Origin of the sequence: Enterobacter cloacae complex sp. SHL021 (assembly GCF_049237765.1) — a bacterium.
Lineage (GTDB): Bacteria > Pseudomonadota > Gammaproteobacteria > Enterobacterales > Enterobacteriaceae > Enterobacter > Enterobacter cloacae.
The window spans coordinates 1-111546 of the sequence record NZ_JBMKJG010000005.1; the positions used below are offsets into that span (position 1 = coordinate 1).

A 111546-nucleotide genomic window follows, 5' to 3' on the forward strand; every position below is an offset into this window, starting at 1 on the left:
AGTGTGGGGTCTCCCCATGTGAGAGTAGGGAACTGCCAGGCATCAAATAAGAAGAACCCCGTACCGTAAGGTGCGGGGTTTTTTGCTTTTGTTTTTCTCCCTCACCCTGCGGGAGAGGGCACCAGACCGCACCATTCCCCTCCTGGGCTTTCTCCGGAACTTACCTTGCTAACGAAATTTGTGATCTCCCTCGCAATGTCATTTATAACAAAATAATAACATTTAATTTATAAGGTATTGAGTTCCTTCAGAGCTCAGCATGCCGTTGTTTATGGCAGGAGTATAATCATAATGACCGAAAGCATTACATCGAACGGGACGCTGGTTGCCAGTGATACCCGAAGAAGGGTATGGGCAATTGTTAGTGCCTCATCCGGTAACCTGGTTGAATGGTTCGACTTTTACGTCTACTCATTCTGTTCACTTTACTTCGCACATATTTTCTTCCCGTCAGGAAACACCACAACGCAGCTACTGCAAACGGCAGGTGTATTTGCAGCAGGATTCTTAATGCGGCCGATTGGTGGCTGGTTATTTGGCCGTATCGCAGACCGTCGCGGGCGTAAAACCTCCATGCTGATCTCGGTCTGCATGATGTGTTTTGGTTCCCTTATCATCGCCTGTCTGCCGGGGTATGACGCTATCGGAACCTGGGCGCCCGCCCTTTTATTGCTGGCTCGTTTATTCCAGGGACTCTCCGTTGGGGGAGAGTACGGCACCAGCGCCACGTACATGAGTGAAATTGCACTTGAAGGTCGGAAGGGTTTTTACGCCTCTTTCCAGTATGTCACGCTCATCGGCGGTCAACTGCTGGCCATTCTGGTTGTCGTGATCCTGCAGCAGATCCTCACAGACAGCCAGCTTCATGAATGGGGATGGCGAATTCCTTTCGCGATGGGAGCTGCACTGGGGATCGTGGCGCTTTGGCTGCGCCGTCAGTTAGACGAAACCTCGCAAAAAGAGGTCAGGGCGCTGAAGGAAGCGGGATCGTTTAAAGGACTGTGGCGAAACCGCAAAGCTTTCCTGATGGTTCTCGGTTTCACCGCCGGTGGTTCACTCAGTTTTTATACTTTTACCACCTACATGCAAAAGTATCTGGTGAATACCACGGGAATGCACGCCAACGTCGCCAGCGTCATCATGACCGCCGCGCTGTTCGTCTTTATGCTAATACAGCCGCTAATCGGTGCGCTCTCAGATAAGATCGGCCGTCGCACATCAATGTTGATTTTTGGTGGCATGTCCGCCTTATGTACCGTCCCCATTTTAACCGCGCTTCAGCACGTCTCATCACCTTATGCCGCATTTGCTTTGGTGATGCTGGCGATGGTGATTGTGAGTTTCTACACCTCGATCAGCGGGATACTCAAGGCCGAGATGTTTCCGGCACAGGTGCGTGCTTTGGGAGTAGGGCTTTCTTATGCGGTCGCCAATGCCCTGTTTGGTGGTTCGGCGGAGTACGTTGCGCTGTCCCTGAAATCATGGGGAAGCGAAACGACATTCTTCTGGTATGTGACGATCATGGGGGCGCTGGCCTTTATCGTATCCCTGATGCTGCATCGCAAAGGGAAAGGTATTCGTCTTTAATAATGCGCCATCTGCCACACGGCATAGCCGGTCGTGGCACCGGCAACATCCCAGGCAAAATCTTTCCAGCTCCAGCCGCTCCCTGAGGGGCGGCTATCCCATAATTCTTTAGATGCCCCAAGGCTGACTGAGAACATCAGGCCGATTGCCGCACTACGATCCCGGCTATACCCCTGGTGCTGGGCGTACTCATTACCGGCAGCAGACAACATCGCGGATGCGAGGAAGTGTTGCGCTTTATCCTGGCCGGACCAACTATCGTTCGCCATATGGCTACAGCCGGTTAAACAGAGGGTCATGACTAACAGAAGAAGACGCATCAACAGCTCCATAAAAAAGCCCTGCGGGTGGCAGGGCCTGGATATTACAGAATACGGCTGATAAGACGATCGATACGGATGCGACGCAAACGGCGAATAAGCTTACGAACCTTCACCGGATAATCGGCAATGCTCTGTAGCTCGCGGTAATGACGAACCACCGTCGTATGTGTACGAATAAGTTCCAGTTCACGTTCACGCTGCGCGGCCAGCTCATGTTGTGGATCGTGGATCAGAATTGCGTTTTCCAGATCCAGACGCCAGGCACGAGGGTTCAGGTTGTTGCCGGTCAGCAGCATCCATTCATCATCAACCCACATTCCTTTGAGATGATAGCTGTTATCTTCATCTTTCCAGAGACGCACCACCAGCTGGTCGGTGTTTACGTAATACTGTAAGCGACTGAGGAAACGACGCAGGTTAATCTCATAAAGGTAGGGCAGGGCGCCGATGATTTTGAAGGGTTGATCTTCAGGAATGAAAAAGTCATTAGCCGTTTTATCACCGACAATAATTTCCACTTTTTTACCGTCGCGCAGCAGCTGAATGATATTGCGCACCAGCACGGCGGGAAGGTTAAAGTACGGCGTACAGATAGTGAGCTTCTGCTCTGCGCACGGCATCAGATGGAAAATCGTTTTGTTCAGCAGGCTGGATTTGCCTAAGCCCACCAGAGGTGTAACGGACAGCTCTTCGTTGTTTGCATCGCCCTGGAAATGATAAACCGCATCGCGTAGCTCCTGGCGGAACGCGCGAACGTCGTTTTTGATTTCCGGGCTTTTCGGGCGATGAGGATCGTCAAGGCGATTCACACCACGGCCATGTACCAGATGCTTATCCACCCAGTTAAACATGATGTCGGCCATCTGCGAATTACGGATCAGATGGTAGCGGTCGTAGCGATACTTATCGAGCTGATGAAGGTAAACATCATTCAGACTCGCGCCACTATAAAGCACGCTGTCATCGATGATGAACCCTTTGAAATGGAGTACGCCAAGCGCTTCACGGGTATTCACCGGCACCCCGTAAACAGGGACATCAACGCCAGGATTTTCCTGCGCCGTGCGGCAATACCAGTCTGCGTTTGTATTTGAAGCAGCAGCGCCAATACGGCCACGCTGAGCGCGGTGCCAGTCAACCAGCACGCGAACATCCAGTTCAGGACGCTGACGCTTGGCTTCGTAGAGCGCATTCAGGATCGCGCGGCCACCTTCATCTTGTTCAAGATAGAGTGCCACAATGCAAATGCGTCGCGTGGCGCTGGCAATCTTTTCCAGAAGCGTCTCCCGAAAATGAGCGGGAGCGTAAAAGAACTCTACATCATCAACTGACTGAGAAATCTTCGGTAGTTGAGCAAGGTGTTGTTGATGTTTATTACGCTTAAATTTTGACAACATCACAGTGCGTTTCTTCTCTGTTCATTGAAGGGTTGTCTGTACCATGCAAACAACATAAGCGGACAATGATACCACCAGTCCCGTCCAAAGTGGGTAACATTTCCAGTAGCTTACTCGGGTTTATCCGGCGATTTCAGAGTGAGGGAGAGGGCAACAATCCCCTCGTCCAGCTGAATATCAACATCAAAACCGAGTTTTCGCGCCAGGGTCACCATACCGCGATTGTTTGGCATAGTAATGCCATTCAGGCGTAACAATCCGTGATCGCGCGTATAACTGATGAGTTTTTCCAGTAGCCGCCGCCCAAGGCCCAGGCCTTTAAGATCGGAGCGCACCAGTACGGCAAACTCCGCATCGACGTTATCCGGATCTGAAATAGCACGCGTCACGCCAAGGATCTCATCACCGTTTTCGGAACGACGAACGGCGACAAAGGCCATTTCTCGATCGTAGTCGATCTGGGTCATATTGGCTAAATCATCGTGGGTAAATTCGTTGATTTCGCTGAAGTAGCGATAGTAAAGATCCTCTTTCGTGACCTGAGAGATAAACGTCCGCAGTTGCGGTTCGTCTTCCGGCAAAATGGGGCGAAACAGCGAACGCTCACCGTTCTTCATCTCCACCCACTCTTCCAGTTGCAGAGGATAAGGACGGATCGCCAGACGGCTCTCTCTGTCGCCTTCGAATGGCGCGATATCCAGGGTGACGTCCAGCGCCGTGAACTCATTGCCGGAGGCGAGCAGAGGATGAATGTCCAGCCGCTGGATCTCCGCGCAATCGACTATCAGGTTAGAGACCTGCACCAGGAACTGGCTTAACCCCGCAATGTCGAGCGGACGCAGGGCGCTCCGGCCACGGATTTTTTTGCTTTTGATGGCCTGAATAATCAGATAGCGAGCAAGGTTCATGTTCAGCGGCGGTAAGGCCACCACGGCTTGTTCTTCAGGGCGCCATTCCACGCCACCTTCTCCCAGCATGATGAGCGGGCCAAAAACCGGATCGTGCTCAACAACCACCCGCAGTTCCTGTGCGCCCGCGCGGTTCGCCATGCTTTGCACCAGCAGTCCGTGGATCCTGGCCTGGGGCCAGGCCATTTTTACGCGGTCGAAAATAGCATCTGCCGCTTGCTGAACTTCAGCCGCGGTTCGAAGATACAGCATTACCCCCTGCACATCGGACTTGTGGGGAATATCCGGTGAGCGAAGCTTAAGGGCGACCGGATAACCAATCTGTTCGGCAATATGTACCGCTTCCGCGCTGTCGCTGGCGATCCAGGTGGGCAGCGTCTGCATCCCATAGCTACCAAGAATGGGTTGCACTTCGTGAGTGTCCAGCGATGTCGCACCTTCATCGATAGCCTGTTGCAACAGCCGGTGAACGTCGACGGAATTTGCCGTCAGATTGCCGGGCAATGCTGGAGTTTCACGCAACTGTTTCTGGTTACGACGGTATTCCACCATATGCATAAAGGCGGTAATAGTCCCTTCCGGGGTGCGGTACGTTGGCAACCCCGCTTCGCTGAACAATCGCCGCGCCTCCTGAGAGGAGAACTCACCGCACCAGTTGGTGAGCAGAGTGACGTATTTACCACGCGGATGGTTACGCACTGCTTCAATGAGGGCTCGCGCGCTCTCACTGCCAGGAGCGACCGCGCTGGGGGAGTGGATAATCATCAGCGCATCGAAATCCTGACTATCCAGCAAAATAGAGATGGCTTTGATATAGCGATCGCTACTGGCATCATCGCGTAAATCAAGGGGGTTCCCGGGGGCAACGCTGATGGGTAAAGCCTCTCTCAGGCGCTGAAGCGTCTCTTCACCGAGCGTGGCCAGCTTGCCATTACGTAACCACAGTTCGTCCAGCGCCAGCGCCGCCGGAGCTGCGCCGTTACTGACGATCATTAATTTCTCTCCACGCAACGGACGCATATGACTCAACGTCTCGACGGCGGAAAAAAGTTCATGCGTGTCCTGTACCCGCAGTAAACCCGCGCGCTGGATAGCCGCATCCCAGGCGGGATCCATCCCGGAATGGGAATGCAGCAGGCTTTGTGCTGCAGGGCTGCGTCCGCTTTTGATGACCAGGATGGGTTTATTACGTGACGCGCTGCGCGATGCCGACACAAAACGACGGGCGTCGCTGAGGTGTTCAAGATAAAGCAGGATCGCACTGGTTTTGCTGTCACGCGCCAGAAAATCCAGCAGTTCATCCACGTCGATATCTAGGCTGTCACCCAGGGCGATGAAGTAGGAGAACCCCATCTCACGCTGCTGCGCCCAGTCAAGGATTGTGTTGGATACCGCAGCCGACTGCGAAATAAAAGCAAGTTTGCCTTTACGGATCGGCACTGGAGAAAAGCTGGCATTCAGTCCTTGCCAGGGGGCGAGCAGCCCCAGACTGTTCGGCCCGAGAATACGCATTTGATAGCGGCTGGCGCACGCCAGAAGCTCGGGCTGCTGTTCAGGAGGAGATGAGAGGATAATGCAGGTCTTACACCCTTTCTTGCCGAGCGATTCCAGCAATTCCGGGTTACGTTTCGCATTTGTACAGAGTACGGCCAGATCGGGTACGAAAGGCAGGCTCTGCACATCAGGCCACGCAAGTACCCCCTGAACGGCCTTATAGGCCGGTGTAACGGGCATAACGGGGCCATTAAATCCGCCGGCCAGCAGGTTGCGCATCATCAGATAGCCAGCGCGATCCGGTTTCATTGATGCGCCGATAACGGCTATGGATTTAGGACGTAGTAGCGCTTCTAACCCTCGCTGGCTCATGCAGGCCTCCTGTGAATGCAAGCGACCTGATGATTTTAAACGTTTTCTGTCCCGGTTGCTGTGACACTGCCCTTATGAACGGTTTTTCCCGCCAGATAGCGTTCGCGAAAACGGGAGAAATGGCTGCCCAGCGCGGCAGCCGCCTCGGTATCACCCGCTAAATCCAGCAGTGCGATCGCCACTTCGGCGGTGCAGTATTGTCCCTCGGCATGGGCTTCACGTAAGCGGTAGGCCGATACGCGAGAGAGGTCGACAGAAATGATCGGCAGCGCATCAAGGTAAGGGCTTTTGCGAAACATTTTCCGCGCTTCCGTCCAGGTGCCATCCAGCATAATAAACAGCGGTGGTTTTCCGGATGGCGGGGCTGACAGTACCTGACGGTCGGCGCCTGCATAGGAGGCAGGGAAAACGACCATAGGCTGATAGTCCGGGCTTGCCACTAAGTCGAGCAGGGCCTGAGGAGGCTCCGTGCGCGACCACTGAAACGCGGCCGTATCAGGCAGAATATCGGCGATCAGACGGCCCGTATTGCTGGGTTTCATCGGTTCGGTATCAAACATGACCAGGCAAAAACGGCTTTCCGCCGTGGCCGGTACCAGCGTGTCGCACAGGCACACTTTTAGCGGCAGCAGGCAGCGCTGGCAGCGACGGATGCGGTTGCCACGAGCGAGAAAAGGGCGAGTCGCGCGGGCAAGGCGTTCGGCGCGTAATTGAAGTACAGCGTTATCAGTCATGGGCGAAAGGGCTGGAAAAACCCCATTTTCGCAGAGGCGGGAACGGGGCACAAGATGTGCCCCGTGAATGTTACAGCGACTCGTTCAACCAGCTCTCGAACGGCGCTTTGGGTACCGCGCCGTTGAGCATGTCGATGACTTCACCATTTTTGAAAATCATGATGGTCGGAATGCTACGAATACGAAAACGGGCGCTGAGCTCGCGTTCTGCCTCCGTATTCACCTTCACAAAACGCATCTTCCCGCTGCGCTCTTCGGCGACATCTTCAAAGATTGGCGCGAAGTTACGGCACGGGCCACACCATGGTGCCCAGAAATCGACAACCACCGGAAGATCGTCCTTGAGGAGTTTGTCCAGCGTAGCACCTGTAGCGTTAATCACATCGCCATCAAACAACTCATGGCCACAACGCCCGCATTTCGCACCATCCTCGATCCGATCGTCCGGAATGCGGTTAAGAGCCTGACAGTTGGCACATACGGTATTCATAACTAACCTCTGATAGAACCATGGGACAGCGGCAGTATGCCGATAATGTTTCTAATATGTTACATATTATCAATGAGCCTGTTTGAAACGACAATGCGTTTTATTCAATGAGAACAATAGTCACAGGCTTTTGTACGAAATTATGGCTATGCGCTTGCACATCGGGTAATCTGCGCGCTTCGCGCAGCGCTGGTGGAGAAAAGCATGAACGACGAAATGAAAAATAAAAGCGGCAAGGTCAAAGTGATGTATGTCCGCAGTGATGATGACTCTGATAAACGCACCCAAAATCCGCGTACCGGAAAAGGTGGCGGGCGTCCGGCGTCCTCTCGTGCAGACGGTGGCCGTCGCCCCGCCCGCGATGACAGAAACAACCGCGGTGATGACCGCAAACGTGATGACCGCAAGCGTGACGATCGCAAACGCGATGATTTTGCACGTGAGGGTTCGTCACCATGGCGTACCGTGTCCCGCGCGCCTGGCGATGAGACGCCTGAAAAAGCCGATCACGGCGGCATCAGCGGTAAAAGCTTTATCGATCCGGAAGTGCTGCGCCGTCAGCGTGCGGAAGAGACACGCGTGTATGGCGAAAACGCCTGTCAGGCTCTGTTCCAGAGCCGCCCTGAGTGTATCGTTCGTGCATGGTTTATCCAGAGCGTCACCCCTCGCTTCAAAGAAGCCCTGCGCTGGATGGCGGCAAACCGTAAAGCCTACCATGTGGTTGATGATGCCGAGTTGACGAAAGCGTCAGGCACCGAACACCACGGTGGTGTCTGCTTCCTGATCAAAAAACGTAACGGCACAACGGTGCAACAGTGGGTCAGCCAGGCCGGTGCCGATGACTGCGTGCTGGCGCTGGAAGATGTGGGTAACCCGCATAACCTGGGTGCGATGATGCGCAGCTGCGCGCACTTCGGCGTTAAAGGGGTACTGCTGCAGGATGCTGCGCTGCTGGAATCCGGTGCTGCGATCCGTACTGCGGAAGGCGGTGCCGAGCACGTTCAGCCGATCACCGGCGACAGCGTTCTGGATGCCATCGAGCAGTTCCGTAAAGCGGGCTATTCCATTGTGACGACCTCCAGCCATGCCGGTACGCCGCTGTTTAAAGCGACGCTGCCGCGCAAGATGGTGCTGGTGTTAGGTCAGGAACGTGATGGTCTGTCAGACGCGGCACTCTCGAGTGCGGATCTGAGCGTCTCTATTGACGGGACGGGCAATGTGGAAAGTCTGAACGTTTCCGTCGCGACCGGCGTACTGCTGGCGGAGTGGTGGCGTCAGAACAAAGCATAAGCTTTTTATGTGCCGGGCCAGCCCGGCACATTCATTTCCTACTCGCTTTCTGCCGGTAACACGGGCATCCAGTCAATCGGCGTTTCGCCACGTTTTTCCAGCCACTCATTCGCCAGAACAAAATGATTACAGCCAAAGAAACCACGATGGGCTGACAGCGGAGACGGGTGTGGCGCTTTCAACACGTGATGACGCTGACGGTCGATAATCGCCCCTTTCTTCTGCGCATGCGATCCCCAGAGTAAAAACACTACCCCCTCACGATGTTCATTGATAAGGCTGATGACTTTATCCGTAAAGGTTTCCCACCCAAGGCTGGTGTGAGAGTGCGCCTGACCTGCTCGTACGGTTAAGACAGTATTCAGTAACAGCACGCCCTGGCGCGCCCAGCTTTCCAGATAACCATGATTGGGCCGGGTAAAACCGGGGATCGTTCCTTCAAGCTCTTTATACATGTTCAGCAGAGAAGGGGGGATAGCCACGCCCGGGCGCACGGAGAAGGCCAGCCCATGAGCCTGACCAGGGCCGTGGTAAGGATCCTGACCCAGGATCACCACTTTGACATCGCTCAGTTCGGTATAGCGAAACGCGTTAAACACGTCTTTCTGGGGCGGATAAATCGTCTGGCCAGACTGCCGCTCTGCCGCAACGGTACTGAGAGTGTTGATAAAATAGGGCTGCTGTTTCTCTTCTGCCAGCACATCGTGCCATGTCAGCGGTGTCGTCATCTCGCTCTCCTGCGAATCTCATTCTGCGCCTAGCTTAACCGCTAAATCCTGCGGTGCAAAATTCCATGCGGAAATTAGCCGTAACTCCTTAAATTATGGTTGAAAAATTACAGATTGATTTGAATTGGTAAGGCTGGGAAATTGATCTGAAACAATAAAACCAGACCACACTCTTTGTGTGGTTGGTGATTTTGTTGATTTAAATCAATAAATCACTGGGGTGTGAATGATATATATACACACAAGAAACAATGGTTTTACCAATTGGCCGCGAAAGGCCGACACCAGTTAATGTAGCCTAAGGGAGGCAACACATGATTACAGGTATCCAGATTACTAAAGCTGCAAACGACGATCTGCTCAACTCTTTCTGGCTGCTGGACAGCGAGAAAAACGAAGCACGCTGTGTGGTAGCAAAAGCGGGTTTTGCGGAAGATGAAATCGTTCCAGTTAATAAGCTGGGCGAAATTGAATACCGCGAAATCCCAATGGAAGTGAAACCAGAAGTGCGTGTTGAAGGTGGTCAGCATCTGAACGTGAACGTACTGCGTCGCGAAACGCTGGAAGATGCGGTTAAGCATCCTGAAAAATACCCACAGCTGACTATTCGTGTGTCTGGCTACGCGGTGCGTTTCAACTCCTTGACCCCGGAACAGCAGCGCGACGTTATCGCGCGTACCTTTACTGAAAGCCTGTAAGGTTTTTAGCCACGGGGGTGGAACAAAAAGCCGGGATATTTCCCGGCTTTTTTTTACTCTTCAGTTTTCGCTTCTGACGCAGTACCGCTTGGCTTACGGCGTTTACCAATATTCTTGGTATCGCGATGACGCTGCTTCACGCGCGGCTTCTCTTTTTCTTTCTCTTTTCTCTCCGCACGTTTCGCCAGTGCTTTTTTAGACGGTTTGCCCGTCATTTTTTCACTCGGTGCACGCGTGGTTGGGCGCAGGCCATCGACAACGCGGGATTTCAGCGGCTCGTCGATATAGCGACCAATTTTCTGCAGCAGCAGATGGTCGTGCGCTTCAACCAGGGAGATCGCTGTACCTTTACGCCCGGCGCGGCCGGTACGGCCGATGCGGTGCAGATAGGTATCACCGCTGCGCGGCATATCGAAGTTGATCACGTGGCTGACGTCCGGAATGTCAATCCCGCGAGCAGCAACATCTGTTGCCACCAGCACGTTAACGCGGCCATCGGTCAGACGCTTAATGCCTTCGGTACGTTTGATCTGTGCCATCTCGCCTTCGAGGTAGCAGTTGTTAATCCCGGCATTACGCAGCATTTCAGCCAGCTCGTGCACACGCTCGCGCTTACGCACAAAGACGATAGTGCGGGTGGCCTCTTCCTGCTTCAGCAGGTGCTTGAGCAATTCAACCTTGTGCTCAAGGTTGTCCGCGCGATAGTACCACTGATGGATCTTCTTGCGTTCACGGGTAGAAGGCGTTGCCGACACTTCCACCGGATCTTCCAGCAGGCGCTCTGCGAAGTCTTTGATCGCGTCCCCTTCGAGGGTGGCAGAGAAGAGCATTGTCTGGTTGCGCCAGCGCGTCTCGCCGGCGATATGTTCGATATCCTGCGCGAAGCCCATGTCCAGCATACGGTCGGCTTCGTCCAGAATCAGGGTTTCTACCGCGCGGCAGTCAAAGTTCTCTTCTTTAATGTATTGCAGCAGACGGCCTGTCGTCGCAACGACGATATCCTGGTTTTCGCTGAACACTTCGGCGTGGTTCATATACGCAACGCCGCCGGTGATTGTGGCGATATCCAGATGGGTATTCGCTGCCAGCTCGCGTGCGTGATCGGCAACCTGCATAGCCAGTTCACGGGTAGGCGTCAGGATCAAAATACGCGGCGGGCCTGATTTTTTACGAGGAAAATCGAGCAGGTGCTGCAACACAGGCAGCAAGTAGGCTGCTGTTTTCCCCGTGCCGGTTGGCGCAGAACCGAGCACATCGCGGCCCTCAAGCGCAGGCGGAATGGCCGCTGCCTGAATGGCGGTCGGGCGTGTAAAGCCTTTGCTCTCAAGTGCATTGAGCAGGCTTTCATCGAGTTCAAGTTCGGAAAAAGTCGTTACAGTCATGTTCTACCTCTGTGTGGGGCGCTGATTATAGACGTTACGGCTGTAATCTTCATCTGTTTGTATGGATATCGCTTTTCGGCCACTTCGCTTTCCCCTATGCTACTCCAGTTTCACTTAGAAGGTTGCTCTGACATGTCTCAACTCAAAGCGCAATTGCGCCGCGATGGTTTTACGTTTAAACAATTTTTTGTTGCTCACGATCGCTGTGCCATGAAAGTCGGTACAGACGGTATTCTACTGGGAGCGTGGGCGCCTGTCGCAGGGGTTAAGCGCATTCTGGATATTGGCACCGGCAGTGGTCTGCTGGCATTAATGCTGGCTCAGCGCACGGATGAGCATGTCACCATTGATGCGGTTGAACTGGATGCACAGGCCGCAGGGCAGGCGAGTGAAAATGCGCTCGAATCCCCCTGGGCAACCCGAATAAAAGTTGAATGCGCGGACGTACTGGCCTGGGCACCAGAGCAAACGGCGCGTTATGATTTGATTGTCAGTAACCCTCCCTACTACGCGCCCGGCGTGGAGTGCGGTACGCCTGAGCGCGAGCAGGCTCGCTATACCGGTTCGCTCGATCATAAAGCCCTGTTAACCAGCGCGGCGAATTTAATTTCCGAAGAAGGGTTCTTCTGCGTGGTTCTTCCCGAAAGCACCGGCAATACCTTTATTGAGATCGCACGGGAGATGGGCTGGAACTTACGGCTGCGTACCGATATCTCGGATACGGAAGGGCGGTTACCACACCGGGTCTTGCTGGCGCTTTCGCCAAAAGAGGGGGAATGTTTTAACGACAGGATGGTTATCCGTGGGCCAGACCAGCGTTACTCCGAAGATTACACTGCGCTGACCCAGGCATTTTATCTGTTTATGTGACGCTGCGGGGAGAGAACCGACGGGCCGGATTCAGGCAGCGTGTCGGGATAGTCCAGGGTGTAGTGTAAACCCCGACTTTCTTTACGCATCATCGCGCAGCGAACAATCAACTCGGCAACCTGCACCAGGTTACGCAGCTCCAGCAGATTGTTGGAAACGCGGAAATTGGCATAATACTCATCAATTTCCTGCTGCAGCATGGTGATACGGCGTAAGGCTCGCTCAAGACGCTTCGTCGTGCGTACAATGCCAACGTAGTCCCACATAAATAGCCGAAGCTCATGCCAGTTATGCTGGATCACAACCAGCTCATCCGGGTTTTCCACGCGGCTCTCATCCCAGGCCGGTAAGTGCTCAGCGTGGCGGGCATACGGCATGCGTTTGGTTATATCCACCGCTGCGGACCAGCCGTAAACCAGACACTCCAGCAACGAGTTGGATGCCATGCGGTTCGCGCCATGTAGCCCGGTATAGCTCACCTCGCCGATGGCATACAGACCATCCACATCCGTACGGCCATGATCGTCAACCATGACGCCACCACAGGTATAGTGAGCTGCTGGCACAATCGGTACCGGGTCACGCGTCAGATCAATCCCAAGGCTGAGCAGCTTTTCATAAATCATCGGGAAATGCTGACGGACAAACTCAGCCGGTTTGTGGCTGATATCCAGATACATGCAATCCACGCCAAGACGTTTCATCTCGTGATCGATAGCGCGGGCGACGATATCACGCGGCGCGAGCTCGCCTCGCGGGTCAAAGTCCGGCATAAAACGTGAGCCGTCCGGGCGCTTCAGATACGCGCCTTCACCGCGCAGGGCTTCCGTCAGCAGGAAATTGCGCGCCTGCGGATGAAACAGTGCGGTTGGATGAAACTGGTTGAACTCAAGATTGGCAACACGACACCCGGCGCGCCAGGCCATGGCGATACCATCACCAGAGGCAATGTCCGGGTTGGTGGTGTATTGATATACTTTGGAGGCGCCACCTGTTGCCAGCACCACGGCTTTCGCCTGACAGGTTTCGACCTTTTCTTTATTACGATTCCAGACCCAGGCTCCCACCACCCGGCGCGTGCCCGGCAGGCCAATCTTGTCAGAAATAATCAGGTCAACGGCATTACTGCGCTCAAGCACCCGAATATTAGGATGGCTGAGCGCCTTGCTGACCAGGGTGGTTTCCACCGCTTTACCGGTGGCATCTGCAGCGTGCAGGATCCGGCGGTGGCTGTGTCCGCCTTCGCGGGTAAGGTGGTAACTCTCTTCGCCGTTTGGCTGAACCTGAGTATCAAACAGTACACCCTGGTCAATAAGCCACTGGACGCAGTGACGCGCATTGCTGGCGACAAATTCCGCAGCATGTTCATCGACGATCCCGGCTCCGGCAATCAACGTATCTTCGACGTGTGACGCAATGCTGTCTGTTTCATCAAACACGGCGGCAATTCCGCCCTGGGCATAAAATGTGGAGCCTTCGCTCATCGGTCCTTTACTCAGAACAATTACGCTCTGATGCTCAGCCAGACGCAGCGCCAGCGAGAGTCCTGCCGCGCCGCTACCGATGATCAGTACATCACAATGTAGTTCAGGTGTTGTGTTCATGATTTTTGTTTAATTTACTAAACAGTGTTTGGGCAGAATAGCACCTCAGTGCGAGATATCGCACGTTTTTTTTATTCTCAGTTGCAATGACTAAACGCGCATGCGCGGATTTCCGGCATGTAAAAGAAGGAAAATATTTTGCGAAGCAGGTCGTTAGCTTCAGATTTTGTGGTGAAATAAAGCCTGGGTTGCGTTACTCTTCTGACCGGATAAGAGATGTTTGAAGTCAGAAAGTGGGTATGTATCGTGAACAGACTTATAATGAGAGAAAATAAACAGTCTGTGACGCGATGAACAAAAACAAAGGCGTTACGGAACTTATTGAAGAATAGACACTCCAACTCGGTGCTTGCTCAAAAGTGCGGGATTTGTAGAGTGGCGTTTCGATAACGCGTGGAATTTTGGTTTGGGGAGACATTACCTCGGATGAGCGAGCAGTTAACGGACCAGGTCCTGGTTGAACGGGTCCAGAAGGGAGATCAGAAAGCCTTTAACCTACTGGTGGTGCGCTACCAGCATAAGGTGGCGAGTCTGGTTTCCCGCTATGTACCGTCAGGTGATGTGCCTGATGTTGTACAAGAGTCTTTTATTAAGGCCTATCGCGCGCTGGACTCGTTCCGGGGAGATAGTGCTTTTTATACCTGGCTGTACCGTATTGCGGTCAATACGGCAAAGAATTATCTGGTCGCTCAGGGCCGTCGTCCGCCTTCAAGTGATGTGGACGCAATCGACGCCGAAAACTTCGAAAGTGGCGGTGCGCTGAAAGAAATTTCGAACCCTGAGAACTTAATGTTGTCAGAAGAACTGAGACAAATTGTTTTTCGCACGATCGAGTCGCTCCCGGAAGATTTACGCATGGCAATTACGTTACGGGAGCTTGATGGTCTGAGCTATGAAGAGATAGCCGCTATCATGGATTGTCCGGTCGGCACGGTACGTTCACGAATTTTCCGTGCGCGAGAAGCTATTGATAATAAAGTTCAACCGCTTATCAGGCGTTGACGATAGCGGGATACTGGAAAAGGTATTAGGCATGCAGAAAGAAAAACTTTCCGCTTTAATGGATGGTGAAACGCTGGATAGTGAGCTGCTCAATGAGTTGTCTCATTCTCCCGAAATGCAAGAGACCTGGGAGAGTTACCATCTCATCCGTGACACCCTTCGTGGTGACACCAGCGAGGTTATCCATTTCGATATCTCAGCCCGCGTGATGGCGGCTATTGAGAATGAGCCTGTTCATCAGACCACTCCGCTGATTCCTGAAGCTCAACCTGCACCACACCAGTGGCAGAAAATGCCGTTCTGGCAGAAGGTGCGTCCGTGGGCCAGTCAACTTACCCAAATGGGTGTGGCGGCATGCGTATCGCTTGCAGTTATCGTTGGCGTCCAGCACTATAATACTCAGTCTGAAACTAATCAGCAGCCAGAAGCGCCAGTGTTCAATACACTGCCGATGATGGGCAAAGCCAGCCCGGTAAGTTTGGGTGTACCGGCTGATGCCTCCGCCAGTGGCGGTCAGCAACAGCAGGTTCAGGAGCAGCGCCGTCGCATTAATGCGATGTTGCAGGATTATGAGTTGCAGCGTCGTCTGCACTCAGAACAGCTTCAGTTTGAGCAGGCACAAACCCAGCAGGCTGCTGTGCAGGTGCCAGGAAACCAAACTTTAGGAACGCAATCGCAGTAATGAAGCAACTTTGGTTCGCCATGTCTCTGATGGCGGGTAGCCTGTTCTTCTCTGCCAACGCCTCGGCTGATGTTTCATCCGGGGCGTTGTTGCAGCAAATGAATCTGGCCAGCCAGTCACTCAATTACGAGTTGGCATTTATCAGCATCAATAAGCAGGGCGTCGAGTCGTTACGCTATCGCCATGCCCGTCTTGATAATCAGCCGCTCGCGCAACTTTTACAGATGGATGGCCCGCGTCGGGAAGTGGTTCAGCGTGGTAACGAAATCAGCTATTTCGAGCCAGGCCTGGAGCCTTTCACCCTCAATGGCGACTATATCGTTGATTCTCTGCCATCGCTCATCTACACCGACTTCAAGCGCCTTGCCCCTTACTACGATTTTATTTCGGTAGGGCGTACGCGCATCGCTGACAGATTGTGTGAAGTGATCCGCGTTGTCGCCCGCGACGGGACGCGTTACAGCTACATTGTCTGGATTGATGCCGAAACCAAGCTTCCAATGCGTGTAGACCTGCTTGATCGCGATGGCGAAACGCTGGAACAGTTCCGCGTTATCTCCTTTAGCGTCAATAATCAGGTGGGTAATAGCATGCAGAATCTGGCGAAAGCCAGCCTGCCGCCGCTGCTTTCCGTTCCGGCGGGAGATTCCGTGAATTTCAACTGGGTTCCTTCCTGGATCCCGCAAGGCTTTACGGAAGTATCAAGCAGCCGCCGACAACTGCCTACCATTGAAACGCCGGTTGAATCGCGCCTCTACTCCGATGGCTTGTTCAGCTTCTCGGTGAACATCAATCGCGCGACGGCAAACAGTGCCGAACAAATGCTGCGTACCGGACGTCGAACAGTCAGTACCACGGTACGCGACAACGCGGAGATCACCATCGTCGGCGAATTACCCCCGCAAACGGCGAAGCGTATTTCTGACAGCATCAAATTCAGGGCTGCACAATGATTAAAGAGTGGGCTACGGTTGTATCATGGCAGGACGGTGTTGCGCTGGTAAGCTGTGATGTAAAGGCCTCCTGTAACAGTTGTGCATCCCGGGCGGGTTGCGGCAGCCGCGTGCTAAATAAGCTCGGGCCGCAAACCTCGCACACGCTTTCCGTGCCAAGTGAGCAACCGCTGGTGGCAGGACAGAAGGTGGAACTGGGTATTGCCGAAGGCAGCCTGTTGGGTTCCGCAATGCTGGTTTATCTCTCCCCGCTGGTGGGGCTCTTTGTGATGGGCGGCGTGTTTCAGATGCTGTTTGGTACCGATGCGGCGGCTATGTGCGGCGCTGCATTGGGAGGTGTGGGTGGTTTCTGGCTTGCCAAAGGTTTCTCCCCAAGGCTCGCAGCCCGCGAAGCGTGGCAGCCTGTTATTCTCAGCGTAGGGCTGGCACCAGACCAACTTCGTGTTGAGACGCTCTCCTCTGAGGCCCGGTGATCCATCGGGCTTTATCATCATTCACATCTTAAAAAAGAAAACGCCATTTCTTCACGCTATACCTGGCGCTAAGTGCATTTCCAGGTAACGGAGATGTAGTGTAGAATGCTGCGTTTTCGCACTGAAAAACGTCAGGCTAAGAACAGCGGCCTCCAGGAATTCGTAAGGCATAATTATTTAACTATATGAAGAACATACGTAACTTTTCGATCATTGCTCACATTGACCACGGTAAGTCGACGCTGTCTGACCGTATTATCCAGATTTGCGGTGGCCTGTCTGATCGTGAAATGGAAGCCCAGGTTCTGGACTCCATGGACCTGGAACGCGAACGTGGTATCACCATTAAAGCGCAGAGCGTCACGCTCGATTACAAGGCGGCTGATGGTGAAACCTACCAACTGAACTTTATCGACACCCCAGGCCACGTTGACTTCTCCTATGAAGTTTCTCGCTCGCTGGCAGCCTGTGAAGGCGCGCTGCTGGTGGTGGATGCGGGGCAGGGCGTAGAAGCCCAGACCCTGGCAAACTGCTACACGGCGATGGAAATGGATCTCGAGGTGGTGCCGGTTCTGAACAAGATCGACCTGCCAGCCGCTGACCCTGAGCGCGTGGCGGAAGAGATTGAAGATATCGTCGGAATTGACGCGACCGATGCCGTGCGTTGCTCGGCCAAAACCGGCGTGGGCGTTACCGATGTGCTGGAACGTCTGGTGCGTGATATTCCGCCACCAGAAGGTGACCCGGATGCCCCACTGCAGGCGCTGATTATCGACTCCTGGTTCGATAACTATCTGGGCGTTGTCTCGCTGGTGCGTATTAAAAACGGCACCATGCGTAAAGGCGACAAAATTAAGGTGATGAGTACCGGCCAGGTCTATAACGCAGACCGTCTCGGGATCTTCACACCAAAACAGGTTGACCGTACCGAGCTGAAATGCGGCGAGGTGGGTTGGCTGGTTTGTGCCATTAAAGACATTCTCGGTGCGCCAGTGGGCGATACCCTGACCGGCGCGCGTAACCCGGCAGAAAAAGCGCTGCCAGGCTTTAAAAAGGTGAAACCACAGGTTTATGCCGGCCTGTTCCCGGTCAGCTCTGACGACTACGAGAACTTCCGTGATGCGCTCGGCAAGCTGAGCCTTAACGACGCCTCGCTGTTCTACGAGCCAGAAAGCTCCACGGCGCTCGGCTTCGGCTTCCGCTGCGGCTTCCTTGGTCTGCTGCACATGGAGATCATTCAGGAACGTCTGGAGCGTGAATACGATCTGGATCTGATCACCACCGCGCCGACCGTAGTGTACGAAGTGCAGACCACCAACAAAGAGATCGTCTACGTCGACAGCCCTTCCAAGCTGCCGCCGCTGAACAACATCGATGAGTTGCGTGAGCCAATCGCAGAGTGTCATATGCTGCTGCCGCAGGAATATCTGGGTAACGTTATCACGCTGTGCGTGGAGAAACGTGGCGTTCAGACCAACATGGTTTACCACGGTAACCAGGTCGCGCTGACCTACGAAATCCCAATGGCGGAAGTGGTTCTCGACTTCTTCGACCGTCTGAAGTCTACGTCTCGTGGCTATGCGTCACTGGATTACAACTTCAAACGCTTCCAGGCTTCGAACATGGTACGTGTGGACGTGCTGATCAACGGCGAACGTGTTGATGCGCTGGCCCTGATCACCCACAACGACAATGCCCCGTACCGTGGCCGTGAGCTGGTTGAGAAGATGAAAGATCTGATCCCGCGTCAGCAGTTTGATATCGCGATTCAGGCGGCCATCGGCAACCACATTATCGCCCGCTCTACCGTGAAACAGCTGCGTAAAAACGTTCTGGCGAAATGCTATGGCGGTGACGTTAGCCGTAAGAAAAAGCTGCTCCAGAAGCAGAAAGAAGGTAAGAAGCGTATGAAGCAGGTCGGTAACGTCGAACTGCCGCAGGAAGCATTCCTTGCCATTCTGCATGTTGGTAAAGACGGCAAATAACCCTAAGGAGTTGGCATGGCGAACATGTTTGCCCTGATCCTGGTCATCGCTACCCTGGTGACAGGTCTGTTGTGGTGTCTGGATAAGTTTATTTTCGCCCCAAAACGCCGTGAACGTCAGGCTGCCGCGCAGGCAGCCACAGGTGATGGGCTTGATGCGAAAACCCTGAAGAAAGTTGGCCCGAAACCGGGCTGGCTGGAGACCGGGGCATCGGTATTCCCGGTGCTGGCGATTGTGCTGGTGGTGCGTTCGTTTATTTACGAGCCGTTCCAGATCCCGTCAGGCTCCATGATGCCAACGCTGCTGATTGGTGATTTTATTCTGGTCGAGAAGTTTGCCTATGGCATTAAAGATCCGATCTACCAGAAAACGCTGATCGAAACGGGCCATCCGAAACGTGGCGACATTGTGGTGTTTAAATACCCGGACGATCCACGCCTTGACTACATCAAGCGCGCGGTGGGTCTGCCGGGTGATAAAGTCACCTACGATCCGGTTGCCAAAGAAGTGACCGTTCAGCCTGGCTGCAGCTCCGGTACCGCCTGTGAAAACGCGCTGCCAATCACCTACTCAAACGTTGAGCCAAGTGATTTTGTGCAGACCTTTGCCCGTCGTAACGGCGGCGAAGCGACCAACGGTTTCTTCCAGGTGCCGAAAGATGAAACCAAAGAGAACGGTATTCGTCTGGTCGAACGTAAAGAGACGCTGGGTGATGTGACGCACCGGATCCTGACCGTGCCAATTGCGCAGGATCAGGTCGGGATGTATTACAAACAGCCAGGTCAGCAGCTGGCCACCTGGATCGTACCGCCGGGACAGTACTTCATGATGGGCGATAACCGCGATAACTCCGCGGACAGCCGTTACTGGGGCTTTGTGCCGGAAGCGAATCTGGTGGGTAAAGCAACCGCAATCTGGATGAGTTTCGAGAAACAGGAAGGCGAATGGCCGACCGGGGTACGCCTGAATCGTATTGGCGGGATCCATTAATTCTCAATAATTGAACACGTAGTCGCTTTAATTAGCGGCTACGTGAATTATTTCAGCGATAAATCTCTTCGAACTAACGACATCCCCTGTCGTTGTGTATAGAATATTCCCCCGAAGTTTAAGGTTGGCCCTGCAAGGGTGCCACGGCACACGAAACCGCGTTGGTTTTCTCAGGTCGGTTTCGTGTGCTGCATTTTTGACGCATTCATTTATTGGTATCGCATGAACCCCATCGTAATTAATCGGCTTCAACGGAAGCTGGGCTACACTTTTCATCATCAGGAGCTGTTGCAACAGGCATTAACCCATCGCAGTGCCAGCAGCAAACACAATGAGCGCCTCGAATTTTTAGGTGACTCTATTTTGAGTTTCGTGATTGCTAATGCGCTTTATCATCGTTTCCCGCGTGTGGATGAAGGTGATATGAGCCGCATGCGCGCCACGCTGGTAAGGGGGAACACCCTTGCGGAAATCGCACGCGAATTTGAACTGGGCGAATGTCTGCGTCTTGGGCCGGGTGAACTGAAAAGCGGCGGCTTCCGTCGTGAATCTATTCTTGCCGATACGGTTGAGGCATTAATCGGTGGCGTGTTCCTGGACAGCGATATCCAGACCGTAGAAAAACTGATCCTGAACTGGTATCAGACCCGTCTGGATGAAATCAGTCCGGGCGATAAACAAAAAGATCCGAAAACGCGTTTGCAGGAATATTTGCAGGGTCGTCACCTCCCGCTGCCATCTTATCTGGTGGTGCAGGTGCGTGGTGAAGCGCACGATCAGGAGTTTACCATCCATTGCCAGGTCAGTGGCCTGAGTGAACCGGTGGTGGGCACTGGTTCAAGCCGTCGTAAGGCTGAACAGGCTGCCGCCGAACAGGCGTTAAAAATGCTGGAGCTGGAATGAGCGAAGAAAAAACCTATTGCGGATTTATTGCCATCGTCGGACGTCCGAACGTGGGTAAATCCACCCTGCTGAATAATCTGCTTGGGCAGAAGATTTCGATCACCTCGCGTAAGGCACAGACCACGCGTCATCGCATTGTCGGTATCCATACTGAAGGCGCGTATCAGGCGATCTACGTCGATACCCCAGGCCTGCACATGGAAGAGAAGCGTGCCATTAACCGCCTGATGAACAAAGCGGCGAGCAGCTCGATTGGTGACGTGGAGCTGGTTATTTTCGTTGTGGAAGGCACCCGCTGGACGCCGGACGACGAAATGGTCCTGAACAAGCTGCGTGACGGTAAAACGCCGGTGATCCTCGCGGTCAACAAAGTGGATAACGTACAGGAAAAAGCCGATCTGCTGCCGCACCTGCAGTGGCTGGGTAGCCAGATGAACTTCCTCGACATCGTTCCGCTGTCTGCAGAGACCGGTCTGAACGTGGATACCATCGCCGGTATCGTGCGTAAGCATCTGCCGGAAGCGACTCACCACTTCCCGGAAGATTACATCACCGATCGTTCTCAGCGCTTTATGGCTTCTGAAATCATCCGCGAAAAGCTGATGCGTTTCCTTGGCGCAGAACTGCCGTACTCCGTGACGGTCGAGATCGAGCGTTTCCAGAGTAACGAGCGTGGCGGTTACGACATCAATGGCCTGATCCTCGTTGAGCGTGAAGGGCAGAAGAAGATGGTCATTGGCAACAAAGGCGCCAAGATCAAAACCATCGGTATCGAAGCCCGTAAAGACATGCAGGAGATGTTTGAAGCACCGGTTCACCTGGAGCTGTGGGTGAAAGTGAAATCTGGCTGGGCCGATGATGAGCGTGCTCTGCGCAGCCTCGGTTACGGCGAAGATCAGTAAACCAAGACGACGCACGAATGGAAGGCTGGCAGCGCGCTTTTGTTCTGCATAGTCGTCCCTGGAGCGAAACCAGCCTGATGCTGGACGTCTTCACGGAAGAGTCGGGTCGCGTGCGCCTTGTTGCAAAAGGCGCACGTTCCAAACGTTCCAACCTCAAAGGCGCCTTACAGCCCTTTACGCCGCTGCTGGTCCGCTTTGGCGGGCGAGGGGAAGTCAAAACCCTGCGCAGCGCTGAAGCCGTCTCTCTGGCGCTTCCCCTTTCTGGCATCACGCTTTACAGCGGTCTGTACGTCAATGAACTCATTTCACGCGTTCTTGAACATGAGACTCGCTTCTCTGAACTTTTCTTTGATTATCTGCATTGTATCCAGGCCCTTGCTGGCGCAACCGGTTCGCCTGAACCCGCCCTGCGCCGTTTCGAGCTGGCGCTGCTGGGTCACCTGGGATATGGCGTCGATTTTCTGCATTGTGCGGGGAGTGGAGACGAGGTCGAAGACGGGATGACCTACCGGTATCGGGAAGAAAAAGGGTTTATCGCCAGCGTCGTGATTGATAACAACACCTTTACCGGACGCCAGCTCCGGGCGCTGTATGAGCGCGAATTTCCGGACCAGGATACCCTTCGTGCAGCAAAACGCTTTACCCGGATTGCGCTCAAGCCGTATCTTGGGGGCAAACCCCTGAAGAGCCGCGAATTGTTCAGGCAGTTTATGCCGAAACGTTAACGTTTTATCCCTCACCCCAGCCCTCTTCCGGAGGGAGAGAGGGAAGGAAAATGAATCAAAATACCGAGGATTGTCATGGCTGAATTACTGTTAGGCGTCAACATCGATCACATCGCCACGCTGCGTAATGCTCGCGGTACGGCTTATCCCGATCCGGTTCAGGCGGCGTTTATCGCTGATCAGGCTGGCGCCGATGGCATTACCGTTCATCTGCGCGAAGATCGCCGCCACATCACTGACCGTGACGTGCGTATTCTGCGTCAGACGCTGGATACCCGGATGAACCTGGAGATGGCGGTCACGGAAGAGATGCTGACGATTGCCTGTGACACCAAACCGCATTTCTGCTGCCTGGTACCGGAAAAGCGTCAGGAAGTGACCACCGAAGGCGGTCTGGACGTGGCGGGGCAGCGTGACAAAATGCGCGATGCCTGCAAACGCCTGGCGGACGCGGGTATCCTGGTTTCTCTGTTCATTGACGCTGATGCGGAGCAGATCAAAGCGGCGGCTGACGTGGGCGCGCCGTATATTGAAATTCACACCGGCTGCTACGCCGATGCCAAAAACGATGCCGAGCAGGCTAAAGAGCTGGAGCGTATCGCGAAAGCGGCTACTTACGCCGCGAGCCTGGGTCTGAAGGTTAACGCAGGGCATGGGCTGACCTACCACAACGTTAAAGCTATCGCCGCCCTGCCGGAAATGCATGAGCTGAACATCGGCCACGCCATTATTGGCCGTGCGGTGATGAGTGGCCTGAAAGAGGCGGTTTCAGAAATGAAACGCCTGATGCTGGAAGCGCGTCAGTAATGGCTATTCTGGGCTTAGGTACCGACATCGTCGAGATAGCCCGCATTGAAGCGGTGATTGCCCGTAGTGGCGATCGTCTGGCAAGGCGCGTGCTGAGCGATAACGAATGGGCCATCTGGGAAGCGCATCAGCAGCCGGTACGTTTCCTGGCCAAGCGCTTTGCCGTTAAAGAGGCAGCGGCCAAAGCCTTTGGCACCGGTATTCGTAACGGTCTGGCGTTTAACCAGTTTGAAGTGTTTAACGATGAGCTGGGTAAGCCGCGCCTGCGTTTATGGGGCGAGGCGTTGAAGCTGGCAGAGAAACTCGGCGTGGCGCACATGCACGTGACAATCGCGGATGAACGGCACTATGCCAGCGCAACGGTGATTATCGAGAGTTAAAGTTTGTCCGCGTGATGCATCAGGACAAACTTATCCCACAGCTGCTCTTCGCTTTCGACGTGTGCCGGATCCTTCAGGATGGTATTGGGGATCGGGCACACCTTCTGGCAGGTCGGCGTCTCATAGTGGCCAATGCACTCGGTGCAACGGTCAGTGTTAATCTCATAAATGCTGTCGCCCATCGAAATGGCCTGGTTAGGGCATTCCGGTTCGCACATATCGCAGTTGATGCATTTTTTGGTGATTAACAGCGCCATCAGGAAATTCTCAGAAACAACACAAACAGGGCGGGCATTATACGCTCATTCGTTGTTCAAACCAGTTTTTTTACCAGCTCTTCGCTGTGACGAATTCGCTCAGGCGCATGCTCCAGATCCTGCTGCACCAGCGCCATAAACAGCAGATCCGTCAGCATCATTTGCGCGCTGGTGGACGAAATAGCCGCGCTGCGCGTGGCCTGCTCCTCGGCAATGGTATACAAACAGCGCGTTGCCCGCTGTTGCAGTGCATTGGGCGTAAAACCGGTAATAGCCAGAATTTTACCACCCACACGCAGGGCCTCGTCGGTGGCCATGTTGATTTCACGGCGTTCCCCGGTATAGGAGATCGCCAGCAGCAGATCGTCAGGATCCATGGCCTGCACTGTCGCCAGCAGGGCATGCATATCCTGTTCGACGATGGCGTTATACCCGATTTTCGTCAGCTTCCAGCCAAAATTACGCGCCACCAGCCCGGACGCGCCGATACCGGTCAAAATGATCCGTCGTGCCGCACGCAGCATTGCCACGCTTTCCAGTAATTTTTCTTCAGTGTTTACATCAAGAGTGGCGTGCATGGCCGCGACGTTCTCTTTGATTAACTTCTCGCCCACCAGACGCATGGGATCATCGCCACGGATCTGATTATGCACCGGCATGGATTGCGGATTGGGGTTACTCACCAGGGCTTCGCTGATTGCCAGTTTCAGGGCCGGGAAGCCCTTAAAGCCAATCTTCTGGGCAAACTTCACCACGCTGGACTGGCTCACACCCGCTTCACTTGCCAGCTGCTGAGAGCTGAGATGGCGGGCATGGTCGGGCTGAGAAAGCAAAAAATCCGCCAGCTTTTTGTCGCTTTGAGCAAAGCCTGCATAACGCTGGCGAATGCGAATTAAACAGTTCATACGTTCTCCTGGCGAAAATGTGATTGTCTGCGCAAATACGAATTTTGCTCGCCTGAATGAATTTTATATTCCATTATAGTGCGATTATTATGAATTAAAAATTCCAGAGGTAAAAAAGATGAATCTTGGCTCACTTGTATCAGAAACGCGTAACCCGCAAACCATGGATCTGGATGCTCTTTCCACCCTTGAGCTGGTTAACCGTTTTAATCAACAGGATACGCTGGTCGCACTGGCAGTGAAAGAGACATTACCAGAGGTGGCGAAGGCCGTCGATGCTGCGGCACAGGCGCTCATGGCGGGGGGCCGCATTATTTATATGGGTGCCGGAACCAGCGGACGACTCGGCGTGCTGGATGCCTCTGAATGTCCGCCTACGTTCGGCGTTCCGCACGGGCTGGTGGTCGGTCTCATTGCCGGTGGGCCTGGCGCACTGCTGAAGGCGGTAGAAGGGGCGGAAGACAACAAACAGCTCGGTGAAGATGACCTGAAAGGGCTTAACCTCAACGCAAACGATCTGGTGGTCGGGCTGGCCGCTTCCGGGCGCACACCTTACGTCATTGGTGGCCTGGAATATGCCAATCAGACGGGCTGCACTACCGTGGCTATCTCCTGTAATCCAGGCTCGCCCATTGCGCAGGTGGCCCACATCGCTATTTCGCCGGTCGTCGGGCCCGAAGCGCTCACCGGCTCCACGCGCCTTAAATCCGGGACCGCGCAAAAACTGGTGCTCAATATGATCTCCACCGGCGCGATGGTGAAGTTCGGCAAGGTGTATCAGAACCTGATGGTGGATATGCAGGCCACCAACGTCAAGCTGGTGGACCGGGCCTGTCGCATGGTGATGGAAGCGACCGGTGCGAGCCGCGAAGAGGCGGAAGCCGTACTCCAACAAACCGATCACGATGTTAAACCGGCCATTCTGATGATCCTGAGCGGGCTGGATGCCGCCGCCGCGCGAGCCAGGCTTGCCGAGCATAATGGATTCTTACGGGCGGCATTAGAAAACTAACACAGAGGCGTGTATGGAAAAAACAGCAGCGCTCGCCAGCCATATTTTGCAGGGGATCGGCGGAGAGAAGAACATTCAGCGTCTGGAAAACTGCATGACGCGTGTGCGCGTCGAGGTGCATGACGACGACCAGCTTGATATCGCGCACCTTAAGCAGCTTCCTGGCGTCAGCGGGTACGTAAAGCAGGGGCAGCAGCATCAGCTGATCGTCGGGCCGGGAAAAGCGGCGCAGGTCGTTGATGCCATGCGCGCATTGATGGGCGGAGGGGCGGCCGCGCCGGTTGACGATGCCGAGCGCACCAAAGCGCAGGCGAAGGCCAAATACAAAGCCCCCATGAGCGATGCGCTGCGACAGCTGGCAAACGTCTTTATTCCACTTATTCCGGCGTTTATTGCCTCCGGGTTGATCACCGGGATCATCAATATCCTCAAGCGGCCGGATATTGTCGGCGATTTTGCCACGCACTATCCGAACCTGCTCGGCATTCTGGGGATCTTTGGTAGCGCTGTCTTCGCCATCATGAACATTCTGGTTGGGGTTAACACCGCCAAAGTGTTTGGCGGCTCAATGGCGATGGGCGGGGTGATGGCCGGTATTCTCTCCAGCCCGCAGCTTGCGCAGATAACCCTGTTTGGCGAGGCTCTCCAGCCCGGGCGCGGCGGGGTGATTGCGGTGCTGCTGGTGGTCATCCTGATGTGCTGGATTGAGAAAAAGCTGCGCGCCGCTCTGCCCGGTTCCATTGAGCTGATCCTCAATCCGCTGCTGACCACGCTTATCACCGGCTGTGTGGCGATTGTGGCCCTGCAGCCGCTGGGCGGCTGGATTTCTGAGGTGATTGCCCACGGCGCTTCTCTGGCTATCGATCGCGGCGGGTTATTAGTGGGCGCTGTGCTGTCAGGGACCTTCCTGCCGCTGGTGCTGACCGGCCTGCATCAGGGGCTGGTGCCGATCCACGTGGAGCTGGTGCAGGCTCATGGTTATAACGCGCTGCTGCCCATTCTGTCGATGGCGGGGGTAGGTCAGGTTGGTGCGGCGATTGCCGTGCTGATGAAAACCCGTAACGCGCGCCTGAAAAAAGTGATTAAAGGGGCGCTACCGGTCGGATTGCTGGGCATTGGCGAGCCGCTGATTTTCGGTGTCACGCTGCCGCTCGGTAAGCCTTTCCTCGCGGCCTGTCTGGGCGGGGCGGTGGGCGGGGCGCTTATCAGCTACTGGAAAGTTGCCACTGTTATCACCTTTGGACTCTCCGGTTTACCGCTGGCGCTCACCATCGTGACCGGAAAAGTCATGCTCTATCTGTTAGGCTATCTGGTAGCGGTGATCGCCGGGTTCCTGTTTACCTGGCTGGCAGGATTCAACGACCCAGAGGAGTAAGGTTTGGCTAATCACGAGCGTCGTGTTGTCTTTTTCGACCTGGATGGAACGCTGCATCAGCAGGATATGTTCGGTACGTTTATGCGCTACCTGCTGCGGCGTCAGCCCCTGAACGCACTGCTCGTCTTACCTTTGTTACCCGTGATTGGCCTTGCGCTGCTGGTGAAAGGCCGGGCAGCGCGCTGGCCAATGAGCCTGCTGCTCTGGGGCTGTACCTTTGGCCACAGTGAAGCCCGGCTCAAACAGCTTGAGCAAGACTTTGCGCATTGGTTTCGCGATCATGTGACGGCGTTTCCGGTTGTGCAGGCACGGCTGACCAGCTACCTCGATGCGAACGACGCCGATATCTGGTTGATTACTGGCTCGCCGCAGTCGCTGGTAGAGCAGGTCTATTTTGATACGCCGTGGTTGCCGAGAGTGAACCTGATCGCCACGCAGATCTCTCGTGGTTACGGCGGGCGGGTATTGAGCATGCGCTGTCTGGGGCATGAAAAGGTGGCCCAGCTGGAGATGCGCATTGGCACGCCGCTGCGCCTGTACAGCGGTTACAGTGACAGTAAGCAGGACAACCCGCTGCTCTATTTTTGCCAGCACCGCTGGCGCGTCACGCCTGCGGGTGAACTTCAGCAACTCGAATAGTTTTATCCATAGCGGGTGTGTATAATGCCGCCCGCTTTTCGACTGGAGTATCAACCATTGTCCAACCCTGAATTCTCACACGAATACTGGATGCGCCATGCGCTCACCCTTGCCCGGCGCGCCTGGGACGAGGGAGAAGTGCCCGTGGGTGCGGTGCTTGTCCATAACAACCAGGTGATTGGAGAAGGGTGGAACCGCCCGATTGGTCGCCACGATCCTACCGCTCACGCAGAAATCATGGCGCTTCGTCAGGGTGGGCTGGTACTGCAAAACTACCGTCTGCTCGACACCACGCTGTACGTCACGCTTGAGCCATGCGTCATGTGTTCCGGCGCGATGGTGCACAGCCGTATCGGTACGCTGGTCTTTGGCGCGCGGGATGAAAAAACCGGTGCTGCGGGCTCGCTGATGGACGTGCTTGGACACCCGGGAATGAACCATCAGGTGAAGACTATCGGTGGGGTGCTTGCACCAGAGTGTTCGGGGCTATTAAGTGATTTCTTTCGAATGCGCCGTCAGCAGAAAAAGCAACAAAAGGCAGAATTGAAGTCGTCGGGCGATTAATTTCGTCCGGTGCCACAACCGGATAGCTTTGCGCCAGCTGTTTCGCCTCTGTCGCCTCTTTTTCCTTCTCCAGCAGATACCCCACCAGGCTAATCTGATATTTACGAATATTTTCCACGTAGGCATAAGCCTCATGCCCGCGCGCATAGCCGTAGGTGAGCTTGTTGTACCACGGCTTCTGGCTCAGGAGCGGCAGACGCTGTTTTACGTCAGACCAGCTGTCGGGGTTGCCTTTTGTTTTTGCCGTCAGGGCCCGGGCGTCGAGCATGTGGGCATAGCCCATGTTGTAGGCGGCCAGCGCGAACCAGATACGCTCCTCTTCCGGCACCGTCTCGGGGACTTTGGCCATCATATCCTGCAGGTAGCGCGCGCCGCCGCTGATGCTCTGTTCCGCATCGGTACGGTCGGTCAGCCCGAGGCTCTGTGCGGTATTTTTCGTCAGCATCATCAGGCCGCGCACGCCGGTGGGGGAGGTGGCCTGGGTGTCCCAGTGGGACTCCTGATACGAGATAGCCGCCAGTAGTTTCCAGTCAATCTCCTGCGCATATTTTTCGAACAGAGGCTGCAGGTCAGGCAGGACGCTGTCTACCGCGCGCAGGAAGCTGCGGGTGTCAACGTAGTCAAAGTCATCACCATGGCCGAGGTACTTCTCTTCCAGGCGTGCCAGGGTGCCGTCTTCATTAATGGTGTTATAAAAATCGAGCATGGCCGCAGAGAGGGTCTGATCGTCATCAAGATGAGTAAACCAGGTCACGGGCTGTTCGTCCGTCACGTCCAGCGCCACGGCGATTTCAGGATGCACGCGCTGGAACAGGCTGATCGCCACGGAGTCGGCGATGGTGTAAGGCAGTTTCTGATCTTTGACCTGGTCCAGCAGCTCGGTCGTGCCGAGTTTAGGGTCAACGGTCCAGCTCAGGTCAGGGTATTTCTTCTCCTTCAGCTCACGCAGATCGTCAATCACCACATGGCCAGGGGCAATCGTCAGTTGTTGAGCGTTGATCGAGGCCAGCGTACGCGGGCGCAGGCTACCGACGCGATAGACCAGCTGCTGTGAAACGGAGTAATAGGTCGGGCCCGGCTGGTAATTCTTGCTGCGCTCGCTGTTGTACACCAGCCCGGCGGCGAGGATATCGGCATCGTTGTTATCCAGGTCATCAAACAACTGGCTGATGTTCTGGCGCACGGTGATTTTGAGCTTCACGCCGAGGTAATCGGCAAACTGCTGAGCCAGCTCATAGTCCAGACCGATGGTTTTGCCGTTGATGTCGCTGTAAATCAGCGGAGAGTTAAGCGTGCTGACACGCAACTCCCCCCGCTCCTGAATGGCGGCGATACGGTTTTCGGCTTTGCCGAACCAGGGGATGGAAGGCCAGAGGGCCACTGCCAACAGCAACGTTACAATGCCGATGAGCAGATAATTAATCTTTAATTTTTTCAATTAGTTAATTCTCTGCGACGCCGGTTGCCTTAGTATGCTGTAGCCATGTTAAAAATAAGGTTTGCCATTGATTGAGCGGCATTTTGCGTAAAGTTACGCCACTTGGCAACAAATTAGAGAGAGAGGTCACATCTATTGTTAAACGACGCTGTCGATTTTATTTCGACGCAAACGGTTTCGTCGACGCTCAGGATTCTCTATAATGACGCCCGTTTTCCCCCCTTGCGCACACTGTAAGCGCCCCGGCGCTTCGAAGACGAGAGACTTATGATGGAAATTCTGCGTGGTTCGCCTGCACTGTCTGCCTTCCGTATTAACAAACTGCTGGCACGTTTTCAGGCAGCCGACCTTCCGGTAAGCAATATTTACGCTGAGTATGTCCATTTTGCTGACCTGAATGCCCCCCTGAATGCAGAGGAGCGCGTACAGCTGGAACGCCTGCTCAAGTATGGCCCAAGTCTGAGCAGCCATACCCCAACCGGTAAACTGATCCTTGCGACGCCTCGTCCAGGCACCATCTCCCCCTGGTCTTCCAAAGCGACTGACATCGCTCACAACTGTGGTCTGAACCAGATTAACCGTCTGGAACGCGGCGTGGCGTATTACGTTGAAGCTTCCACCCTGAGCGACGCCCAGTGGCAGGCGGTGGCCGCAGAGCTGCATGACCGCATGATGGAGAGCGTATTTGCTTCTCTGGATGATGCGCAGAAACTTTTCTCCCACCATCAGCCTGCGCCAGTACAGAGCGTGGATTTGCTGGGGCAGGGCCGTCAGGCGCTGATTGACGCTAACCTGCGTCTCGGCCTGGCACTGGCAGAAGACGAGATTGACTACCTGCAGGATGCGTTCGTTAAGCTGAACCGCAATCCAAACGACATCGAACTCTATATGTTCGCGCAGGCTAACTCTGAGCACTGCCGCCACAAGATTTTCAACGCCGACTGGATTATTGACGGTGAACAGCAGCCGAAGTCGCTGTTCAAAATGATCAAAAACACCATGGAGAAAACCCCTGACCACGTGCTGTCTGCCTATAAAGACAACGCCGCGGTGATGGAAGGTTCCGAGGTGGGCCGCTTCTTCGCCGATCGCGAAGCGGGGCGCTATGACTTCCATCAGGAGCCGGCACATATCCTGATGAAGGTAGAAACTCACAACCACCCAACGGCGATCTCTCCGTGGCCGGGTGCGGCAACCGGTTCCGGCGGTGAAATCCGTGACGAAGGGGCGACGGGCCGTGGAGCGAAACCAAAAGCGGGCCTGGTCGGTTTCTCTGTTTCCAACCTGCGTATCCCGGGCTTTGAACAGCCGTGGGAAGAAGATTTCGGCAAGCCAGAGCGCATCGTGACCGCGCTGGACATCATGACCGAAGGTCCACTGGGCGGCGCGGCATTCAACAACGAATTTGGTCGTCCGGCGCTGAACGGTTACTTCCGTACCTATGAAGAGAAAGTGGACAGCCACAACGGCGAAGAGCTGCGCGGCTACCACAAACCGATCATGCTGGCGGGCGGGATCGGTAACATTCGCGCCGATCACGTGCAGAAAGGTGAGATCGTCGTCGGTGCGAAGCTGATCGTCCTCGGTGGCCCGGCGATGAACATCGGCCTGGGCGGCGGTGCGGCCTCTTCAATGACATCCGGTCAGTCTGACGCCGATCTCGACTTTGCCTCCGTTCAGCGTGACAACCCGGAAATGGAGCGTCGTTGCCAGGAAGTGATCGACCGCTGCTGGCAGCTGGGTGATGCAAACCCAATCCTCTTTATTCACGACGTTGGCGCGGGCGGCCTGTCCAACGCCATGCCGGAGCTGGTGAGTGACGGTGATCGCGGTGGCCGTTTCAACCTGCGCGACATTCTGAGCGATGAGCCGGGCATGAGCCCGCTGGAGATCTGGTGTAACGAATCTCAGGAGCGTTATGTGCTGGCCGTCGCAGCCGATCAGCTGCCGCTGTTTGACGAGCTGTGTCGCCGCGAGCGCGCGCCGTACGCGGTAATCGGTGAAGCGACCGAAGAGAAACACCTGACCCTGAGCGATACCCATTTCGACAACCAGCCAATCGACCTGCCGCTGGACGTGCTGCTCGGCAAAACGCCGAAGATGACCCGCGACGTGCAGACTCGCAAAGCGGCGGGCAACGCGCTGGATCGTCAGGGCATTACCGTAGCAGACGCGGTGAATCGCGTATTGCACCTGCCTGCGGTGGCGGAGAAAACCTTCCTGGTCACCATCGGCGACCGTACCGTGACCGGTATGGTCTCGCGCGATCAGATGGTGGGGCCATGGCAGATCCCGGTGGCGAACTGCGCCGTGACCACTGCGAGCCTCGACAGCTACTACGGTGAAGCGATGGCGCTGGGCGAACGTACCCCGGTAGCGCTGCTGGACTTCGCGGCCTCTGCTCGTCTGGCCGTCGGTGAAGCACTGACCAACATCGCCGCGACCCAGATTGGCGATATCAAACGTATCAAACTGTCCGCGAACTGGATGGCCGCTGCCGGTCACCCGGGCGAAGACGCGGGCCTGTATGAAGCTGTGAAAGCGGTGGGTGAAGAGCTCTGTCCTGCGCTCGGCCTGACCATTCCAGTGGGTAAAGACTCCATGTCGATGAAAACCCGCTGGCAGGAAGGCAACGAGCAGCGCGAAATGACTTCGCCGCTGTCGCTGATCATCTCCGCGTTTGCCCGTGTGGAAGACGTGCGCCATACCGTGACTCCACAGCTCTCGACCGAAGACAACGCCCTGCTGCTGATTGACCTGGGTAAAGGTCACAACGCGCTGGGTGCCACCGCGCTGGCACAGGTTTACCGTCAGCTGGGTGATAAACCGGCGGACGTGCGTGATGTGGCCCAGTTAAAAGGCTTCTACGACGCCATTCAGGCGCTGGTGGCGCAGCGTAAACTGCTGGCCTACCACGACCGTTCCGACGGCGGCCTGCTGGTGACCCTGGCGGAGATGGCCTTCACCGGACATTGCGGTGTTGAAGCGAACATCGCGACGCTTGGAGAAGATCGTCTGGCGGCACTGTTTAACGAAGAACTCGGCGCGGTGATTCAGGTGCGCGCGGCCGATCGTGACGCGGTTGAAGCTCTGCTGGCTCAGCACGGCCTGGCAGACTGCGTACATTACCTGGGTAAAGCCGTTCAGGGTGACCGTTTCGTCATTGAAGCGGATGGCCATGCGGTGTTCAGCGAAAGCCGCACCACGCTGCGTATGTGGTGGGCGGAAACCACCTGGCAGATGCAGCGCCTGCGTGATAACCCGGACTGTGCCGATCAGGAACACAACGCCAAGGCCAACGACAACGATCCTGGCCTGAACGTGAAGCTCTCCTTCGACATCAACGAAGACATCGCTGCACCGTACATTGCGACCGGCGCGCGTCCGAAAGTCGCCGTGCTGCGTGAGCAGGGCGTCAACTCCCACGTTGAGATGGCCGCGGCCTTCCACCGTGCGGGCTTTGATGCCATCGACGTTCATATGAGTGACCTGCTGGCAGGTCGCACCGGTCTGGAGGATTTCCATGCGCTGGTGGCGTGCGGCGGTTTCTCCTACGGTGACGTGCTGGGTGCCGGTGAAGGCTGGGCGAAGTCCATTCTCTTCAACAGCCGCGTGCGCGATGAGTTCGAAAGCTTCTTCCATCGTCCGCAAACCCTGGCGCTTGGTGTGTGTAACGGCTGCCAGATGATGTCTAACCTGCGCGAGCTGATCCCGGGCAGTGAAGCGTGGCCACGCTTTGTGCGTAACCAGTCCGACCGCTTTGAAGCACGTTTCAGCCTGGTCGAAGTGACTCAGAGCCCGTCTCTGCTGCTGCAGGGAATGGTAGGGTCGCAGATGCCAATCGCCGTTTCTCACGGTGAAGGTCAGGTAGAAGTGCGTGATGCCGCCCATCTGGCTCAGCTTGAGAGCAAAGGCCTGGTGGCGCTGCGCTTTGTTGATAACTTCGGCAAGGTGACGGAAACCTATCCGGCTAACCCGAACGGCTCGGTGAACGGGATCACGGCGGTCACCAGCGAAAGCGGCCGTGCGACCATCATGATGCCACACCCTGAGCGTGTGTTCCGCACCGTGAGCAACTCCTGGCACCCGGAAAACTGGGGCGAGGACAGCCCGTGGATGCGTATCTTCCGCAACGCACGTAAACAGTTGGGTTAATCGGTATTGCTCTTTAAAGCCCGGTACGCGAAAGCACTACCGGGCTTTTTTATGTGTGTCGCAATTTCGCGACAGACCCGTAATACCACTGTCTCCAAAAGGAGACATTTAACTCATTGATTTATATATTGCAGGGGCGGTTCCCGTTAAGGTGTTGCTGATTAGCGACACTTAGCCTGGAAATCATTCAGCGAGCAATTAACGGTGGAAACCCATAAATTATATAAATATCAATGCGATAATATATTTATTTGCATTCTGGCACATCTATTGCATAATATTAATCAGTGGCTCATTCACCTTCTTATGTCAGCCCCTTCGGGACGTGCTACATAAACTTCGAATGACGCACAAAAAGGTGCCTGCCGTCCAACTACTGATCATAGCGTTGCTTTATCAGGACAGGGCGAAACGTCGAGTTAGGCACCGCCTCATTCCATGACAAAGCCGGGTTTTTACCCGGCTTTGTTGTATCTGAAGGGCAGACTCAGTTACGCTCTCCTCAAACCCATTCAAAGAGAGTAATGCGTTGAAACGCTGGCCCGTTTTCCCCCGTTCCCTGCGTCAACTCGTAATGATGGCCTTTTTGCTGATCCTGCTGCCTTTACTGATTCTGGCCTGGCAGGCGTGGCAAAGCCTGAACGCGCTCAGTGCCCAGGCGGCACTAACTAACCGCACGACGCTCATTGACGCCAGACGCAGTGAGGCGATGACCAACGCCGCGCTGGAGATGGAGCGTAGCTATCGTCAGTATTGCGTGCTTGACGATCGCACGCTGGAAAAGGTCTACCAGAATCAGCGTAAACGCTATAGCGAGATGCTGGATGCGCATGCCGGCGTGTTGCCGGACGATAAGCTCTACCAGGCATTACGTCAGGATTTGAACGATCTGGCCCAGTTGCAGTGTAAGAACAGTGGCCCTGATGCCGCCGCAGCCGCTCGCCTTGAAGCCTTTGCCAATGCCAATGCTGAGATGGTGCAGTCTACCCGTGCGGTGATTTTCTCTCGCGGTCAGCAACTGCAGCAGGAGATTGCCGAACGCGGTCAGTTCTTTGGCTGGCAGGCGCTGGTGCTGTTCCTGGTCAGCCTCGCGCTGGTGTTACTTTTTACCCGAATGATCATCGGCCCGGTGAAGGGCATCCAGCGGATGATCAATCGTCTGGGGGAGGGGAAATCACTGGGCGATACGGTGGCCTTTAAAGGCCCGCGCGAGTTGCGTTCCGTGGGGCAGCGGATTATCTGGCTTTCGGAGCGCCTGTCGTGGCTGGAATCCCAGCGTCACCAGTTTTTACGTCATATTTCCCACGAGCTTAAAACGCCGCTGGCCAGCATGCGCGAAGGCACGGAATTGCTGGCAGACGAAGTGGCGGGGCCGATGACGGTGGAGCAGAAAGAGATTGTTGAGATCCTCGACGCCAGCAGCCGCAATCTGCAGAAATTAATTGAGCAACTGCTCGATTATAACCGCAAGCTGGCGGATGGAGAGGTCGTCCTTGAAAATGTCGAGATTGAGCCGCTGGTGGATATGGTGATCTCTGCCCACAGCTTGCCTGCAAGAGCTAAAATGATGCATACCGGGGTGACGCTGAATGAGCCAACCTGCCTGGCTGAACCGATGTTATTGATGAGCGTTCTGGATAATCTTTATTCCAATGCGGTGCACTATGGTACTGAATCCGGTAACATTTATATCCGAAGCTATACGAATGGTTCACGGGTCTTTATTGATGTCGCCAACACCGGCACCCCGATCCCCGATGACGAAAGAGAGATGATATTTGAACCCTTCTTCCAGGGAAGTCATCAGCGAAAAGGTGCGGTTAAAGGAAGCGGTCTGGGGTTAAGTATCGCCCGGGACTGTATACGACGCATGCAGGGGGAGCTAAACATTGTCACGGATGAACGTTCCGATGTTTGCTTCCGTATCGAACTGCCCCTGAGCCGGAAAAACCAATAAAATGAAGCTATGTCTGGTGAGTATGTCACACGTCTTTTTCCGCGCCATACGCGCGGTGTTTTCCCGTAAAACGTTGCGCCTGAGTCTGCCTTGTTTATTGCTGGCGGGGTGTGTTTCCCATGTGCCAAAAAGTGCCATTAGCGATAAACAGGAAGATAAATGGCCAGAGAATCAGCTGGCAGATTTTCTCTCAACCCGCTGCGACGACATCTGGAACCTGTCGGGGCATGACGTCGAAACCAATCCTCTGTTCTGGCTACGCGGAATAGACTGCGCGCAGCGTCTGGCTCCGGTTGAAGCCCGCTCAAAAGCGGCGATGCTGGACGACGATACCTGGCAGGACGCCTTCAAGCGCGGAATATTGCTTGGGGATGCCAAAATTACCCCTGTCGAACGACGCACGAACGTCACGCGGCTCGACACCTTTGTGGCATATCTTCCCGCTCAGGTACGCCCTGTTTACCAGCTCTGGCGCGATGGGCAGACATTACAACTTCAGCTGTCTGAAGAGCGCTCCCGTTACAGCAAGCTGCAACAGTCAACCGACAGCGAGCTGGATACCCTGCGTCAACAGCAACAACATTTGCGTACGCAACTGGATACCACGACGCGTAAGCTGGAGAACCTGACCGATATCGAAAGACAGCTCTCGTCGCGTAAATATCAGCCTGGGAGTTCATCTGCTGCACCGGACAGCGATACACCGAAACAAGAGGATGTGAAGCATGACGAGCCGTAAACCTGCCCATCTCCTGCTGGTGGATGACGATCCCGGTTTACTCAAGCTGTTGGGAATGCGTCTGGTCAGTGAAGGCTACAGCGTCGTGACGGCTGAAAGCGGGCTGGAGGGGCTCAAAATTCTCGCCCGGGAGAAAATTGACCTGGTGATAAGCGACCTGCGGATGGATGAAATGGATGGCCTGCAACTGTTCGCGGAGATCCAGAAGCAGCAGCCGGGCATGCCGGTGATTATCCTGACGGCGCATGGCTCGATCCCGGATGCCGTCGCGGCGACACAGCAGGGGGTATTCAGCTTCCTGACCAAGCCGGTGGACAAAGACGCGCTGTATAAGGCCATCGACAGTGCGCTGGAACATGCTGCCCCGTCGAGCGATGAGGCGTGGCGGGAGCCGATTGTCACGCGTAGCCCCATCATGCTGCGTCTGCTGGAACAGGCCAGGATGGTGGCGCAGTCTGACGTCAGCGTCCTGATTAACGGGCAGAGTGGCACCGGGAAAGAGATCCTGGCACAGGCCATCCATAATGCCAGCCCGCGCAGCAAAAACGCCTTTATTGCCATTAACTGCGGCGCACTGCCTGAACAACTGCTCGAATCTGAACTGTTCGGCCACGCCCGCGGTGCGTTCACCGGTGCAGTCAGCAGTCGGGAAGGCCTATTCCAGGCGGCGGAAGGCGGTACGCTTTTCCTGGACGAGATTGGCGACATGCCTGCGCCGCTGCAGGTCAAATTACTGCGCGTGCTGCAGGAGCGAAAAGTGCGCCCGTTGGGCAGCAACCGCGATATCGACATTAACGTGCGCATCATCTCCGCCACGCACCGTGATTTACCAAAGGTGATGGCGCGCAATGAGTTTCGTGAAGATCTCTACTACCGCCTGAACGTCGTGAACCTGAAAATTCCGGCGCTGGCCGAGCGTGCGGAAGATATCCCTTTGCTGGCGAATCACCTGCTGCGCCAGTCTGCGGATCGCCACAAACCGTTTGTGCGGGCGTTTTCCACCGATGCGATGAAGCGGCTGATGGCCGCAAGCTGGCCGGGAAACGTGCGCCAGCTGGTCAACGTGATAGAGCAGTGCGTGGCGCTGACGTCGTCACCTGTCATCAGTGACGCGCTGGTGGAGCAGGCGCTGGAAGGCGAGAACACGGCACTGCCGACGTTTGCCGAAGCGCGTAACCAGTTCGAGCTAAACTATCTGCGTAAGCTGTTGCAGATCACCAAAGGTAACGTGACCCACGCGGCACGCATGGCCGGACGCAACCGCACCGAGTTCTATAAGCTGCTGTCACGCCATGAGCTGGAAGCCAACGATTTTAAAGAGTAGTACCGCAAACTTCGAATGAATATGATACTGTGAGCAATCGATTACGACGCGGCTTACAGGCAAGAGTTTAAGGACCCACCATGAAAAAGATTGATGCGATTATTAAACCTTTCAAACTGGATGATGTACGTGAAGCACTGGCGGAAGTGGGCATCACCGGTATGACCGTGACCGAAGTGAAAGGTTTTGGTCGTCAGAAGGGCCACACCGAGCTTTACCGTGGTGCAGAGTACATGGTGGACTTTCTGCCGAAAGTGAAAATTGAAATCGTGGTAAGCGACGATATTGTCGATACCTGTGTGGATACCATTATTCGTACGGCGCAAACGGGTAAAATTGGCGACGGTAAAATCTTCGTCTTTGACGTGGCGCGCGTCATCCGTATCCGTACCGGCGAAGAAGACGACGCTGCGATTTAACATTGCCAGCGGTTTTGCAGACCGGGTCAGGCGCAGCCGCCATCCGGCAAAAAAAGCCCCTCGAACGAGGGGCTTTTTGTATTACAGCACTTTATGTGGACCAAAACATTCGTAATGGATGTTGTCTTTATTGACGCCCAGCTCAACCAGCTGTTTCGCGGCATACTGCATAAACGCCACCGGACCGCAGACGTAGAATTGCATCTCCGGCGCGCTGAACGCACCTTCATGCTGGCGTAAATCCATCAACCCTTCGCTGTCAAAGCGGGCCGCTGTACGATCGGCATCCGTTGGCAGACGATACCAGGTGTGCGCGGTGAAACGCGGCAGGGTAGCACCCAGCGTTTTCACCTCATCAGCAAAGGCGTGCACATCCCCGTTTTCAGCGGCGTGGAACCAGTTAACCTGCGCGCTGTGGCTGGATTTCGCCAGCGTGTCCAGCATCGCCAGCATTGGCGTTTGACCCACACCCGCAGAGATCAGCGTCACCGGGGTATTTGCCTCAACGGCCATAAAGAAATCGCCCGCCGGCGCAGCCAGATGAACCACGTCGCCCACGCTGGCTTCGTTATGCAGCCAGCTGGAAACCTGACCGCCGTCCTCGCGTTTCACAGCAATACGGTAGCCTTTGCCGTTTGGCTTACGGGTGAGGGAGTACTGGCGGATCTCCTGATGCGGGAAACCTTCAGGCTTCAGCCAGACGCCGAGATACTGCCCCGGCTGATAATCGGCAACGGGTTGACCATCCACCGGCTCGAACTCAAAACTGGTAATCAGCGCGCTACGCGGCGTTTTCTCAACAATGCGGAAGGCACGGGTCCCTTCCCAGCCACCGTTCTTGCTGGCGTTTTCGCTGTAGATCTGCGCTTCTCGGTTGATAAAGACGTTTGCCAGCACGCCGTAAGCTTTGCCCCAGGCGTCCAGTACCTCCTGGCCCGGGCTGAACATCTCGTCCAGCGTCGCCAGCAGGTGACCGCCCACAATGTTGTACTGCTCGGGTTTGATCTGGAAACTGGTATGCTTCTGCGCGATTTTCTCCACCGCAGGCAGCAGGGCTGGCAGATTTTCTATGTTGCTGGCGTAGGCCGCGATGGCATTGAAAAGCGCTTCCCGCTGATCGCCGTTACGCTGGTTACTCATGTTGAAAATCTCTTTCAACTCCGGGTTGTGCGCGAACATGCGGTCGTAGAAATGAGCGGTGAGCTTAGGGCCTGTCTCCACCAGCAGGGGAATGGTGGCTTTAACGGTAGCGATGGTTTGAGCGTCGAGCATGAGCGCGTCCTTCTGATGTGAACTTAATGGTGTATTTTAAATGCATCTTATAAAAATAACCCTGCGATGTAAATGGTTCTTTGCAAGATGAAATATATGCATCACAAACCTGAAAAGAAATCCGTTGAAAATGACGAGGGCTTTATTCCTCAAACCCTTGTGTGGCGTAAAGGAAAACGTTTGCGTAAATTCGTTTGTCAAGACCTGTTATCACAGAACTATTCAGTTATACTGTTGCCCGTCGTCCAACAGGACTGCCTTTTCAGGCCAAATTTTACTTGTTAGCTGAGTCAGGAGATGCGGATGTTAAAGCGTGAAATGAACATTGCCGATTATGATGCCGAACTGTGGCAGGCTATGGAGCAGGAAAAAGTACGTCAGGAAGAGCACATCGAACTGATCGCCTCCGAGAACTACACCAGCCCGCGCGTCATGCAGGCGCAGGGTTCTCAGCTGACCAACAAATATGCTGAAGGTTACCCAGGCAAGCGCTACTACGGCGGTTGCGAGTACGTTGATATCGTTGAGCAACTGGCGATTGACCGTGCGAAAGAACTCTTTGGCGCTGACTACGCTAACGTCCAGCCGCACTCCGGCTCTCAGGCAAACTTCGCGGTCTACACCGCGCTGCTGCAGCCGGGCGATACCGTTCTGGGTATGAACCTGGCGCAGGGCGGTCACCTGACTCACGGCTCCCCGGTTAACTTCTCTGGCAAACTGTACAACATCATCCCTTACGGTATTGATGAGTCAGGCAAAATTGACTACGAAGACATGGCGAAGCAGGCTAAAGAGCACAAGCCGAAGATGATCATCGGTGGTTTCTCTGCTTACTCCGGTATCGTTGACTGGGCAAAAATGCGTGAAATCGCAGACAGCATCGGTGCTTACCTGTTCGTGGATATGGCGCACGTTGCCGGTCTTATCGCCGCGGGCGTTTACCCGAACCCGGTTCCTCATGCTCACGTTGTGACCACCACCACGCACAAAACCCTGGCGGGTCCACGCGGTGGCCTGATCCTGGCGAAAGGCGGCGATGAAGAGCTGTACAAAAAACTGAACTCCGCTGTGTTCCCAAGCGCACAGGGCGGCCCGCTGATGCACGTGATCGCGGCAAAAGCTGTCGCGCTGAAAGAAGCGATGGAGCCAGAGTTCAAAGTCTACCAGCAGCAGGTTGCCAAAAACGCCAAAGCGATGGTGGAAGTGTTCCTGAACCGTGGTTACAAAGTGGTGTCCGGCGGTACTGAAAACCACCTGTTCCTGCTGGATCTGGTTGATAAGAACCTGACCGGTAAAGAAGCTGACGCCGCCCTGGGCCGCGCCAACATCACCGTGAACAAGAACAGCGTACCAAACGATCCGAAGAGTCCGTTCGTGACCTCCGGTATCCGTATCGGTTCTCCGGCTGTTACTCGCCGCGGTTTCAAAGAAGCGGAAGTGAAAGAGCTGGCTGGCTGGATGTGTGACGTTCTGGACAACATCAATGACGAAGCGGTTATTGAGCGCGTAAAAGCGAAAGTTCTGGATATCTGCGCACGCTTCCCGGTATACGCATAATTCTTCTGCTTAGCAGAAATAAAAAGGCCGCGTTTGCGGCCTTTTTTATGTCTTAACGTCGGTCGAGGGATATTGCTCCCGGTCCCACAATGGCCAGCAGGATAAATGCGCCCGCAATACTGACGTTCTTGTAGAAATTAATCATATTCGGCACAACCGCATCCCCGGTCATGTCCCAGTAATGGTGACCAATAACTGCCGTGCCCAGCGTGTAGAACACAAACAATACGGCGAGAGGTCGGGTGAAAAAGCCCAGCACGATCAGGATGGCGGCAGGGACTTCCATCACCACGGCGATAATGGCCGCCAGCATGGGCATTGGCGCGCCAAGCGACGTCATATATTGTACGGTGCCGTTAAACCCCGTCAGTTTTGGATAGCCGAAGATAATAAAGAGTACGACAAGCGCGATACGGGCAATCAACAACAACAGGTGGCGTGACTGACCGAAATCGAAATAGCGAAGTGAGTTCATGGCAGAAAACCTCTGCAAGTGGAGTAATTTAAACGTAATACACATTTTCGTTCCCTGCCATAAGCCAGACGACTGCACTGAATGTTAATTTTTCGTTAATTTATAGCAGGCTATCTACTTGCTTAATTTTTATATTCTCGCCAGACTATGGCCTCCATTTCGGGAGGGATTCATGGTCTTGCATTCCACGCGCTGGCTGGCGCTCAGCTATTTCACCTATTTCTTTAGTTACGGTATTTTTCTGCCTTTCTGGAGCGTCTGGCTCAAGGGAATTGGCCTTACTCCGGAAACCATCGGTGTCCTGCTGGGGGCGGGGCTGGTGGCGCGTTTCCTTGGCAGCCTGCTGATTGCACCGCGCGTCAGCGATCCCTCCTTACTCATCAAAGCGGTGCGTATTCTTGCCTTGTTAACGCTGGTCTTTGTGGCCTGCTTCTGGGTCAGCCATCAGTTTGCCTGGCTGATGGTGGTGATGGTCGGCTTTAACCTGTTCTTCTCCCCGCTGGTTCCCCTGACGGACGCCCTGGCAAACACCTGGCAAAAGCAGATCACCATGGACTACGGTCGCGTGCGCCTGTGGGGCTCCATTGCGTTTGTGATTGGCTCTGCGCTGGTGGGGAAACTGGTCAGCCTTTACGATTACCACGCCATTCTGGCCCTGCTAAGCATCGGTATCGCCTCGATGTTGCTGGGCATGCTGCTGCGACCGTCAGTCATGCCGCAAGGCGAAAGTCGCCATCAGGAAAGCGCAGGTTGGCCCGCCTGGCGAAGCCTGGTGGCGCAAAGCTGGCGTTTTCTGGCCTGCGTCTGCCTGCTTCAGGGGGCGCATGCGGCGTATTACGGCTTCAGCGCCATTTACTGGCAGGGCGCCGGTTACTCTGCCTCTGCCGTGGGCTACCTGTGGTCGCTTGGCGTAGTGGCCGAAGTGATTATCTTTGCGCTCAGCAAGAAACTGTTTCGCCGCTTCGGCGCGCGCGACCTGCTGCTGCTCTCCGCCGTGTGTGGCGTGGCGCGGTGGGGCATTATGGGCTGGACGACCGAACTGCCCTGGCTGATCGTGGCGCAAATTCTGCACTGCGGCACCTTTACCGTCTGCCATCTGGCGGCCATGCGCTATATCGCCGCGCGTGAAGGCGGGGATGTGATTCGCTTGCAGGCGGTCTATTCTGCGGTGGCGATGGGCGGCAGCATTGCCGTGATGACGGTCTTTGCGGGCTTCCTGTATCAACATCTGGGACACGGCGTGTTCTGGGTAATGGCACTGGTCGCGCTACCGGCGATGTTTATTCGCCCGAAAGTGGCCGCGCGCGCCTGACTACGATTCCAGCATAGCGCGAATATGTTCTTGCTGCTGTGCGTTTAGCGATTCCACGGCGTGGATCAGCGGCGGCGAGAACAGGGGCAGGGCGGTGGGGTAAGGAGTAATAACCAGCGCCGCTTCGCGCGGAGCCCCCTCTTTCTGAAAAGCCTGCAGCGTCAGATAACGAATATTGAGCGGCAGCAGCGTTAGTTCGCGTAGCTGCTGTTCAATCACCTCTTCACAGGATTTGTCCTCTCCGGTTAATAACACCACCTGTTTTTCGTGCAGATCGGTCTCCTGCATCAGCCAGGCACCAAAAATCACCGCCACCAGACTCATCTCTTCATCAGAAAAACGCAGGCCAAACTCCACCTCCAGCTCAAACAACGCCTCCTTGGTGGTGCGTAACAGACGGGGATAAAGGCGATGGATCTCTTCTGGCAGGCTGTTGTCGATGCCGATCTCAAACAGCGACCGGTCCAGCGCCTGTGCCAGATGAACGTAGAGCTGATCGGTCAGCCCTTGTTCATCGCTGAAGTTCATTCCTGTCTGGGCGCGAAAACGGGCAATCATCCGCACGATGGCCCGGCGCAGACGCTGATCCTGCTGATGTTTATCGAGCACCGGATCGGGCGTGCGCAGCATCATAAACAGCAGCGCGAGGAACAATTGTTCGTCGCTGTGGGTGCCCTGCGGCACGCGGCGTTTCCAGTGACGCACAATTTCCTGCGCCGTAAAGTATTCCCCTCGCGACTGTGTCCAGTTGCGCTGAACGGGGGAAAACTGCGGCGTATTGCCCAGGTGATGCTGGATCAGACAATACTGCAAGAAGAGCTGTAAAAACTGCACGTCACGGCAGTCAAAGGGGCGCTGTAGCTTTCGGGAACAGAAGCTGATCAACGCCCGCAGATTCGTATCGTCATAAAGCGGACGCGCGATGCCCTGCTGTTTAAGCGCGGTTTTAAGCGCCGGGGTAAACTGTTGCGAAACAAAATGTGGGCACAGGCGGAGCGCCCTGCGCAGCCAGTGCAGCAGACATAAACGCTGATTCAGGACCGTACCTTCAATCCGGTAGCTGCCGTCATGGTGCGTGACAATGTCCAGCCGGTGATAGCGCTGGATTTCATCGCGCGTCTCGGCTATATCTTGCCGTGCCATGGCGTCGTCCACGCCGTTGGTTGCGATTATGCTCTGTGCGGTGACGGCAGCATCGGGCAGGTAAAGCATCAAAAGCACCTGGCAGCGGCGCTGCGAACTGGAAAGCACAGATGGAATTTCAAGCGTTGTCATCATCTGTTGGGTATCCAGTGTGAATGTCTGGTAAGAATAGCTAAAGGATCGACGCTGAAAAGCGTACCGGCAGCCCTTTCACTCAGGATTGCTGGCGAACATCACAGAATTTTTGACGTGAGGAATTGATGCAAACAGTTAAACACAGCGCGATGGCGTTATTTTTGGCGGTTATCACTTTCACCGCCGGCGCGCATCCTCACAGTTTTATCAGTCTCAAAACCGAGCTGGTGACTGACGGAACCCAGTTGAGCGGCCTGAAAATGCGCTGGACGATGGATGAAATCACCTCGGCCGATCTCCTGTATGACGCGGGAAATGCAAAGCCAGGCGATGAGATCTGGAAAAAGCTGGCGGCGGAGGTCATGGCCAACGTGCTGGGACAGCACTACTTCACCGAGTTCTGGCATAACGGACAAAAGGTGAAGTTTATGAATCGCCCGACGGAGTACGGCATGTCGCGCGACGGTCATCAGGCGGTGCTGACGTTTGTTCTCCCGCTGGCGCATCCTCAGCCGCTGGCAGGACAGACGTATACCTTTTCCACCTTCGACCCCACCTATTACGTCGATATGAGCTATGCGAAGGAGAGTGACGTGACGCTACCGACTACCCTGCAAAAATCCTGCAAACTCGCTGTTCATACGCCAAAACCCAGCGAAGAGACGCTCAACTTCGCCGTCTCTCTGGATAAAGAGGATGCCCCTCCTGAAGATATGGAACTGGGTAAACAATTTGCACAGCAGGTGACGTTACAATGTCAGTGATCGCCTCTTCCGCCCGCAAACCACGTCGCTGGCTTCATCTCTGGCCGCTGGCGCTCTTTTTATTGTTGGCCGTGTGCGGCGCGCTGTGGTTAAGGCAGGCCTGGCCGCAGGTGATGATGAAAAGCATTCTCTGGCAGCGTGACGTTAACCAGCAGATGAGCGGGTTACTCAAGGCGGTGGCGGATAACCCGACAAAAGCAGGTGGTTCCCTGCTGGCATTCAGTTTTGTCTACGGGGTGCTGCATGCGCTGGGGCCGGGGCACGGCAAGATTGTGATCGCTACCTGGCTTGCCACGCATCCCTCGAAGCTGAAATCGAGCATCGGTCTGACGCTGGCCTCTTCGCTGCTGCAGGGCGGCGTCGCTATCGGGCTGGTAGTGGTCGTCCTCTCGCTGTTACAGCTTCCCGCTCGTCAGCTGCACCTGAGCAGTTTCTGGCTGGAGAAGGGAAGTTATGCGCTGGTGGGCGTGCTGGGGGTGATTCTCTGCTGGCGGGCGCTGAAAAAACTGCGCGTCCTGCTGCAAAAGCCAACCTTCAAATCCTTTACGCCACATCATGTCCATGATGCCCACTGCGGCTGCGGACATCAGCATCTGCCTACGCAGGCGCAGTTGCAGAGCGGCGACGACTGGCGTGCGCGGGTGATGATTGTTCTTTCAATGGGGATGCGACCATGTTCAGGCGCGATCATGGTGCTGCTGTTCAGCAAAGTGATTGGCGTATTCGGCTGGGGCATGCTCTCTGCGCTGGCTATGGCGGCAGGAACGTCCCTGACCATTTCGTCACTGGCATTACTGGTTCACAGCTTCCGTCAACTGGCGGTAAAACTCAGCGGCAATAAGACGCCGGTGCTGTGGCGACAGGTAGGCTGGACGACGCTCGCGCTGGCGGGCGGGGTGATTCTGCTGGTAGCGGCGGTGACGATGTGGATGAGTGCGGTGCCGGTGGGAAGGGGATTGCGACCGTTTTAGTAGGGTGCGGTCTGATGTCCTCACCCTGACCCTCTCCCACAGGGAGAGGGAATTACCGGGATTAACGCTTCAGTGCATCGCTCAGTTCATCACGCATGTTTGCCAGCATGGCTTTAACAACGCGTGGGTTACCTGCAACGATGTTGCCGGTAGACATATAGTTATGGCCGCCGGTGAAATCGCATACCAGTGCGCCTGCTTCACGCGCGATCAGCTCGCCCGCAGCAAAGTCCCACGGCTTAAGCGCCAGTTCGAAGTAACCGTCAACGCGGCCGGTCGCCACGTAGGCCAGATCCAACGCGGCAGAGCCGGTGCGACGGAAGTCCGCGCATTCGGTGAACAGTTTGCCGAGGATATTCATGTAGGTGGTTGCGTGCTGTTTCGCCTTGAACGGGAAACCGGTCGCCAGAATGGTGCCGTCCAGATCGCGTGCATTGCTGCAGCGCAGACGGTAACCGTTCAGCTGCGCGCCCTGACCGCGGGTAGCGGTGAACAGTTCGTTACGCATTGGATCATAAACAACGGCGACTTCAGTACGGCCTTTAATGCGTACTGCGATAGACACAGAGAAGTGTGGCAGGCGTTTAACGAAGTTGGTGGTGCCATCCAGTGGATCGATAACCCATTGAACATCCTGATCGGTACCTTCATGTTCACCGCTTTCTTCGGTGATGATGGTGTGCTGTGGGTAAGATTTGCGGATCGTTTCGATAATAATCGCTTCTGCGGCTTTATCGACGTTAGTCACGAAATCATTGCTGCCTTTCTGGCTGGTTTCTACGGAGTCTGGCGTTTCGTAGTGTTTGGCAATTACATTACCCGCCTTGCGCGCTGCGCGCACGGCGATGGTCAGCATCGGATGCATCGGTCTCTCTCACTGGATGTTAAAGAACAGGAAAATCGGCGCAGAGTATAGCAGCGGGATCGGAATATGTCTCTCGTTTATGATAATATGCCCGAATATTCTTTAGACACTGAATTCAGACATCCAAAACTATGCTGCAAAACATTCGAATCGTGCTGGTCGAAACATCGCATACCGGCAATATGGGCTCCGTTGCCCGCGCTATGAAAACCATGGGCTTAACGAATCTGTGGCTGGTTAATCCGCTGGTGAAACCGGACTCTCAGGCCATCGCACTGGCCGCCGGTGCCAGCGACGTGATTGGCAACGCGCAAATTGTTGATACCCTGGACGAAGCGCTGGCGGGTTGCAGTCTGGTCGTCGGTACCAGCGCGCGTTCCCGTACGCTGCCGTGGCCAATGCTGGACCCGCGCGAATGCGGCCTGAAAAGTGTCTCAGAAGCGGAACAGGCGCCTGTGGCGCTGGTGTTTGGGCGTGAGCGCGTCGGCCTGACCAATGACGAACTGCAGAAGTGCCATTACCACGTCGCGATTGCGGCGAACCCGGAATACAGCTCGCTGAACCTGGCGATGGCGGTACAGGTCATTGCCTACGAAGTGCGGATGGCCTGGCTGGCGACCCAGGAGAAAGTGGCAGAACCGAAAGAAGAGACCGCCTATCCGCTGGTGGACGATCTGGAGCGCTTCTATGGTCACCTGGAGCAGACGCTGCTCTCTACCGGTTTTATCCGCGAAGGCCATCCGGGGCAGGTGATGAATAAGCTGCGTCGTCTGTTCACCCGTGCGCGCCCGGAAAGCCAGGAGCTGAACATCCTGCGTGGAATTCTGGCGTCGATTGAGCAGAAGAATAAAGAGTAGTGTCGTCTGTTCGCCGGGTGGCGCTGCGCTTACCCGGCCTACAAAACCCGTAGGCCCGTGCAAGCGCAGCGCCGCCGGGCAAAAGAATACGGCACGGAAGGTTAAATACCTGACTAAAACAGTCAAGTAAATAGTTGACCAATTTAGTCAGGAATGTCAGACTTGGCCCTGCTATGCAATACCCCATTTTACTATAAAAAACCCCGGGCAGGGGCGAGTTTGAGGTTAAGTAAGACATGAGACTGACATCTAAAGGGCGTTATGCCGTAACCGCGATGCTGGACGTTGCGCTCAACTCCGAAGCGGGCCCGGTTCCGTTGGCTGATATTTCTGAACGACAAGGGATCTCCCTCTCTTATCTGGAACAGCTGTTCTCCAGACTGCGTAAAAATGGACTGGTTTCCAGCGTTCGTGGCCCAGGCGGCGGTTATCTGCTGGGTAAAGACGCGGGCAGTATTGCGGTTGGCGAAGTCATTAGTGCGGTTGACGAATCCGTTGACGCGACCCGTTGCCAGGGGAAAGGTGGCTGCCAGGGCGGCGATAAGTGCCTGACCCACGCTCTGTGGCGCGATCTGAGCGACCGCCTGACCGGCTTCCTGAACAACATCACCCTCGGTGAACTGGTGAATAACCAGGAAGTTCTGGATGTATCGGGCCGTCAGCACAGCCAGGAATCTCAACGCAGCACCCGCGCGCAGGACGCTATCGACGTTAAATTACGCGCGTAATAAAAAGATAAGTATTTCAGAATCAGGCCGGGGCGAAGCTGCCCCGTGTACTCGGTCGTACATCCAGCCGGTTGCCTGATTCCTTGCATTGAAGCGATGTACGGAGTTTATAGAGCAATGAAATTACCGATTTATCTCGACTACTCCGCAACCACGCCGGTGGACCCGCGTGTTGCCGAGAAAATGATGCAGTGTCTGACCCTGGACGGAAACTTTGGTAACCCAGCTTCCCGTTCACACCGTTTTGGCTGGCATGCTGAAGAGGCGGTGGATATCGCCCGTAATCAGATTGCTGACCTGGTGGGTGCCGACCCGCGTGAGATTGTGTTCACCTCCGGTGCGACCGAATCCGACAACCTGGCGATCAAAGGTGCAGCCAACTTTTATCAGAAAAAAGGCAAGCACATCATCACCAGCAAAACCGAACATAAAGCTGTGCTGGACACCTGCCGTCAGCTCGAGCGTGAAGGCTTTGAAGTCACTTACCTGGCGCCACATAGCAACGGTATTATTGACCTGAAAGAGCTCGAAGCGGCGATGCGTGATGACACCATCCTGGTTTCCATCATGCATGTAAACAACGAAATCGGCGTGGTGCAGGATATCGCGACCATCGGCGAAATGTGCCGTGCGCGCGGCATCATCTATCACGTTGATGCGACTCAGAGCGTGGGCAAACTGCCTATCGACCTGAGCCAGCTGAAAGTCGACCTGATGTCCTTCTCCGGCCACAAAATCTATGGCCCGAAAGGTATCGGCGCGCTGTACGTTCGTCGTAAACCGCGTATCCGCATTGAAGCGCAGATGCACGGTGGCGGTCATGAGCGCGGCATGCGTTCCGGTACGCTGCCTGTTCACCAGATCGTGGGCATGGGCGAAGCTTACCGCATTGCGAAAGAAGAGATGGAAACCGAGATGGCGCGCCTGCGCACGCTCCGTAACCGTCTGTGGGACGGCGTGAAAGATATGGAAGAAGTGTATCTGAACGGCGATCTCGAGCAGGGCGCACCCAACATCCTCAACGTGAGCTTCAACTATGTTGAAGGCGAATCGCTGATCATGGCGCTGAAAGACCTGGCGGTCTCTTCCGGTTCTGCCTGTACATCTGCAAGCCTTGAGCCATCCTACGTGCTGCGCGCGCTGGGTATGACTGACGAGCTGGCACACAGCTCTATCCGTTTCTCTTTAGGTCGTTTCACTACCGAAGAAGAGATTGACTACACCATCAAGCTGGTTCGCAACTCCATCGGCCGTCTGCGTGACCTTTCTCCACTGTGGGAAATGTTCAAGCAGGGCGTGGATCTGAACAGCATTGAATGGTCACATCACTAATCGGTACATAAGGAGAATTCAATCATGGCATACAGCGAAAAAGTAATCGATCATTACGAGAACCCGCGCAACGTTGGCTCTTTTGACAACAGCGACGAGAGCGTAGGTAGCGGTATGGTTGGCGCGCCAGCTTGTGGCGACGTGATGAAGTTGCAGATTAAAGTCAACAATGAAGGTATCATTGAAGACGCGCGCTTCAAGACCTACGGCTGCGGTTCCGCTATCGCCTCCAGCTCCCTGGTCACCGAGTGGGTGAAGGGCAAGTCTCTGGACGAAGCACAGGCAATCAAGAACACGGATATTGCTGAAGAACTCGAACTGCCACCGGTGAAAATTCACTGTTCTATCCTGGCAGAAGACGCGATCAAAGCCGCCATTGCGGATTACAAAAGCAAACGTGAAGCAAAATAATTGAGGTTTGAGTATGTCGATTACCCTTAGCGACAGCGCTGCCGCGCGAGTAAGCTCTTTTCTGGCGAACCGTGGTAAAGGCTTTGGCCTGCGACTGGGCGTACGTACCTCCGGCTGTTCTGGTATGGCTTACGTACTGGAGTTTGTTGACGAACCAGCGTCCGATGACACTGTGTTTGAAGACAAGGGCGTGAAGGTGGTGGTCGATGGCAAAAGCCTGCAATTCCTCAACGGCACTCAGCTGGACTTTGTAAAAGAAGGCCTGAACGAAGGGTTCAAATTCACGAACCCGAACGTCAAAGACGAGTGTGGTTGCGGCGAAAGCTTCCACGTTTAATCGCGCGTCATCCGAAACCCCACCGTGGCTTTATTCGCTACGCGTGGGGTTTGTTCTAACAGGCTACCCCTGAGATTGTTATGGATTACTTCACTCTCTTCGGTTTACCCGCTCAATACCCGATTGATCTCCAGGCGCTGACGATCCGTTTTCAGGACCTGCAGCGTCAGTATCATCCGGACAAATTCGCCAGCGGTACTCAGGCTGAACAACTGGCTGCGGTGTCGCAATCCGCGACCATCAACCAGGCCTGGCAGACGCTGCGCCATCCGCTGGCGCGTGCAGAATATCTGCTTTCGCTCCACGGCTTTGATCTGGCGAGCGAACAACACACCGTACGCGACACGGCGTTTCTGATGGAACAGCTTACGCTTCGCGAAGAGCTGGATGAGATTGAACAGGCCAAAGACGAAGCGCGTCTGGAAGGGTTCATCACGCGCGTGAAGGGCATGTTTGATACCCGGCATCAGCAGATGGTGGCACAACTGAACAACGAGACCTGGGACGTGGCGGCAGACACTGTGCGCAAACTCCGTTTTCTCGATAAACTGCGAAGCAGTGCTGAACAACTCGAAGAAAAGCTGCTCGATTTTTAATTTCGGAAGCAATTATGGCCTTATTACAAATTAGTGAGCCTGGCTTAAGTGCCGCACCGCACCAGCGTCGTCTGGCGGTGGGTATTGATCTTGGCACCACCAATTCCCTCGTGGCGACCGTGCGTAGCGGCCAGGCGGAGACGCTGGCTGACGAGCAGGGCCGCCATCTGCTGCCTTCCGTGGTCCACTACCAGCAGCAGGGCCACGCGGTGGGCTTTGATGCCCGCACTAACGCCGCGCGCGATCCGGCGAATACCATCAGCTCCGTTAAGCGGATGATGGGCCGCTCGCTGGCCGATATTCAGACCCGTTACCCGCATCTGCCGTATCAGCTGCAGGCCAGTGAAAACGGCCTGCCGATGATTGCGACTGCGGCCGGGCTGCTGAACCCGATTCGCGTATCCGCTGACATCCTTAAAGCGCTGGCGGAGCGTGCCACGGCAACGCTCGGCGGCGATTTAGACGGTGTGGTGATTACCGTTCCGGCTTACTTTGATGACGCACAGCGTCAGGGCACCAAAGACGCCGCGCGTCTGGCGGGCCTGCACGTGCTGCGCCTGCTGAACGAACCGACAGCGGCAGCGATTGCCTACGGCCTCGACTCCGGTCAGGAAGGGGTGATTGCGGTTTACGATCTCGGCGGCGGTACCTTTGATATCTCGATCCTGCGCTTAAGCCGTGGGGTGTTTGAAGTGCTGGCGACCGGCGGGGACTCCGCGCTGGGCGGCGATGACTTTGACCATCTGCTGGCGGATTACATTCGCGAGCAGGCGGGTATCAGCGATCGCAGCGATGCGCGCGTACAGCGTGAACTGCTGGATGCGGCCATCGAGGCCAAAATTGCGCTAAGCGATGCTGAGTCAGTCAGTGTGAACGTGGCGGGCTGGCAGGGTGAGATTGCCCGTGAACAGTTTAACGATCTGATCGCCCCCCTGGTGAAACGCACGCTGTTAGCCTGCCGTCGTGCGCTGAAAGATGCCGGCGTTGAGGCGGATGAAGTGCTGGAAGTGGTCATGGTGGGTGGTTCCACCCGCGTACCGTTGGTGCGTGAGCGTGTAGGCGAATTTTTTGGCCGCACGCCGCTGACCTCCATTGACCCGGACAAAGTGGTTGCCGTGGGCGCGGCGATTCAGGCGGATATTCTGGTCGGCAACAAGCCGGACAGTGAAATGCTGCTGCTGGACGTTATCCCGCTGTCGCTGGGGTTAGAGACCATGGGCGGACTGGTGGAGAAAGTCATTCCGCGCAACACCACCATTCCGGTGGCACGTGCGCAGGAGTTCACTACCTTTAAAGACGGTCAGACGGCCATGTCCATTCACGTGATGCAGGGCGAACGCGAACTGGTGCAGGACTGCCGCTCGCTGGCGCGCTTTGCGCTGCGGGGCATTCCGGCGCTGCCTGCGGGCGGGGCGCATATTCGCGTCACCTTCCAGGTGGATGCAGACGGCCTGCTGAGCGTCACGGCGATGGAAAAATCGACTGGTGTCGAATCGTCCATTCAGGTGAAGCCGTCCTACGGCCTGACCGATGGCGAAATCGCCTCCATGATTCAGGACTCAATGAGCTACGCCGAGCAGGATGTGAAGGCGCGTATGCTGGCCGAACAAAAAGTGGAAGCCGCACGCGTGCTGGAAAGCCTGAACGGCGCGCTCGCTGCCGATGCCGCGCTGTTAAGCGCCGCTGAGCGTCAGGTGATTGACGAGGCTGCTGCGCACTTAAGCGTGGTCGCCCAGGGCAATGACGCTGATGCAATAGAAGAAGCCATTAAAAACGTTGATAAACAAACCCAGGACTTTGCTGCTCGCCGCATGGACAAATCTGTCCGCGTCGCGCTGAAAGGCCAGTCCGTGGACGAGGTTTAATATGCCAAAGATTGTTATTTTGCCTCATGCGGACCTCTGTCCGGATGGCGCTGTTCTGGAAGCGAAGACCGGTGAAACCATTCTCGATGTTGCCCTGCGTGCAGGTATCGAAGTGGAACACGCCTGTGAAAAATCCTGTGCCTGCACAACATGCCACTGCATCGTGCGTGAAGGTTTCGACTCGCTTGCCGAGAGCACCGAAGACGAAGATGACATGCTGGATAAAGCATGGGGTCTGGAGCCCGACAGCCGCTTAAGCTGCCAGGCAGCGGTGACCGACGAAGATCTGGTCGTGGAGTTCCCACGCTACACCATCAACCACGCACGCGAGCATTAATATGGGACTGAAGTGGACAGACAGCCGTGAAATCGGCGAAGCGCTCTACGACGCTAACCCGGATCTCGATCCAAAAACCGTACGCTTCACCGATATGCATCAGTGGATCTGCGATTTAGAGGATTTTGACGACGATCCCAACGCATCCAATGAAAAAATTCTGGAGGCGATTCTGTTAGTCTGGTTAGATGAAGCAGAGTAAATCACGTAACGGGCTGCCTTCAGGCGGCCCGTTTGCTAATAAGGATAAATAAAATGACCGAAGCGATGAAGATTACGCTCTCTACGCAACCCGCCGATGCGCGTTGGGGCGAAAAAGCCACTTACAGTATCAACAACGACGGTATTACCCTGCACCTGACGGGCAACGACGATCTGGGCCTGATCCAGCGCGCCGCGCGTAAAATTGATGGGCTCGGCATTAAGCATGTCTCTCTGGCAGGCGAGGGCTGGGACACCGACCGCAGCTGGGCGTTCTGGGCCGGTTATAAAGGGCCAAAAGGCACCCGTAAAATTGAGTGGGCCAACCTTGACGAAGCCGGTCAAAAAGAGCTGGAAAGCCGCCTGACCATTATCGACTGGGTACGTGACACCATTAACGCACCGGCAGAAGAGCTGGGGCCGGAACAGCTGGCACAGCGCGCCGTTGACCTGTTGTGCGGCGTGGCCGGCGACAACATGTCTTATCGCATCACCAAAGGTGAAGACCTGCGCGAGCAGAACTACATGGGCATTCACACCGTGGGTCGTGGCTCTGAGCGTCCACCGGTGCTGCTGGCGCTGGACTACAACCCAACCGGCGATAAAGACGCGCCAGTATTTGCCTGCCTGGTCGGGAAAGGTATCACCTTCGATACCGGTGGCTACAGCCTGAAGCAGAGCGCGTTCATGGACTCCATGAAATCCGACATGGGCGGGGCGGCAACCATCACTGGTGCGCTGGCGTTTGCGATTACCCGTGGCCTGAAAAAACGCGTGAAGCTGTACCTGTGCTGCGCTGACAACATGGTAAGCGGTAATGCCTTCAAGCTCGGCGACATCATTCGCTACCGCAACGGCAAAAATGTTGAAGTGATGAACACCGATGCAGAAGGCCGTCTGGTGCTGGCTGATGGCCTGATCGACGCTTCTGCCCAGAAGCCAGAGTTGATTATCGATATGGCCACCCTGACCGGCGCGGCAAAAACGGCGCTGGGTAACGACTACCATGCGCTGTTCAGCTTTGATGACAAGCTGGCGGCCCGCCTGCTGGCAAGCGCCGCGGCAGAAAACGAACCGTTCTGGCGTCTGCCGCTGGCGGAGTTCCACCGCAGCCAGCTGCCGTCAAATTTTGCCGAACTGAATAACACCGCGAGCGCGGCATACCCGGCGGGTGCAAGCACCGCAGCAGGCTTCCTGTCCCACTTCGTTGAGAACTATCACGAAGGCTGGCTGCATATCGACTGCTCCGCAACCTACCGTAAAGCGGCAGTTGAGCAGTGGTCTGCGGGCGCGACCGGCCTGGGCGTGCGTACCGTGGCGAACCTGCTGACGGCTGAGTAATGCTTTTTGCCCTCACCCTAACCCTCTCCCTTGAGGGAGAGGGCCGGGGTGAGGGGGAAATTCGACATCTGGAATTGTTATGTCCGAAACCAAAAACGAATTAGAAACCCTGCTGGAACAGGCGGCGACCGAGCCCGCCCACCGTCCGGCATTTTTCCGCACGTTGCTGGAATCCACCGTCTGGGTGCCAGGAACCGCGGCGGAAGGTGAGCAGGATGTTGAAGACAGCGCGCTGGATCTGCTGCACTGGGAGAAAGACGACGGCACCTCGGTGATCCCGTTCTTTACCTCGCTGGAAGCGCTGCAGACCGCCGTTGAAGATGAACAGGCGTTCGTGGTGATGCCGGTACGCACGCTGTTCGAAATGACGCTGGGCCAGACGCTGTTCCTTAATGCGAAACTGCCGACCGGGAAAGAATTCACGCCGCGTGAAATCAGCCATCTGATTGGTGAAGAGGGTAACCCGCTCAGCACCCAGGAAGTGCTGGAAGGGGGCGAAACGCTGCTGCTCTCTGAAGTGGCCGAACCGCCAGCGCAGATGATCGATTCCCTGACCACGTTGTTCAAAACCCTGAAGCCGGTAAGACGCGCGTTCCTCTGTTCGATTAAAGAGCAAGCGGATGAACAGCCGGTACTGTTGATTGGTATTGAAGCTGACGGTGATATTGATGAGATCATCCAGGCGGCGGGCAGTGTGGCCACTGATACGTTGCCGGGCGATGAGCCAATTGATATCTGCCAGGTGAAGAACGGTGAGAAGGGCATCAGTCACTTTATTACCGAGCACATCACACCGTTCTATGAGCGTCGCTGGGGCGGTTTCCTGCGCGATCTCAAAACCAACCGCATCATCTGATTACAGCGGGGTGACTGTCACCCCGTTGCTTCCAGCAGCAGTAAATCCATCAGCAGTACCAGATTCGACTCAAACGACGTCACCCCTGCGGCTTCCGCGGCGTAATGCACCGCCTCGTCATAGAGAGCGAAGTGCACGTCCGCCATGCCCGCCAGCGTATTGGCCGAGGCGCGGGTAAACGCGACAATCGTCATCCCGACGTTTTTGGCGATCCGCGCTTTATCCAGCACCTGCTCTGTTTCGCCGCTGCGCGAGACGGCAATAAATACCTGATAACGGGCGGCGTTGCTGAGGAAAATGTTCCGGCTGTCACCCGGCCCGGAGATAAACGCCGTTTTCCCCAGCACCTGCAGTTTTTTGGTCAGGTATTCGGCAAACAGATAGGAAAACCCGGCACCGTAGAGAAAGAAGCTCTCTTTGTGACGCAGCAGGTCGGCAAACTGCAGACGCTTCTCATCGGTCACCCACTGGAATGTCTGCTGATAGTTGGCAATAAACTGGCTGAACAGCGCGGGCAACTGCGGAAGGGCGTTTCCTTGAGTCGTAATATGCGGCGTGTCGGTGAGGAGCTGTTTGCAGTGCCAGATAAACTCGCTAAACCCGCTGAACCCCAGCTTCTGACACAGCCGCATAATCGTCGCGGTAGAGACAAATGTCGCCTGCGCCAGTTCCCGCACCGTGATGTTACCCACCAGCAGTGGATGCTCCGTGAGGTGGGCGAGTACGCGATATTCCGCGCGGGTCAGCGATTCCCCGCGCGTTAACAGCGTGGCCAGGCGGTTATCCATTATTTCGCGGGTTCAACCGGCAGGTCGTCCCGCGCACCCCACTCACTCCAGGCGCCATCGTACAGCGTGACGTCGTTTACGCCGAGCGTGGCGAGCGCCAGGATCACCACGCAGGCCGTTACGCCGGAACCGCAGCTGGCAATAATCGGACGGTGTAAATCCACGCCCTGACGATCAAAAATCGCGCGTAGCTCATCGGTGGTTTTCAGTTCGCCCTCAAACACCAGATCGCCCCACGGCACGTTCAACGCCCCCGGAATGTGTCCGCGTTTCAGGCCAGGGCGAGGTTCGTCCGCTTCAGCGTTAAAACGTGCGGCAGGACGCGCATCGACGATTTGAGCAGTGTTTTCATGGCTGACGACCAGCACGTCGGTCAGGCGTTTCACCACATTTGCGTCAAACGTCGCGTCAAAATCCCCCTCCGGCAGCGTCACGTCCCCCTGCTGCAGCGGCAGTTCGTCGCGCTTCCAGCCAGCCAGACCCCCCGCCAGAATCGAGACTTTCTCGACGCCGAAGTTTTTCAGCATCCACCACGCGCGCGGGGCAGAGAAGAGGTTACCTTCATCATAAACAACGAGGTGTTTGTCTTTGCTGATGCCCAGCTCGCGCATCGCTACGGAGAAGGCTTCCGGGCGCGGCAGCATGTGCGGCAGAGGGGAGGTGTGATCGGAGAGGGCTTCGATATCATAAAATACCGCGCCCGGCAGGTGCCCTGCGCGGTATTCACCGGGAACGTCACGATGCTCCTGGCCCGGAGGAGCCATACGCGCGTCAATAATCTGCACTTCAGGATCGTCGCCGTGCTCAATCAGCCAGTCGGCGGCGACAAAATATGAGGTGGACATGGGTTGCCTCCATTCTTTTCCGTAAAAAAGGATTGTCGGTGTTTTTTCTGACACCGACAAGCAAACCACGTTCAACTCGCGAGCAAGCCCCTATTTTTTCACCGCTTCGCCGTTCTGCCAGGCTTTTTGCAGCGCAGGCCAGTACTCGCGGTTAGCCTCGATCATCTCATCCAGAATCGCTTTCGCGTGCTCCATGGTCGGCACGGTGCGGTTCAGGGTAAATGCCTGCAGCGCTTTCTCATAGCTCCCTTCAATGGTTGCTTCCACCAGCAGTTGTTCAGAGGCGAGCTGCTGTTGCAGCAGCGTCTGATGGAACAGCGGCACCTGGCCCACGCGGACAGGCTCTGGCCCCTCGGATGTGATATAAGCGGGAACCTCGACGACCGCATCGTACGACAGATTGGTAATTGCCCCGCGGTTTTCCACCATCACCAGATGACGGCTCCGCAGGTTGAAGGCCAGCGAGCAGGCGACATCGACGATAAACTCGCCGTGAACGCCAACGTGGAAGGCGTCCGGCAGGATCCCGGTACGCTTATATTCTTCGGCTGCGGCAAACAGCTTTTTCTCGCGCCCGTTCATCACTTCGTTAGCGCGGGTGTAGTCGGGGTTCTGATGCTCGACAATCTGGTTCGGCATCAGGTAGTACTGCAGATACGGGTTCGGCAGATACTCCGGGAAGTTATCCATGATCGGCTTGATGTTGCGCCAGGTTTTTACCCACGACGGATCGGAGTGCTGTGGGTCGGTTTTGGCGGCATCTTCCGTCAGCAGACCAAACTTCGCGATATGTTTACGCAGCTCCGGCAGCTTGTCCTCGCCGTCCACCAACACACGGGTAAACCAGCCGAAGTGATTCAGCCCAAAGTAGTCCACCTCCAGCTTGCGGCGATCGACCCCCAGAATGGCTCCCATGTTACGCATTGCGGCAACCGGCATATCGCAAATATTCAGCACGCGGGCGTTCGGCCGCAGGCGACGCACCCCCTCTGCGACGATTGCCGCCGGGTTGGAGTAGTTTACGATCCATGCTTTTTCATGCGCGTAGCGATCCACCAGATCGATAAGCTCGACCATTGGCAGGATCGTACGCAGCCCGTAAGCCAGCCCGCCGGGGCCGCAGGTCTCCTGACCAACTACGCCGTGTCGCAGCGGGATCTTCTCATCCTGCTCGCGCATTTTATACTGGCCAACGCGCATCTGGGCGAAGACGAAGTGTGCGCCGCTGAAGGCCACTTCCGGGTCATTGGTGACGGTAAATTTGATGCTCTGGCTGTGGTCGCGGATCACTTTTTCCACCACCGGGGCTATCGTGTTCTGACGCGCCTCGTCGATGTCGTAGAGGCGGATTTCGGCCAGCGGGAAGTCCTGCAGACGCACCATCAGGCTTTTCACAATACCTGGCGTGTAGGTGCTACCGCCGCCAGCAATCGACAGAATGAATGGGGGTGTAAACATCTTTAGCTCCTTTCAGAGAAACGTCTCAACGGCTTCTCGCATTTTTTTGACATGCAGCCCGTAGACCACCTGAACGTTGTTACCTTGTTTGATAATCCCTTTTGCGCCGGTCGCTTTCAGGCGCGGCTCATCAATGATGGCGACATCCTTCACCGTCACACGTAAGCGGGTGTAGCAGTTATCCACCACTTCAATATTTTCCCGGCCGCCCAGACCGACGACGATGGAATCACCCAGCCCGTCGTTATTGCCCTTCGCCTGGTACTCCTGTTTGCTGTAAAGGCGCGTCTCCTGATCCTCATCTTCACGGCCTGGCGTTTTCATGTTGAAACGCAGGATCAGGAAGCGGAACACCACAAAGTAGAGGGCGAACATGATCAGCCCGACCACGATGTACATCGGCCAGTTGGACTTCTCCGTGCCGAGCGGCAGGTTGTAGAGAATAAAATCGATAATCCCGTTAGCGCCGATGGCGTGAACACCCAGCAGGGAGAACAGCATCATCCCGATACCCGTCAGCACCGCGTGCACCACGAACAGCAGCGGGGCGACAAACAGGAAGGAGAACTCGATGGGCTCGGTGACACCGACCAGCAGCGAAGTGAGCGCCGCCGGGATCAGAATCGCTTTTGCTGCCGCTTTACGCTCCGGCTTTGCGGTCATGTACATCGCCAGCGCCGCCGCCGGCAGGCCAAACATCTTGCTGATGCCGCGCGCATCCCATACCACCGTGCTGCTGAGCTGTTTCACCTCCGGACAGGCCATCTCCGCGAAGTAAATGTTGCGCGCGCCCTGATAAACCGTACCGCACACCTCTTGCGTGCCGCCCAGTTCGGTATACAGGAATGGGGTATAGACCAGATGATGCAGACCGGTGGGCACCAGAATGCGCTCAAGGAAGCCGTAGATCGCCACGCCGAACGGACCGGAACCTTTGATGGCAAGCGCCATTGCGCTAATGCCGTGCTGGGCAAACGGCCACAGCTCGCTCATCACTACGCCGAGCAGCATGGAAACGGGCAGCATCACAATGGCGACAAAACAGTGACCAGAGTAAATCGCCATCGCGCCGTTAAACTGTACGCCGGAGTATTTGTTGTACAGGTATCCGGAAAGCGCGCCGGTCAGGATCCCGGCGAACACGCCCATCTCCAGCACCTGAACGCCCAGCACCATGGTCTGCCCGGCGGCTTTCATCTGTGCTGCGGGTGCCAGTTCGCCCTGAAGCTGTAGCGTGACGTTCATGGCGTTGATAAACACCACAAACGTTACCAGCCCAATCAGCGCCGCGTAGCCTTTGTCCCGTGTTGCCAGACCAATCGGGATGCCGACGGCAAACACCAGGGCCAGGTTAACCAGCACCGACACGGCAGATTTGGCGATCAGCTGGCCGATGTTCTGGATCAGCGGATGGCCGAGAAACGGCAGATACTCGGCCAGGTTGCCATTGCCCAGCACATTGCCAAAGGCGATAAACAGACCGATGATCGGTAAAATAAGTACCGGTCCGTACAATGATTTTCCGAAATTTTGTAGGGCGTTCACGGCTCGTTTCATGGCTTTCTCTCTTATTGAACCGCGCACTCGGGGTGCGTCTTGAGCTTAAAACTAGCAGGCTCCCGGCGAGCTTATCCAGCTATCTTCTTGTTTTAAAAACAAATGACGTGAAAGGTAACATGTGACGTTTGACGTTGTGATCGGCGTAACATCACCACGTTGACGATGCGAGCCGCCTTCCAGATCCTAAAAATGGACTTTTTGTATTAACGAAACTTGCGGATAATACTTATCCGGAAGACGACCAACAGGCTCCATGGGCCAGGGACAAAGGATGAAACCGTTTCGCTTAGCCGCGCTCTCTCTTGCGCTGCTCACCACGTTTACGCTTGTCGGCTGTGATAACAGCGACGATAAACCTCAGGCTGCGGCTCCCGCGGCATCTACAGCAACCACACCAAAAGCGGCGGAAAAGCCAGACGCTGACAAGCTGGCAAAACTGGCGGCACAAAGTCAGGGCAAAGCGCTCACTCTGCTTGATGCCTCTGAAGTGCAACTGGACGGCGCCGCTACGCTGGTGCTGACATTTTCTGTTCCACTGAATCCGGATCAGGATTTCTCGAAAACCGTGCATGTCGTGGATAAGAAAAGCGGCAAGGTTGACGGGGCGTGGGAACTGGCGCCGAACCTGAAAGAGCTTCGTCTGCGCCATCTGGAGCCTAACCGCAATCTGGTCGTCACCGTGGAACGCGATCTGCAGGCGTTAAACAAAGCGACTTTTGGCATCGACTACGAAAAAGCCCTGACCACCCGGGATGTCGAGCCGACGGTCGGCTTCGCCAGCCGCGGGTCACTGCTGCCGGGTAAAGTGGTGGAAGGCTTGCCTGTCATGGCGCTCAACGTCAATAACGTGGACGTGAACTTTTATCGCGTGAAACCGGAGTCGCTGGCTTCATTCGTCAGCCAGTGGGAATACCGTAACTCGCTGACCAACTGGGAATCTGACAATCTGCTGAAGATGGCCGAGTTGGTTTATACCGGTCGTTTCGATCTTAACCCGGCACGCAACACGCGTGAAAAACTGCTGCTGCCGCTGAAAGATATCAAGCCGCTCCAGCAGTCGGGCGTCTATATCGCAGTGATGAATCAGGCAGGGCACTACAACTACAGCAATGCCGCCACGCTCTTCACCTTAAGCGATATTGGGCTGTCCGCTCATCGTTATCATAACCGTCTCGATATCTTCACCCAGAGCCTGGAAAACGGTGCGGCGCAATCCGGCGTAACCGTCACGCTGTTAAACGATAAAGGGCAGACCCTGGCTGAGGCGAACAGCGATGCCGACGGCCATGCAAAGCTCGAAACGGACAAAGAAGCCGCGCTGATCCTTGCCAGTAAAGATGGTCAGACTACGCTGCTTGACCTCAAGCTGCCGGCGCTCGATCTCGCGGAGTTCGACATTGCTGGTAGCCCGGGCTACAGCAAACAATTCTTTATGTTTGGCCCGCGTGACCTCTATCGCCCAGGCGAAACGGTGATCCTGAACGGCTTACTGCGCGACAGCGACGGTAAACCGCTACCCGCGCAGCCGGTGAAGCTGGATGTGCTTCGCCCGGACGGGCAGGTAGCGCGTACCGTCGTCGTCCAGCCGGAGAATGGTCTCTATCGCTTTAACTATCCGCTGGACAGCGGGGCGCAAACCGGCATGTGGCATATCCGCGCCAATACGGGCGATAACCAGCAGCGTCTGTGGGACTTCCATGTCGAAGATTTTATGCCAGAGCGTATGGCGCTGAATCTGAGCGGACAAAAAACGCCGGTTTCACCGCAGGATAACGTCGACTTTAACGTGGTGGGATATTACCTCTACGGCGCACCGGCCAACGGTAATGCCCTGCAGGGGCAGCTCTTTTTGCGTCCACTGCGTGAAGCGGTTCCGGCGCTGCCTGGCTTCCAGTTTGGCGATATCGCCGAAGACAACCTGAGTCGCAGCCTGGATGAAGTGCAGCTTACGCTTGATGAACAGGGGCGTGGGCAGGTCTCTACAGAAAGCCAGTGGAAAGAGGTGCACTCTCCGCTTCAGCTGATCCTGCAGGCCAGCCTGCTGGAATCAGGCGGTCGTCCGGTGACGCGTCGTGCTGAACAGGCTATCTGGCCAGCAGCCGAATTACCGGGTATTCGTCCTCAGTTCGCCAGCAAGGCGGTGTATGATTACCGCACCGATACCACCGTTAACCAGCCTATCGTCGATGAAAACGGCAACGCCAGTTTCGACATTGTCTATGCCGATGCCAGTGGGGCGAAAAAGGCTGTTTCCGGGTTACAGGTGCGCCTGATCCGCGAACGCCGCGACTACTACTGGAACTGGTCAGAAAGCGATGGCTGGCAGTCCCAGTTTGATCAAAAAGATCTCATTGAAGGCGAGCAGGAGCTGACCCTCAAGGCCGATGAAACGGGTAAAGTGACGTTCCCGGTAGAGTGGGGCTCCTATCGTCTGGAAGTGAAAGCGCCTGATGACGTGGTCAGCAGCGTACGTTTCTGGGCCGGGTACAGCTGGCAGGATAACAGTGACGGCACGGGAGCCGCGCGCCCCGACCGCGTGACCCTGAAACTGGATAAGCCTTCTTACCAGCCGGGTGACACCATCCAGTTGCATATCGCCGCACCTGCCGCAGGTAAAGGCTATGCGATGATCGAATCCAGCGAAGGGCCACTGTGGTGGAAAGAGATCGACGTCCCGGCCAACGGACTGGATCTGTCTATTCCGGTAGACAAAGCCTGGAAACGCCACGACCTCTATCTCAGCACGCTGGTGGTTCGCCCTGGCGATAAATCCAAATCCGCCACGCCGAAGCGGGCGGTTGGCCTGCTGCATCTGCCGATGGGGGATGAAAATCGCCGTCTGAATATCGCGCTGGATAACCCGCAGAAAATGCGCCCTAACCAGACGCTTTCCGTGAAAGTAAAAGCCAGCGTTAAAGAGGGCCCGGTACCACAGAAAGTGAACGTGTTGGTCTCCGCGGTGGACAGCGGCGTGCTGAACATTACCGATTACGTCACGCCGGATCCGTGGCAGGCCTTCTTTGGTCAGAAGCGCTATGGCGCGGATATCTACGATATCTACGGCCAGGTGATTGAAGGCCAGGGACGTATGGCCGCGCTGCGTTTTGGTGGTGACGGCGATGAGCTTAAACGCGGCGGTAAGCCGCCGGTGAACCATGTCACCATTATCGCCCAGCAGGCACAGCCTGTGACGCTTGATGCGAATGGTGAAGGGTCCATCACCCTGCCAATTGGAGACTTCAACGGTGAGCTGCGTCTGATGGCGCAGGCCTGGACGGAAGAGGATTTCGGCAGCAGCGAAAGCAAAGTGATTGTGGCCGCGCCGGTCATTACCGAGCTTAATACGCCGCGCTTCCTGGCAAGCGGCGATACCTCACGGTTGACACTGGATCTCACTAACCTGACCGATCAGCCGCAAACGCTAAATGTGGCCTTAACCACGACCGGCAAGCTGTCGCTGGAAGGGGCACAGCCGCAGCCTGTCAAACTGCCACCGGGTGCGCGCAGCACGCTGTTTATTCCGGTGCGTGCACTGGAAGGTTACGGTGACGGCGAAGTGACGGCGCAGGTAACAGGACTTCAGCTGCCTGGCGAGACCTTCGCTCCGCAGCAGAAGAGCTGGAAAATCGGCGTCCGTCCTGCGTTCCCGGCGCAGACGGTGAATACCGGGGCCATGCTGAACCCGGGTGAGTCCTGGACTGCGCCAGGGCAGCATATCAACGGCTTCTCTCCCGCTACATTGCAGGGACAACTGCTGCTTAGCGGCAAACCGCCGCTTAATCTGGCGCGCTATATCCGTGAGCTGCAGGCATATCCTTATGGCTGTCTTGAACAAACCACCAGTGGCCTGTTCCCGTCTCTCTATACCAACGCGTCACAGCTGAAGGCGCTTGGCATTAAAGGCGACACGGACGACAAACGTCGTGCTGCCATTGATATTGGCATCTCCCGCCTTCTGCAGATGCAGCGTGATGACGGTGGTTTTGCGCTCTGGGATAAAAACGGTCCGGAAGAGTACTGGCTGACTGCCTATGTCACGGACTTCCTGGTGCGTGCCGGTGAGCAGGGCTACAGCGTGCCGACGGATGCGGTCAATAATGCCAATAGCCGACTGCTCCGCTACCTGCAGGATCCGGGCATGATGTCCATCCGCTACAGCGACGATACTCAGGCCAGCAAATTTGCCGTGCAGGCCTATGCCGCACTGGTACTGGCGCGCCAGCAAAAAGCCCCGCTGGGTGCGTTGCGTGAAATCTGGGATCGTCACGGGCAGGCGGCTTCCGGTCTGCCGCTGATGCAGCTCGGTATGGCACTCAAACTGATGGGGGATGCCCCGCGCAGCCAGCAGGCGCTGGATCTGGCCCTCAAAACGCCGCGCAACGACAGCAGAAACTGGATGGCGGATTACGGTAGCGCGCTTCGTGATAACGCGCTGATGCTCTCCCTTCTGGAGGAATACAAGCTGCTGCCGGATGCGCAAAATAGGCTGCTGAATGCCCTGTCTGAACAGGCCTTCAGCCAGCGCTGGCTGTCTACGCAGGAGAGTAACGCGCTGTTCCTGGCCGGACGTTCGCTACAAACTCTGTCCGGAGCATGGCAGGCGGAAACCTCACTCTCGGGTAGCGCATTGAGCGGTGACAAGGCGCTGGTGCAGAATATGAATGGCGATCAGCTTGGTGCGCTGCAGGTGACCAACACCGGCACGACACCGCTGTGGGTGCGTCTGGATAGCACCGGTTACCCGGACTCAGCCCCTCAGCCATCCTCGAATGTTCTGCAGATTGAACGCCATATTCTGGCAACCGACGGCAGTTCGAAATCGCTCTCTTCGCTGAAGAGCGGTGAGCTGGTGCTGGTATGGCTGGAAGTGAAGGCCAGCCAGAACGTGCCGGATGCGCTGGTGGTGGATCTCCTCCCGGCGGGTCTGGAGCTGGAGAACCAGAACCTGGCAAGCAGCAGCGCCAGCCTGCAGGACAGCGGCAGCGAAGTGCAGAACCTGCTTAGCCAGATGCAGCAGGCGGATATTCAGCATATGGAGTTCCGCGACGACCGCTTTGTGGCCGCAGTGCCGGTAAACGAAGGGCAGCCGGTTACGCTGGTTTATCTGGCGCGCGCCGTGACGCCGGGAACGTACCAGGTACCGGTGCCGCTGGTGGAGTCCATGTATGTTCCGCAGTGGCGGGCAACGGGTGCGGCCAGTGGCCCGCTGATTGTTGTACCGTAATATGTCAGTTGCACGTCTGATACGCTCCCGCTGGCTGTGGCTGGCGGGGGCGCTTCTCATTTTATGGGGGCTGATTGTCGCCGCCGACCGCCTCTGGCCGTTGCCGCTGAAAGAGGTTAACCCCGCCCGGGTGGTGGTGGATGAGAAGGGCACGCCGCTCTGGCGTTTTGCCGACAGCGAAGGGATCTGGCGTTATCCGGTCACGATTGAAGAGGTCTCTCCTCGCTATCTTGAGGCCCTGATCCAGTATGAAGATCGCTGGTTCTGGGAGCATCCAGGCGTGAATCCTTTCTCTGTGTTGCGCGCTGCCTGGCAGGATCTGACGTCCGGTAAGGTTGTCTCCGGGGGCAGCACGCTGACCATGCAGGTTGCGCGTCTGCTGGATCCGCATCCGCGCACCTTTGGCGGTAAAATTCGTCAACTCTGGCGGGCGATGCAGCTTGAATGGCACCTCTCCAAGCGCGAGATCCTCACCCTCTACCTTAACCGCGCCCCCTTTGGCGGGACGCTCCAGGGAATAGGTGCTGCAAGCTGGACCTATCTGGGTAAACCGCCATCACAGCTCAGCTATTCCGAAGCGGCCCTGCTGGCGGTGCTACCTCAGGCCCCCAGCCGTTTACGCCCGGACCGCTGGCCGGCGCGGGCGGAAGCGGCGCGCAACAAAGTGCTCGACCGGATGGTAACGCAGGGCGTCTGGTCAGCCCGACAGGTTAACGAATCCCGTGAAGAGCCGGTATGGCTGGCTCCCCGGCAGATGCCCCAGTTGGCGCCGCTCTTCGCACGTATGATGCTGGGAAAAAGCCGTGATACCAAAATTGTCACCACTCTGGATGCCGCCTTACAACGGCAACTGGAAGAGCTGGCAATGAACTGGAAATCCCGCCTGCCGGCGCGCAGTTCGCTGGCGATGATCGTCGTGGATCATACCAATATGAAAGTGCGCGGCTGGGTCGGTTCGGTGGATATTAACGATGACACCCGCTTCAGCCATGTGGATATGGTGAGTGCGATCCGATCCCCGGGATCGGTACTGAAACCTTTTATCTACGGTATGGCGCTCGACGATGGATTGATCCATCCCGCTTCGCTGCTTCAGGATGTTCCCAGGAAAACCGGTGATTATCGTCCCGGTAACTTTGACAGCGGATTCCATGGGCCGGTGAGCATGAGCGAAGCGCTGGTGCGCTCCCTTAATCTGCCTGCCGTGCAGGTGCTGGAGGCGTACGGGCCTAAGCGTTTTGCCGGCATGCTCAGCAACGCAGGGTTGCCGCTTATTTTGCCTGCGGGGGCGCAGCCAAATCTGTCGTTGATCCTGGGCGGGGCGGGAGCGCGGCTGGCAGATATTACTGCTGCCTACAGCGCTTTTGCCCGCCACGGTAAAGCTGGAAGGCTGCGCTTACAGCCAGGTGATGCGCTGGTTGAACGTCCGCTGTTGTCACCCGGCTCGGCCTGGATTATTCGCCGTATTCTGGCGAATGAAGCCCAACCGTTACCGGATAACGCACTGCCGCAGGTAGCGCCGCTGGCATGGAAAACGGGCACCAGCTACGGCTACCGCGATGCCTGGGCCATTGGCCTGAATGCGCGTTACGTGATTGGCATCTGGACCGGAAGGCCGGACGGCACGCCCGTGGCGGGACAGTTTGGTTTTGCCAGTTCCGTGCCGCTGTTAAATCAGGTGAATAACCTGCTTCAGTCGCGCTCAACGATAGACGAAGCGCGCCTGCCACGCGATCCGCGCCCGGAAAGCGTCGGGCGAGGCGTGATCTGCTGGCCTGGCGGGCAATCGTTGCCGGAGGGCAGTGAAAACTGCCGTCGACGCCTGTCGACCTGGCTGCTGGAAGGTAGTGAGCCGCCGACGCTGTTGCTGCCGGAGCAAGAGGGCATCCGCGGGATCCGTTTCCCGATCTGGCTGGATAAAACCGGCAAACGCGTGGCGGCAGATTGCCCGGATGCCATAGAGAAAGTGCTGGACGTCTGGCCGTTACCCCTGGAGCCGTGGCTGCCCGCAGCGGAAAAAAGAGCGGCACGTCTTCCCGCACCCTCAACGGTTTGTCCACCGCTGGATGATAACAATGCGGCACCGCTAATGATTTCGGGTGTCAGAGAGGGGGCGGTCATTAAGCGTCTTCCGGGTGAGGAAAAAGTGACAATTTCCGTCACGACCAGCGGGGGAGAAGGGCAGCGATGGTGGTTTTTAAATGGCGAGCCTCTTGAACATAAAAATCGGAATTTTTCAATGCAGTTATCTTTGCCCGGTAAATATCAATTAGTTGCAATGGATGAGGCCGGGAAATTGGCTACGCTTAATTTTGAATTAAGCCGCTAACCCCTACTCCCTATTAATTAGCTTGATAATAATCAATGTTCGTTCCTGCGAAAAAACGAGAATGCGTTTTTATTTGAAGGAATGAGCAATGACAAAAATAAAAAGCCAGGGAGACGGCCTTTTACCCGCTGTATCCCGACGTCAGTTTATCCAGGCCGGGTCGGCGCTTGCTGCCCTGCCGTTTGTCGCCCGCGTAGGCAAAGCAGAAGCGAGTGAAGGCACCGCCGCACAAGACGAGCCTGCGGAAAACATTATTCAGACCTGCAGCACATTTGACTGCGGGGGGAAGTGTGATATTCGGGCCCACGTCAACGATGGCGTAGTGACCCGAATTTCCACGCGCCCGGATAATGAGCTGGATCCGCAAATGCCAGTGATGCGCGCCTGCGTTCGTGGCCGGGCTTACCGGAAATTTGTTTACCATCCTGACCGTTTAAAATATCCGATGAAACGCGTGGGTAAGCGCGGTGAAGGAAAATTTGAACGTATTTCGTGGGATGAAGCTACCACGCTTATTGCCGAACGGTTAAAAACGATCACGCAACAATATGGCGCAGCCTCGCGCTATGTTCATGTGGGTACGGCGGTTTCCGGGGGCACCTTTTCCGGGGATAAGATGGTCCGTCGTTTGCTCAACTTAACCGGCGGATACCTTGAAAGCTATCATTCGGTCAGTATGGGCAATACAGCTGCCGCGACGCCTTACACCTACGGCACCGCCGCCAGCGGCAGTTCGCTGGATACACTGCAGGATACCCGGCTGGTGATCCTCTGGGGTCATAACCCAACGGAGACCATTTTTGGTCACAGCAACTACTATTTCCAGAGGATGAAGCAAAACGGCACGCGTTTTATCGTGGTTGATCCACGCTACTCAGATACCGTTTCATCCCTTGCCGATCAATGGATCCCCTTATTACCGACGACCGATAACGCGCTGATGGACGCGATGATGTACGTTATCGTCACGGAAAACCTGCACGATCGTGAATTTATTCAGCGCTATACGCTGGGCTTCGATGAAGCCTCAATGCCTGAAGGTGTGCCCGCCAACGAGTCTCTTGTCGCCTATCTGACCGGTGCGAAAGATGGAGTGGTGAAAACTCCCGAATGGGCAGAGCAAATTACCCATGTGCCAGCGCAGACCATCCGGCAGCTGGCACGCGACTATGCCACAACAAAACCTGCCGCGTTAATTCAGGGCTGGGGTCCACAGCGCCACAACTGCGGCGAACGCACCGCGCGTGGCTCTACGCTGCTGGCAACGCTGACGGGCAATGTTGGCGTAAAAGGTGGGTGGGCTGCAGGATATGGTGGTTGTGCCAACCGGAAATTTGCGGTCGGTCCTGACATGCCGGATAACCCGGTCAAAGCAAAAATATCGGTGATGAACTGGGTTCAGGCCGCTGACGATGCCTCACAGGTCACACCGGATGTCGGCCTGAAGGATGCTGAAAAGCTCGACAGTAATATCCGCATTCTGTTTTCTCTGGCGGGTAACTATCTTGCTAACCAGAACCCCGATCTGCACCAGGCGACACGGGTACTGGAAGACGAGTCGAAAATTCAGTTCATCGTTGCAAGCGATCTCTTCATGACGCCGAGTGCCCGCTATGCCGATCTTCTGCTGCCGGAAACCAGCTTTATGGAACGCTGGAATATCGGTGAAACCTGGGGGACCGCAAGCTATCTGATCCTGTCGGAAAAGCTGATCAAACCCGAATTTGAACGCCGTTCAGACTATGACTGGCTGCGCGAAGTAGCCGCTAAGCTGGGTATCGAACCGGCCTTCAGCCAGGGGTGGGATGAAAAGGCGTGGATTGAACACATATGGGAGCAGACACGCCTGGCGATGCCAGAGGAAAACTTGCCTGACTTCGCGACGCTGCAAAAGACGCGGCAACATCTCTTCAAAAGCGCACCGTATGTCGCTTTTGAGGACAATATTCGCGACCCGCAAAATCATCCCTTCCCGACGCCATCCGGAAAAATTGAGATCTTCTCGAAGCGTCTTTACGACATGCATCACCCGGAAATCCCTGCGCTGTCGCATTACGTGCCAGCCCATGAAGGACCGGAGGATGAACTGGCGAAGACGTTCCCGCTACAGCTCATTACCTGGAAGGGGAAAAACCGCGCCAACTCCACTCAGTATGCCAACCCATGGCTGATTGAGGTTCAACAGCAAAGGTTATGGATTAACCCACAGGACGCGCAAAAACGCGGTATTGCGCAGGGAGATACCGTGCGTATTCACAATGCACGGGGGATATGTGAAATCCCGGCCGAAGTCACGCCGCGCATCATGCCTGGCGTTGTTGCCATGCAGGCTGGCGCCTGGTGGCAGCCGGACGAGCGGGGCATTGATAAAGGTGGCTGCGCGAACGTGCTCAGCTCCGCCCGTATTACCGCACTTGCGAAAGGGAATTCTCATCAAACCATGCTGGTGGAGGTAGCAAAAGCATGAGTCAGTTTAAACACTACGCGCCGGTGAGCGACAAACAGCTGGGCTTCTATATCGACTCATCCCGCTGCTCGGGCTGCAAGGCCTGCCAGGTGGCATGCAAAGATAAAAACAACCTTGAACCCGGGCGTCGTTTCCGTCGCGTGTACGAAATCAACGGCGGGAATTTCATCCCAACCGGCCAGGGCGGCGTCAGCAATAACGTTTTTGCCTACACACTTTCTGTCTCCTGCAACCACTGTGCGGATCCTGTCTGCACCAAAAACTGCCCGACCACCGCGATGCATAAGCGTCCGGGTGACGGCATCGTGCGCGTCGATACGGATAAGTGCGTCGGCTGTGGATATTGTGCGTGGTCATGCCCCTATGGCGCGCCGCAGCTCAACGAGCAGACCGGGCAGATGTCCAAATGCGATTTTTGCGTGGATCTGCAGGCGAAAGGCGAACAGCCTGTCTGCGTGGCAACCTGTCCCCTTGAAGCAATCAAATTCGGGCCGATTGATGAACTTCGGGCGAAATACGGTGTGGTCTGTGACGTGAAGGGATTGCCTGATTCCTCCATCACCAAACCGAACCTGGTGATCAAAGCACATCAGGGCGCAGAGAAAGAGGGGACACGTCATGCATGAGTTACCGTTGCTGATTTTTACCCTGTTCCTTCAGGGATCGGTAGGCGTTACGCTCTGGCTGGTGCGCGGAGGCGCGCAGGCTTCGCCGCGTAACGCGCTGCTGCCTGCTGCCGGGGCATTCGTGCTGGCCTGCCTGGGGCTGCTCGCCTCGACGCTGCATATGGGCTACCCGCTCAATGCTCTTAACGCGCTGCGCCACGTATCCAGCTCCTGGCTGAGCCGTGAGATTGTATTTGCCAGCCTTTACCTTGCGGCGCTTGGTCTTGCGACGCTGCTGATGTTCGCGAAAAAACCAGGCTGGAAGCCGCTTCTGGCGGTGGCGGGTCTTGTCGGGCTGGTGGACGTTTTCTGCATGGCGCAGATTTATATCCATACGTCGGTTGTTACCTGGCAGCACATCAACACGCTGGTGCTGTTCATCGGCTCGGTGGGAATCATTGGCTCAGCCTGCGTGGCCGTTGGGGCGCCTTCCCGGATTAACCTGCGCGCGGCGGTTGTGATTATTACGCTGCTGGTGCTTGTGCGTCTGGTGATGCAGCCCGTCTGGCTGGCCGACATTACAGCCATGGACAACACCGTGGTGACATTCCCTCACGCTCCGTTACGGATGCTGGAGCAACTGCGCACGGTGCATCTGCTGAGCTGGTGCGTTTCCGTTGCGGGCATGCTGTGTTTTGCCGCGGGCGGTCTGAAGGCCGCGCGAGGCCCGGTGCTGCTGGGCAGCGCATTACTGATTGTGGGTGAGCTAATGCTGCGCTTCGTTTTCTTCAGTATTGGCTGATGGACGGATTAACGCTTATCCCGGCGATGGACGTGACGCATGCGTGCGTTCGTCGCCGTTTCCGCCATGCCTCCTGCCACGCCTGTGCGGACGCTTGCCCTGTGCAGGCGTTCTCTTTTACGGACTCGGGCGTTCTGATTGATGACAGCCGATGTATTGAATGCGGTGACTGCCTGTTTGTCTGTCCAGCCGGAGCCATTACCGGCATCGTACCGCGAAAACGCTTTTTGCGTGGAGATGCGCTTGTCGGGCCGTTTACGGAACGCGCACCCGGAGTGAATGAGCTGCTACTGTGGCACGCGCAATACCGCGTTCGTTTTATCAGTATTGAGGTGTAGCACCATCCAGACTGGCTGCTGGCGCTTGCCCGGCTTAATCTTACGCTTCGCCGACGCGGTGAAGCGGCGTGGGCATTTAAGCTCATCCCGCACAACGAGGTGAATCTCGCCCGCCGTGCGCTAATGCACGTTCCCCGCGAGGATGTTCGTGCCTGTCGCGTCATGCCCGGCCTGCGTGAGTTGCGAAGGGCTTTTCCCGCGTTTAGCGAGGCAGAGATCGCTCTCGACGCCGGAAAGTGCGTGCTGTGCGGGGCGTGCTGGCGAAGCTGTCAGGAAAAGGCGATTCGTTTTGAGAACGCCAGTCTGAGGGTGGAAACCGAATATTGCACCGGTTGCGGTGGTTGTGAAGCGGTTTGCCAGCATGCGGCGATAAAAGTGACACAAACAGAGGGAATAGCGAAAACGGTAACCATGCCCGCATATGAGGCTATTTGCCAGACGTGCCGCCGTCGGTTCTGGTCATTTACGCATGAAGAAAAGCAGTGCCCGCTCTGTTTCCACCATCACTACGGGATGCGAAATCTGTCCTGTTGCTAATCTTCGTCTCATTTTAAAAAAATGTTATGTATAACCATAGGCAATGGCGCTATTGCTCTTTATAATCCGCGCCACACCATACTCAGGTATGCAAAAACAACAGAACATTTTACAGAGGTTATCAATGGCTATTGAACGTACTTTTTCCATCATCAAACCAAACGCGGTGGCAAAAAACGTTATTGGCAGCATCTTCGCTCGCTTTGAATCAGCAGGGTTTAAGATCGTTGGCACCAAAATGCTGCATCTGACCGTTGAGCAGGCTCGCGGTTTCTACGCTGAGCATGAAGGTCGCCCATTCTTTGACGGTCTGGTTGAGTTCATGACCTCTGGCCCGATCGTGGTATCCGTGCTGGAAGGCGAAAATGCGGTACAGCGTCACCGTGACCTGCTGGGTGCAACCAACCCGGATAACGCGCTGGCAGGTACGCTGCGCGCTGACTACGCTGACAGCTTCACCGAGAACGGCACCCACGGTTCTGACTCTGTTGAATCTGCAGCGCGCGAAATCGCTTTCTTCTTCGCAGAAGGCGAAGTGTGTCCACGTACCCGTTAATTTAACGGTTTCGTTTACACATTATTTTCGTAAATGCCACGTGCAAACGTGGCATCCCTGCGCCAGACTTTGTACAATGCAACGCCCCGGACGAGCAGAACGCTTTCCGGGGCGTTTCTTTTCAACCCTCCATGGGCCATAACGTGTAACAACGAGGCCGGAAAATATTATGTCTGAATTAGTGAATACCTCCGAAGTCGCCACGCCTGCGGTTCCAAATAAAAATGGAAAAATTAACCTGCTGGATCTGAACCGTCAGCAGATGCGCGAGTTCTTTAAAGAGTTGGGCGAGAAGCCGTTTCGTGCCGATCAGGTCATGAAATGGATGTACCACTATTGCAGCGACAACTTTGATGACATGACTGACATCAACAAAGTGCTGCGCAACAAGCTCAAAGAAGTGGCTGAAATCCGCGCACCGGAAGTGGTGGAAGAACAACGCTCTTCAGATGGCACCATCAAATGGGCGATTGCCGTTGGCGATCAGCGTGTTGAAACCGTGTATATCCCGGAAGACGATCGCGCCACGCTGTGCGTCTCTTCTCAGGTTGGCTGTGCGCTGGAGTGCAAATTCTGCTCAACCGCGCAGCAAGGTTTTAACCGTAACCTGCGTGTATCGGAAATCATTGGCCAGGTCTGGCGTGCCGCGAAAATCGTTGGCGCGGCGAAAGTGACCGGAACCCGCCCAATTACCAACGTGGTGATGATGGGGATGGGTGAACCGCTGCTGAACCTGACTAACGTGGTTCCGGCAATGGAAATTATGCTGGACGATTTCGGTTTTGGCCTCTCCAAACGTCGCGTGACGCTCTCTACGTCAGGCGTGGTTCCGGCTCTGGATAAGCTGGGCGACATGATTGACGTGGCACTGGCCATCTCTCTGCATGCGCCAAACGATGAAATCCGCGACGAAATTGTGCCGATCAACAAAAAGTACAATATCGAAACCTTCCTTGCGGCGGTGCGTCGCTACCTGGAAAAATCCAACGCCAACCAGGGCCGCGTAACCATCGAGTACGTGATGCTCGACCACGTGAACGACGGTACCGAGCATGCGCATGAACTGGCTGCACTGCTGAAAGATACGCCGTGCAAAATCAACCTGATCCCATGGAACCCGTTCCCGGGAGCGCCGTATGGCCGCAGCTCGAACAGCCGTATCGACCGTTTCTCGAAGGTGTTGATGGAGTACGGTTTCACCACCATCGTGCGTAAAACCCGTGGTGATGATATCGATGCCGCATGCGGTCAGCTGGCGGGTGATGTGATTGACCGAACCAAACGTACCCTGCGTAAACGTATGCAGGGCGAGACGATTGCGGTCAAAGCTGTTTGATTATTATGCAATCACGGCGCATTATTGCGCCGTGAAGCATAATCTTACTGAATAATCAGTCAGATTCGTGATGACTGAGTAATAATTACGGTGCGTTTCATACGACTTTCGGGCAGTATGTAACGACGTAACAACAGTTTAGCTTCACGGGCAGGGCGCACTGTCATCTCCGGGCTGACAGTCTTATACTGACTGTTCAAGGTTAACTGACCAGAAGTTTCGCGGTGCGGGTGGCATTGTGACTCACCGGCACCTGAACCCTTATTTTTCACGTACCAGTAGTTGTAGCGAATGAATACTGAAGCCACTCACGACCAACATGAAGCACTCTCCACTGGCGTTCGTCTTCGCAACGCCCGTGAACAACTCGGACTCAGCCAGCAAGCCGTTGCAGAACGCTTGTGCCTGAAGGTTTCCACGGTTCGCGATATTGAAGAAGATAAGGCACCTGCCGATCTGGCTTCAACATTCTTGCGCGGGTATATCCGCTCTTACGCAAAACTGGTGCACATCCCCGAAGACGAATTACTGCCAATGATGGAGAAGCAGGCACCGGTTCGTGCAGCCAAAGTTGCACCGATGCAGAGCTTCTCTTTGGGCAAACGTCGTAAAAAACGTGATGGCTGGCTGATGAGCTTCACTTGGCTGGTGCTGTTTGTGGTGGTCGGTCTGACCGGCGCATGGTGGTGGCAAAACCACAAGGCGCAGCAGGAAGAGATCACCACGATGGCCGATCAATCCTCCGCCGAACTTAACCAGGCCGGAAACGGTAACGCGCAGAGCGTTCCACTGAGCACCGACAGCGCGGCAACGACCAGCGAACCACAAACTGCGACGACCGATACGCCAGCTACCGACGCTGCGCAGACCCCAGCGGCAACGGCTAACACGTCAGCGCCTCAGACGCAGGCTCCAGCGCAGGATCAAAACGCGGTGGTTGCACCTTCTCAGGCTCCTGTGGATACCGCAACGAACGCACCGGCGGTGAACACCGCTGCACCTCTGCCGACCGATCAGGCCGGTGTCGCAACGCCCGCGGTTGACCCTAACGCGCTGGTGATGAATTTCACTGCTGACTGCTGGTTAGAAGTCACTGACGCAACAGGTAAAAAACTGTTCAGCGGCCTGCAGCGTAAAGATGGCACGTTAAACCTAACCGGTCAGGCACCGTATAAACTTAAAATCGGCGCTCCGGCAGCGGTACAGATCCAGTATCAAGGAAAACCTGTCGATCTGAGCCGCTTTATCAGAACTAACCAGGTTGCACGTCTTACCGTTAATGCCGAACAATCAGCAGCACAGTAACAGACGGGCTACGCGGGAGATTTTTCATGCATAACCAGGCTCCGATTCAACGTAGAAAATCAAAACGGATTTACGTTGGGAATGTGCCAATCGGCGATGGGGCGCCTATCGCCGTCCAGTCGATGACCAATACGCGCACCACGGATGTGGAAGCGACGGTCAACCAAATCAAAGCCTTAGAACGCGTAGGCGCGGACATTGTTCGCGTCTCCGTGCCGACCATGGACGCCGCAGAGGCGTTCAAACTGATCAAACAGCAGGTCAGTGTGCCGCTGGTTGCAGACATCCACTTCGACTACCGCATTGCGCTTAAAGTTGCTGAATACGGCGTCGACTGCCTGCGTATTAACCCAGGCAACATCGGTAACGAAGAGCGTATCCGCATGGTGGTGGACTGCGCACGCGATAAGAACATCCCCATCCGTATCGGCGTGAACGCCGGTTCTCTGGAAAAAGATCTGCAGGAAAAGTACGGCGAACCCACGCCGCAGGCGCTGCTTGAATCCGCGATGCGTCACGTTGATCATCTGGATCGTCTTAACTTCGATCAGTTCAAAGTCAGCGTAAAAGCCTCTGATGTCTTCCTGGCGGTAGAGTCGTATCGTCTGCTGGCGAAGCAGATCGATCAGCCCCTGCACCTTGGGATCACCGAAGCGGGTGGCCTGCGCAGTGGCTCTGTCAAATCAGCCATTGGCCTGGGTCTGCTGCTCTCGGAAGGGATCGGCGACACCTTGCGCGTTTCGCTGGCGGCCGATCCGGTCGAAGAGATCAAAGTTGGCTTCGACATCCTGAAATCACTGCGTATCCGCGCACGTGGGATCAACTTCATTGCCTGTCCAACCTGTTCACGTCAGGAGTTTGACGTCATCGGAACCGTGAACGCCCTGGAGCAGCGTCTTGAAGACATCATCACCCCAATGGACGTCTCCATCATCGGTTGTGTGGTGAATGGTCCGGGTGAAGCGCTGGTGTCAACGCTGGGCGTCACCGGCGGTAACAAGAAAAGTGGTCTCTATGAAGATGGCGTTCGTAAAGATCGTCTGGATAATAGTGATATGATCGACCAGCTTGAAGCGCGCATTCGTGCCAAAGCGTCGATGATGGACGAAGCGCAGCGCATCAGCGTTCAGCAGGTTGAAAAATAACGTGATGGGAAGCGAAGTGCTTCCCATGTATGATTGAACCCATTCTTTGGGTTCTTTTTTGTATATAGAAAGAGAATAAACGTGGCAAAAAACATTCAAGCCATCCGCGGCATGAACGATTATCTGCCTGGCGAAACCGCCATCTGGCAGCGCATTGAAGGCACACTGAAACAGGTGCTCGGCAGCTACGGTTACAGCGAAATCCGTTTGCCGATTGTAGAGCAGACCCCGTTATTCAAACGCGCGATCGGCGAAGTGACCGACGTGGTTGAAAAAGAGATGTACACCTTTGAGGACCGCAACGGCGACAGCCTGACGCTGCGTCCTGAAGGTACGGCGGGCTGCGTACGCGCCGGCATCGAACATGGTCTCCTGTACAATCAGGAGCAGCGCCTGTGGTATATCGGCCCGATGTTCCGCCACGAACGTCCGCAGAAAGGTCGTTATCGCCAGTTCAACCAGCTGGGTGTGGAAGTGTTTGGCCTGCAAGGTCCCGACATTGACGCCGAGCTGATCATGCTGACCGCCCGCTGGTGGCGTGCGCTGGGCATCTCCGAGCACGTCTCTCTTGAGCTGAACTCTATCGGCTCTCTGGAAGCGCGTGCTAACTACCGCGATGCGCTGGTGGCGTTCCTTGAAGAGCACAAAGAGAAGCTGGACGAAGACTGCAAACGTCGCATGTACAGCAACCCGCTGCGCGTGCTTGATTCCAAAAATCCGGACGTGCAGGCGCTGCTGAACGATGCGCCTGCATTAGGCGATTATCTGGACGACGAGTCTCGCGAACACTTTGCTGGTCTTTGCAAACTGCTCGAAGCAGCAGGCATTGCCTATACCGTTAATCAGCGCCTGGTGCGCGGTCTGGACTACTATAACCGTACCGTGTTTGAGTGGGTTACCACCAGCCTCGGTTCGCAGGGCACCGTGTGTGCTGGCGGCCGTTATGACGGTCTGGTTGAGCAGCTTGGCGGCCGTGCCGCGCCTGCGGTTGGCTTCGCAATGGGCCTTGAGCGACTTGTTTTGCTGGTTCAGGCAGTTAATCCGGAATTTAAAGCAGATTCCGTTGTCGATATATACCTGGTGGCCTCAGGCGCGGAAACGCAGTCTGCGGCGATGCAGCTTGCTGAACGCGTGCGCGATGCACTGCCGGAGGTTAAGCTGATGACCAACCATGGCGGCGGCAACTTCAAAAAACAGTTTGCTCGTGCCGATAAGTGGGGCGCAAGTATTGCACTGGTGCTGGGTGAGTCCGAAGTGGCCAACGGCGAAGTGGTAGTGAAAGACCTGCGCTCTGGTGAGCAGACAACGGTAACGCAGGACGGCGTTGCGACGCACTTGCGCACTCTATTGGGCTAAGGAGAAGGACTGCGTGGAAATTTACGAGAACGAACACGACCAGGTCGACGCGATCAAACGCTTCTTTGCTGAAAACGGCAAAGCGCTGGTTGTTGGGGTTATTTTAGGTGTAGGTGCATTGATTGGCTGGCGCTACTGGAACAATCATCAGGCGGATTCCGCGCGCGGCGCGTCTCTGTCCTATGAAAATACCGTGAGCGCCATTCGTGCCGATCAGCCGCAAACGCTGACGGCAGCAGAGAAATTTGCCGCTGACAACAAAAACACCTACGGTGCGCTGGCCGCGCTGGAAGTGGCTCAGCAGTACATTGATAAGAACGAACTGGATAAAGCGGCTGCCCAGCTGTCGCAGGGGCTTGCGGCCGCCAGCGATGACAACCTGAAAGCGGTTATCAATCTGCGCCTGGCCCGTATCCAGGTTCAGCAGAAAAAAGCTGATGAAGCGCTGAAAACGCTCGATACCATCAAAGGCGAAGGTTTTGCTGCCATCGTTGCCGATCTGCGCGGTGAAGCACTGCTGAGCAAAGGTGATAAAGCGGGCGCGCGTAAAGCGTGGCAAGCTGGTGTAGATAGCAATGCATCCCCTGCGCTGAGCGAAATGATGCAGATGAAAATAAATAATTTGTCCGTCTGAGAGGGACCCGATGCAATTGCGTAAATTACTTCTGCCAGGACTGCTTTCTGTTACGTTATTGAGTGGCTGTTCACTGTTCAGTGGCGAAGAAGACGTTGTGAAAATGTCCCCGCTGCCGACGGTTGAAAACCAGTTTACCCCGTCAACCGCGTGGAGTACTTCCGTGGGCGATGGAATTGGTGATTTCTATTCCAACCTGCACCCGGCTTTTGCTGACAGCGTTATCTATGCGGCTGACCGTAAAGGTACCGTAAAAGCGCTTAACGCCGATGACGGAAAAGAAGTGTGGTCCGTTAACCTGGCGGAAAAAGACGGCTGGTTCTCCCGTAAACCTGCACTGCTGTCTGGCGGCCTGACCGTTGCCGGCGGTCACGTATATGTGGGAAGCGAAAAAGCACAGGTCTATGCCCTGAACACCAGCGACGGTTCTGTTGCCTGGCAAACCACGGTTGCCGGTGAGTCTCTGTCTCGTCCGGTGGTGAGCGACGGCCTTGTGCTGATCCACACCAGCAACGGCCAGCTGCAGGCGCTGAACGAAGCCGATGGTCTGGTGAAGTGGACCGTCAACCTGGATATGCCATCACTCTCCCTGCGCGGCGAATCTGCCCCGGCGACAGCCTTTGGTGCTGCCATTGTGGGTGGTGATAACGGTCGCGTGAGCGCAGTACTGATGCAGCAAGGTCAGATGATCTGGCAGCAGCGTATCTCTCAGGCGACGGGGTCAACTGAAATCGACCGTCTGAACGACGTCGACACGACGCCTGTTATTGTCAACGGTGTGGTTTATGCGCTGGCGTACAACGGCAACCTGACCGCGCTCGATCTGCGCAGTGGCCAGATCATGTGGAAACGTGAACTGGGCTCAGTGAATGATTTCATTGTTGATGGTAACCGCATCTATATGGTTGACCAGAACGACCGTCTGCTGGCGCTGAGCACCGATGGCGGCGTGACGCTGTGGACGCAAAGCGATCTGCTGCACCGTCTGCTGACCGCACCGGCGCTGTACAACGGTAGCCTGGTGGTGGGTGATAGCGAAGGCTACATGCACTGGATCGATCCGGAGACGGGCCGCTTTACTGCGCAGCAAAAAGTCGACAGCTCTGGCTTCCTCACCGACCCGGTTGTGGCTGACGGCAAACTGCTGATTCAGGCAAAAGACGGCACGCTGTACGCGATCACGCGTTAATTACCCGGCGGTTGTAGTATACTAAACGGCTCCTGTTCACTCAGGAGCCGTTTTGACATTTTTAAAAACGCTGCGAAAGCGACGTTATTTTGAATTTTATGAGGCTTCAAACATGGTACCTGTGGTCGCGCTTGTCGGGCGCCCTAACGTTGGAAAATCCACTCTTTTTAACCGTTTAACACGCACCCGTGATGCGCTGGTTGCGGATTTCCCGGGGCTGACGCGTGACCGTAAGTACGGTCGTGCAGAGGTGGAAGGACGCGAGTTCATCTGTATCGATACCGGTGGTATCGACGGGACAGAAGACGGCGTTGAAACCCGCATGGCGGAGCAGTCTCTGCTGGCAATCGAAGAGGCAGACGTGGTGCTGTTTATGGTGGATGCCCGTGCTGGCCTGATGCCTGCGGATTCCGCCATTGCTAAACATCTGCGTTCGCGTGAAAAACCGACCTTCCTGGTGGCGAACAAAACTGATGGTATCGATGCCGATCAGGCGATCGCCGATTTCTGGTCTTTAGGTCTGGGTGATATCTACCCGATCGCCGCATCGCATGGCCGCGGCGTGACCAGCCTGCTGGAAACCGTTCTGCTGCCGTGGGTTGACGAAGTGAACCCGCCGGAAGAGGTGGACGAAGACGCGGCATACTGGGCGCAGTTCGAAGACGGTGAAGAAGGCGAAGAAGAAGAGCCTGAAGAGACATTCAACCCGCAGGATCTGCCGATTAAGCTGGCCATTGTGGGGCGTCCAAACGTAGGTAAGTCTACGCTCACTAACCGTATTCTGGGCGAAGAGCGTGTGGTGGTATACGACATGCCGGGCACCACCCGCGACAGCATCTACATCCCGATGGAGCGTGATGAGCGTGAGTATGTACTCATCGACACCGCGGGCGTGCGTAAGCGCGGAAAAATCACCGATGTGGTGGAGAAATTCTCCGTCATTAAAACCCTTCAGGCGATTGAAGATGCCAACGTTGTGCTGCTGGTTATCGACGCGCGTGAAGGTATATCCGATCAGGACTTGTCGCTGCTCGGCTTTATCCTCAATAGTGGGCGCTCACTGGTTATCGTGGTGAACAAATGGGATGGCCTGAGCAATGAAGTTCGTGAGCAGGTGAAAGAGACGCTGGACTTCCGTCTGGGCTTCATCGATTTTGCTCGCGTGCACTTTATCTCTGCGCTGCACGGCAGCGGTGTGGGTAACCTGTTCGACTCCGTGCGTGAAGCGTATGATAGCTCCACCCGTCGTCAGAGCACCGCTATGCTGACCCGCATCATGAACATGGCAGCAGAAGACCATCAGCCGCCGCTGGTACGTGGCCGTCGCGTGAAGCTCAAATACGCCCACGCCGGTGGTTATAACCCGCCAATCGTGGTGATTCACGGCAACCAGGTGAAAGAACTGCCGGATTCCTACAAGCGTTATCTGATGAACTACTTCCGTAAATCGCTGGACGTGATGGGCACCCCTATCCGTATCCAGTTCAAGGAAGGGGATAACCCGTTTGCTAACAAGCGCAACACCCTTACGCCAAACCAGATGCGTAAGCGTAAGCGTTTGATTAAGCACATTAAGAAAAGCAAATAAACTTTGCCTGTCTCACGAAAACCCGCGCCTGTCGCGGGTTTTTTTCGCCCATACAAAACGCCTGCCTTCCTTGTGTGAAGTCAATCACTATTCGCTTTTAACCATGTTTAAATCTAAGAAAGTAGACAATCGTCGAATTTTCATCTTAAAGTCCAGGGTCTGGTACTAGACAAAACTAGCGCCTGGTTATCAAATGGTTAACTCATTTTTCGCCGCATGTAAAAAATCGGTCAGATACGTAACTGGCCGGCGTACGCGCGGTGCTTTCAGCACAACGACATACCTTTCGGGAGAATTATGCAATCCTCTGTTAATCAAAAAGAAAGCCGAACGTTCTTCGGCCATCCTTATCCGCTCGGTTCGCTGTTCTTTACCGAGATGTGGGAGCGTTTCTCGTTTTACGGCATTCGTCCGTTACTGATCCTCTTTATGGCCGCCACTGTCTATGACGGCGGCATGGGGCTGGCGCGTGAAAACGCCTCGGCGATTGTCGGTATCTTCGCCGGTACCATGTACCTGGCCGCGCTGCCGGGTGGCTGGCTGGCCGATAACTGGCTCGGCCAGCAGCGAGCCGTATGGTACGGTTCGATTCTGATTGCGCTCGGCCACCTGTCGATTGCGCTCTCGGCGGTGATGGGGAACAACCTGTTCTTTATCGGCCTGATGTTTATTGTGCTGGGATCGGGCCTGTTCAAGACCTGTATCTCCGTGATGGTCGGCACCCTGTATAAAAAAGGCGATGCGCGTCGTGACGGCGGATTCTCGCTGTTCTATATGGGCATCAACATGGGCTCGTTCATTGCGCCGCTGATTTCCGGCTGGTTGATTAAAACCCACGGCTGGCACTGGGGCTTTGGTATTGGCGGCATCGGGATGCTGGTGGCGCTGATTATCTTCCGCGTGTTTGCTGTCCCGTCCATGAAGCGCTACGACAGCGAAGTGGGCCTCGATTCCACCTGGAACAGCCCGGTGGTCAAACGCAACGGCGTGGGCGCGTGGCTGCTGGCGCTGGCGGTTGGGGTGGCGGTTTTCGTCACGCTGATCGCCCAGGGGGTCATTGTGATTAACCCGGTCGCGGTGGCCAGTATGCTGGTCTATGTGATTGCGGCATCCGTTGCGCTCTACTTCATTTATCTGTTCATCTTCGCGGGTCTGACCCGTAAAGAGCGCGCCAGACTGCTGGTCTGCTTTATCCTGCTGGTTTCCGCTGCGTTCTTCTGGTCCGCTTTTGAACAGAAACCGACTTCCTTTAACCTGTTTGCCAACGACTACACCAATCGCATGATCGGTGATTTCGAAATTCCGGCAGTATGGTTCCAGTCGATCAACGCCCTGTTCATCATTCTGCTGGCACCGGTATTCAGCTGGGCGTGGCCGAAGCTTGCCACCATGAACATTCGTCCGAGCAGTATCACCAAGTTTGTGATCGGTATTCTCTGTGCGGCGGCGGGCTTTGGCCTGATGATGCTGGCGGCGCAGAATGTGCTGAGCAACGGCGGGGCAGGCGTTTCGCCGTTCTGGCTGGTAGGCAGTATTTTGATGCTGACGCTGGGTGAGCTGTGTCTGAGCCCGATTGGTCTGGCCACCATGACCCTGCTGGCGCCAGAAAGAATGCGCGGCCAGATGATGGGGCTGTGGTTCTGCGCAAGTGCGTTGGGTAACCTGGCTGCCGGTCTGATTGGCGGCCACGTGAAGGCAGACCAGCTGGATATGTTGCCGGATCTCTTCGCGCGTTGCTCCATCGCGCTGCTGATTTGTGCTGCGGTACTGATCGTTCTCATTGTGCCGGTTCGTCGCATGCTGGAAAATGCCCGGACGAAACCTGCCACAGAGGCGGTATAATCGATCCGCCGGGGCGACCGTTTCGCCCCGGCAACTTGCTTAAGGAGTTACTATGTCGATCGCCTGTCCAACCTGCCATGCCGAGCTGGAGCCGCAAAACGGCGTGGCTTACTGCGAACACTGTCATAAAGATATTGCGCTCGAAGCCCGCTGCCCGGAGTGCCATCAGCCACTCCAGGTATTAAAGGCCTGCGGTGCGGTGGACTATTTCTGCCAGAACGGCCACGGCCTGATCTCTAAAAAACGCGTGGAGTTCGTCCCTGTCGGGGCTTAATCACACACGCAGCCTTCGCCTTTCTGCCAGAGTTCAACCAGCGATTCGGGCGCTTCCTGCTCCGGTACCAGCACAATAATATCGGTATACTGCGCTTCGTTGTGCCGGGTCCAGAAGATCTGGATACGAAAATAACGCTGGTCACCGCTGCCTGGTGACGACGTCTGACCAGGCGGTTGCCCACGCGGAATGGCTTGCTCCAGAATACTCACCACGCGCTGACGCTGCGCCTCATTGAGAGATGAGAGCGTGATGGTGCGCTGGCCGCTCAGCCTGGGAATAAAAGCGACGCCGCCTTCCCGGGCCAGCTCAACCACGGCGTCATCCGTCAGTTCCGGAACCTGCATTTACAGCACTCCCACCTGTTCCCAGGCTTGTCTTATCGCCGCCCCAACGTCGCTGCCCGAGCGCTTTTCGCCGTGGGCTATCGTCAGTTTTGCGAAGGCATCAAAATCCGCATCTTGTGGCAGATTGCGATCGCAAACTGTGTCGTACCAGGCATAACCCGCTTTTTCCCAGGCATAGCCGCCGATTGCCGTTGCGGCCAGATAAAACGCCCGGTTGGGAATGCCGGAGTTCAGGTGAACGCCGCCGTTATCTTCACGCGTTTTGATGAAATCCTTCATGTGCGCCGGTTGCGGATCTTTACCGAGCAGAGGATCGTCATAGGCGGTGCCCGGCTCCGACATGGAACGCAGTCCTTTGCCGCTAATCCCTTTCGCCAGCAGTCCTTCGCCAATCAGCCAGTCGGCCTGGTCGGCGGTTTGCTTCAGGTGATACTGTTTAACCAGCGAGCCAAACACGTCCGACAGGGACTCATTTAGCGCACCCGATTGTTCAAAATAGATCAGCCCGGCTTCGGTCTCGGTAACGCCATGGCTGAGTTCGTGCGCCACAACGTCGATGGCAATGGTAAAACGGTTAAATATTTCCCCGTCGCCATCGCCAAAGACCATCTGCTGACCGTTCCAGAAGGCGTTCTGGTATTCCCGGCCATAATGCACGGTGCCGGTGAGGATCAGCCCTTTATTATCGAGCGAGTCACGCTGGTATTCTTTCCAGAAGAAATCGTGGGTGATGCCTAAATAGTCATAGGCTTCATCGACGGCCACATCCCCATTGGACGGCTGGCCTTCATAGCGCACCTGCGTGCCTGGCAACTCCTGGGTCTGTTTCGCATCGTAGATATCACGCTCCAGCTGTCCGGCTTTGCTCACGTGCGGCGCGGCAGGTTTACCGGGCATGTGGGCCATTAGCGTCTGGACATGGGTTAAAGTCTGGCGGGCGCAGCGCTGCTGCGGCTCAGAACCGCTTTCGATAATACGACGAAGAATATAAGGGGGGATCACGCTGTGAATTCGGGTCATGCAACTCTCCTGTTTTCTGGCAATGCCGAAAAAAGAATCTTCTTAAGTGTAAAACATTAAACCGGTGCTGGTTGTAAGTCGGACAATTCGTCTCCTTAAAAACTGGCGCAACGCTTCATCACCGTTTAGGTTTTTTAAACGGCATTAACTAAGAGGAGCGTAATGAACAGGCAGACTTCGCTGAGCATAACCGGGTTTTCAATCATCGCGGTGACCTATGGTATGGCAAGGTTTTCGTGGGGCCTGATGCTGCCTGATATCCGCCAGGCTATCCCTTTCACCCCGCAGGTGGCGGGGTTTATAGCCTCCTGTAGTTATGCGGCGTATTGCATGTCGATATTTATGGCCTCATACCTTATTGCGCGCGTAGGGCCTCGTTTGCCCGCCTTGCTGGCGGCCATCGCCGCCGCCGCGGGGTTGTTCATTCTCGCGACTTCGGCACATTCAACGATGCTGGCGATAGGTTTATTTATTGCCGGGCTGAGCTCCGGCCTGGCCTCACCGGCCCTTGCCGGGGCGGTTAATGACAGGATCGCCCCTGACCGTCAGCTCCATGTGAATACCACCATCAATGCCGGAACGAGCGGTGGGATCATTCTCTCGGTGCCCGTTCTGTTTTTCATGCCCGGGGGCTGGCGGGCAGCCTGTGTTGTGTTCGCCATTATGGCGCTGCTGTGCCTGCCGGCTTTGTGGCGGTATCTGCCGTCATCTGCGGCGAAATCCCGTGAGTCAACGCCAAAGGTGCTATCTATCGTACGCAAACCCGGCATGTTTCGGCTGCTGGGGATTGCCTTTATCAGCGGTATGGCCAGCGCCGCATGGTGGAGCTTTGGCCCGGAAATACTTATGCGTCACACGGAGCTGGATAGCGCAGCGACCAATGTTCTCTGGCTGATAAGCGGCGGGGCGGGGATTGTTGCCATATTTACCGGAAGTATGGCAAGGCGTATCGGCATGCGGGGGGTCTATCGTTTATCCCAGATCTTCATGGCCATTTCTCTGGCGGTTCTGACAGTAAGCCACGGTTTCTCCTGGTGGCTTATTCCGGCAGTGGCCATGAGCGGCGCGGGGTATGTGATTTTGTCCGGGGTATTGCTGGTGAAGGGGGCAGAGATCGCACATCCTTCACCTGCGGCTGGAGTCAGCCTGGCCTTTCTTATGCTGGCAGGTGGGCAGGTTGTGGGGGCTATCCTTTTTGGCCTGCTTCTGGGGTTAACGAGCGCAGTGGCTGCGCTGGCGATTTTTTCAGGCATGTCCTGGCTGATGCTAGCCGTCACGCCAGAGAGCCATCGCTGATTACGCCTTTTTACGGGCGCGAGGTTTTTTTACCGGCATCACGCCTTTCACTTCGCTTTCCACCCAGCCGTCCGACAGACGGGTGGTCAGCACGTCTCCGGCTTTCACCTGTTTGGTTTGCTTCAGCACTTTGCCGTCAGTGGCGGTGGTAACGCTATAGCCGCGTGCCAGGGTAGAAAGTGGGCTAACCGCTTCAAGATGGGTCACCGCATTGCCAAAGCGTTCGCGGGTGGTGCTAAGTCGTGCCCGGACAGTTTCTGCCAGACGATACTCCAGCTGCTGAATGCGCGTTTGTGCGCGGTAAATTTTCGGCTGCGGGTTTTGCTGATTCAGGCGCTGCGTCACGCGCTGCTGACGCGACATCGCGCGCTTGAGCTGATTATCCAGCGCGAAGTTCATCCGCTGGCGCAGACGCTCCAGCACGGTTTGCTGACGCGCAAGGCGAAGCTGTGGATGCTGCTGCTGCAGGCGGTGATGAAGCTGGGTAAAGCGGCGGGTACGGTTAGCGAGGAAGTAGTCCATCGCCATCTCCAGGCGCTGCTGGCCGTTCTGGATCTGACGCAGCAGCTCCAACTGATTGCGGCTCACCACTTCTGCCGCAGCAGACGGCGTAGGCGCGCGTAAATCTGCAACGAAATCGGCTATCGTCACATCCGTTTCATGCCCGACCGCGCTCACGATGGGAATAGCACTCGCAAAAATAGCCCGCGCCACGCGCTCGTCGTTGAAGCTCCACAAATCTTCCAGCGAGCCGCCGCCACGCCCAACGATTAATACGTCGCACTCATGACGCGCGTTCGCCAGCTCAATGGCACGCACAATCTGGCCTGGCGCATCGTCACCCTGAACAGCGGTCGGGTAGATGATGACGGGCAGGGAAGGATCGCGACGCTTGAGGACGTGCAAAATATCGTGCAGCGCGGCACCGGTTTTCGAAGTGATTACCCCAACGCAGTGGGCTGGTGAGGGCAGGGGCTTTTTATACTGCTGGTCGAACAACCCCTCTTGCGAAAGCGCAGCCTTAAGCTGTTCATACTTCTGCTGGAGTAAGCCTTCGCCCGCAGGTTGCATGCTCTCGACGATAATCTGGTAGTCGCCGCGCGGTTCATACAATGTGATATTGGCGCGCACCAGCACCTGCTGGCCATGCTGAGGACGAAACGTCACGCGGCGGTTGCTGTTGCGGAACATGGCGCAGCGCACCTGGGCGGTGTCGTCTTTTAAAGTAAAGTACCAGTGGCCGGAAGCGGGCTGCGTGAAGTTAGAGATCTCACCGCTGATCCAGACCTGCCCCATTTCCTGCTCAAGCAGCAAACGCACCGTCTGATTCAGGCGGCTGACAGTATAAATTGAGGGGGATTGAGAGGATAACATGTGAGCGGGATCAAATTCTAAATCAGCAAGTTATTCAGTCGATAGTAACCTGCTGAGAGGGGAGTGCAAGGTTTTTTTATAAAAAAGTGTGGATGCAATCGGTTACGCTCTGTATAATGCCACGGCAATATTTAACCACCCAGGTCAGAGATATTGCCCATGCTACGTATCGCTAAAGAAGCACTGACGTTTGACGACGTCCTCCTCGTTCCCGCTCACTCCACCGTTCTGCCGAATACTGCCGATCTCAGCACGCAGTTGACGAAAACCATTCGCCTGAACATTCCTATGCTCTCTGCGGCAATGGACACCGTGACTGAAGCGCGCCTGGCTATTGCCCTGGCACAGGAAGGTGGCATTGGCTTTATTCACAAAAACATGTCTATCGAGCGTCAGGCTGAAGAAGTTCGCCGCGTGAAGAAGCATGAATCCGGCATCGTATCCGATCCACAGACCGTTCTGCCAACCACCACCCTGCACGAAGTGAAAGCCCTGACCGAACGTAACGGCTTTGCCGGTTACCCGGTGGTGACCGAAGAGAACGAGCTGGTGGGTATCATCACCGGCCGTGACGTGCGTTTCGTGACCGACCTGAACCAGCCGGTTAGCGTATATATGACGCCAAAAGAGCGTCTGGTGACCGTGCGTGAAGGTGAAGCGCGTGATGTCGTCTTCGCAAAAATGCACGAAAAACGCGTTGAGAAAGCGCTGGTTGTGGATGCGAACTTCCACCTGCGCGGTATGATCACCGTTAAAGACTTCCAGAAAGCAGAACGTAAACCTAACGCCTGTAAAGACGAGCATGGCCGTCTGCGCGTTGGCGCTGCGGTTGGCGCAGGTGCCGGTAACGAAGAGCGTGTTGATGCGCTGGTTGCCGCAGGCGTTGACGTGCTGCTGATTGACTCCTCCCACGGCCACTCCGAAGGCGTTCTGCAACGTATTCGCGACACCCGTGCGAAATATCCTGATCTGCAGATCATCGGCGGTAACGTGGCGACGGGCGCAGGTGCTCGCGCGCTGGCTGACGCAGGTTGCAGCGCGGTGAAAGTGGGTATCGGCCCAGGCTCCATCTGTACAACCCGTATCGTGACCGGTGTAGGTGTTCCACAGATCACTGCGGTTTCTGACGCGGTGGAAGCGCTGGAAGGCACCGGTATTCCGGTCATCGCAGACGGCGGTATCCGCTTCTCTGGCGACATCGCTAAAGCGATCGCCGCAGGTGCTTCCGCGGTGATGGTTGGCTCCATGCTGGCAGGGACTGAAGAATCCCCGGGTGAAATCGAACTCTACCAGGGCCGTTCTTACAAATCTTACCGCGGTATGGGCTCTCTGGGCGCGATGTCCAAAGGTTCTTCTGACCGTTACTTCCAGACCGATAACGCCGCTGACAAACTGGTGCCGGAAGGTATCGAAGGGCGCGTTGCCTATAAAGGCCGTCTGAAAGAGATCATTCACCAGCAGATGGGCGGCCTGCGCTCCTGTATGGGTCTGACCGGCTGTGGTACCATTGACCTGCTGCGTACTAAAGCGGAATTCGTACGCATCAGCGGTGCGGGTATCCAGGAGAGCCACGTTCACGACGTGACGATCACCAAAGAGTCCCCGAACTACCGTCTGGGCTCCTGATAAGTTTCCGCGCCCGGCTCATGCCGGGCGCTCTGTTTTTGTTTCACTTGCCTCGGAATTAGCGTCAATGACGGAAAACATTCATAAACATCGCATTCTCATCCTGGACTTTGGTTCTCAGTACACTCAGTTGGTGGCGCGTCGCGTGCGTGAACTGGGCGTTTACTGTGAACTGTGGGCGTGGGATGTCACGGAAGCACAGATTCGCGAATTCAATCCTAGCGGCATTATCCTGTCCGGCGGCCCGGAAAGCACCACCGAAGAGAACAGCCCGCGCGCACCGCAGTACGTGTTCGAAGCGGGTGTGCCGGTATTCGGCGTCTGCTACGGTATGCAGACCATGGCAATGCAGCTGGGCGGCCATGTAGAAGGCTCTAACGAGCGTGAGTTTGGCTATGCACAGGTTGAAGTGGTGAACGACAGCGCGCTGGTGCGCGGTATCGAAGACTCCCTGACCGCAGACGGCAAACCGCTGCTGGACGTGTGGATGAGCCACGGCGATAAAGTGACCGCTATCCCGTCCGACTTCGTGACCGTTGCCAGCACCGAAAGCTGCCCGTTCGCGATTATGGCGAACGAAGAGAAACGCTTCTACGGCGTGCAGTTCCACCCGGAAGTGACCCACACCCGTCAGGGTATGCGCATGCTGGAGCGCTTCGTGCGCGATATCTGCCAGTGTGAAGCGCTGTGGACCCCGGCTAAAATCATCGACGACGCCGTTGAGCGCATCCGTCAGCAGGTTGGCGATGACAAAGTCATTCTCGGCCTGTCCGGTGGCGTTGACTCCTCCGTAACCGCGATGCTGCTGCACCGCGCTATCGGTAAAAACCTGACCTGCGTATTCGTGGACAACGGTCTGCTGCGTCTGAATGAAGCCCAGCAGGTCATGGACATGTTTGGTGACCACTTCGGTCTGAACATCGTTCATGTGGAAGGCGAACAGCGCTTCCTGGACGCGCTGGCCGGTGTCAACGATCCGGAAGCCAAACGTAAGATCATCGGCCGCGTCTTCGTGGAAGTGTTCGACGAAGAAGCGCTGAAGCTGGAAGACGTGAAGTGGCTGGCACAGGGCACAATCTACCCTGACGTGATCGAGTCTGCGGCATCCGCAACCGGTAAAGCACACGTCATCAAATCTCACCACAACGTGGGCGGCCTGCCGAAAGAGATGAAGATGGGTCTGGTTGAACCGCTGCGTGAGCTGTTCAAAGACGAAGTGCGTAAGATCGGTCTGGAACTGGGTCTGCCGTACGACATGCTCTACCGTCACCCGTTCCCGGGGCCGGGTCTGGGCGTGCGTGTGCTGGGCGAAGTGAAGAAAGAGTACTGCGACCTGCTGCGTCGCGCGGATGCTATCTTCATCGAAGAGTTGCACAAAGCTGACCTGTATAACAAAGTGAGTCAGGCGTTCACCGTGTTCCTACCAGTTCGCTCCGTCGGCGTTATGGGCGATGGCCGTAAGTACGACTGGGTTGTTTCCCTGCGTGCGGTGGAAACCATCGACTTCATGACCGCGCACTGGGCGCACCTGCCGTATGACTTCCTGGGCCGTGTGTCTAACCGCATCATCAACGAAGTGAACGGTATTTCCCGCGTGGTGTATGACATCAGCGGTAAGCCACCGGCTACGATTGAGTGGGAATGATGTATAGCTAGTTCATAGCACATCATATCTATTCAATATCCTCTCTAACCCTCTGTAATTGCAGAGGGTTTTTGTTTATATCTACTCATATCTATTCACTCTACACCACATTTTTCGACGGTACAGGTGACGGTATTACCCGAAAGGTATAATCTCATACCGACAAAAACATGGATGCATTACGGGTGAATTGTGCTTACCGATACCAAACTGAAAAACCTGAAGCCGCAGGAGAAACTGTACAAGGTTTCAGACCGTGACGGCCTGTATGTCGCCGTGCTCACGTCAGGCTCTGTCTCGTTCCGCTACGACTACCGAATCAACGGTCGCCGGGAAACACTGGTGATCGGCCAGTACGGTCGTGACGGTATCAGCCTGGCGGAAGCGCGCGAGGAACTCATTGCAGCCAAAAAGATGCTGAAGTCAGGCCAGTCGCCTGCTGCGGCAAAACGTGACGGTATCAGGCAGATCGCCGGGGCCGAAACATTCGCGGTATATACCGACGCCTACATGAAATATGTCACCCTGGCCGACAGCACCCGCGCCATGAAGCAGGCGGTTATTGATCGGGATATCCTCCCGGCGCTCGGCAACAAGATGATGACTGAGATAACCACCAGAATGGTGCGCGACCTTTGCGATCGTATCGTCGAGCGTGGTGGCCGGGCGACGGCGATTCAGGTCAGGGAGATAATCAGCAGTGTGTACCGGTACGCCAACGACCGCGGACACGGCCTGTTCAATCCGGCGGCCGACATTAAGCCATCATCCATTGCCATGTTTAAGCCGCGCGAGCGCACGCTGTCGCCTGAGGAGATTGGCATATTCTTCCGCTCTCTGGATGACGTCGGTGCGATGGGCACAATGAAGATGGCACTGAAGCTGGTACTGCTGACGCTGGTTCGCAAAAGCGAATTCACTTACGCGACGTGGCAGGAGATCGATTTCAGGAACTGGACATGGACAATACCAGCCGACCGAATGAAGGCCAGGCGGGCACATGTGATTTATCTGCCTAAGCAGGCGCAGGATTTACTGATTGGCCTGCAGATGTGTGCTGGTGGCAGCGAATACCTTGTTCCCGGGCGCTACAACTTCCGCAAGCCATTATCGAACGCCGCGCTGAACTCCCTTATCGACCGGACCGTGGAAGCCATTAACAAAGACGGCGAGAAAATACAGGACTTCACGGTGCATGACCTGCGCCGTACGGCCAGCACGCTGCTGCACGAAGCGGATTACCCGTCAGACTGGATAGAGAAAGCGCAGGCGCACGAGCAGAAGGGCGTTCGCGCGGTGTACAACAAAGCGGAGTATGCCCGGCAGCGCGCCTATATGTTGCAGCAGTGGGCAGATATGGTTGATGCCTGGATAGCAGGGGAGCACACCGATCTGGTGCCGTTCTCCCCGTCGAAGTTTGAGAGGTGGATGGAAGGGCAGAGTTAGTCAACCAAGCACCCACTGATTACCAGCGTGGACGTGAAATTTGCTACTGGTATCCGGCAATAATAAATTCGTGACGACTTCACCATTATCAACATAGTAATAATTACTATCGGTAACGTTATTGATAAGAAATGCCTCTCTTTCTCTTTCTGGCATTGAGTCCAGTATTCTCTTGGCCTTTTTGCCAACTGGCCGAAAGTCTGGATCAACTCCAGCCAAGCGAGAGGCCGCGAAGTTGTGATGTCCATCCATTATTATTGTGTACTGAACGCCACGAAGAACCACTGGGTATACGTTAACGATGAAGCGTTTAAACCTTACCGCTCTGTCATTAACTTTTTCCATATCAAGATAACGCTGACTGCTTATCAATTTTCCATTAATCATGCCGCACGCTCCCGGCCCTGGTTGTCTGTTGGTGAAAGCGGTGCATCTCCGAATGCTCGAGTCAATCCAGCGATATCCAGCGCGTAACCAGGGTGCAACTGCACCGCCGGTCCATCGCATTGGTTTCCCCATACGTCGAAGCCATGCGACGACTGGCGGGCGAAAAGCTCAATGCGCGGCACATCGCCCAGCAATTGCACCAGTTTTTCCCGGATGACGTCAGGCTTGCGCGAGTTCTCCAGGCGTGGCGCCGTGACATGCTGGCAGATAGAAGCATCCATGCGAGCAGGAAGTTTCCCGCGTACCGCAAACAGGCAGTCTTCGCTGTTCGCCCGGGTCATGTGCCCCATGCCGATCGCGCTGTTGCCTTTGCGCTTATTCGTTTTGTGCCAGGTGAATCCCTTCATCGTCATCAGGCGGAATCCCCACGCTTCGACAACCTTCAGCGCTTCAACCGGCTGCGTCGGTACCCACCACATAGCCAGCAGGCAATCTTCGGCAGCCAGATCCCACACAGGCAGGCGGCAGATATCCAGCACGTTCATTACCGGATATTTGAACCCGGCGCCGCGCTCGCCATCGGCTGCCTTGTCACGGTAAACCCAAGGCGGATCAGCGTAGATAAGAGTGTATTTTCCGGTCATGCCAAGTGCTCCATAATTACGTCAAGACCAAGTTTTTTGGCAAATGCGTGTTCGGCTATTGCACCTGCTGATTTTTCCCATCCACGGAGCATTAAAATTGCATCAGCGGCGCGAATCATAGCGAAGCAGATATCCATATATTGCAATTGGCTTAATCCGTCAGGTAGAACTGCAGGGCAAAGCACAATATGACCCTGGTTCATCAGCGATATGTGTTGTTTACGAAACGCATCACGGTTGAAGTCAGGAATACCTGTCATTGGACCAGCGATATAAACTTTCATGCTGCCACCTTCTTGCTGTTCATCAACTCAGCCAGGCGCTGAGCCTTCAATGGGTTTCTGATAACCTGGCCGCCGGGTGCCAGCCACCCGCGGCGCAAAGTCGAATAAATTAGAGTGATGCTGCCTACTCGGATACTGTCGTGTGGGTCAGTCATAGACCACCCCGCGACATCCGATCCCGCTGTAGTCCAGGTGCGGCGTGCGGTTCCCTTTAGTGATGCACTGCTGGCGGCGCACCGCGATGCGGGCGCGCTCAACTTCACCGACGGCAGCGTCCAGGCACTGGAGCCACAGGCGGGCCGCGATGCGATAATGACCCAGTCGCTCGCGAGCAATAGCCCGGCTTTCGATCTCCATTGCTTCTGGCGTTACTGCCACCACTCTTTCAACACGGCGCTGCGAGACGTAGTCTTCGTGATAGCGCTCAAGCTTCGTCTTTTTCATCTGATCCAGACCTCTCAACTGATTACCGCCGCCAGCCACATCAGGTAGGCGACCACGGCCAGACACAGGTAAACGTCTGACCATCTGCTGACATGCTTCTTCAGCGCCGTCATGCTGCTGCGCTCACCGGGCGATAAACGCGGCGGTCAACTGGCGGCTTTTTTCCGGTGAACGTCGCCGGACTTGCCGCCTTGCGTTTATCCAGCCATGCTTCAACTTCGCTCTGGTCCCACGCGCAGCGGCGGTCGGTGATCCAGAAACGGGACGGGAATTCTCCGGCCTGTTCCAGGCGGTCAATCGTGCTCCATGACAGTGGCACCACCTCAAGGAGTCTTTTCTTACCCAATGCACCTTTCATAAATACCTCTCTTGGTTGCAGGTGTGGCGCCGTGGCGCCACGGTGGTGTTATTCGAATTCAGGACGCATATCGTTAAGCGTCGTCATGAATCCCTGGTGGTATTCTTCACCGAGCTTTTCAGCCATGGCGTTGATCTCGTCTTCGGCACGCTTAAACATCGCCTTTGCGTCTGCTTCGGATGAATCAAGGCTGTTCAGAATTGCGCTGACGTATTCCCGCGCCTCTTCGCGATCAGAGTCAGAAACCACCGTCAGGCTCTGCTGCTCATCATCAACAACGGAATACTCGCCGGTGATAACTGCTGCGTTATCCTGGCTCAGGCCAGCTTCCGCGCGTTCATCCATCACAACAGCTTTTTGCAGTTCGATAGAGACAGGCAGGTATTTGAACAGGCGGCGGATCACCGTCTTTTTCGCCATTTCTTCGAAGTGGTCAACCCACGGACCGCTGCTGCCGGCTTTACTCAAAGCACGTACTTTTTCAACGTCTGCCCGGCTCATGACTTCGAACTGGACGCCGCCATCTTTCAGGCGTGCTACGGCGTAAACATGGGTCAGTTCGCCGCGGTCACCGGTTTCGCAAGGTGAGTGCTCGAGCGTTTCTTCCAGGCCGTATGAGTAGCTGAATTTGTCATTTATATGGACGGTGCGCGCTGAGATGCTCAGGATCTGCCCGGAACGGCGGGCAAGGTCAATCATCCCGCGATAGCCGATGATGAGCTGAGCTTCGGTCGATACCGTTTCCCAGCGGCCATTAACTTTCTGCCGCTTGTCGAACGGAATCAGGTACGCGTGGCCAAGTGCGCCGCCCGGCTCAAGCCCGAGCTGAGCGCATTGCATAATTGCCCCGAGGAAACTGGCCTGGTCGCATGCTGCCAGTTTTGGAACCTTGCGGATCTCAGTAGTGGCGATTCGTGCCAGTCGGTCAGCTGTCATGTGCTTTGGAAGAGCCAGAGCCATCTGAGCCTTAATTTTTGGATCAGCGAGAAGCCCAGCCAGGGTGGTAGGTTTCTCGTTATGCTGCGCAACCTGGTTTCCGGTCGCTGCTGCCTTAAGTGCGGTGGTAGACATTTTTTCTCCTTACTTCATTCTGAAAACGCGTGATGTCGTTGCTGTTTTGAATTTTTCGTACAGGTCAGGGTGCTCAACCTGGAATAATTTCTGATCGAAACGGTTGCTTACCTGAGATTTCCATGTGCAAATCGGTTTCCCGTCGAGCGTCAGGATTGAGTGCTCCTGCATGTACAGTTTCAGCTTCTCTTCCGATATGGCGATTTCTGCTTCCAGCGACTTGCAGCGTGATTTCATGTCGCGCAGGTCGTTGAACAGCGCAAGGGCCTTACCGTCTGCCTCAATGCTTGAACCGGCATCCTTTTCAAACATCAGAGAAATATCGCTGACGGTTGTTGCCTCCGGCGGGTTCAGGTTTATCACCCGGTCCCAGAAAGCAACCTCTTTCTCCAGAATGGCCTGAATGGTTTCCTCATCACGCTCAACGCGATAAATACGGAAATCGTCACCGCCTATCAGGACGCCGAATACGCATACCTGCTTCCCTGTTACCATCAGCCCATGCATGGCCTGCGCCGTGTAATGCACAGGGATCGCATCTGTCTGAACTTCTCCCCATTCCTTAGCTTTGAACGGGCTAACCGTTTTTATCTCGATGTTCTCGCCGGTAGCCGCTTCTGCATCGATCTCAGCTGCGATAAAGCCGTAATCGCGATGGATATACCGGTTGCCGCGATGGATAATTTCGAGGCCTGTCTCTTCAGAAAGCAGGTCAATTACGTATGGCTCCATACGCTGGCCACGCGTGAAAACTTTCTGCTTTGAAGGATCTACTGGCTTGATGCGTGGCTGAACCTTATCCAGATACACCTCAAGCGGAGTGCGCCACGGGCTAATCCCGAGAATACCGGCGACATCACTGCCGCCGAGGTATTTGGTCCTGTCCATGCTGCCGGCGTTCTGCATCATGCCGCGCTCCTCGCCGTGTCCAGCTGGTCAGCCAGATCCCACTTCGCGATGATGCTGGTCAGCGCGGCCTGGTACGCTGCGAGGGCCTCTTCGAATTCCGGGTTCATCATCAGCTCTTCCAGAATCTCGGTGCGCACGCCTTTGCGCTCCAGCTCGTAGAAAGGTTTCTGCAGCTGGTGATGCTTAATGGCGTCGATCAGCTCCACCTGGCGCTCGTAGTGCATCTGGCTCAGCTGGTAATCGCTGTCGATGCTGTTCATGATTTTTTTCAGGTTATTAATCTGCTGGATGTTCACTTGCTCACCCCCATATCCATTTCAGTTTTGACCGCCATCTTGGTGACAAACGCCCAGTTGATGGCCTCATGCAGAGTGCGGCACTTTGTGCTCATCAGCCCGCACGCCGTAACGCAGTACCAACCGTTGATGATTTTCCACTGCATAATTCGTTACCTCAGTGTTACCGTTGGGGTAATAATTATCCTTATGTGGTTTGAAGTCAATAGGTATGATTATAAAAAATTACCTAAGAGGTAATTTTAAGGGCAATAAAAAAGCCGCTCAAAGGCGGCTTAGTATCTGAAATGTATGGTTTTACTCTTGCGTTTTACCGTTCTGAACAATCACAAAATCGACGTAGCTCTCAATCTTGCTTTTCTCGCTTTCAGGTAACAATGCGTAGCGGGCCCGGTCGTAATGGATGGTTGCCGGGTCGCGTGGATGGATGAGCAGCTCATATCCGCGGCGCCCGAACGCGCTGGCGATGGACTCCAGGGTGGAGATTGATACGCTAACCTCATTGTTCAGCATGCGGTTGATTGTCGCCTGGGCAACTCCGGACACTTTCGACAACTTGCCCTGAGATGACAGGTCGCGGTTGTTCTGCATCCATGCTTCGAGGTTATGCGCCGCCAGCTGGCCAATGTCGGAAGGGGTGATCTCCTCCTGGGGGATGGCAACAGCAGATAGTGAGTGGTCGACGTCCAGCCAGTTCGATGGCTTATTCGCCGCCTTCTCAATCTTGCGCGCCACCGTGTCGCCGACAACCTTCTGCCCGCGGGCCCAGCGGTTCACCAGGTTTGCCTGAGTTCCCAGTTTTTCCGCCAGACGAGTCTGCACCCCGTTAAAGTCACGGTCGATGATATCGTTAATATTCTGCCTGCGGATATCCTGAATACTTTTCATGCTCTGGTGAATCGCCTCATATATGAATTAGTTAGTGTGCCAATTAAAAGCGAATTTACCCCACAGGTAAATGCACCTCACAGGTAACAAACCTTGATTTTTATTACCTTCTGGGTGAATATTTGTTATCTGAAATTAATATCAGGCAATAGCTATGAGCGAGAACGAAAAATTCGACTTCAAAAAACACTGGTTGCAACTCACTCCTGATGAGCGAAATGCCTTTGCTGAAGAGGCCGGAACGACCAGCCACTACATCCAGACGCATCTGACAGGCCGCCGGAAAATGCCCGGTAAGACATTGATGAATGGGCTGTTTAAGGCATGCAAACAACGCGGGTGGGTAAGAACAAAGCCGGAACTGGCTATCTTCTTCTACGAATAAAACCTCCTTCAATCCCCCATCAGGCCGCCTTCTGGCGGTCTTTTCATATCTATTCAGTCCTCTCAGGTAATAATGATCCGAATATGGTTGATCTTTTTTCGGCCATCGCACAAAATTACCAAAGATAAATTTCAAAGAGAGGTGCAAATGAAGCGATTAACTCAGCGTGAAGCTCTCGAAATGGGCCTCGCCAGGTTCTACACCGGCAAGAAGTGCATTCACGGGCATGACAGCGAGCGCTACACCCTCAGCGGTGAATGCGTCAAGTGCAACAACGAGCGGGCTCGACGCCAGCAACAATTGCGTTCAGATAAATTAAAGGCAGCCAGAAAGGCGCGGGAGGCAGCATGAAGATTTTTTTCTCCGGTTCCAGTGCTCAATTATGCATTGAAGCAGAGTCAGAAGAAGAAAAGGCGATGCTCATTATGTGGCACCGGCTGAACATTTCAGATCAGACAATGTACTGCGACATGGTTGATACTGGTTGCTTCGCTGGGTTGCGCCTTTGTGGAATCACTGATCTCGAGAAAGAGTAGGTTCATATGGCTAATCAATGGCTACGTCTTTGGCATGATATGCCTAATGACCCGAAGTGGAGAACCATAGCGAGAATATCAGGTCAACCGATAGCTCTTGTTCAGGCCGTTTATGTCCACCTTCTTGTTAGCGGGTCACAAAATGTCACGCGAGGTCACGCTGATGTCACGAACGAGGATTTGGCGTCACATTTTGACGTGACTGAGTGTGACATAGACGCTGTTATTAACGCCATGCAGGGCCGTGTTTTGGATGGAACATACCTTACAGGGTGGGAGCGGAGACAGCCTAAAAAAGAGGACCGTGGCAATGATGAAACAGGAGCAAAATCAGCAACTCAGAGAAAAAGAGAGCAGCGTGAAAGGCAGCGGATGCGGCAACAAGAAAGCAATGAGTCACGGAAATGTCACGACAAGTCACGAAATGTCACGACAGATAAAGAAGAGATAAAGAGAAGAGAAGATATAAAAGATAAACCCCACATAGGGGGCGAGCAAAATTCACCTGTGGATAACTCTGCTGGTGGCGCTGAACCAGATCCGGATGCGAACAACGCGATGCTGAATGGCTACGTTGCTCCGGGTGGAATGGGTGAGTTTGGGAAATTCCAGATGCACGACGACTGGAAGCCGGATCCGCAGTTCATCAGGCGAGCTTCTCAATGGGGCATAAACCTGAAGGCGGAGATCACGCCGTTCGAGCTGGCAGACTTCATCACTTACTGGAAAGCGGAGGGGAAGGCATTTCACCACGACCAGTGGCAGCAGAAGCTGGCGAGAAGCGTGCAGCAGTCCAGGGCAAGGCCCGTTGCCATGCAGCAGCGAAGGGATATCAACGACGTACCAGAGCCTGACAAGACCATTCCGCAGGGATTCAGGGGATACCAGGCCACATAGTGAGGTTTCCATGGCAAGACCAAACACGTACTCAGAACGTAAGACAGCCGTCAGGCGGATCATCACCGCTGCAAAAGAGCGCGGCAGGATAACAACCAGGCAGGCAGCAGAGATTCTCGGCCTCCACCTCAACACTGTAGAGAAATACTTCAGAGACGCAGAGAAGAGCGGAGAGGTAATACGTCACGGGAAATGTGGACTGTTCAGGGATTACAGGGCCACGATTGATTTCGATATGGAAAGGTTTTCAAGGCAATACGGGAAATGGAAGTAGTAAAGCAGAAGCACCAGCGCGGCAGCGCATTTTTTTACGCCAGTATAATTACCTTGCAGGTAACAAAATATGCGCATAGCTATTGATTTTAACTTTAATGTGGATTTAAATTACCTAAGGGGTAAATCATGAGAAAGCAGTTACAGGCTCTTGGTCGACTCAAGACAGGCCAGATGAACAAGACGGAAGAGGCTTATGCCGAGCACCTGAAGCGCATCACCGGCACTGTCATAGCCTGGTACAAGTTCGAAGGCATCAAGCTGCGACTGGCTGACAACACGTTCTACACGCCGGACTTCGCAGTAATGCTCACCACCGGTGAGATGGAGTTGCACGAAGTGAAAGGGTTCTGGACTGACGACGCCAGGGTAAAAATCAAGGTCGCCGCCGACATGTACCCGTTCACGTTCAGAGCGCTCAAGCCAATACCAAAAAGCAAAGGTGGTGGCTGGAACTGCGAAACGTTCTGAATCGACGATCCTTTTTGATATCAACGTAATCAATAACTTATACGGGTAAGCGGGGGTAAAGATGAAACCGAGTTATGAAGAACTTGAAGCCAGATGCGCAGCGCTGGCTGCGGAGAATGCGGGGCTAAAGAAATTCTGCAAAGACGCTGCGTTCGATGCTGATTACGAAGCTGAATTAGGCATGGAGCGCGGCGGATTCACTGATGCGCTTAGCAACATAAAAACCCCGGCCACCGAAGCTTTCCTGGCTGAAGTGCGGGCCGCCGCAGTAGATGAAGTTTGCCTGAAAATTAGCAATGCAATTGTTAATTGCTATCAGGACGAACAGGTCGGCCTTGATGCAGCGGCAACTATTTGCGGTGACTTCGCCGCCCAGCTTCGCAAAGGAGTGCAGTCATGAAACTTAAAATGCACACGCCGGACGGTTCCGTGATTGTCGAAAGTAACCTGGTTACGCAGTTCTACCCTGATTTCGAAAGCGGCGGCGAGCTGACCACCATCGAAACGGTATCAGCTACTGGTGAAAAATTAAGGGTGAAGGTTAAGCACTCTTTTTATCAGGTGGCGAGCGCACTGGCTACAGCCTTGAGCGTTGACGAGAAGAAAGCAGAAGGAGCCGCCCAATGAGCAACATCGACAAACAGGCGCTGCGTGAAGCGGCGGAGAGAGCAGAATCCGATAGTTGGGGTTATGATCGCGATGAATTCAATGAGGCTCTAACCCCGTCCACCGTGCTGGCGCTGCTGGATGAGCTGGAATCCGCAGAGAAGCGGATTGCTGAGCTGGAAATGCGCACTATGGCGCTGAGAGGATAACCCATGAGCACTATTACCAAAGAATGGCTGCAGCAGAAAATTGCCGACATGGAAGCCATCCGCGATGATATCCCGTTCGGACTTGGCGAAGATGGAACCAATACACTGGCGGCGCTGCGTATCGCGCTGGCATCGCTCGAAGCGGAGGCGTCGGGGCGAAATCCAGTGCTGGCCTATGCAGACAGTTATCGCGATATGGCTAATCAGGGTGTTGAATCTATTCCGGTATGGAGCGTAATTACCGACCTGGAAAGAAATATCGCCCCGCTATTCACCGCCCCGCCAGCGCCGATATCTGTGCCCGCTGCGATGGAAATGGATGATGACTTTGACAGCTCGTTTGAACACGGAAAAGCTGTCGGCTGGAACGCCTATCGCGCAGCCATGCTTCAGTCGTTCGGAAATTCCGAACAACTCAACTCTCCGGTGATTCCGGAATGCTCGTGCCGCACCTGCCGCCCGGTGACAATTTCCGACATGCGCTTCGTTGTCTGTCCTGAGTGCGGCAACAAACGCTGCCCTCATGCCAATGACCACCGGAATGCATGCACCGGAAGCAATGAGCCAGGGCAGGAAGGTAGTGCGTATCCGGCAGCACTGCAGCAGGAGGTGAAGCCGTGACCTTCAACCGATACGTAATCACCGTGGTGCTGCCGAACCTGATTATCTGCTCACTGCTCGGTAAGCCTGCACTGGCGATCGAGAAGGCTGCTCGCCGAGTGCGCTTGGCGTGTGGCCGCCGCATGGAGCGCGTCATGATGGATGCACCACCAAAGGAGGTGAAGTGATGGGCAAGCTAACTTTCGTCATTGAATTCGAAGACGGCAAGGAGCCGCCAGTACATGCACATATGGAAGCTTTAGGCGGGAAGGTTGTTGCGGTCGCGTTCCGTGATGCATTGAGCGAGGATAATCCTCCGAAGACGATCACTACCTCTCCTCAGGTGCTTAGCGAGATGCGGTGCTTTATCTGCAATGGTAAGCATCCGATCGGTGTCGCCTGCCCATTTAGCTCGCCAACAGTGGTATCGCATAATGCCTAACCCATTCGACGCAGTGATGTTCGTGCTGCTGGTCATCAGCGCACTTCAGGGTATGGGGTGGCTGCCATGGTGAGCAAACTCAAACAGCGGCGCCTGCGCCGCCTTAAAGCCGATGCAGCCTGGTGGCGTGAGGAAGCAGAGGATTGCCGAACCCGCATGCTTGAGCTGGCAGGAGAAGTCGACAGGCTCAAAAAGCTGGTCATACGCGTGCCGATGCCGGTGGTGGTCCCGGCGGAGATTATCCAGCGCATCAACGTGAAAGGTGCGTTTGCCATGGGGATCGAACGTTATGGCGACGCGATGCTGAAACTGGCGAAGAAGGAGGATGGTGATGGTTAACGTAACCCAGGAATCATTGGTCGCACGTATCGCGGAACTGGAATCCGGTCCGCGCTCGCTGAAAGAGGATTTTGCTCTGCAGGCGTACCGGATGTTGCTGCCGCATGTGGCAGAGAGGGAGAAAAAGTCAGCATGCATCCATGACTGGTGGATTGAGCCAGTCGGAGAAGGTCGATCAACAATCTGCCTGAAATGTGGGGAGAGAAAATTCCATGGCTAAGACCGCAGCAGAACGCAAAGCAGCGCAGCGTGCCCGCCAGGCAGAAGCTGGTGAGCGCAAGCTGGAGTTGGTGCTCGACGAGCAGGAAATGGAGATGCTGGCGCGCAACTGCGCCGAGCGTCGCCCGGGCCGTGAGCCATACGAACTGAGCGAGTACATCGCGTTGCTTATCCGCCAGGATGATGCGCGGGTGCGTGGCCGCATCAAAGCCATCAGCGCCAACCAGTGCGGCAAGTGTGGCGACAGCCTGCCGGTGAAGTCCTGCCCTTGCGCGGGGGATTCGGCTTGCTGGGTAACGCAGGGCTGGCACGAAACGAAACTTGCGGTGTGACATGTCACGGCGTATTGACTAAATCCTCACATGATTATACTGTTTAAATGTACAGTATTTTTATGTGAGGTTCCATTATGGGCTTTCCATCTCCGGCAGCAGACTACGTAGAAACACAACTCACCATCACCAGCATGTGCGGCTACGACGGCAACTGCCGCACCGTTGAAACGTCGGCTGGGTACGCAATCATCAACATCGCGAATAAACCACATCCGGGTGACACAGTGCTGATATCGTATTGCGGCCGCACTGAGTTCGCCATCGTGCAGGGAAAGGCGCTTATCGTTCCGGAGGGAGAGGCCATCGAAGGCGATGCGCTGGACGATACGACAGTGCTGGGTGTGGTTACCCACTTTCTCAACCGCGCCGGTAGCCAGGGAGACGATCCGATACCAGTCATGTAACATCTGCGCGGGCGTGATAGTATTACCTGCATGGTAATAAAATCACTCAGGTGGTAATGATGCCCGCGACACCAAAAACCCACAAACGCAAATCAACGCAATATAAGCCTCTTACAGCGATGCAAGAGGCTTACTGCCAGTCCTACATTAAGACACCTGAAAATCAGTCTCAGGCGGCGATTGACGCAGGATTTTCGCCTAATACGGCTGCGGTCAAAGCCAGCGTAATGATGCGCGACGAAAGGATCCAGAAACGAATCGCTGAACTGATGGAGGAGCGCAACAAGCGAAACCGAGTCAGCGCTGACTACGTCCTCATGCGCCTGGTGGAAATCGACCAGATGGATGTGCTGGATATCCTGAACGACGACGGCAGCCTTAAACCTATCCGCGAGTGGCCGAAAATCTGGCGCACCACGCTCAGCGGGTTCGATCTGTCCTCAACCATCATGAACATGAACGAGGATTCGATAGAGACTATCCTCAAAAAAATAAAATGGCCTGACAAGGTTAAGAACCTCGAGCTGATTGGTAAGCACGTCGACGTCAACGCGTTCAAAGAGCGCCTGGAGATTGACGTTAAAATGACAATTGCCGATAAGATGGCAAAGGCTCGGGCTCGCGTTAAGAAACAGGATGGTGGTGAAGAATGACAGCCGCAGCCATGTCGCCGGAAGAGCAACTCGTCGAGGATATCGCCTCGTTCACGTATGATCCGCTGGGCTATGCGCTGTATGCGTTCCCGTGGGGCGAGGATGGCACAGAGCTGTCGCACGCCACCGGGCCGCGTAAGTGGCAGGCTGATGGGTTCCGGGAAATACGCGATCACCTCCAGAACCCCGCAACGCGTCACCAGCCGCTGATGCTGGCCCGTGCATCAGGTCACGGTATCGGTAAGTCAGCTTTCATCTCGATGCTCATCAACTGGGGCATGTCCACCTGCGAGGACTGCAAGGTGGTGGTGACCGCCAACACCGACAACCAGCTGCGCACCAAGACCTGGCCGGAAATCATCAAATGGTCGAACCTGGCCATAACGAAAGATTGGTTCACCTGCACCGCCACGGCGATGTACAGCAACGATCCTGGTCACGACAAACGCTGGCGCGCTGACGCTATTCCGTGGTCTGAGCACAACACAGAGGCGTTCGCCGGGCTGCACAACGAGCGGAAGCGTATCATCGTGGTATTCGACGAAGCCTCAAACATTGCCGATCTGGTGTGGGAGGTTGCAGAGGGTGCGCTGACGGACGAGGATACTGAAATCATCTGGGTGGCGTTCGGGAACCCGACGCGTAACACCGGGCGTTTCCGCGAATGCTTCCGCAAATACAAGCACCGCTGGAAGTGCGCGCAGATTGACAGTCGCACCGTGGAAGGCACGAACAAACAGCAGCTGCAGAAATGGGTGGACGACTACGGCGAGGACAGCGACTTCGTGAAGGTCCGTGTGCGGGGGATCTTCCCTGACGCGTCAGAGCTGCAGTTTATCCCGACCGGTCTGACCGACGAGGCAATGAAGCGCGTGGTTACCGCTGCGCAGGTGGCGCACGCACCGGTGATTATCGGCGTCGACCCGGCTTATTCCGGCGTGGATGACGCGGTGATATACCTGCGCCAGGGACTACACAGCAAAGTGCTGTGGACCGGCAACAAGACAACCGACGATCTGATTATGGCGAAGCGCATCGCTGACTTTGAAGACCAGTATCAGGCTGACGCGGTATTCATCGACTTTGGTTACGGTACCGGGCTGAAGTCCATCGGTGACGGCTGGGGCAGGACATGGCAGTTAATCCCGTTCGGCGGTGGCTCGACCGATCCCCAGATGCTCAACAAGCGCGGCGAGATGTTTAACGCCTGCAAAACGTGGCTGAAGCTGGGCGGTGCGCTGGACGACCAGGAGACGGCTGATGACCTGTCTGCGGCAGAGTACAAAGTCAGGGTGGATGGCAAAATCGTCATTGAGCCGAAGGAAGATATCAAAGAGCGTTTAGGACGCTCGCCTGGCAAGGGTGACGCGCTGCTGCTGACGTTTGCTTTCCCGGTCACGAAGCGCCTGCGCATTCCTGGTCAGGAGAACCAGCAGGGGAAGGCGGTAACCGATTACGACCCGTGGAAATAACAAAGCCCGCATTAGCGGGCTTGGTAGAATGGTGTTTCGAGTATCTTCTCGGTGATTTCAAAGTTAATTCTGTCCATCACCTGTTTTACGCGCTCCACCGCTTCAGTTTGGTTGACTTCTTCCAATCGCATTATCTCTGATGCGGTAATTACCACTGACTGCATTTGAGCCTGTGATTCGAAAGGAAGGGTTTTAATATCTATTCTGGATATGTCTCTGACATCATCGAAATCAATTTCTTCAGGTTTCTTGCCTCTGAACGTTAACATCATGTCCTCTCCATCTGTTACACATGCAGTATACACAAAGCCAGCGCATCGGCGGGCTAATTGTGGCATGTCACGGAGTTAAAATCCGTCGAATTCGTCTTTCATTTCTCGCTCAATTTCTGCTTCAGCAGATAACCTTCCAGCATCCAGATTTTATTCACCGCATTTTCGCGGGCAATCTTGCGGACAATCTCCGGGTCGAAGTTTTCCGGGCTGGCGCAGGCGATTTCGCCGGTGACGGTGAAACCGTTGCGCAGCACCAGGACGCAGAAGGTTAAGAGTGATAGAGGCTGATATTCCTTTCCCAGGTCGTCTTTGTCATGCCAGATTTGCTCTACTTCTTCACCGCCAGATTTAGCACCATCATAAGCGGTAAAATAATGTTCGCTTTGAATAATGCTCTCAATGTGCTGCGGCGTAACGCGCGGCGCGGTTAAGCCTTTGGCCTGAATTTCCTGCTCGATAGCCATGCAGGATGGTGCTGGGGATGCGGTTGATACCATGGTTGCTTACCTCAAAAAGTAATCTTATCAAATGCGGCGTTGATCGCTTCTGCTGCACTGTTGGCTGAATTTTTGTCAATGAATGACTGCTTACCAAGAACCTCAGCCAGGCACTGCAATTTGGTGTGGTAGAGGTTCTCTTTTCGTAATTGTTCGTCTGATGGAAGATTAGTGCTCGTTGCTATCAGGATGCTGGAAAGTCTGGATTTCTCTTCGTGAAAGTCATATTCGGTAACATCAGTGCCAGCATCATCGGCAGGCGGCCACCCGGATAAGGATTCTGTACAAATGTTTTGAGGATTCGAAAATCCAACTCTCCATCCGAAGAATGCACCGGTTTCAGGAGACATAAAAATGCCAGTTGTGTCAGCTGGCCACGAGTTAAGATGTCTTGCCAATATCTCTACGGTCTTCATGTTTATCACCTTAAAAAAATGCCCGGACGAACCGGGCGAACTGGAAGCAATGGACTACGGAGTGCCTTCCTTGGCGGGTGATGCAGGGTTTACAGCGCAACGTCATCGAAATGGCGTTCTGCTGTAAAAAGGGCGGTGGTCAGAAGTGGGAGCAACTGCCACCGCCAAAGCTACACGCATTGCCTGGTACTGCCGTATCACGGTCCTAACGTGATTTGGTTGTGGTGGCCGGTGCTGATCTCCGGCTTTCCTTCATTTCGATGAGAAACACTTCGGCGTATTGCTAGTTTCACTCTCATCAGGTTGCGTTACAGAAGGTACACCTTGGCGGCCATCGCATCAGCCTGCGCATTCACCACAACATTGAGAGCACTGCGCCTGTATCGGTTAGCGTCACGGGATTAACCGGTCACCCCAATGCTCTCATCGTTGTATCCTCGTCTCTTCCGAGGTGTCACACCGTATCGCCACGCTGGTGAAACGCTATGTCGTGCATACCGATAACACTGACTTGCACATTCCGGCTACCCGGTCGGGGATAAGGAACATCAATGAACCCCTCCGGACCGCTGCGGCACATGTGCCATATGCCGTACTGCTCACACCTGGAAGCGCACTCACCAGTTTTGATTTAGCGACAAGACCTCACCGAACCGATATCGAAGTGCGCTTTCACGTTGTGTTACCTGAAGGGTAATAATTACACAGCATTCTGTCAATACACTACGTAAAATAATCCGTATATGGTTAAATTGGTAATAATTTAATCGTGTGTGAGGTTATCGCTATGTGTATCGGCAGCAAGCCATCAGTGCCAGCGGCACCAGAAGTTCAGGCCGCACCTCAGGAGCAGGACGCCGCTGTGGTCAGTGCCCGCGATGACGAAGAGCGCCGCCGCCGTGCTGCTGCTGGTCGTAACTCGACCATGCTAACCGGTGCCCAGGGCGACACTTCCAAAGCCAACACCAGCGGTAAAACGCTGCTCGGTCAGTAACGGAGATCCGAGAGATGGCGGAAACCGAAAAAGAGCGGCTGCTGAAGCAGCTCGCACAGCTGAAGAATGAGCGCACATCGTTCGAGCCGCACTGGCGCGACCTGAGCGACTTTATCAATCCGCGCGGTTCCCGCTTCCTGACGTCTGACGTTAACCGTGACGATCGCCGCAACACCAAAATTGTTGACCCTACCGGATCACTCGCTCAGCGCATTCTCGCCAGCGGCATGATGTCAGGTATCACCAGCCCGGCCCGTCCGTGGTTCAAGCTGGCAACGCCTGACCCTGACATGATGGATTACGGCCCGGTCAAAGTCTGGCTGGAAGTCGTGCAGCGCCGCATGAACGAAGTGTTCAACAAGTCGAACCTGTACCAGTCACTGCCTGTCATGTACGCCAGCCTGGGTACTTTCGGTACCGCCGCTATGGCTGTGCTGGAAGATGACCAGGACGTGATCCGCACAATGCCTTTCCCGATTGGCAGCTACTACCTGGCGAACAGCCCACGCGGCAGCGTAGATACTTCCTTCCGCCAGTTCTCCATGACCGTGCGCCAGCTGGTGCAGGAATTCGGCCTCGAGAACGTGAGTACATCAGTTCGGGGTCAGTGGGAAAACGGCACATACGAAAACTGGATCGAGGTTAACCACTGCATCACGCCAAACATCAACCGCGACAGCGGCAAGATGGACAGCAAGAACAAACCGTTCCGCTCTGTGTACTTCGAGACTGGCGGCGACGCCGACAAGCTGCTGCGTGAATCTGGCTTTGACGAATTCCCTATCCTGGCGCCACGCTGGGAAGTTAACGGCGAAGACGTTTATGCGTCCTCCTGCCCTGGCATGCTGGCACTCGGTCAGGTTAAAGCCCTGCAGGTTGAGCAGAAGCGCAAAGCTCAGCTGATCGACAAATCCACTAACCCGCCAATGGTTGCGCCGACGTCACTGAAAAATCAGCGCGTTTCTCTTCTGCCAGGTGACGTGACGTATCTCGATGTGCTGAGCGGCCAGGACGGTTTCAAACCTGCGTACCTGGTAAACCCGAATACCGCCGACCTGCTGGCTGACATTCAGGACACCCGCCAGACCATCAACAGTGCCTATTTTGTCGACCTCTTCATGATGCTGCAAAACATCAACACCCGCTCTATGCCGGTGGAAGCAGTGATCGAGATGAAGGAAGAGAAACTGCTGATGCTCGGCCCGGTGCTGGAACGCCTGAACGACGAAGCGCTCAACCCGCTTATCGACCGCGTGTTCTCCATTATGGCGCGCAAGAACATGCTTCCGCCTCCACCTGACGTTATGCAGGGCATGCCGCTGCGCATCGAGTACATCTCCGTTATGGCTCAGGCGCAGAAATCTATCGGCCTCACCAGCCTGTCGCAGACCGTTGGCTTTATCGCGCAACTGGCATCAGTCGGTAAAACAGATGCGCTCGACAAGCTCGATGCAGATCAGGCTATTGACGCGTTCGCAGAGATGGCAGGCACATCTCCAACCGTCATTGTTCCGCAGGAGCAGGTGCAGCAGATTCGCGAAGACCGCGCCAAACAGCAGCAGGCAGCCCAGGCACTGGCAATGGGTCAGGCAGTAACGCAGGGAGCCAAGACGCTCAGCGAGACGCAGACCACAGACCCAAGCGCACTGACAGCAATCACTAACGCAGTTGGAGCAGCACAGCAATGACGGACTTCGACGAAGAAGAACTGCGCATTCAGAACGATCGCAAGAAGCACGATCTGGAGCAGCGCGAGAAGGACGACATCAAGTTCGTCATGGATAGCGAGCAGGGTCGCCGCGTCGTGTGGGGTCTGCTGGAGAAAGGCCAGGTGTTCGGCACGTGCTTCAACGTTGACCCGAACATCACAGCATTCAACGAAGGGCAGCGCAACCTTGCTCTGGTTCTGTTTCAGCGCGTCATGACGCACTGCCCCGATCAGTATCTGAAGATGGCCGCAGAGGCCAGTGAACAGGAGTAACCATGAATTTATTTGAACGTTTGCTGCATCGCCGTCTTTGCAATGAGCAACCTGCTGATGGTGGCTCTGCACCGGCACCGTCTGAGCCATCCGCACCTGCTGCCGATGCTCAGGCACCTGCTGCTGACCCGGCCAAACCAGAAGGCGATAAACCGCAGCCTGGCGCTGAAGGCGACAAGCCTCAGGACGATAAGCCCGCTGATGGTGATAAGCCAGCAGACAAGCCTGATGACAAAGAGCAGAAGCAGGAAGGCGCGCCGGAGAAATACGAGTTCAAGGCTGGAGAAGGCGTTGAGCTGGACACCGAAGCGCTGAAGGACTTCGAACCAGTTGCCCGTGATCTGAACCTGACCAATGAGCAGGCACAGAAGCTGGTGGACGCATATCCAAAAATTCTGGCCGGTGTGCAGCAGCGTCAGGCAGAAGCCTGGCAGAAGCAGACCGAAGGCTGGGCTGAGACCGTGAAGGCAGACAAGGAGATCGGCGGTGACAAACTGACCGCAAACCTCAGCGCTGCGCAGCGTGCACTGGACCAGTTCGGCACGCCGGAACTGAAAGAATATCTGAACGCTACCGGGCTTGGTAACCATCCAGACCTTGTTAAGACGTTTGTGAAAATCGGTAAAGCCATGTCGGAAGACGGCATGGTCGATGGCAGTAATCAAGGCCAGCGTAGTGCGGCCGAAGTGCTTTATGGCTAATAAGAGAGGATATAACCATGGCTGTTAAAGGCGTAAATGCGCTGACGCTGGCTGACTGGGCTAAGCGCACCGATCCAAACGGGAAGGTAGACAAGATTGTCGAACTCCTTTCCCAGACCAACGAAATCCTGACTGACATGATGTTCGTAGAGGGTAACCTGCCAACCGGTCACCGCACCACCGTGCGCTCTGGCTTGCCTCAGCCAACCTGGCGTTTGCTGAACTACGGCGTACAGCCAACCAAATCCACTACCGTGCAGGTTACTGACACTGTCGGCATGCTGGAGGCTTATGCCGAGGTAGATAAGTCACTGGCTGATCTTAACGGTAACACTGCTGAATTCCGCCTGTCTGAAGATCGTGCATTCCTCGAAGGCATGAACCAGCAGATGGCTCAGACCCTGTTCTACGGCGACACCAGTGTGAATCCGCAGCAGTTCATGGGTCTGTCATCCCGCTACTCCAGCAAATCGGCAGGCAACGGCCAAAACATCATTGATGCTGGCGGCACCGGTACAGATAACACATCTATCTGGCTGGTGGTCTGGGGTGAAAACACTGTGCACGGCATCTTCCCTAAAGGGCAGAAGGCTGGCTTGCAGACTCAGAACCTCGGCGAGCAGACTCTTACCGATGCCAATGGCGGCAAATACCAGGGTTACCGTACCCATTATAAGTGGGACAACGGTTTGGCTCTCCGTGACTGGCGCTACGTTGTGCGCATCGCAAACATCGATGTGAGCGATCTTTCTGTGCCTGGCTCAGCGGCAAACATCGTCACACTGATGGTTAAAGCGCTTCACCGCGTTC

Annotated in this window: 117 protein-coding genes and 2 pseudogenes (1 of these 119 only partly in view); 83 read left to right on the top strand and 36 right to left on the bottom strand. The window is 55.4% G+C overall.

The annotated features are described in order from the left end of the window. Positions 1–291: 291 nt before the first annotated feature. Positions 292–1587, top strand: a complete 1296-nt coding sequence (locus tag ACOTZF_RS06035; RefSeq protein WP_129251979.1) for an MFS transporter — start codon at positions 292–294, stop codon at positions 1585–1587. On the opposite strand, the gene ACOTZF_RS06040 is transcribed toward ACOTZF_RS06035, so the two are convergent. From ACOTZF_RS06040 to trxC, 5 genes are all read right to left on the bottom strand, one after another. Beyond that, positions 1584–1907 (bottom strand): YfiM family lipoprotein, encoded by a 324-nt coding sequence (locus tag ACOTZF_RS06040; RefSeq protein WP_020685902.1) that lies wholly within the window; start codon positions 1905–1907, stop codon positions 1584–1586. The two genes, ACOTZF_RS06035 and ACOTZF_RS06040, sit on opposite strands and share 4 nt — an antisense overlap. A gap of 44 nt (positions 1908–1951) precedes the next feature. Beyond that, entirely contained in the window at positions 1952–3307 is a 1356-nt protein-coding gene (pssA, locus tag ACOTZF_RS06045; protein WP_029882218.1) for a CDP-diacylglycerol--serine O-phosphatidyltransferase, read from the bottom strand. Between the two features lie 110 nt (positions 3308–3417). After that, positions 3418–6081 carry a bifunctional acetate--CoA ligase family protein/GNAT family N-acetyltransferase gene (locus ACOTZF_RS06050; RefSeq protein ID WP_013098332.1) on the bottom strand — a complete coding sequence of 888 codons (2664 nt, stop codon included), beginning with the start codon at positions 6079–6081 and terminating at the stop codon, positions 3418–3420. A 35-nt stretch (positions 6082–6116) separates the two neighbouring features. Continuing rightward, positions 6117–6815, bottom strand: a complete 699-nt coding sequence (tapT, locus tag ACOTZF_RS06055; protein WP_058650757.1) for a tRNA-uridine aminocarboxypropyltransferase — start codon at positions 6813–6815, stop codon at positions 6117–6119. A 70-nt stretch (positions 6816–6885) separates the two neighbouring features. Next, a complete protein-coding gene (trxC, locus tag ACOTZF_RS06060) occupies positions 6886–7305 on the bottom strand; it encodes a thioredoxin TrxC (RefSeq protein ID WP_013098330.1) in 420 nt (139 codons plus the stop codon). A gap of 204 nt (positions 7306–7509) precedes the next feature. On the opposite strand from trxC, the gene ACOTZF_RS06065 reads away from it, so the two are divergent. After that, positions 7510–8595 (top strand): tRNA/rRNA methyltransferase, encoded by a 1086-nt coding sequence (locus tag ACOTZF_RS06065; protein ID WP_023620103.1) that lies wholly within the window; start codon positions 7510–7512, stop codon positions 8593–8595. A 38-nt stretch (positions 8596–8633) separates the two neighbouring features. On the opposite strand, the gene ung is transcribed toward ACOTZF_RS06065, so the two are convergent. Then, the gene (gene ung, locus ACOTZF_RS06070) at positions 8634–9323 is read right to left on the bottom strand and encodes a uracil-DNA glycosylase (protein ID WP_421636054.1); all 690 of its coding nucleotides are present in this window, start codon (positions 9321–9323) and stop codon (positions 8634–8636) included. Between the two features lie 314 nt (positions 9324–9637). On the opposite strand from ung, the gene grcA reads away from it, so the two are divergent. Then, positions 9638–10021 carry an autonomous glycyl radical cofactor GrcA gene (grcA, locus tag ACOTZF_RS06075; protein ID WP_013098327.1) on the top strand — a complete coding sequence of 128 codons (384 nt, stop codon included), beginning with the start codon at positions 9638–9640 and terminating at the stop codon, positions 10019–10021. Positions 10022–10074: 53 nt separating this feature from the next. Here grcA and srmB read toward each other — a convergent pair whose 3' ends face one another. Next, complete coding sequence (srmB, locus tag ACOTZF_RS06080) at positions 10075–11403, bottom strand: ATP-dependent RNA helicase SrmB (protein ID WP_013098326.1); 1329 nt, start codon at positions 11401–11403, stop codon at positions 10075–10077. 132 nt (positions 11404–11535) lie between these two features. Between srmB and trmN the strand changes: the two genes are divergently transcribed. Beyond that, positions 11536–12273 carry a tRNA(1)(Val) (adenine(37)-N(6))-methyltransferase TrmN gene (gene trmN, locus ACOTZF_RS06085; protein WP_013098325.1) on the top strand — a complete coding sequence of 246 codons (738 nt, stop codon included), beginning with the start codon at positions 11536–11538 and terminating at the stop codon, positions 12271–12273. Here the strand turns inward: trmN and nadB are convergent. Then, positions 12258–13877 (bottom strand): L-aspartate oxidase, encoded by a 1620-nt coding sequence (gene nadB, locus ACOTZF_RS06090; RefSeq protein WP_013098324.1) that lies wholly within the window; start codon positions 13875–13877, stop codon positions 12258–12260. The genes trmN and nadB overlap by 16 nt on opposite strands. A gap of 349 nt (positions 13878–14226) precedes the next feature. Between nadB and rseD the strand changes: the two genes are divergently transcribed. The 12 genes from rseD to acpS all read left to right on the top strand — a co-directional run bounded on the left by rseD (position 14227) and on the right by acpS (position 23679). Next, complete coding sequence (gene rseD / locus ACOTZF_RS06095) at positions 14227–14307, top strand: rpoE leader peptide RseD (protein ID WP_225368419.1); 81 nt, start codon at positions 14227–14229, stop codon at positions 14305–14307. Continuing rightward, positions 14304–14879 (top strand): RNA polymerase sigma factor RpoE, encoded by a 576-nt coding sequence (rpoE, locus tag ACOTZF_RS06100; RefSeq protein ID WP_006176728.1) that lies wholly within the window; start codon positions 14304–14306, stop codon positions 14877–14879. The genes rseD and rpoE overlap by 4 nt, the downstream gene beginning before the upstream one ends. A 31-nt stretch (positions 14880–14910) precedes the next feature. Next, positions 14911–15561, top strand: a complete 651-nt coding sequence (gene rseA, locus ACOTZF_RS06105; RefSeq protein WP_023620106.1) for an anti-sigma-E factor RseA — start codon at positions 14911–14913, stop codon at positions 15559–15561. Then, positions 15561–16514 (top strand): sigma-E factor regulatory protein RseB, encoded by a 954-nt coding sequence (gene rseB, locus ACOTZF_RS06110; RefSeq protein WP_013098322.1) that lies wholly within the window; start codon positions 15561–15563, stop codon positions 16512–16514. The genes rseA and rseB overlap by 1 nt, the downstream gene beginning before the upstream one ends. Beyond that, on the top strand, positions 16511–16987 hold the full coding sequence (rseC, locus tag ACOTZF_RS06115; protein WP_038420411.1) for a SoxR-reducing system protein RseC: 477 nt from the start codon (positions 16511–16513) through the stop codon (positions 16985–16987). Before rseB ends, rseC begins: the two co-directional genes overlap by 4 nt. A gap of 185 nt (positions 16988–17172) precedes the next feature. Next, positions 17173–18972: a translation elongation factor 4 gene (gene lepA, locus ACOTZF_RS06120; RefSeq protein ID WP_013098320.1), complete on the top strand. Its 1800-nt coding sequence runs from the start codon at positions 17173–17175 to the stop codon at positions 18970–18972. A gap of 15 nt (positions 18973–18987) precedes the next feature. Beyond that, a complete protein-coding gene (gene lepB, locus ACOTZF_RS06125) occupies positions 18988–19962 on the top strand; it encodes a signal peptidase I (RefSeq protein WP_013098319.1) in 975 nt (324 codons plus the stop codon). A gap of 222 nt (positions 19963–20184) precedes the next feature. Continuing rightward, positions 20185–20865 carry a ribonuclease III gene (rnc, locus tag ACOTZF_RS06130; RefSeq protein ID WP_003860711.1) on the top strand — a complete coding sequence of 227 codons (681 nt, stop codon included), beginning with the start codon at positions 20185–20187 and terminating at the stop codon, positions 20863–20865. Continuing rightward, positions 20862–21767 carry a GTPase Era gene (gene era, locus ACOTZF_RS06135; RefSeq protein WP_013098317.1) on the top strand — a complete coding sequence of 302 codons (906 nt, stop codon included), beginning with the start codon at positions 20862–20864 and terminating at the stop codon, positions 21765–21767. The genes rnc and era overlap by 4 nt, the downstream gene beginning before the upstream one ends. A gap of 17 nt (positions 21768–21784) precedes the next feature. Further along, positions 21785–22492: a DNA repair protein RecO gene (gene recO, locus ACOTZF_RS06140; RefSeq protein WP_013098316.1), complete on the top strand. Its 708-nt coding sequence runs from the start codon at positions 21785–21787 to the stop codon at positions 22490–22492. Between the two features lie 75 nt (positions 22493–22567). Further along, positions 22568–23299: a pyridoxine 5'-phosphate synthase gene (gene pdxJ, locus ACOTZF_RS06145; RefSeq protein ID WP_421636055.1), complete on the top strand. Its 732-nt coding sequence runs from the start codon at positions 22568–22570 to the stop codon at positions 23297–23299. Next, positions 23299–23679: a holo-ACP synthase gene (gene acpS, locus ACOTZF_RS06150; protein WP_013098314.1), complete on the top strand. Its 381-nt coding sequence runs from the start codon at positions 23299–23301 to the stop codon at positions 23677–23679. The genes pdxJ and acpS overlap by 1 nt, the downstream gene beginning before the upstream one ends. On the opposite strand, the gene ACOTZF_RS06155 is transcribed toward acpS, so the two are convergent. Both ACOTZF_RS06155 and ACOTZF_RS06160 read right to left on the bottom strand, forming a co-directional pair. Then, entirely contained in the window at positions 23676–23936 is a 261-nt protein-coding gene (locus ACOTZF_RS06155) for a YfhL family 4Fe-4S dicluster ferredoxin (RefSeq protein WP_020690052.1), read from the bottom strand. The two genes, acpS and ACOTZF_RS06155, sit on opposite strands and share 4 nt — an antisense overlap. Positions 23937–23992: 56 nt before the next feature. After that, positions 23993–24841, bottom strand: coding sequence for a MurR/RpiR family transcriptional regulator (locus tag ACOTZF_RS06160; protein WP_013098313.1), 849 nt, complete (start codon positions 24839–24841; stop codon positions 23993–23995). Positions 24842–24959: 118 nt separating this feature from the next. On the opposite strand from ACOTZF_RS06160, the gene murQ reads away from it, so the two are divergent. Genes murQ through tadA form a run of 4 tightly spaced genes read left to right on the top strand, consistent with a single transcriptional unit; the run spans position 24960 to position 28431 of the window. Then, positions 24960–25853 carry an N-acetylmuramic acid 6-phosphate etherase gene (gene murQ, locus ACOTZF_RS06165; RefSeq protein WP_057071611.1) on the top strand — a complete coding sequence of 298 codons (894 nt, stop codon included), beginning with the start codon at positions 24960–24962 and terminating at the stop codon, positions 25851–25853. 13 nt (positions 25854–25866) lie between these two features. Beyond that, the gene (locus ACOTZF_RS06170; RefSeq protein WP_023620110.1) at positions 25867–27228 is read left to right on the top strand and encodes a PTS transporter subunit EIIC; all 1362 of its coding nucleotides are present in this window, start codon (positions 25867–25869) and stop codon (positions 27226–27228) included. 3 nt (positions 27229–27231) lie between these two features. After that, positions 27232–27867 carry a phosphatidylglycerophosphatase C gene (gene yfhb / locus ACOTZF_RS06175; RefSeq protein ID WP_038420407.1) on the top strand — a complete coding sequence of 212 codons (636 nt, stop codon included), beginning with the start codon at positions 27232–27234 and terminating at the stop codon, positions 27865–27867. Positions 27868–27891: 24 nt separating this feature from the next. Beyond that, complete coding sequence (gene tadA / locus ACOTZF_RS06180; RefSeq protein ID WP_038420406.1) at positions 27892–28431, top strand: tRNA adenosine(34) deaminase TadA; 540 nt, start codon at positions 27892–27894, stop codon at positions 28429–28431. Here tadA and mltF read toward each other — a convergent pair. Beyond that, positions 28319–29869, bottom strand: coding sequence for a membrane-bound lytic murein transglycosylase MltF (gene mltF / locus ACOTZF_RS06185; RefSeq protein ID WP_013098308.1), 1551 nt, complete (start codon positions 29867–29869; stop codon positions 28319–28321). The genes tadA and mltF overlap by 113 nt on opposite strands. A gap of 267 nt (positions 29870–30136) precedes the next feature. On the opposite strand from mltF, the gene purL reads away from it, so the two are divergent. From purL to glnB, 5 genes are all read left to right on the top strand, one after another. After that, positions 30137–34024: a phosphoribosylformylglycinamidine synthase gene (gene purL / locus ACOTZF_RS06190; RefSeq protein WP_129251977.1), complete on the top strand. Its 3888-nt coding sequence runs from the start codon at positions 30137–30139 to the stop codon at positions 34022–34024. 529 nt (positions 34025–34553) lie between these two features. Further along, entirely contained in the window at positions 34554–35981 is a 1428-nt protein-coding gene (qseE, locus tag ACOTZF_RS06195; protein ID WP_421636056.1) for a two component system sensor histidine kinase QseE/GlrK, read from the top strand. 1 nt (position 35982) lies between these two features. Continuing rightward, positions 35983–36720: a two-component system QseEF-associated lipoprotein QseG gene (gene qseG / locus ACOTZF_RS06200; RefSeq protein ID WP_061771661.1), complete on the top strand. Its 738-nt coding sequence runs from the start codon at positions 35983–35985 to the stop codon at positions 36718–36720. Further along, complete coding sequence (gene glrR, locus ACOTZF_RS06205) at positions 36707–38044, top strand: two-component system response regulator GlrR (protein WP_013098304.1); 1338 nt, start codon at positions 36707–36709, stop codon at positions 38042–38044. The genes qseG and glrR overlap by 14 nt, the downstream gene beginning before the upstream one ends. Before the next feature lie 80 nt (positions 38045–38124). Then, on the top strand, positions 38125–38463 hold the full coding sequence (gene glnB, locus ACOTZF_RS06210) for a nitrogen regulatory protein P-II (RefSeq protein WP_003860685.1): 339 nt from the start codon (positions 38125–38127) through the stop codon (positions 38461–38463). Between the two features lie 81 nt (positions 38464–38544). On the opposite strand, the gene hmpA is transcribed toward glnB, so the two are convergent. Beyond that, positions 38545–39735, bottom strand: a complete 1191-nt coding sequence (hmpA, locus tag ACOTZF_RS06215; RefSeq protein WP_020690045.1) for an NO-inducible flavohemoprotein — start codon at positions 39733–39735, stop codon at positions 38545–38547. A 303-nt stretch (positions 39736–40038) separates the two neighbouring features. Between hmpA and glyA the strand changes: the two genes are divergently transcribed. After that, complete coding sequence (glyA, locus tag ACOTZF_RS06220; RefSeq protein WP_013098302.1) at positions 40039–41292, top strand: serine hydroxymethyltransferase; 1254 nt, start codon at positions 40039–40041, stop codon at positions 41290–41292. A gap of 52 nt (positions 41293–41344) precedes the next feature. Here glyA and ACOTZF_RS06225 read toward each other — a convergent pair whose 3' ends face one another. After that, on the bottom strand, positions 41345–41767 hold the full coding sequence (locus ACOTZF_RS06225) for a DoxX family protein (RefSeq protein ID WP_013098301.1): 423 nt from the start codon (positions 41765–41767) through the stop codon (positions 41345–41347). Between the two features lie 172 nt (positions 41768–41939). On the opposite strand from ACOTZF_RS06225, the gene ACOTZF_RS06230 reads away from it, so the two are divergent. Further along, complete coding sequence (locus tag ACOTZF_RS06230) at positions 41940–43079, top strand: 3-phenylpropionate MFS transporter (RefSeq protein WP_020690043.1); 1140 nt, start codon at positions 41940–41942, stop codon at positions 43077–43079. On the opposite strand, the gene csiE is transcribed toward ACOTZF_RS06230, so the two are convergent. Then, a complete protein-coding gene (gene csiE, locus ACOTZF_RS06235) occupies positions 43080–44357 on the bottom strand; it encodes a stationary phase inducible protein CsiE (protein WP_038420396.1) in 1278 nt (425 codons plus the stop codon). Between the two features lie 125 nt (positions 44358–44482). Between csiE and ACOTZF_RS06240 the strand changes: the two genes are divergently transcribed. Beyond that, positions 44483–45121: a DUF1007 family protein gene (locus tag ACOTZF_RS06240; protein ID WP_023620117.1), complete on the top strand. Its 639-nt coding sequence runs from the start codon at positions 44483–44485 to the stop codon at positions 45119–45121. Beyond that, positions 45112–46092, top strand: a complete 981-nt coding sequence (locus ACOTZF_RS06245) for a nickel/cobalt transporter (protein ID WP_058680651.1) — start codon at positions 45112–45114, stop codon at positions 46090–46092. Before ACOTZF_RS06240 ends, ACOTZF_RS06245 begins: the two co-directional genes overlap by 10 nt. 61 nt (positions 46093–46153) lie before the next feature. On the opposite strand, the gene suhB is transcribed toward ACOTZF_RS06245, so the two are convergent. Next, entirely contained in the window at positions 46154–46957 is an 804-nt protein-coding gene (gene suhB, locus ACOTZF_RS06250; protein ID WP_013098296.1) for an inositol-1-monophosphatase, read from the bottom strand. Positions 46958–47088: 131 nt separating this feature from the next. Here suhB and trmJ point away from each other — a divergent pair, with 131 nt between their 5' ends. The 11 genes from trmJ to sseB all read left to right on the top strand — a co-directional run bounded on the left by trmJ (position 47089) and on the right by sseB (position 55818). Next, a complete protein-coding gene (gene trmJ, locus ACOTZF_RS06255) occupies positions 47089–47814 on the top strand; it encodes a tRNA (cytosine(32)/uridine(32)-2'-O)-methyltransferase TrmJ (protein ID WP_013098295.1) in 726 nt (241 codons plus the stop codon). A 236-nt stretch (positions 47815–48050) separates the two neighbouring features. Then, a complete protein-coding gene (gene iscR, locus ACOTZF_RS06260; RefSeq protein WP_013098294.1) occupies positions 48051–48542 on the top strand; it encodes a Fe-S cluster assembly transcriptional regulator IscR in 492 nt (163 codons plus the stop codon). Between the two features lie 117 nt (positions 48543–48659). Beyond that, the gene (gene iscS / locus ACOTZF_RS06265; protein WP_058680652.1) at positions 48660–49874 is read left to right on the top strand and encodes a cysteine desulfurase; all 1215 of its coding nucleotides are present in this window, start codon (positions 48660–48662) and stop codon (positions 49872–49874) included. Positions 49875–49898: 24 nt separating this feature from the next. Continuing rightward, positions 49899–50285: a Fe-S cluster assembly scaffold IscU gene (gene iscU / locus ACOTZF_RS06270; protein WP_003860661.1), complete on the top strand. Its 387-nt coding sequence runs from the start codon at positions 49899–49901 to the stop codon at positions 50283–50285. A gap of 13 nt (positions 50286–50298) precedes the next feature. Next, on the top strand, positions 50299–50622 hold the full coding sequence (gene iscA / locus ACOTZF_RS06275; RefSeq protein WP_003860659.1) for an iron-sulfur cluster assembly protein IscA: 324 nt from the start codon (positions 50299–50301) through the stop codon (positions 50620–50622). Positions 50623–50702: 80 nt separating this feature from the next. After that, a complete protein-coding gene (gene hscB / locus ACOTZF_RS06280) occupies positions 50703–51218 on the top strand; it encodes a co-chaperone HscB (RefSeq protein WP_020690034.1) in 516 nt (171 codons plus the stop codon). 14 nt (positions 51219–51232) lie between these two features. Further along, the gene (gene hscA, locus ACOTZF_RS06285; RefSeq protein ID WP_038985688.1) at positions 51233–53083 is read left to right on the top strand and encodes a Fe-S protein assembly chaperone HscA; all 1851 of its coding nucleotides are present in this window, start codon (positions 51233–51235) and stop codon (positions 53081–53083) included. 1 nt (position 53084) lies between these two features. Next, a complete protein-coding gene (fdx, locus tag ACOTZF_RS06290) occupies positions 53085–53420 on the top strand; it encodes an ISC system 2Fe-2S type ferredoxin (protein WP_003860652.1) in 336 nt (111 codons plus the stop codon). 1 nt (position 53421) lies between these two features. Further along, positions 53422–53622 (top strand): Fe-S cluster assembly protein IscX, encoded by a 201-nt coding sequence (gene iscX, locus ACOTZF_RS06295; RefSeq protein ID WP_003860650.1) that lies wholly within the window; start codon positions 53422–53424, stop codon positions 53620–53622. Positions 53623–53675: 53 nt separating this feature from the next. Beyond that, positions 53676–54962, top strand: a complete 1287-nt coding sequence (gene pepB / locus ACOTZF_RS06300) for an aminopeptidase PepB (RefSeq protein WP_013098291.1) — start codon at positions 53676–53678, stop codon at positions 54960–54962. Between the two features lie 79 nt (positions 54963–55041). Beyond that, entirely contained in the window at positions 55042–55818 is a 777-nt protein-coding gene (gene sseB / locus ACOTZF_RS06305) for an enhanced serine sensitivity protein SseB (RefSeq protein WP_129317660.1), read from the top strand. A 17-nt stretch (positions 55819–55835) separates the two neighbouring features. On the opposite strand, the gene ACOTZF_RS06310 is transcribed toward sseB, so the two are convergent. The 4 genes from ACOTZF_RS06310 to ACOTZF_RS06325 all read right to left on the bottom strand — a co-directional run bounded on the left by ACOTZF_RS06310 (position 55836) and on the right by ACOTZF_RS06325 (position 60466). Beyond that, a complete protein-coding gene (locus ACOTZF_RS06310; protein WP_013098289.1) occupies positions 55836–56606 on the bottom strand; it encodes a MurR/RpiR family transcriptional regulator in 771 nt (256 codons plus the stop codon). Continuing rightward, positions 56606–57451 (bottom strand): 3-mercaptopyruvate sulfurtransferase, encoded by an 846-nt coding sequence (sseA, locus tag ACOTZF_RS06315; protein WP_129317661.1) that lies wholly within the window; start codon positions 57449–57451, stop codon positions 56606–56608. Before sseA ends, ACOTZF_RS06310 begins: the two co-directional genes overlap by 1 nt. A 90-nt stretch (positions 57452–57541) precedes the next feature. Then, positions 57542–58909, bottom strand: coding sequence for a 6-phospho-alpha-glucosidase (locus tag ACOTZF_RS06320; RefSeq protein ID WP_129251975.1), 1368 nt, complete (start codon positions 58907–58909; stop codon positions 57542–57544). 12 nt (positions 58910–58921) lie between these two features. Further along, the gene (locus tag ACOTZF_RS06325) at positions 58922–60466 is read right to left on the bottom strand and encodes a PTS transporter subunit EIIC (RefSeq protein ID WP_129317662.1); all 1545 of its coding nucleotides are present in this window, start codon (positions 60464–60466) and stop codon (positions 58922–58924) included. A gap of 274 nt (positions 60467–60740) precedes the next feature. On the opposite strand from ACOTZF_RS06325, the gene ACOTZF_RS06330 reads away from it, so the two are divergent. From ACOTZF_RS06330 to ACOTZF_RS06405, 16 genes and pseudogenes are all read left to right on the top strand, one after another. Then, a complete protein-coding gene (locus ACOTZF_RS06330) occupies positions 60741–65693 on the top strand; it encodes an alpha-2-macroglobulin family protein (protein ID WP_129317663.1) in 4953 nt (1650 codons plus the stop codon). A gap of 1 nt (position 65694) precedes the next feature. Next, positions 65695–68022 carry a peptidoglycan glycosyltransferase PbpC gene (gene pbpC, locus ACOTZF_RS06335; RefSeq protein WP_129317664.1) on the top strand — a complete coding sequence of 776 codons (2328 nt, stop codon included), beginning with the start codon at positions 65695–65697 and terminating at the stop codon, positions 68020–68022. An 88-nt stretch (positions 68023–68110) separates the two neighbouring features. Beyond that, positions 68111–70489 carry a DMSO/selenate family reductase complex A subunit gene (locus tag ACOTZF_RS06340; protein WP_045293481.1) on the top strand — a complete coding sequence of 793 codons (2379 nt, stop codon included), beginning with the start codon at positions 68111–68113 and terminating at the stop codon, positions 70487–70489. Next, positions 70486–71115, top strand: a complete 630-nt coding sequence (locus tag ACOTZF_RS06345; protein ID WP_013098282.1) for a DMSO/selenate family reductase complex B subunit — start codon at positions 70486–70488, stop codon at positions 71113–71115. The genes ACOTZF_RS06340 and ACOTZF_RS06345 overlap by 4 nt, the downstream gene beginning before the upstream one ends. Then, positions 71108–71896, top strand: coding sequence for a dimethyl sulfoxide reductase anchor subunit family protein (locus tag ACOTZF_RS06350; RefSeq protein WP_038985677.1), 789 nt, complete (start codon positions 71108–71110; stop codon positions 71894–71896). Before ACOTZF_RS06345 ends, ACOTZF_RS06350 begins: the two co-directional genes overlap by 8 nt. Continuing rightward, a pseudogene (locus ACOTZF_RS06355) lies at positions 71896–72771 on the top strand (4Fe-4S binding protein). Before ACOTZF_RS06350 ends, ACOTZF_RS06355 begins: the two are co-directional and overlap by 1 nt. A gap of 124 nt (positions 72772–72895) precedes the next feature. Then, on the top strand, positions 72896–73327 hold the full coding sequence (gene ndk, locus ACOTZF_RS06360; protein ID WP_003860625.1) for a nucleoside-diphosphate kinase: 432 nt from the start codon (positions 72896–72898) through the stop codon (positions 73325–73327). A 169-nt stretch (positions 73328–73496) separates the two neighbouring features. Next, positions 73497–74663: a bifunctional tRNA (adenosine(37)-C2)-methyltransferase TrmG/ribosomal RNA large subunit methyltransferase RlmN gene (locus ACOTZF_RS06365; protein WP_013098279.1), complete on the top strand. Its 1167-nt coding sequence runs from the start codon at positions 73497–73499 to the stop codon at positions 74661–74663. A gap of 291 nt (positions 74664–74954) precedes the next feature. Then, the gene (rodZ, locus tag ACOTZF_RS06370) at positions 74955–75968 is read left to right on the top strand and encodes a cytoskeleton protein RodZ (RefSeq protein WP_038985674.1); all 1014 of its coding nucleotides are present in this window, start codon (positions 74955–74957) and stop codon (positions 75966–75968) included. A 26-nt stretch (positions 75969–75994) separates the two neighbouring features. Then, on the top strand, positions 75995–77113 hold the full coding sequence (gene ispG / locus ACOTZF_RS06375) for a flavodoxin-dependent (E)-4-hydroxy-3-methylbut-2-enyl-diphosphate synthase (RefSeq protein WP_013098277.1): 1119 nt from the start codon (positions 75995–75997) through the stop codon (positions 77111–77113). Positions 77114–77194: 81 nt separating this feature from the next. After that, positions 77195–78469, top strand: a complete 1275-nt coding sequence (hisS, locus tag ACOTZF_RS06380; RefSeq protein ID WP_038420371.1) for a histidine--tRNA ligase — start codon at positions 77195–77197, stop codon at positions 78467–78469. Positions 78470–78482: 13 nt separating this feature from the next. Then, positions 78483–79103 (top strand): YfgM family protein, encoded by a 621-nt coding sequence (locus ACOTZF_RS06385; RefSeq protein ID WP_013098275.1) that lies wholly within the window; start codon positions 78483–78485, stop codon positions 79101–79103. Between the two features lie 10 nt (positions 79104–79113). Continuing rightward, on the top strand, positions 79114–80292 hold the full coding sequence (bamB, locus tag ACOTZF_RS06390) for an outer membrane protein assembly factor BamB (RefSeq protein ID WP_029882244.1): 1179 nt from the start codon (positions 79114–79116) through the stop codon (positions 80290–80292). A 112-nt stretch (positions 80293–80404) separates the two neighbouring features. Then, positions 80405–81880, top strand: coding sequence for a ribosome biogenesis GTPase Der (der, locus tag ACOTZF_RS06395; protein ID WP_129317665.1), 1476 nt, complete (start codon positions 80405–80407; stop codon positions 81878–81880). Positions 81881–82177: 297 nt separating this feature from the next. Further along, positions 82178–83722 (top strand): peptide MFS transporter, encoded by a 1545-nt coding sequence (locus ACOTZF_RS06400; RefSeq protein ID WP_038985671.1) that lies wholly within the window; start codon positions 82178–82180, stop codon positions 83720–83722. 52 nt (positions 83723–83774) lie between these two features. Further along, positions 83775–83996 carry a zinc ribbon domain-containing protein gene (locus ACOTZF_RS06405; RefSeq protein WP_020690017.1) on the top strand — a complete coding sequence of 74 codons (222 nt, stop codon included), beginning with the start codon at positions 83775–83777 and terminating at the stop codon, positions 83994–83996. On the opposite strand, the gene ACOTZF_RS06410 is transcribed toward ACOTZF_RS06405, so the two are convergent. After that, positions 83993–84343, bottom strand: coding sequence for a protealysin inhibitor emfourin (locus tag ACOTZF_RS06410; RefSeq protein ID WP_013098269.1), 351 nt, complete (start codon positions 84341–84343; stop codon positions 83993–83995). The genes ACOTZF_RS06405 and ACOTZF_RS06410 overlap by 4 nt on opposite strands. Next, entirely contained in the window at positions 84344–85363 is a 1020-nt protein-coding gene (locus tag ACOTZF_RS06415) for a M4 family metallopeptidase (RefSeq protein ID WP_038985670.1), read from the bottom strand. It abuts the gene before it with no gap. Positions 85364–85525: 162 nt separating this feature from the next. Between ACOTZF_RS06415 and ACOTZF_RS06420 the strand changes: the two genes are divergently transcribed. Beyond that, on the top strand, positions 85526–86659 hold the full coding sequence (locus ACOTZF_RS06420) for an MFS transporter (protein WP_038985669.1): 1134 nt from the start codon (positions 85526–85528) through the stop codon (positions 86657–86659). On the opposite strand, the gene xseA is transcribed toward ACOTZF_RS06420, so the two are convergent. Beyond that, positions 86660–88033 (bottom strand): exodeoxyribonuclease VII large subunit, encoded by a 1374-nt coding sequence (gene xseA, locus ACOTZF_RS06425; RefSeq protein ID WP_038985667.1) that lies wholly within the window; start codon positions 88031–88033, stop codon positions 86660–86662. A 159-nt stretch (positions 88034–88192) separates the two neighbouring features. On the opposite strand from xseA, the gene guaB reads away from it, so the two are divergent. The 3 genes from guaB (at position 88193) to ACOTZF_RS06440 (ending at position 92750) form a co-directional block, all read left to right on the top strand. Further along, complete coding sequence (gene guaB, locus ACOTZF_RS06430; RefSeq protein WP_013098265.1) at positions 88193–89659, top strand: IMP dehydrogenase; 1467 nt, start codon at positions 88193–88195, stop codon at positions 89657–89659. A gap of 67 nt (positions 89660–89726) precedes the next feature. Next, the gene (gene guaA, locus ACOTZF_RS06435) at positions 89727–91304 is read left to right on the top strand and encodes a glutamine-hydrolyzing GMP synthase (protein WP_013098264.1); all 1578 of its coding nucleotides are present in this window, start codon (positions 89727–89729) and stop codon (positions 91302–91304) included. A gap of 192 nt (positions 91305–91496) precedes the next feature. Next, positions 91497–92750, top strand: a complete 1254-nt coding sequence (locus ACOTZF_RS06440) for a tyrosine-type recombinase/integrase (protein WP_129317667.1) — start codon at positions 91497–91499, stop codon at positions 92748–92750. Here the strand turns inward: ACOTZF_RS06440 and ACOTZF_RS06445 are convergent, their stop codons facing one another. The 11 genes from ACOTZF_RS06445 to ACOTZF_RS06495 form a co-directional block, all read right to left on the bottom strand. Next, the gene (locus ACOTZF_RS06445; RefSeq protein ID WP_129317668.1) at positions 92751–93137 is read right to left on the bottom strand and encodes a chromosome partitioning protein ParB; all 387 of its coding nucleotides are present in this window, start codon (positions 93135–93137) and stop codon (positions 92751–92753) included. Next, positions 93134–93781, bottom strand: coding sequence for an MT-A70 family methyltransferase (locus tag ACOTZF_RS06450; RefSeq protein ID WP_129317669.1), 648 nt, complete (start codon positions 93779–93781; stop codon positions 93134–93136). The genes ACOTZF_RS06445 and ACOTZF_RS06450 overlap by 4 nt, the downstream gene beginning before the upstream one ends. Then, positions 93778–94065 (bottom strand): DUF4406 domain-containing protein, encoded by a 288-nt coding sequence (locus ACOTZF_RS06455; RefSeq protein ID WP_129317670.1) that lies wholly within the window; start codon positions 94063–94065, stop codon positions 93778–93780. Before ACOTZF_RS06455 ends, ACOTZF_RS06450 begins: the two co-directional genes overlap by 4 nt. Next, on the bottom strand, positions 94062–94220 hold the full coding sequence (locus tag ACOTZF_RS06460; RefSeq protein WP_129317671.1) for a DUF1317 family protein: 159 nt from the start codon (positions 94218–94220) through the stop codon (positions 94062–94064). The genes ACOTZF_RS06455 and ACOTZF_RS06460 overlap by 4 nt, the downstream gene beginning before the upstream one ends. Continuing rightward, entirely contained in the window at positions 94213–94509 is a 297-nt protein-coding gene (locus ACOTZF_RS06465; protein WP_060578442.1) for a PerC family transcriptional regulator, read from the bottom strand. The genes ACOTZF_RS06460 and ACOTZF_RS06465 overlap by 8 nt, the downstream gene beginning before the upstream one ends. A 109-nt stretch (positions 94510–94618) precedes the next feature. Further along, positions 94619–94867: a helix-turn-helix transcriptional regulator gene (locus ACOTZF_RS06470; RefSeq protein WP_129317672.1), complete on the bottom strand. Its 249-nt coding sequence runs from the start codon at positions 94865–94867 to the stop codon at positions 94619–94621. Positions 94868–94915: 48 nt separating this feature from the next. Continuing rightward, on the bottom strand, positions 94916–95938 hold the full coding sequence (gene recT, locus ACOTZF_RS06475; protein ID WP_129317673.1) for a recombination protein RecT: 1023 nt from the start codon (positions 95936–95938) through the stop codon (positions 94916–94918). A gap of 9 nt (positions 95939–95947) precedes the next feature. After that, on the bottom strand, positions 95948–96847 hold the full coding sequence (locus tag ACOTZF_RS06480; RefSeq protein WP_129317674.1) for a YqaJ viral recombinase family protein: 900 nt from the start codon (positions 96845–96847) through the stop codon (positions 95948–95950). Beyond that, entirely contained in the window at positions 96844–97143 is a 300-nt protein-coding gene (locus ACOTZF_RS06485; protein ID WP_129317675.1) for a hypothetical protein, read from the bottom strand. Before ACOTZF_RS06485 ends, ACOTZF_RS06480 begins: the two co-directional genes overlap by 4 nt. Then, positions 97140–97289 carry a hypothetical protein gene (locus ACOTZF_RS06490; RefSeq protein ID WP_162843058.1) on the bottom strand — a complete coding sequence of 50 codons (150 nt, stop codon included), beginning with the start codon at positions 97287–97289 and terminating at the stop codon, positions 97140–97142. Before ACOTZF_RS06490 ends, ACOTZF_RS06485 begins: the two co-directional genes overlap by 4 nt. Positions 97290–97440: 151 nt before the next feature. After that, positions 97441–98031, bottom strand: a complete 591-nt coding sequence (locus ACOTZF_RS06495) for a helix-turn-helix transcriptional regulator (protein ID WP_129317676.1) — start codon at positions 98029–98031, stop codon at positions 97441–97443. Between the two features lie 154 nt (positions 98032–98185). Here ACOTZF_RS06495 and ACOTZF_RS06500 point away from each other — a divergent pair, with 154 nt between their 5' ends. The 18 genes and pseudogenes from ACOTZF_RS06500 (at position 98186) to ACOTZF_RS06585 (ending at position 105872) form a co-directional block, all read left to right on the top strand. Then, positions 98186–98416 carry a hypothetical protein gene (locus ACOTZF_RS06500; RefSeq protein ID WP_129317677.1) on the top strand — a complete coding sequence of 77 codons (231 nt, stop codon included), beginning with the start codon at positions 98186–98188 and terminating at the stop codon, positions 98414–98416. Between the two features lie 147 nt (positions 98417–98563). Next, positions 98564–98767 (top strand): hypothetical protein, encoded by a 204-nt coding sequence (locus ACOTZF_RS06505; protein ID WP_047050345.1) that lies wholly within the window; start codon positions 98564–98566, stop codon positions 98765–98767. After that, a complete protein-coding gene (locus ACOTZF_RS06510; RefSeq protein ID WP_063132197.1) occupies positions 98764–98952 on the top strand; it encodes a hypothetical protein in 189 nt (62 codons plus the stop codon). Before ACOTZF_RS06505 ends, ACOTZF_RS06510 begins: the two co-directional genes overlap by 4 nt. A gap of 6 nt (positions 98953–98958) precedes the next feature. Further along, positions 98959–99849 (top strand): DnaT-like ssDNA-binding domain-containing protein, encoded by an 891-nt coding sequence (locus ACOTZF_RS06515; RefSeq protein WP_421636057.1) that lies wholly within the window; start codon positions 98959–98961, stop codon positions 99847–99849. Positions 99850–99859: 10 nt separating this feature from the next. Then, complete coding sequence (locus ACOTZF_RS06520) at positions 99860–100123, top strand: DUF977 family protein (protein WP_129317678.1); 264 nt, start codon at positions 99860–99862, stop codon at positions 100121–100123. Between the two features lie 128 nt (positions 100124–100251). Beyond that, complete coding sequence (locus ACOTZF_RS06525; protein WP_060578423.1) at positions 100252–100593, top strand: hypothetical protein; 342 nt, start codon at positions 100252–100254, stop codon at positions 100591–100593. A 91-nt stretch (positions 100594–100684) separates the two neighbouring features. Then, positions 100685–100993, top strand: a pseudogene (locus ACOTZF_RS06530) (hypothetical protein); the annotation flags it as partial. Next, positions 100990–101220: a hypothetical protein gene (locus ACOTZF_RS06535; protein ID WP_129252338.1), complete on the top strand. Its 231-nt coding sequence runs from the start codon at positions 100990–100992 to the stop codon at positions 101218–101220. The pseudogene ACOTZF_RS06530 and the gene ACOTZF_RS06535, both read left to right, overlap by 4 nt. Then, on the top strand, positions 101217–101408 hold the full coding sequence (locus tag ACOTZF_RS06540) for an ead/Ea22-like family protein (protein ID WP_129317679.1): 192 nt from the start codon (positions 101217–101219) through the stop codon (positions 101406–101408). Before ACOTZF_RS06535 ends, ACOTZF_RS06540 begins: the two co-directional genes overlap by 4 nt. A gap of 3 nt (positions 101409–101411) precedes the next feature. Then, a complete protein-coding gene (locus ACOTZF_RS06545; protein WP_129317680.1) occupies positions 101412–102029 on the top strand; it encodes a hypothetical protein in 618 nt (205 codons plus the stop codon). Continuing rightward, positions 102026–102196, top strand: coding sequence for a hypothetical protein (locus ACOTZF_RS06550; RefSeq protein ID WP_164989311.1), 171 nt, complete (start codon positions 102026–102028; stop codon positions 102194–102196). Before ACOTZF_RS06545 ends, ACOTZF_RS06550 begins: the two co-directional genes overlap by 4 nt. Next, positions 102196–102450, top strand: a complete 255-nt coding sequence (locus ACOTZF_RS06555; RefSeq protein WP_129317681.1) for a hypothetical protein — start codon at positions 102196–102198, stop codon at positions 102448–102450. The genes ACOTZF_RS06550 and ACOTZF_RS06555 overlap by 1 nt, the downstream gene beginning before the upstream one ends. A gap of 66 nt (positions 102451–102516) precedes the next feature. Next, a complete protein-coding gene (locus tag ACOTZF_RS06560) occupies positions 102517–102789 on the top strand; it encodes a hypothetical protein (protein ID WP_206738694.1) in 273 nt (90 codons plus the stop codon). After that, positions 102782–103009, top strand: a complete 228-nt coding sequence (locus ACOTZF_RS06565) for a hypothetical protein (protein ID WP_129317682.1) — start codon at positions 102782–102784, stop codon at positions 103007–103009. The genes ACOTZF_RS06560 and ACOTZF_RS06565 overlap by 8 nt, the downstream gene beginning before the upstream one ends. Continuing rightward, entirely contained in the window at positions 103002–103340 is a 339-nt protein-coding gene (locus tag ACOTZF_RS06570) for a hypothetical protein (RefSeq protein WP_129317683.1), read from the top strand. The genes ACOTZF_RS06565 and ACOTZF_RS06570 overlap by 8 nt, the downstream gene beginning before the upstream one ends. A 77-nt stretch (positions 103341–103417) precedes the next feature. After that, the gene (locus ACOTZF_RS06575) at positions 103418–103747 is read left to right on the top strand and encodes a hypothetical protein (protein ID WP_129317684.1); all 330 of its coding nucleotides are present in this window, start codon (positions 103418–103420) and stop codon (positions 103745–103747) included. A 56-nt stretch (positions 103748–103803) separates the two neighbouring features. Further along, positions 103804–104400: a terminase small subunit gene (locus tag ACOTZF_RS06580; protein WP_241692320.1), complete on the top strand. Its 597-nt coding sequence runs from the start codon at positions 103804–103806 to the stop codon at positions 104398–104400. After that, a complete protein-coding gene (locus ACOTZF_RS06585; RefSeq protein WP_129317685.1) occupies positions 104397–105872 on the top strand; it encodes a terminase in 1476 nt (491 codons plus the stop codon). Before ACOTZF_RS06580 ends, ACOTZF_RS06585 begins: the two co-directional genes overlap by 4 nt. 11 nt (positions 105873–105883) lie before the next feature. Here ACOTZF_RS06585 and ACOTZF_RS06590 read toward each other — a convergent pair whose 3' ends face one another. The 3 genes from ACOTZF_RS06590 to ACOTZF_RS06600 all read right to left on the bottom strand — a co-directional run bounded on the left by ACOTZF_RS06590 (position 105884) and on the right by ACOTZF_RS06600 (position 107060). After that, positions 105884–106144, bottom strand: coding sequence for a hypothetical protein (locus ACOTZF_RS06590; protein ID WP_129317686.1), 261 nt, complete (start codon positions 106142–106144; stop codon positions 105884–105886). Positions 106145–106242: 98 nt separating this feature from the next. Continuing rightward, on the bottom strand, positions 106243–106644 hold the full coding sequence (locus ACOTZF_RS06595) for a Gp49 family protein (protein WP_241692321.1): 402 nt from the start codon (positions 106642–106644) through the stop codon (positions 106243–106245). A gap of 11 nt (positions 106645–106655) precedes the next feature. Further along, entirely contained in the window at positions 106656–107060 is a 405-nt protein-coding gene (locus tag ACOTZF_RS06600) for a hypothetical protein (protein WP_129317687.1), read from the bottom strand. Between the two features lie 787 nt (positions 107061–107847). On the opposite strand from ACOTZF_RS06600, the gene ACOTZF_RS06605 reads away from it, so the two are divergent. The 5 genes in view from ACOTZF_RS06605 to ACOTZF_RS06625 are tightly spaced (at most 17 nt apart) and all read left to right on the top strand, a layout consistent with a single transcriptional unit that may run on beyond the window. After that, complete coding sequence (locus tag ACOTZF_RS06605; protein ID WP_032634944.1) at positions 107848–108054, top strand: hypothetical protein; 207 nt, start codon at positions 107848–107850, stop codon at positions 108052–108054. Between the two features lie 14 nt (positions 108055–108068). Beyond that, the gene (locus ACOTZF_RS06610) at positions 108069–109742 is read left to right on the top strand and encodes a portal protein (RefSeq protein WP_129317688.1); all 1674 of its coding nucleotides are present in this window, start codon (positions 108069–108071) and stop codon (positions 109740–109742) included. After that, positions 109739–110035: a hypothetical protein gene (locus ACOTZF_RS06615; protein WP_129317689.1), complete on the top strand. Its 297-nt coding sequence runs from the start codon at positions 109739–109741 to the stop codon at positions 110033–110035. Before ACOTZF_RS06610 ends, ACOTZF_RS06615 begins: the two co-directional genes overlap by 4 nt. A 2-nt stretch (positions 110036–110037) precedes the next feature. After that, positions 110038–110736, top strand: coding sequence for a peptidase (locus ACOTZF_RS06620; protein ID WP_129317690.1), 699 nt, complete (start codon positions 110038–110040; stop codon positions 110734–110736). A gap of 17 nt (positions 110737–110753) precedes the next feature. Further along, positions 110754–111546: the 5' portion of a major capsid protein gene (locus tag ACOTZF_RS06625; RefSeq protein WP_128297634.1), read on the top strand. The gene runs 194 nt beyond the window's last position; the window shows 793 of its 987 coding nt (coding positions 1–793); the start codon lies at positions 110754–110756; its stop codon lies off the right edge, out of view.

What these genes read in the sequence shown, in the direction of transcription:
- ACOTZF_RS06565 (WP_129317682.1), top strand. Translation starts at nt 102,782, where the DNA reads ATGGTTAACGTAACCCAGGAATCATTGGTCGCACGTATCGCGGAACTG.
- ACOTZF_RS06415 (WP_038985670.1), bottom strand. Translation starts at nt 85,363, where the DNA reads ATGACCCGAATTCACAGCGTGATCCCCCCTTATATTCTTCGTCGTATT.
- glnB (WP_003860685.1), top strand. Translation starts at nt 38,125, where the DNA reads ATGAAAAAGATTGATGCGATTATTAAACCTTTCAAACTGGATGATGTA.
- ACOTZF_RS06245 (WP_058680651.1), top strand. Translation starts at nt 45,112, where the DNA reads ATGTCAGTGATCGCCTCTTCCGCCCGCAAACCACGTCGCTGGCTTCAT.
- ACOTZF_RS06155 (WP_020690052.1), bottom strand. Translation starts at nt 23,936, where the DNA reads ATGGCGCTGTTAATCACCAAAAAATGCATCAACTGCGATATGTGCGAA.
- rseB (WP_013098322.1), top strand. Translation starts at nt 15,561, where the DNA reads ATGAAGCAACTTTGGTTCGCCATGTCTCTGATGGCGGGTAGCCTGTTC.
- xseA (WP_038985667.1), bottom strand. Translation starts at nt 88,033, where the DNA reads ATGTTATCCTCTCAATCCCCCTCAATTTATACTGTCAGCCGCCTGAAT.
- ACOTZF_RS06480 (WP_129317674.1), bottom strand. Translation starts at nt 96,847, where the DNA reads ATGATGCAGAACGCCGGCAGCATGGACAGGACCAAATACCTCGGCGGC.
- trxC (WP_013098330.1), bottom strand. Translation starts at nt 7,305, where the DNA reads ATGAATACCGTATGTGCCAACTGTCAGGCTCTTAACCGCATTCCGGAC.
- iscU (WP_003860661.1), top strand. Translation starts at nt 49,899, where the DNA reads ATGGCATACAGCGAAAAAGTAATCGATCATTACGAGAACCCGCGCAAC.
- ACOTZF_RS06410 (WP_013098269.1), bottom strand. Translation starts at nt 84,343, where the DNA reads ATGCAGGTTCCGGAACTGACGGATGACGCCGTGGTTGAGCTGGCCCGG.
- ACOTZF_RS06050 (WP_013098332.1), bottom strand. Translation starts at nt 6,081, where the DNA reads ATGAGCCAGCGAGGGTTAGAAGCGCTACTACGTCCTAAATCCATAGCC.
- nadB (WP_013098324.1), bottom strand. Translation starts at nt 13,877, where the DNA reads ATGAACACAACACCTGAACTACATTGTGATGTACTGATCATCGGTAGC.
- ACOTZF_RS06585 (WP_129317685.1), top strand. Translation starts at nt 104,397, where the DNA reads ATGACAGCCGCAGCCATGTCGCCGGAAGAGCAACTCGTCGAGGATATC.
- grcA (WP_013098327.1), top strand. Translation starts at nt 9,638, where the DNA reads ATGATTACAGGTATCCAGATTACTAAAGCTGCAAACGACGATCTGCTC.
- rpoE (WP_006176728.1), top strand. Translation starts at nt 14,304, where the DNA reads ATGAGCGAGCAGTTAACGGACCAGGTCCTGGTTGAACGGGTCCAGAAG.
- tapT (WP_058650757.1), bottom strand. Translation starts at nt 6,815, where the DNA reads ATGACTGATAACGCTGTACTTCAATTACGCGCCGAACGCCTTGCCCGC.
- ACOTZF_RS06040 (WP_020685902.1), bottom strand. Translation starts at nt 1,907, where the DNA reads ATGCGTCTTCTTCTGTTAGTCATGACCCTCTGTTTAACCGGCTGTAGC.
- ACOTZF_RS06495 (WP_129317676.1), bottom strand. Translation starts at nt 98,031, where the DNA reads ATGAAAAGTATTCAGGATATCCGCAGGCAGAATATTAACGATATCATC.
- ACOTZF_RS06170 (WP_023620110.1), top strand. Translation starts at nt 25,867, where the DNA reads ATGGAAAAAACAGCAGCGCTCGCCAGCCATATTTTGCAGGGGATCGGC.
- pbpC (WP_129317664.1), top strand. Translation starts at nt 65,695, where the DNA reads ATGTCAGTTGCACGTCTGATACGCTCCCGCTGGCTGTGGCTGGCGGGG.
- guaA (WP_013098264.1), top strand. Translation starts at nt 89,727, where the DNA reads ATGACGGAAAACATTCATAAACATCGCATTCTCATCCTGGACTTTGGT.
- ndk (WP_003860625.1), top strand. Translation starts at nt 72,896, where the DNA reads ATGGCTATTGAACGTACTTTTTCCATCATCAAACCAAACGCGGTGGCA.
- ACOTZF_RS06445 (WP_129317668.1), bottom strand. Translation starts at nt 93,137, where the DNA reads ATGATTAATGGAAAATTGATAAGCAGTCAGCGTTATCTTGATATGGAA.
- rseA (WP_023620106.1), top strand. Translation starts at nt 14,911, where the DNA reads ATGCAGAAAGAAAAACTTTCCGCTTTAATGGATGGTGAAACGCTGGAT.
- ACOTZF_RS06345 (WP_013098282.1), top strand. Translation starts at nt 70,486, where the DNA reads ATGAGTCAGTTTAAACACTACGCGCCGGTGAGCGACAAACAGCTGGGC.
- bamB (WP_029882244.1), top strand. Translation starts at nt 79,114, where the DNA reads ATGCAATTGCGTAAATTACTTCTGCCAGGACTGCTTTCTGTTACGTTA.
- ACOTZF_RS06230 (WP_020690043.1), top strand. Translation starts at nt 41,940, where the DNA reads ATGGTCTTGCATTCCACGCGCTGGCTGGCGCTCAGCTATTTCACCTAT.
- ACOTZF_RS06610 (WP_129317688.1), top strand. Translation starts at nt 108,069, where the DNA reads ATGGCGGAAACCGAAAAAGAGCGGCTGCTGAAGCAGCTCGCACAGCTG.
- ACOTZF_RS06330 (WP_129317663.1), top strand. Translation starts at nt 60,741, where the DNA reads ATGAAACCGTTTCGCTTAGCCGCGCTCTCTCTTGCGCTGCTCACCACG.
- ACOTZF_RS06350 (WP_038985677.1), top strand. Translation starts at nt 71,108, where the DNA reads ATGCATGAGTTACCGTTGCTGATTTTTACCCTGTTCCTTCAGGGATCG.
- ACOTZF_RS06240 (WP_023620117.1), top strand. Translation starts at nt 44,483, where the DNA reads ATGCAAACAGTTAAACACAGCGCGATGGCGTTATTTTTGGCGGTTATC.
- lepB (WP_013098319.1), top strand. Translation starts at nt 18,988, where the DNA reads ATGGCGAACATGTTTGCCCTGATCCTGGTCATCGCTACCCTGGTGACA.
- pepB (WP_013098291.1), top strand. Translation starts at nt 53,676, where the DNA reads ATGACCGAAGCGATGAAGATTACGCTCTCTACGCAACCCGCCGATGCG.
- ACOTZF_RS06515 (WP_421636057.1), top strand. Translation starts at nt 98,959, where the DNA reads ATGGCTAATCAATGGCTACGTCTTTGGCATGATATGCCTAATGACCCG.
- ACOTZF_RS06160 (WP_013098313.1), bottom strand. Translation starts at nt 24,841, where the DNA reads ATGAACTGTTTAATTCGCATTCGCCAGCGTTATGCAGGCTTTGCTCAA.
- iscR (WP_013098294.1), top strand. Translation starts at nt 48,051, where the DNA reads ATGAGACTGACATCTAAAGGGCGTTATGCCGTAACCGCGATGCTGGAC.
- ACOTZF_RS06555 (WP_129317681.1), top strand. Translation starts at nt 102,196, where the DNA reads ATGGGCAAGCTAACTTTCGTCATTGAATTCGAAGACGGCAAGGAGCCG.
- ACOTZF_RS06225 (WP_013098301.1), bottom strand. Translation starts at nt 41,767, where the DNA reads ATGAACTCACTTCGCTATTTCGATTTCGGTCAGTCACGCCACCTGTTG.
- ACOTZF_RS06500 (WP_129317677.1), top strand. Translation starts at nt 98,186, where the DNA reads ATGAGCGAGAACGAAAAATTCGACTTCAAAAAACACTGGTTGCAACTC.
- ACOTZF_RS06580 (WP_241692320.1), top strand. Translation starts at nt 103,804, where the DNA reads ATGATGCCCGCGACACCAAAAACCCACAAACGCAAATCAACGCAATAT.
- ACOTZF_RS06605 (WP_032634944.1), top strand. Translation starts at nt 107,848, where the DNA reads ATGTGTATCGGCAGCAAGCCATCAGTGCCAGCGGCACCAGAAGTTCAG.
- hscB (WP_020690034.1), top strand. Translation starts at nt 50,703, where the DNA reads ATGGATTACTTCACTCTCTTCGGTTTACCCGCTCAATACCCGATTGAT.
- ACOTZF_RS06470 (WP_129317672.1), bottom strand. Translation starts at nt 94,867, where the DNA reads ATGAAAGGTGCATTGGGTAAGAAAAGACTCCTTGAGGTGGTGCCACTG.
- ACOTZF_RS06465 (WP_060578442.1), bottom strand. Translation starts at nt 94,509, where the DNA reads ATGAAAAAGACGAAGCTTGAGCGCTATCACGAAGACTACGTCTCGCAG.
- era (WP_013098317.1), top strand. Translation starts at nt 20,862, where the DNA reads ATGAGCGAAGAAAAAACCTATTGCGGATTTATTGCCATCGTCGGACGT.
- sseA (WP_129317661.1), bottom strand. Translation starts at nt 57,451, where the DNA reads ATGTCCACCTCATATTTTGTCGCCGCCGACTGGCTGATTGAGCACGGC.
- ACOTZF_RS06325 (WP_129317662.1), bottom strand. Translation starts at nt 60,466, where the DNA reads ATGAAACGAGCCGTGAACGCCCTACAAAATTTCGGAAAATCATTGTAC.
- iscX (WP_003860650.1), top strand. Translation starts at nt 53,422, where the DNA reads ATGGGACTGAAGTGGACAGACAGCCGTGAAATCGGCGAAGCGCTCTAC.
- ACOTZF_RS06065 (WP_023620103.1), top strand. Translation starts at nt 7,510, where the DNA reads ATGAACGACGAAATGAAAAATAAAAGCGGCAAGGTCAAAGTGATGTAT.
- ACOTZF_RS06600 (WP_129317687.1), bottom strand. Translation starts at nt 107,060, where the DNA reads ATGAAGACCGTAGAGATATTGGCAAGACATCTTAACTCGTGGCCAGCT.
- csiE (WP_038420396.1), bottom strand. Translation starts at nt 44,357, where the DNA reads ATGATGACAACGCTTGAAATTCCATCTGTGCTTTCCAGTTCGCAGCGC.
- ACOTZF_RS06525 (WP_060578423.1), top strand. Translation starts at nt 100,252, where the DNA reads ATGAGAAAGCAGTTACAGGCTCTTGGTCGACTCAAGACAGGCCAGATG.
- iscA (WP_003860659.1), top strand. Translation starts at nt 50,299, where the DNA reads ATGTCGATTACCCTTAGCGACAGCGCTGCCGCGCGAGTAAGCTCTTTT.
- recT (WP_129317673.1), bottom strand. Translation starts at nt 95,938, where the DNA reads ATGTCTACCACCGCACTTAAGGCAGCAGCGACCGGAAACCAGGTTGCG.
- ACOTZF_RS06570 (WP_129317683.1), top strand. Translation starts at nt 103,002, where the DNA reads ATGGCTAAGACCGCAGCAGAACGCAAAGCAGCGCAGCGTGCCCGCCAG.
- trmN (WP_013098325.1), top strand. Translation starts at nt 11,536, where the DNA reads ATGTCTCAACTCAAAGCGCAATTGCGCCGCGATGGTTTTACGTTTAAA.
- ACOTZF_RS06535 (WP_129252338.1), top strand. Translation starts at nt 100,990, where the DNA reads ATGAAACTTAAAATGCACACGCCGGACGGTTCCGTGATTGTCGAAAGT.
- purL (WP_129251977.1), top strand. Translation starts at nt 30,137, where the DNA reads ATGATGGAAATTCTGCGTGGTTCGCCTGCACTGTCTGCCTTCCGTATT.
- ACOTZF_RS06615 (WP_129317689.1), top strand. Translation starts at nt 109,739, where the DNA reads ATGACGGACTTCGACGAAGAAGAACTGCGCATTCAGAACGATCGCAAG.
- ACOTZF_RS06340 (WP_045293481.1), top strand. Translation starts at nt 68,111, where the DNA reads ATGACAAAAATAAAAAGCCAGGGAGACGGCCTTTTACCCGCTGTATCC.
- der (WP_129317665.1), top strand. Translation starts at nt 80,405, where the DNA reads ATGGTACCTGTGGTCGCGCTTGTCGGGCGCCCTAACGTTGGAAAATCC.
- murQ (WP_057071611.1), top strand. Translation starts at nt 24,960, where the DNA reads ATGAATCTTGGCTCACTTGTATCAGAAACGCGTAACCCGCAAACCATG.
- ACOTZF_RS06540 (WP_129317679.1), top strand. Translation starts at nt 101,217, where the DNA reads ATGAGCAACATCGACAAACAGGCGCTGCGTGAAGCGGCGGAGAGAGCA.
- qseG (WP_061771661.1), top strand. Translation starts at nt 35,983, where the DNA reads ATGAAGCTATGTCTGGTGAGTATGTCACACGTCTTTTTCCGCGCCATA.
- rnc (WP_003860711.1), top strand. Translation starts at nt 20,185, where the DNA reads ATGAACCCCATCGTAATTAATCGGCTTCAACGGAAGCTGGGCTACACT.
- ACOTZF_RS06490 (WP_162843058.1), bottom strand. Translation starts at nt 97,289, where the DNA reads ATGCAGTGGAAAATCATCAACGGTTGGTACTGCGTTACGGCGTGCGGG.
- ACOTZF_RS06365 (WP_013098279.1), top strand. Translation starts at nt 73,497, where the DNA reads ATGTCTGAATTAGTGAATACCTCCGAAGTCGCCACGCCTGCGGTTCCA.
- fdx (WP_003860652.1), top strand. Translation starts at nt 53,085, where the DNA reads ATGCCAAAGATTGTTATTTTGCCTCATGCGGACCTCTGTCCGGATGGC.
- guaB (WP_013098265.1), top strand. Translation starts at nt 88,193, where the DNA reads ATGCTACGTATCGCTAAAGAAGCACTGACGTTTGACGACGTCCTCCTC.
- hscA (WP_038985688.1), top strand. Translation starts at nt 51,233, where the DNA reads ATGGCCTTATTACAAATTAGTGAGCCTGGCTTAAGTGCCGCACCGCAC.
- pdxJ (WP_421636055.1), top strand. Translation starts at nt 22,568, where the DNA reads ATGGCTGAATTACTGTTAGGCGTCAACATCGATCACATCGCCACGCTG.
- ACOTZF_RS06620 (WP_129317690.1), top strand. Translation starts at nt 110,038, where the DNA reads ATGAATTTATTTGAACGTTTGCTGCATCGCCGTCTTTGCAATGAGCAA.
- glrR (WP_013098304.1), top strand. Translation starts at nt 36,707, where the DNA reads ATGACGAGCCGTAAACCTGCCCATCTCCTGCTGGTGGATGACGATCCC.
- trmJ (WP_013098295.1), top strand. Translation starts at nt 47,089, where the DNA reads ATGCTGCAAAACATTCGAATCGTGCTGGTCGAAACATCGCATACCGGC.
- ACOTZF_RS06520 (WP_129317678.1), top strand. Translation starts at nt 99,860, where the DNA reads ATGGCAAGACCAAACACGTACTCAGAACGTAAGACAGCCGTCAGGCGG.
- suhB (WP_013098296.1), bottom strand. Translation starts at nt 46,957, where the DNA reads ATGCATCCGATGCTGACCATCGCCGTGCGCGCAGCGCGCAAGGCGGGT.
- sseB (WP_129317660.1), top strand. Translation starts at nt 55,042, where the DNA reads ATGTCCGAAACCAAAAACGAATTAGAAACCCTGCTGGAACAGGCGGCG.
- srmB (WP_013098326.1), bottom strand. Translation starts at nt 11,403, where the DNA reads ATGACTGTAACGACTTTTTCCGAACTTGAACTCGATGAAAGCCTGCTC.
- pssA (WP_029882218.1), bottom strand. Translation starts at nt 3,307, where the DNA reads ATGTTGTCAAAATTTAAGCGTAATAAACATCAACAACACCTTGCTCAA.
- ACOTZF_RS06320 (WP_129251975.1), bottom strand. Translation starts at nt 58,909, where the DNA reads ATGTTTACACCCCCATTCATTCTGTCGATTGCTGGCGGCGGTAGCACC.
- acpS (WP_013098314.1), top strand. Translation starts at nt 23,299, where the DNA reads ATGGCTATTCTGGGCTTAGGTACCGACATCGTCGAGATAGCCCGCATT.
- ACOTZF_RS06405 (WP_020690017.1), top strand. Translation starts at nt 83,775, where the DNA reads ATGTCGATCGCCTGTCCAACCTGCCATGCCGAGCTGGAGCCGCAAAAC.
- recO (WP_013098316.1), top strand. Translation starts at nt 21,785, where the DNA reads ATGGAAGGCTGGCAGCGCGCTTTTGTTCTGCATAGTCGTCCCTGGAGC.
- rseC (WP_038420411.1), top strand. Translation starts at nt 16,511, where the DNA reads ATGATTAAAGAGTGGGCTACGGTTGTATCATGGCAGGACGGTGTTGCG.
- rodZ (WP_038985674.1), top strand. Translation starts at nt 74,955, where the DNA reads ATGAATACTGAAGCCACTCACGACCAACATGAAGCACTCTCCACTGGC.
- tadA (WP_038420406.1), top strand. Translation starts at nt 27,892, where the DNA reads ATGCCGCCCGCTTTTCGACTGGAGTATCAACCATTGTCCAACCCTGAA.
- ACOTZF_RS06450 (WP_129317669.1), bottom strand. Translation starts at nt 93,781, where the DNA reads ATGACCGGAAAATACACTCTTATCTACGCTGATCCGCCTTGGGTTTAC.
- ACOTZF_RS06505 (WP_047050345.1), top strand. Translation starts at nt 98,564, where the DNA reads ATGAAGCGATTAACTCAGCGTGAAGCTCTCGAAATGGGCCTCGCCAGG.
- ACOTZF_RS06510 (WP_063132197.1), top strand. Translation starts at nt 98,764, where the DNA reads ATGAAGATTTTTTTCTCCGGTTCCAGTGCTCAATTATGCATTGAAGCA.
- ACOTZF_RS06560 (WP_206738694.1), top strand. Translation starts at nt 102,517, where the DNA reads ATGGTGAGCAAACTCAAACAGCGGCGCCTGCGCCGCCTTAAAGCCGAT.
- ACOTZF_RS06455 (WP_129317670.1), bottom strand. Translation starts at nt 94,065, where the DNA reads ATGAAAGTTTATATCGCTGGTCCAATGACAGGTATTCCTGACTTCAAC.
- ACOTZF_RS06310 (WP_013098289.1), bottom strand. Translation starts at nt 56,606, where the DNA reads ATGGATAACCGCCTGGCCACGCTGTTAACGCGCGGGGAATCGCTGACC.
- ACOTZF_RS06420 (WP_038985669.1), top strand. Translation starts at nt 85,526, where the DNA reads ATGAACAGGCAGACTTCGCTGAGCATAACCGGGTTTTCAATCATCGCG.
- hmpA (WP_020690045.1), bottom strand. Translation starts at nt 39,735, where the DNA reads ATGCTCGACGCTCAAACCATCGCTACCGTTAAAGCCACCATTCCCCTG.
- ACOTZF_RS06595 (WP_241692321.1), bottom strand. Translation starts at nt 106,644, where the DNA reads ATGGTATCAACCGCATCCCCAGCACCATCCTGCATGGCTATCGAGCAG.
- ispG (WP_013098277.1), top strand. Translation starts at nt 75,995, where the DNA reads ATGCATAACCAGGCTCCGATTCAACGTAGAAAATCAAAACGGATTTAC.
- ACOTZF_RS06035 (WP_129251979.1), top strand. Translation starts at nt 292, where the DNA reads ATGACCGAAAGCATTACATCGAACGGGACGCTGGTTGCCAGTGATACC.
- ACOTZF_RS06590 (WP_129317686.1), bottom strand. Translation starts at nt 106,144, where the DNA reads ATGATGTTAACGTTCAGAGGCAAGAAACCTGAAGAAATTGATTTCGAT.
- lepA (WP_013098320.1), top strand. Translation starts at nt 17,173, where the DNA reads ATGAAGAACATACGTAACTTTTCGATCATTGCTCACATTGACCACGGT.
- ACOTZF_RS06460 (WP_129317671.1), bottom strand. Translation starts at nt 94,220, where the DNA reads ATGACTGACCCACACGACAGTATCCGAGTAGGCAGCATCACTCTAATT.
- ACOTZF_RS06575 (WP_129317684.1), top strand. Translation starts at nt 103,418, where the DNA reads ATGGGCTTTCCATCTCCGGCAGCAGACTACGTAGAAACACAACTCACC.
- ACOTZF_RS06400 (WP_038985671.1), top strand. Translation starts at nt 82,178, where the DNA reads ATGCAATCCTCTGTTAATCAAAAAGAAAGCCGAACGTTCTTCGGCCAT.
- ACOTZF_RS06545 (WP_129317680.1), top strand. Translation starts at nt 101,412, where the DNA reads ATGAGCACTATTACCAAAGAATGGCTGCAGCAGAAAATTGCCGACATG.
- glyA (WP_013098302.1), top strand. Translation starts at nt 40,039, where the DNA reads ATGTTAAAGCGTGAAATGAACATTGCCGATTATGATGCCGAACTGTGG.
- ung (WP_421636054.1), bottom strand. Translation starts at nt 9,323, where the DNA reads ATGACGACACCGCTGACATGGCACGATGTGCTGGCAGAAGAGAAACAG.
- iscS (WP_058680652.1), top strand. Translation starts at nt 48,660, where the DNA reads ATGAAATTACCGATTTATCTCGACTACTCCGCAACCACGCCGGTGGAC.